The sequence below is a fragment of the Stenotrophomonas terrae genome, from assembly GCF_039674165.1.
In the GTDB taxonomy this organism is placed as follows: Bacteria; Pseudomonadota; Gammaproteobacteria; order Xanthomonadales; family Xanthomonadaceae; genus Stenotrophomonas; species Stenotrophomonas terrae_A.
The window spans coordinates 57672-165911 of sequence record NZ_JBDJMY010000003.1 but is presented as its reverse complement, the minus strand read 5'-3'; the positions used below and the strand labels follow the sequence as shown (position 1 = coordinate 165911).

Below are 108240 nucleotides of genomic sequence, written 5' to 3'. Positions count from 1 at the left end.
GCCATGCTCGGCAGGGGCTTCACCGGTAGAGCCTCTGCCGAGCATGGCTCGGCACTACAGGTGCCGCGTTCGCGGGGAACGGCATGCTGCTGGGCGCAGTAATGCTGTGCTGGGGCTTTCTCGGTAGAGCCTCTGCCGAGCATGGCTCGCACTACAACCTCGGTTCAGCGGTAGACCACATGCCGCAGCAACAGGAAAGTCACTCCAGCCAGGCCGGCCTCCACCAGCGGCTTCGCCAGCCACGCATACTGAAGACCCAAGGACTGGGCCACCCAGTCGATCAACCAGGTGCTGATCACGGTCATCAGCAGCCATAGCACCAGGAAGCGGGCAAAGCGCTTCCAGCCGTGGCGGTGCTCGCCCTGCGCGGCAAAGGTATAGCGCCCATTGAGCCAGAAGCCGAGCAGGGCGCCGCTGACCCGGCCCAGCAGGTTGCCCGGTGCTACCTGCAGTCCCAGCGCGGTGGCGGCAACAAACACGCCCCAGTCCAGCACCAGCTGCAGCAGGCCAATGGCGATGTATTGGCTGCCCTGGCGGAACAGGCTCATGGTTGTGCAGGCTTGAGTGACGGCCTGCAATGCTAACCCCTTGCGCTTAGAATCCAGAGACTCTCGAAGGAAGTTGTAGGCATGACCCAGCCGCTGCACATCATCATCCTCGCTGCCGGTGCCGGCAAGCGCATGAAATCGCTGCTGCCCAAGGTGCTGCAGCCTATCGCCGGGCGGCCGATGTTGGCCCATGTGATCGAGACAGCGCGTCAATTGCAGCCGGCCGGCATCCATGTGGTTTATGGGCACGGTGGTGAAGCCGTGCGTGCCGCCTTCGCTGATCAACCGGACCTGCTTTGGGCTGAGCAGAGCCAGCAGCTGGGTACCGGCCATGCCGTGCAGCAGGCCATGCCACAGGTTCCTGATACCGCGCAGGTGCTGGTGCTGTATGGCGACGTGCCGTTGATGCGCGCGCAGACCTTGAGCGCGTTGTTGAAAGACGGCCCGCGCCTGGCGGTGCTGGTGGCTGAGCTGGATGACCCGAATGGCTACGGCCGGATTGTCCGTGATGCCGAGGGCAGGGTTGCGGCTATCGTTGAGCAGAAGGATGCCAGCGATGAGCAGAAGCGCATCCGCACGGTGAACACCGGCATCATCACCGCCGAATCGACGGCTCTGCGGCGCTGGCTGTCGGGGCTGTCCAATCGCAATGCGCAAGGCGAGTACTACCTGACCGACATCTTTGCCTCCGCTGCAGATGAGTACGCGGCCGCTGAGCTGGTGCTGGTAAGCGACGCGCAGGACGCCGAGGGTGCGAATGACCCGTGGCAGCTGTCGCAGCTGGAACGTGCCTGGCAGCTGCGTGCGGCCAAGGCGCTGTGCGAGCAGGGCGCGCGTCTGCTGGACCCATCGCGCTTCGATCAGCGCGGCACGGTCACGGTTGGCCGCGACGTGCAGATCGATGCCAACGTGATTCTGGAAGGCGAGGTCGAGCTGGGCGATGGCGTCAGCATCGGCGCCTTCGTGCGTTTGAAGGACGTCAAGCTGGGTGCGGGCACCGAAGTGCGACCGCATTGCGATCTGGAAGGCGTGGTCAGCGAGGGCGCGGCACAGATCGGGCCATTTGCACGGCTGCGTCCGGGTACGGTGCTGGCCGATGGCGTGCACGTGGGCAACTTCGTTGAGACCAAGAAGGTCACGCTGGGCAAGGGCAGCAAGGCCAACCACCTGACCTACCTGGGCGATGCGGTTATCGGCAGCGGCACCAACATCGGCGCCGGCACCATCACCTGCAACTACGACGGCGTGAACAAGTTCCAGACTACGATAGGCGACAAGGTTTTCATCGGTTCCAATAGTTCGCTGGTAGCGCCGCTGACCATCGAGGATGGCGCCACGATTGGTGCGGGCTCGGTGATCACGCGTAATGCGCCGGAGGGCAAGCTGACGGTAGCGCGCACCCGGCAGCAGACCATTGAAGGCTGGGTGCGCCCTGTCAAAAAGTCCTGAGCCACGGCGGGCGCAGCGCGACGAACTCGCGCTGTTGCCGCGGATCGAAGCACGCGCCGCTGAACGCCTGCAAGGACATCCGGCTGCGCAGATATTTGCTGTCAGCCCGACCGACCCGCAGTTGTTTGAGCAGGCATGGCAGCAAGGAATGCTGTGGGTGATTACCAGCGAGCACGAACTGGCTGGTTACCTGATGGCGGGTGTTCTTGAGGCTGATTTCCACATCCAGCAGATGGATGTTGCGCCGGAACATGGGCGCAAAGGTTTGGGCCGGGCATTGCTGCGGCATGCACTGGAGCAGGGCAGGGCGCGTGGCCATCAGCGTGCGGTGCTGAGCACCCTGAGCGACGTTGCGTGGAATGCGCCTTTCTATGCCAGCGAGGGTTTCCGCGAGTGGCCATCGCCGGACTGGAGCGCGGGCATGCGCGAGGTGATGGCGGCAGAGGCAGCGGCAGGCTTCCCGATGGAGCTGCGTTTGGCCATGCAGCGAGCCTTGGAATAGCCGCAAATCGTTTCTTGTGGGAGCGGCGACAGCTTTTGTAGGAGCGGCGTCAGCCGCGAAGTCGGGGCATTTTCAGATCCCCGCTATAACAAGCGCTGATGCGATGTCAGCTTCGCGGCTTACGCCGCTCCTACAAAACGGTGGCTTTCAGTCATGCGGCAGCAGTATCGCCACGCACAGGCCGCCGTCCTTGCGGTTCTGCAATGAAATGCGCCCGCCGTGTGCTTCGATGATCTCGCGGGTCAAGGCCAACCCCAGGCCGGTACCGTTGCGCTTGGTCGAATAGAACGGCATCAACGCGTTCTGCAGCACGGCTTCGTTCATGCCGCTGCCGCGATCCAACACTTCGATGCGCAGCCAGTTGGGCAGCCGTGCGATCCGCACTTCCACCGATTCATCCGCTGCGCCATTGTCGGCGCCGGCTTCGTGCGCATTCTTCAGCAGGTTCAGCATTGCCTGCGAGAACTGCGATTGATCCAGGCGGCTGTACTGCTCATCCACCATCGGTGCCATGCGGAAGTTGATCTGCTGCTGCAGGCCCTGCAGGAACTGGCTCCAGGCGACGGTCTGCAACTGCGGCTGCGGCAGCTTGGCAAAACGGGCATAACCGCGAATGAAACCTTCCAGGTGGCGCGCGCGTTCTTCCACCGTACCGAAGATGTCTTCCAGCCGGTCATAACGGCCACGTCGTACCAGCTCCGCACCGGAATGCGCCAGCGAGGCGATCGGTGCCAGTGAGTTGTTCAGCTCATGGCTGATCACCCGGATCACCTTTTTCCAGGTCTGCACTTCCTGGCGGCGCAGCTCGGCGGTGAGCAGGCGCAGCAGCAGTAGTTCATGCGGGCGGCCGTTCAAATGGAAGGCGCGACGCGACAGGTGATAGATCTGCTCGTCATCGTCATCGTCATCGTCTTCGGCTGCATCCGGGTCACGTACCGCGAACAGGCTGTCGCCGCCGCGAGCGATGGCGTTGCGCAGCTCGATCGGCATGTTTTCCAGCAACTCGTGCATGCGCTGGCCTTCCAGCTTCCAGCCGCCGTGCAGCAGCTTGCGCGCGGCGGTGTTGGAGAAGGTCACGCGCTGCACGCCATCGCCGCCATCGGTGAGCAGCAGCATCGCCACCGGCGTGTTCTGCACCATGGTGTCCAGCAGCAACTCGCGCTGCACCAGCGATTGCCGCTGTTCGCGCAGCACATCGCCGAGCTCGGCGTGGGCCTGCACCAGCTGTGCGAATTCATCATTGCCGCGCCAGTGCACACCAAAGTTGAACTCGCCATCGCGGTAGCTGCTGGTGGTGCCGGCCAGCGCCCGCAGCAGTGAGCGGATCGGTGCGGTGGCGCGGCGCAAAGCCCACCACATGAGTGCAAGCAGGATGACGGTGGACACGCCCGCCACCACCCAGCCACGGTCCATCCAATACGCCAGGAACCACGGCAAGGCCGCCGCCAGGGCCAGCACCGGCAGCAGCCGCAGAAACAGGGTGAAGGTGAAGGAGCGCGTTTTCACAGGGATGTGCTCACTCGCGCGGGATGCCGTGGCGATCCATGCGCCGGTAAAGCGCCTGCCGGCTCAGCCCCAGCTCGGCGGCAGCCTGGGCGATGACGCCGCCGGCCCGTTCCAGTGCAGTGACGATATGCGCGCGATCAGGCTCGTCCGCCGGTGCGGTGGAGCGGGCTGGTGCACGTGGCAGGTTCAGGTCGGCAACCTCGATGCGCGGGCCCTGTGCGAGCAGGGCGGCACGTTGGATGACGTTGCGCAGTTCGCGCACGTTGCCTGGCCAGTTGTGGCGTTGCAGGGCCTGCAGCGCAGGCGCCGACAGCGGCTTGCCGTCGGCGAGGAAGTACTGCGCCAGCGGCAGGATGTCCTCGCGGCGCTCGGCCAGCGGCGGCAGGCTCAGTTCGACGGTGTTGAGCCGGTAGTAGAGATCTTCGCGGAAGCTGCCGGCGCGGATCATCGCCGGCAGGTCGGCATTGGTGGCGCTGACCACGCGCACTTTCACCTGTCGCTCGCGGTTGGAACCCAGCCGTTCAAAGCGCCCGGTTTCCAGTACCCGCAGCAGTTTCATCTGCCCGGTCAGCGACAGGTTGCCGATTTCATCCAGGAACAATGTGCCACCGTCGGCCGCCTCGAATTTGCCTTCGCGCGCCTTGTTGGCGCCGGTATAGGCACCGGCCTCGGTGCCGAACAGTTCGGCTTCGATCAGCTCGGACGGAATGGCACCGCAGTTGAGTGCGACGAACGGCCCTTTGCTGTGCGCCGAGTTGGCCTGGATGATCTCGGCGATCTTCTCCTTGCCGGCGCCGTTGGGGCCGGTGATCAATACCGGCAACTCCGATCGCGCCACCTGGCAGGCCAGGGCGATGATGCGTTCGCTGGCGGGGTCGGCAAACACCACGCCGCGCAGGTCGTAGCGATCATGCAGGGCCTGCTGATGGCGCAGCTCGCGGGCGCGGCGGCGGGCCAGCTCGCGGCGCGCTTCGGCCAGTTCCAGCAGGTTGTTGACGGTGGTCAACAGACGACCGTCATCCCAGGGCTTGGCCAGATAGTCGGCGGCACCGGCTTTGACCAGTTCCACCGCGCTGTCCAGGTGGGTCCAGGCGGTAAGCAGGATCACCGGCAGGTCCGGGTGGGCCTGGCGGATGCGCCGGAACAGATCCTGGCCCTCCTCGCCGGAGGTGGTGTCGGCGGTGAAGTTCATGTCCTGCAGGACCAGGTCGAACTCGTGCTCGGCCAGCATCGCCAGGCCCAGCTCGGGCGAGATGGCATGGCGGGTGTCGATGTCGTGCAGGGAAAACAGCACGTCCAGCGCAGTGGCCACGGCAGTGTTGTCGTCGATGATCAGGATCTGTGGCATCAGTTGTCGCAGAAGAAGATGAAAGGGCGGTGGTGGCCTGCTGGAGTCAGCACATTACACGCTGCGGGTCGCGCTGGCAGGCGGCAACTGCGCGGCACGCCGCGCGGGCGCGGTGACCGCCAGCTGGCCGAGCAGCAGCATCAGGCCGCCGGCGACCAGCAGGTAGGCCCACGGCAGCCGCGGCAGCTCGTAATGCTGCATCAGCCATTGGTTGATCACCAGTGCCAGCACCAGTCCCATCACCAGCCCGGCGCTGGTCAGCAACAGGTTTTCGGCGAGGAAGTGGCGCATCACCTGCATGCGGGTGGCACCCAGCGCACGGCGGATGCCGATCTGGCGGGTGCGCTGTTGTATCCAATAGCCGCTGAGGCTGGCGATGCCGATCAAGGTGATGGTCGCCACCACCAGGTTCACCGTGAGCAGCAGCCATACCGCAGCGCGGCGGTTGCGCAGGCCATTGCTGCGCAGCTGCTCGTAGCTGGATACGACCGGGTTGAAACTCTTGGCCATCTGCCCGGCATACGTGGACTGCAGCACGCCCGGTACGGCCTTGATCACCGCGTCGCGTTGATCCGCGTCGGTGCGCAGCACGAAGCTGAGCAGCGGCAGCCCGGCGGGACGGCGTGGCAACAGGATGGCGTACTCGGCCTTGCCATCGTCCAGTTCGCTGAGCTGGTAGCGCAACAGGTGCGCAACCACGCCGACCACCACGTAGTGGCTGCCGCCATCGCCGGAGGTCAGCGGCTGCCCGACCGGATTGCCTTCGAACAAAGCCCTGCCCAGCGCTTCGGTGATGATGATGGGCGTGGTGGCGGCGTTGCCGTCATCACCCATCTGCAGGTCGCTGTATTCGTTGTCCGTGAAGTCGCGGCCACGGCTGAGCCGCAGGCCCAGCGTATCGATCAGCTGGTTGCCGATGAAGCCGCTGACCATCGCGCTGGCGCCGGTATGCGATTTGAGGTCGTAGACCATGGTCAGGGTCTCGCGCATCGGCGCGCCGACCACTGCGGTTGCATGCTTCACGCCAGGGATATGCGCCAAGGCAGCAGCACCTGCGCTGCCCTGCGCGGCGCTCCAGTTGCCGTCCGGGCGCACTATCTGGTCGATGATGATCACCTCCTTGTCGGCGATGCCGTCGTCGATCAACAGCGGGCCGGCCTGCTGCGCGAGCAGGAACAAGGTATTGCAGAGGATGGCGCAGGCCACGGTGATCTGCAGCACGATCAGCCAGGGCATCAACGGCTGGCGGCGCATGGAGGAGAGCAGCGGATTCATGCGATGGCCTCGTTCAAAGGGTTTTGACCTGCAGCGCAGGTTCCTGGCGGGCGGCGCGGATGGCCGGCAGCAGCCCGACCACCACGCCGGTGATGACCGCCATCAACAGCAGGCCGGCAAACAATGTGGGGCTCAAGCGGGCCAGTGATGAGTAGGCCTCGCCCTGTTGCCGCATCAGCCACAGGCCGGCCAGCGTCAACGGCAATGCAATCAGCCCGCCCAGCAAGCCGGCCAAGGTCGATTCGACCATGCAGGTGGCAATGATCGCGCGGCGCGGGGCGCCGAGCACACGACGCACGCCGTGCTCACCGGCGCGGCGCAGGAAACGTGCTGCGAGCAGGCCGGCGACGTTGACCAGGCATAACACCAGCAGGCCAAGCGCAAGCCACAGATTCAGCCGCACGCTGTCCGGGACCACCCGGTTGAAGTGCAGCCACTGCGCCATTGATTGCAGGCGGGTACTGGGCGCACGCGCGAAGATGCCGGCGGCGTGGCGGTCGGCGGCAAAGCTCTGCAGGCTCTGCATATAGCTGTCACGTTGCGCGCTGTCTTTCAGCTCGGCCCACAACACCAGCCAGCGGCATTGCTGGGTGTCGATCTGATCGAAGCGGAAACCGCCAAAGCCATTGCCATCGCAGATGCGGGTGCTGGTGATCTCCGTGCCGGATGCCAATGCGGCTTCGGCGGGGGCGAACAACTCATCGCCGTCACCCTCCCAGCCTGCGTTGTAGGACGGCAGGAAGTGCGGGCGCGGACGCGGCGCCCAGCGCTCGCTGATGCCGATCACGCGGAAGTTGTGCTTGCCGAGGCGGATTTCCGCGCCAGTGCCGTCCTCGCGGCCGAGCAGGTGCTCGCTGAGCGCGCGGCTGATCACCACCACCGGGGTGCGCGCGGCCTCTTCTTCTGCGGTCCAGAACCGGCCGTAGCGCAGCGGTACGCCGAACATCGGCAGCATCGGCCCGATTGCCAGTGTTGCCGAAACATTCTTGCTGAGCGTGTTGTCGGTGTTGCTGGCGGTGACCGGTGCACTCAGCAAGGCGGTCTGTGCCACATCCGGGCGCAGCTGACGCATGGCCTGCACGTCGGCCAGCTTCCACAGCGGCGGCACGGGTGAGCCGTCGCCGTAGCTCTCGCTCTCGCCGCTTTTGGCGGCCTGGCGCGAGTCGGCCCAGGCCAGGTACAGGTTCTGGCTGACGCCGGGCAGCGGATCGGCCGCCAGCACCGACAACAGGGTGAGCATGGTCATCACCGAGGCCAGGCCCAAAGCCAGCGTGACCACCACCAACGCCATTGTCCTGGGGTGGCGGATGCAGCCGCGCAGGCCGGTTTCCAGCGTGTAGTTCATGGCGTTGGTCCTGCCGCCGCACGGTGTGCATAACTCAATACCCGCGTGGCCTGCCATTGGCCATCGCGCAGGCGCCAGATGATGACGAAGTCGGCCAGGCCGTCGCAGTGTTCGCCCTTGAGGTTGCAGAAGCGGTGCTGGCCGCGAGCGATCGCACCGAAATCCTTGATCGGGAACACTTCCAGCGTGCCCGGCAACAGCTGCCGGGTGTAGTTGCCGCAGACATGTTTGCGGGTATTGGCGAGCATCGCCTCGCGGGTCCAGGTGACGCCACCAGTGTCGTGGTAGAACTCCACCGCCGGGTCGAAATAGCCTGCGTGCTTCTCGAACTGCGCGGGATCGCTGCAGTGGTTGAAGCTGTCGAACATGCCGTGGTCCAGCGCGGCGATGGTGTCGTGGAGGCTGGCGTTGTCGGCATCGGCGGCGTGCGCCGGTACTGCCAGCAACGGGGACAGCATCAGCAGCAGGCACAACAGCTTGGTATTCATCAAGGCAACTCCGTAACGCAGTGGAAGAGGATCAGGCCGCACGGGTGGCGACGGCAGGTGGCACCGATGCTGCGCGCCGTGCGGGACCCAGCACGGCAATCTGCCCCAGCAACAACAGCAATACCGCTGCGATGGGCAGGTACATCAATGGCAGACGCGGCAGCTCGTACTGGGCCATCAGCAGCAGGTTCAGTGCGTAGGCCAGGACCAGCCCAAGGACGATGCCGGCGCTGCTCAACAGCAGGTTTTCCAGTTGGAAATACCGCAGGATGTGGCTGCGGGTAGCACCCAGCGCACGGCGGATGCCGATCTGGCGGGTGCGCTGCTGCACCCAGAAGCTGGCAAGGCCGATGATGCCGAAAGCGGTTACCGCAAGCAGCGCGATGCACACGGCCAGCAGCAGCCATATCACCGAGCGGTCGCGGTGGTGATAGTTGTCGCGCATCTGCGCCAGCGTTCCCTGTTCTTCGATGATGCGGTTGGGGTCTGCCTTGTTGAGGGCGGCAATGGCCGCCTTCAGCACGGCCTCGCGCTGCCCGGGGCTGGTGCGCAGGGCGTAGGCGCCGTTGGAGACCCGGATCGGGAACACCATGGTGTCGAAGCGGCCGCTGAACTCGTTGCTGTCGCCCGGTGCCAACAGGTCGTCGATCACGCCGACTACCTGGGTCGGCTTGCTGCCCCAGACGTAGATGTTGCTGCCCACGGCATTGCCATCGGGAAACAGCGTCCTGGCCAGCGAATGGCTCAACAACACGCTGGGCACAATGGGGTTGGCGTCGCCACCGGCGAAGGCGCTGTTCTCCAGATAGTCCTCAGGATTGAAACTACGGCCTTCGCGCAGCTGCAGGCCGAAGGTGGGCAGCAACTGGCCGTCGTCCATGTAATTGGAGGCATGCACGGTGGGCCGCGTCTGGTCCGGCTGCAGGCGTATGCCCGAGCCCCAGACGTTGCTGCCATAGGGGATCTGGTTGATGCTGCTGGCCGCCTTCACTTCGGGGATGGCAGCAAGTGCGGCGAGGTCCTGCTTGCGCAAGGCGTCGTAGTTGACGTCCGGCAGCAGGCTGCTGGTGGCCAGATAGACCAGTTCGTCCTCGGCCACGCCGCTGTGCTGCTGGATCTGGGCGATACGGTTGCTGATGATGAACACCGCATTGCAGATGATGGCGCAGCTGATCGCGATCTCAAGCACCACCAGCAGTGCGGCGATCTTGTGCCGTGACATTATCGACAGGATGGGGCGGATGTCCAAAGGGATTCTCCATGGCGGCAGCCAGTGGTGGTTGGGGGCTTCAATGGCGCTGCGTCATTGGCTCTTGAGCTGCAGCGCGGGAGGGATACGCATTGCCCGCCAGGCCGGCAGCAGTCCTGCAACCAGGCTCACACCGATGGCCAGCACAAAGCTCATCCACAAGGTGGTGACATCCATCTGCGCCAGTTGTGCGTATTCGTCCGGCTGCTGGCGGATCAACCACAGGCCCATTGCTGCAAAGCCCACACCCAGCACCCCGCCGGCCAGGCCGATGAAGCCGGCCTCGGTGAGGCATTGCTTGAAGATGTCCGCACGCGATGCGCCCAGCGATCGGCGTATGCCGATCTCGCCGCTGCGGCGCAGGAACTTTGCCAGCAGCAGGCTGACCGTATTGATCATGCACACCAGCAGGAAGCCGAAGGCCAGCCACATCTGCAGGCGCACGTCGTTGGGCACGATGCGATTGAAGTCCAGCCAGCCCATCACGTCGTGCAGGCGCACATTGGTGGGCCGTTCAAAGCGGCCACTGGCGCGCTGGGTATCGGAATAGTCGGCCAGGTATTTCAGGTAATCACGGGCTTTGCCCGGCGTGTCCAGCTGCACCCAGTACTGCACCCAGGCACAAGGTGCGGTGAGGCCGCGATTGCCTTCATCGGCATCGCTGTTGCCCCAGCAATTCATGCTGCCCTGGGTATCAAGCTTCAATGCGCGCGAGGTGGAGAAGGGCAGCAGAATCTGCTCGTCACCGCCATAGCGCTGGCTGGTCAGGTCGTAGAAGCGGGGCGCCGGCTTCCAGTCGCCCAGCAGCCCGATCACCCGGAACACACCCTGTGGAAGCCGTAGTTCCTTGCCGATGACCTGCTCTGTGCCGTACAGGCGCCGTGCCAGCTTGCGGTCGATGACCGCAACCAGCGCACGTCCATCGTCATCGGCTGCACCCCAGGCGTTGCCGGCAGCCAGCGGCACTTCGAACATTGGGAAAAAGTCTGCCGAGGTGTAGCGCGCCATCGCCCGGAACGGCTGCGCGGTGTTGCCGCTGGGCAGCACCGTCACCGAGCCGGCGCTCATCGCTGCCTGGCGATCACCGCGCTTCTGCCGCAACAGTTCTTCGGCATCGTAGCGGGTCATCTGCTCCAGTGGATCCGATTCCAGCCGGGCGTCCTTGCCCATGCTGCGCGGTTCCAGCTGCGGATAGAACAATTGCTTGCTCTTGTGCGGAATCGGATCGCCCGACAGCACGAAGTACAGGCCAAGGGTGGTCATGGTCGCGCCGATACCTACTGCGATGGTCAGCACCATCAAGGTGGTCAGCACCTTGTTGCGGCCGAAGCCGCGCCATGCCAGTTGCAGGTAATAGCCGAACATGCCCACTCCTTGAGCCAGATGATCAGGCGCTGCGTGTTGCCACTGCCGGTGGAATCGATGCCGCCTTGCGGGCCGGGCCGAACACCGCGATCTGGCCCAGCAGCCACAGCAGCACCGCACCTACCGGCAGATACAGCAGCGGCAAGCGCGGCAGCTCGTAACGGCCCATCAGCCACTGGTTGAGCAGGTAGGCCAGCAACATGCCGACCACGATGCCGATGCCGGCCAGCAGGAAGTTCTCTGTCTGGAAGTAGCGCAGGATCTGTGCGCGGGTAGCGCCCAGTGCGCGGCGGATACCGATCTGCTTGGTGCGCTGCTGCACCCAGAAGCTGGCCAGGCCGATGATGCCCAATGCGGTGACCAGCAACAGCAGGCCGCTGACGATCAGCAGCAGGCCGATCATGTCGCGGTCGTCGGCGAAGTACTTGGCGCGCTTCTCTTCGACGGTCTGCTTGCTGTAGATCAAACGATTGGGATCGTTCTTTTCCAATGCTGCCACTGCCTGCTTCAGCACTTCAGCGCGGCGCGCAGGATCGGTCACGCGGATGACGAAGCGGCCGCCGTTGGCGTAGTTCATGCGGATCGGGAACATCAGCGAATCGGTGCGGTTGCCGTTCTGGTTGTTGGGCCGCAGCAGGGTCTGCACCACACCGACGACAGTCATCGGGATGTTGGCCATGTACAAGGTCTTGCCAACGGCGGCACCATCCGGGAACAGTTTCTTGGCCATCGATTCGGTGAGGATCACCGAGAACTTCATGGCTTCAAGGTTCTGCTCTTTCTCCAGGGTGTCATTGCTCATGTACTCGTCGGCGTTGAAGTCACGTCCGGCAGTCAACTTCAAGCCCAAGGTCTTGAGCGTGTTCTCACCGATGGTGTACTGCGCGCCGTTGACCGACTGCGCATCGGGTTCGGGGCTGGCGGACAACGAGGTGTTCCAGGAACCGCCCTGGAACGGCAGCTGGTTGATGATGGCAACGTTCTCAACGCCGGCGATGCCGCGCAACGAGGCAATGTCCTCGACCGTGCGTGCATCGCCATCGACCTGCTTGCCGATACCGCTGAGGCCGATTTCGATCAGCTGGCTTTCATCGATGCCGCTGGCCTGCTGCATGTTCTCGATGCGCTGGGAGACGATGAACAGTGCGTTGCAGATGATGGCGCAGCTCAGCGCGATCTCCAGCACGATCAGCGCGGCGGCTGTCTTGTGCCGTGACAGCGTGGAGAGGATGGGACGGATTTCCATGAGGTATCTCCGAGGAAGCGTGGAGCTGGGAATGGGGTTTGGTTGGGAGAAGCGGGGGCGAGAGCAACTGCACCCCTCCCCAACCCTCCCCTGCGCGTTGCGCAAGGGAGGGGCTAATGGCGTTACTGACTCTTGAGCTGCAGTGCCGGTGCTACCTGCATGGCACGCCAGGCGGGCAGGATGCCGGCGAGCATGCTGGCGAGCACCGCCAGGGCGAAGGTGAACAGCAGCATCGATCCGTCCAGATGGGCAAGCGATGCGTACTCGGCCGGACGCTGGCGCACCGCCCACAATCCGAACAGGGCAAATACCAAGCCGAGCAGGCCACCGGCCAGGCCAATCGTGCCGGCCTCGATCAGGCACTGCTTGAAGATCTCGGCGCGGCTGGCACCCAAGGCACGGCGCACACCGATCTCACCACTGCGACGCAGGAACTTGGCCAGCAGCAGGCCGACAGTGTTGACCAGGCACACCAGCAGGAAGCCGAAGGCCAGCCACATCTGCAGGCGCACGTCGCCCGGCACGGCGTTGCGGTATTCCATCAGCTCCATGACATTGCGCACGCGGGTATTGGCCGGGCGCTCGAAACGACCGGCAGCGCGCTGATTCTCGGAGTAGTTGTCCAGGTAGCCCTTGAAGCTTTTCGCATCGCCCGGCGAATTCAACTCCACCCAGTACTGGACCCAGGCGCAGGGCACATTCAAGGCCATCGCATCGTTGACGATCTCGCGGCCAAAGCAGTTCATGCTGCCGTTGCGGTCCAGCTTGAGTTCCAGTGAGGTGCTGAAGGGCACGAACACGTCTTCTTCGGAATCGAATTTGCCGGAGTACAGGTCATAGAACTTGGGCGCAGGCTTCCAGTCCTTGAGAACGCCGACAATGCGCAACGCGTGGCCTTCCACCAGCACTTCCTTGCCGACGCTGTTCGCACCTTTGAACAACTTGTCATTGAGGGTCTTGCTGATCACCGCAACGCGGCTGCGGCCCTGGTCTTCATCGCCGCTCCAGCCCTGGCCGAACGCGAACGGCGTATCGAACATCGGGAAGAAGTCAGCCGAGGTGTAGCGCATGCTGATGCTGAAAGGCTTGAGTGCATCCACGCGCGGATCAACGATGCCGCCACCGCCGGTCATCAGCGCCTGGCGCGGCGCCTTTTTCTGGCTCAGCAGGGTCTCCGCATCGAAGCGGGTCAGCTGCATCTCCGGCTCCTCACCGGCCTTGTAGCCTTCGCGCATGCCGGGGTCCAGCTGCACATAGAACAAGCGGTCGCTCTTTTGCGGAATCGGGTCGCCGGAAAGCACCTTGAACACCGTCAAGGTGGTCATCGCAGCACCGATGCCGAGCGCGATGGCCAATACCATCAGTGCGGTCAGGATCTTGTTGCGGCCGAAGCTGCGCAGCGCAAGTTTGAAGTAGTAACTGAACATGGACGATCCTTGGCAGCTCAGGCGCTGCGGGTGGCGACGATGGGTGGAATGGACGCAGCGCGCAGGGCAGGGCCGATGACGGCAGCCTGGCCCAGCAACCACAGCAGTACGGCACCCAGCGGCAGGTAATACAGCGGCAGCCGGGGGATTTCGAAATAACGCATCAACAGCTGGTTGCCGGCGTAGGCCAGCAGCATGCCAAGCGCGATGCCGGCGCTGGTCAACAGCAGGTTTTCGGTCTGGAAGTAGCTGATGATCTGGCGGCGGGTTGCGCCCAGTGCGCGGCGCACGCCGATCTGTTTGGTGCGCTGCTGCACCCAGAAGCTGGCCAGGCCGATGATGCCCAGCGCGGTGACCAGCAGCATCACCAGGCAGATGCCGAGCAACAGCCGGGTCATGCTGCGGTCCTGGCGGAAATAGCTTTCACGCAGCTGCTGCAACGGCATGCTGTAGTCGGCCGAGATGATTGCTTCAGGGGTGACCTTGGGCGCTGCGGAAACCGCATCGTTGACGATGCGCGGCAGATCGCGCGGGTTCGCCCGCAGCACATAGGTACCGGCCTGCGCATCGGTGGTGACCGGTACGATCACCGACCATTCCATGCCGGCCACTCCGTTCTCGCTGCGGCCCGGATCCGGGCGTGAGAAATGCGCCAGCACACCGGCCACGGTATAGCGGTAGTCGCCCATCCAGAACTGCTTGCCGAGTGCGTCCTGGTCCGGCCACAGGTGCTCGGCGAACGCACGGGTGATCCATACCTGTGCCTGTTCCGGCAGGAAGTTGCTGATCGGCTGATAGTCGCTGTCGTTGAACATGCGGCCTTGCACCGGCTTCAACTGCAGGGCATCGATGGCACCGGCGTCCATCGTGTAGAAGTGCGGCACGCCGCCGTGATGTTTGCCCTCGGCGTCCAGGGTAATGCCGGCGACAGCGGCGCGCTGGCCGAACGGCACGGCATTGGCCACGCCGACCGCCTGTACACCGGCCTGGCTGCGCAGCTGCTGCAGCCAACGGCTGTTGAGGTCCACCGCAGTGCAGGACTCGCAGTCGTTGAGGGTGAGGGTGGCGATGGCGGCTTCGTCGACGCCGCTGTTCATGCCGATCAGCTCCATCCGCGAGGCGGCCAGGAACAGCGCATTGCACAGCACCGCACAGGCCAGCGCGATTTCCAGCACGATCAGGCTGGCGGCGATGCGATGCCGCGACAGGGTGACGAGGATGGGTTTGATGTCCAGGGTCATGGCTTACAGGGCCTTGATCTGCAGGGCCGGGTCGATGCGGGCGGCGCGCAGCGCCGGCAGCAGTCCAGCGATGACGGTGGTCGCCACGGCGGTGGCGAAGGTGAGCAGCAGCATCGTCATGTCCAGCTGCACCATGTCGGCGTAGGCCAGCGGCTGCTGGCGGATGCTCCACAGCCCGATCAGGGTGAACAGCAGGCCCAGCACCGCGCCGCCAACACCAATCAAGGCGGCCTCGATCAGGCATTGCTGGAACACCATCGCGCGGGTCGCACCCAGTGCACGCAGTACGCCGATCTCACCGGTGCGGCGCAGGAACTTGGCCAGCAACAGGCCGACGGTGTTGAACAGGCAGATCACCAGGAAGGCGATGGCCACCCATGCCTGCAGCTTCACATCACGCGGCACCACGCCGTTGTAGTCCATCCATTCCATCAGGCTGCGCAGCCGCGCCAGTTCCGGCTGGCTGATACGGCCCAGCTGCTGTTGCTGCTGTACATAGGCCTGCAGGTGCTGCTGGTAGGCAGCGACCTTGGCCGGGCTGTCCAGCTGGACCCACAACTGCAGCCACGCGCAGTCGGTGTTCTCCAGATGGCCCGGGTTCTCCGGTAGCTTGTTGCAGGTGAACTGCTGGAAGTTGCCGGCGTTGATCTGCAGGCCGCTGAAGAAGGGCACCATCACCTCTTCGACCGGGCCGTAATAGTCGGCGGTATCGCCCTGTGCAAAGCGGCCGCCGGCCACGGTGTAGAACAGCGGCGAGGGGCGCCACGGCTTGAGCACGCCGATGATGCGTACTTCGCTGTCGCGGATGCGCAGCATCTTGCCGGTGCTGTCCTTGCCGCCGAACAGGCGCTGGTTCAATTCCGAGGAAATAACCGCCACGCGGGCGCGGCGCTGATCATCCTCGGCCGACCAGCCGGCACCGAAGGCCATAGGGGCCTGGAACATCGGGAAAAAATCGGCGGTGGTGGACAGCATCGTGGTCATCATCGCCGGCACTTGGCTACCGGGAGCGGACAACTTGATGGTGCTGTCCACCACCAAAGCCTTGCGATCGGCCGGACCGTCACGCCACAGGTCCGTCGCCGAGGTGTAGTCGAGCACGTCCAGCGGTTCACGGCTGGCGCGTTCACCGCGCGGGGATGCATCCACCTGCGGGTAGTAGATCTGCGCGCTGCGCCCGGGCAGGGGATCGCCCGAGAGCAGGTGCGTCACTGTCAGCGTAGTCATCGACGCACCAATGCCCATTGCAATGGACAGCACCATCAGTGCGGTCAGCACGGGGGTGCGGCGCAGACTGCGCAGGCCTTGGCGGAAGTGATAGGCGAACAGCGACATGGGTGGCTCAGCCCTGGTTGTCGGCAACAGCGGCGATGCGGGCGGCGTGTGCCAGCACCGGCTCGCGGATCAGATCGGTGGCCTGGCCATCGACGATATGCACGTTGCGCTGGGCGCGGGCGGCCAGTTCCGGATCATGGGTCACCATGACGATGGTGGTGCCCTGGCTGTTGATTTCTTCCAGCAGCTCCATCACGCCGCGTGCCATCTGCGTATCGAGGTTGCCGGTCGGTTCGTCGGCCAGCAACAGACGCGGGCTGCCGGCCAGGGCGCGGGCGATGGCAGCACGCTGCTGCTGACCGCCGGACAGTTCGGCCGGGTAGTGCTTCATGCGCGAGCCCAGGCCGACATCGGCCAGTGCCTTCTCGATGCGCTGCTTGCGCTCGGCCGAGGGCATGCCACGGTAGCGCAGCGGCACGTCGACGTTGTCGAACAGGTTGAGGTCGGGGATCAGGTTGAAGCCCTGGAAGATGAAGCCGATCTTCTGGTTGCGCAGGCGCGAACGGGCGTCATCGCCGAGGTGGCTGACGTCCTGGCCATCGAGCAGGTACTGGCCGCTGGTGAAGGTTTCCAGCAGGCCGGCAATGTTGAGGAAGGTGGTCTTGCCCGAGCCCGACGGGCCGGTGACCGCGACGAACTCGCCTTCGCGCACATGCAGGTCCAGCGAACGCAGCGCATGGGTTTCAACCTGTTCGGTACGGAAGACCTTGGAGACGGATTGCATCTGGAGCATGGGTATTCCTTTCAGCGACGGGGAATGTGGAAGGTGGAGCGGGAACGGGGTTCTTGGACTGCGTTTGAATGGGTGATGCCAGGGCCGGCGATGGGGGGCTGTGTTCGAAGGTTCCAGTGCCGGCGGCAGGGCTCACGACAACCCCGACGACTGCTGCTGTTTCCAATCCCGAAACCCAACTCCCCAATCCCGGCCACAATCAATTGATCGATACGCGCTCGATGTCGCCGAACAGATCGGCACCGGAGACAACGATCTTGTCGCCCGGCTGCAGGCCGGAGACGATTTCAACTTCGCCCAGGCTGCTGACGCCGGTCTGGATCGGGCGACGCACCGCAGTGCCGCCGCTGACCACATAGGCGTAGCGGCCACCGGACTGTTCGACGAACGGACCGCGCTCGACCTTCAGCACGTTGTTGCGGGTATCCAGCAGGATGCGCGCGCTCATGCGCTGGCTCTGGCGCAGGCCGGGCGGCTGCTTGTCGGAGAAGCGCAGGCGGGCGACAACTTCGCCGTTCACCACTTCCGGCGACACCGCCGCGATCTCGCCCGGGAACGGCTGGCCCGAACCACTGGTGAGCTGGGCCGGCATGCCGATGGCCAGATCACGGGCAAAGCTCTCAGGCACCTTGATTTCAATCTCGAAGCGCGACAGATCAACCACGCCCAGGATCGGTGCATTGGTAGCGACCTGGGTGTGCTGGGTGGCCTGTACCTGGCCGACCTGACCGTCGAACGGCGCGCGCAGGGTCAGTGCATCGACCTGGCGCTTTACCTCGGCCACCACGGCTTCCTGGCGGTCCGCCATCAGGCGCTTGTTGCGGGCGTCCAGGCTTGCGCCCTGGCTCTGCAGGCTGGCGTCCTGATGGGCGTGCTGCAGTTCGATGTCGGCTTTCTTCAGTTCGTCCTGGGCCTTGGCCAGATCCACCTGCGGCACCGCGCCGCCATCGTAGCCGCGCTGGTAGCGTTGCAGGTCGCGCTGTGCGGCGACCTTTACCAGCCCAGCCTGGTCCGACATCTTGGCGCCGGTGGCGCGCGCCAGGGTGGCGTCCAGCGCGGCGCGGCCGGCCTCGGCTTCCAGGCCGGCCAGTGTTGCCTGCTCCTGGGCCAGCTTGCTACGCAGTTCCGGGCTGTCGATCACCGCCAGCTCCTGGCCCTGCTTGACCACGTCACCTGCAACGACCTTGAGGGTCACCGTGCCGGAGGAGATGGCATACAGCACCGGGCTGTTGGCGGCGATGACGCGGCCATCGGCGGCGATGTCGCGCACCAGGTTGCCGCGGCTGACCTCGGCCACGCGCAGGCGGTCACCATCGAACGAGCGGCTGGCGCCGAGCCAGTTGCTGATGACGTAGCCGATGCCGGCCACCACCACCACGGTGGCGACCGCAGGCCACATATAACGACGCCAGACGGGTTGCGGGCGCTGAGTACTTACCTGGTCCTGGGCGGAGGTGTCGCGGATCATCGTCGGCTTCGCTGCTGGGGTTGGTATCTATTAAGCAGGTCGCGTGCCAACTCCAACTTGTTGAAATTGTTTGGAAAGTATTCAGAAAGGTGAGTGTCCGGGTGTCCGCGGACGCTTTCGCGGACAGTGTCCGGGCGCCGATGTCCCGGCATGTCCGCTGGTTGTCTGATCCAGCTGACTTAGAATGTCTGCTCGTAAACACGAATGGATAGGCTATGTGCGGGATTGTGGGAGCGATCGCGGATCGCGATGTGGTTCCAGTACTGATTGAAGGGCTCAAGCGGCTGGAATATCGCGGTTACGATTCCTCCGGCATTGCAGTGCTGGATGGCGAGCACATCCGACGCGTACGCCGCACCGGCCGCGTCGCTGAAATGGAAGGCGCGGCCATCGCCGAGCAGTTCCATTCGGTGCTTGGCATCGGCCACACCCGCTGGGCCACCCATGGCGGTGTCACCGAATCCAATGCCCACCCGCATATCAGTCAGGGCGTGGCGCTGGTGCACAACGGCATCATCGAGAACCATGAAGAGCAGCGCGAGAGGCTGCTTGCGCTGGGCTATGTGTTCGAGTCGCAGACCGATACCGAGGTGATCGCGCACCTGATCCATCATCATCTCAAGGCCGATCACGACGATCTGCTCAGTGCCCTGCAGCGCACGGTCAAGGAATTGACCGGCGCCTACGCGCTGGCGGTGATCAGCGAGAACGAGCCCGAACGCATGGTGGTGGCACGCATGGGCTGCCCGCTGCTGGTCGGTCTGGGCGAGGGTGAGAACTTCGTTGCCTCGGACGTGTCGGCGATTCTGCAGGCCACCCGTCGGGTGATGTTCCTGGAAGAAGGCGACACCGCCGAGCTGACCCGCCACGGCGTGCGTGTATTTGATGCCGACAACGCCCCGGCGCAGCGCGAACAGCGCATGTCGGACGTGTCCCTGGCTTCGTTGGAGCTGGGGCCGTACCGCCACTTCATGCAGAAGGAAATCCACGAGCAGCCACGTGCACTGGCTGACACCATTGAAGCGGCGATTGACGCCGGTGGTTTCCCGGCAACGCTGTTCGGCCAGAACGCCGAAGCGGTGTTCAAGGACATCGAAGGTGTGCAGATCCTGGCCTGCGGCACCAGCTACTACGCTGGCCTGACCGCGCGCTACTGGATCGAGGCCATCGCTGGCCTGCCGTGCAGCGTGGAAATCGCCAGCGAATACCGCTACCGCGCCGCCTATGCCAATCCCAAGCACCTGATCGTCACCATCTCCCAGTCCGGCGAAACGCTGGACACGATGGAGGCACTCAAGTACGCCAAGTCGCTTGGTCACACGCACACGCTGTCGATCTGCAACGTGCCGGAAAGCGCGATCCCGCGTGCAAGCGAGCTGGTCTGCTACACCCGTGCCGGCGCCGAGATCGGTGTCGCCTCGACCAAGGCATTCACCACCCAGCTGGCCGCGCTGTTCCAGCTGACCGTGGTGCTGGGCAAGCTGCATGGCAAGGTCGATGCCGAGCAGGAGAGTGGTTATCTGGAGCAGCTGCGGCATCTGCCGGGCAGCGTGCAGCATGCGCTGAACCTGGAGCCGCAGATTGCCGCTTGGGCCGAACGTTTCGCCGGCAAGTCCAACGCGCTGTTCCTCGGTCGTGGCCTGCATTACCCGATCGCGCTGGAAGGCGCGCTCAAGCTCAAGGAAATCTCCTATATCCACGCCGAGGCCTACCCTGCCGGCGAGCTCAAGCACGGCCCGTTGGCGCTGGTGGATGCGGAAATGCCGGTGGTGGTCATCGCCCCCAACGACAGCCTGCTGGAGAAGGTGAAATCCAACATGCAGGAAGTGCGTGCACGTGGTGGCGAACTGTTCGTGTTCACCGACCAGGACAGCAACTTCAACGCCTCCGACGGCGTGCATGTGATCCGCACGCCGCGTCATGCCGGCGTGCTCAGCCCCATCGTGCACACCATCCCGGTGCAGATGCTGGCCTACCACACCGCCCTGGCACGCGGCACCGACGTGGACAAGCCGCGCAACCTGGCCAAGAGCGTGACAGTGGAGTGATATCTGTCACAGGGGTGTAACCGAGGCTGCGGATAATCACCAACAGCAGCCCGGTCCTCTCTCCCCGACGTTGCTGCGAAGCCCGGCCTTGAGCCGGGCTTTTCTTTTTCCGGAAGGCCTGCATCGCCGCCTTGCACAAAGCCCACGCGCGACTGCCTGGCTGAGCGCGATCATGTGCCATTGCACGATATGGCAGCTATATCGAGCGCAATGCAGGTTCTGCTGCGGCCGAAGGGGTCCTGCCGATACCGCGTGGGAAATCCGGCAGCTGGGGTGGGGCGGCCTGTCTACCCTGCTAAATAGCAGGATTGGGGTGCGGCCCGGCGTTGAATAGCATTGCGCCCTGCGCTGCTGACCTTATGCATCATCCGGCCAGCGCGCCTGATCGGTAACGGCGCTGCACTGGGGGCTGGTTTGGTGCCATTCGGGATAGTGCGCCTAACAGTGGTTCCGGGGGGGGCTTGCCACCGGCGGCAAACAGCGTGGTTCCTATCAATTACAGACGCGACGCGGGGCTTGCTGGCGTTGTGCCTTGGTGTGTCCTTTCCTGCCAGCGTCATGGTCTGGCTGCGCGGCTTCGCGCAGCAGCGGGCCGCTGCTCCCCGCTCTCACAAGGTGCAATCCATGTCCGCTCCCGGTTTTCTTGCACGTATCGCCTGGGTGATGCTGATCATGGCGCTGACGACAGCGTCGGCGACGGCTGCCATTACCGCGCGCGTCACCTACCAGACCCACTCGGCGTACCTGGCAAACAATAATCCCGGTGTTGGCCATCTGATGTTCTTCCGCTCGGACGTCGAACACACCGACGGCTATTACGACGAGGTGGCCAACGACAACAACGCCAGGCTGAACCTGCCGGCGAATGTGAGCAATGCAACGGTGGACCTTGGAACTACCGCAGGTTGGTTCACTGTGGGCTTCAACCATGGTGAAGCAGCACAGGCAATGGGCTGCAGCACCGCGCCGATCACCTTTTCTTCCGCGCGACGGCTGGTAGATGGCCAATCCATCGATGTGACCGTCACCTGTGTGGCGCCGGGAGTGGTGCCGGTAGTGAAGGCCGCTGATATCAGCCTGTCCGGGGCAACAGGTACCAGGGGAAGTTATCGGATTGGCGATGTAGTCCGTGCAAGCTGGGACAATACGAGCAGTCGCGGTGGCAATGCCGGAGTCAGCGGGGTCAGCGTCGATTTCAGTGAGTTCGGCGGTGGCGCGGCAGTGCCTGCGACCAATATCGCGGATGTGTGGAGTGCAAGCTATACCCTCGTCGAGGGGAACATCGACGCGGCCGACCGCAATGTGCGTGTTGTTGCCAGCAGCAGTGCAGGTAGCGCAGGCGCCTGGGGAAGCAATGATGTGGTGGTGGACGCCGTCTTGCCGGTAGTGAGCGGCGCGCGGATCACCCTGGCTGGTGGTAGTGGCACGGGCGGTGCTTACCGGATCGGCGACACGGTTACCGCGCGTTGGGATGGCGGCGCAGGCGGCGACAACAACCTCGACACCATCGCCTCCGTCCGGCTTGATTTCAGCGCTTTTGGGGGTGGCAAGGTGGCGGCCAACAACGCTGCCGGCAAGTGGACGGCAGCGTATGTCATCGTCGCCAAAGCCATTGATACCACCAGTGCAGGGGTGGTGGCCACGGTTGTTGATGATGCGGGCAATAGCCGCTCCGCCACCAGCAACGACAAGGTGAGTGTGGACGCAATTGCACCGCTGGTGACTGCGATCAACGTGATCGGAACACCCGCTGCGGGCGCGACCGCGGTTACGTTTGCCGTTGCTTTTGGTGAAATGGTGCATGACATCGACAGCGGCGATTTCATGCCGCTATCGAGTGGCTCGGTGGGCTTCACCAGTATCGGTGCCTCCGTCTCCAGCGGCAATGCGGTGAATGTCACCGTCTTCGGCCTGTATGGCAACGGCACGCTTGGCCTGCGTGTTGAAGGCGGTGATCACATCGTCGACAAGGCAGGAAACCCGGTGGCCGCCTTCAGCAAAGCCGGAATCCACACGGTGGCAGTGCCGCGTCTGCCTGGCGCGCCGACGATCGGGGCGGTCACGGTGACCTCGCTGAGCAGTGTCACGGTGGGATTCACACCGCCCGTAGACGATGGCGGCGCGGCCATCAGTCGATACCAGGTGATGGTGATGCCCGCGGTATCCGGCAGTCCGTTCACGGGCACCAGCGCGCCGATTGCTGTCAGCGGGCTCAGCCCTGCCAGCACCTATACCTTCCAGGTTGCGGCGATCAACGAGGTGGGTGTGGGCGCCGCATCGGCCGCGTCTGCGCCGGTCAGTACCAAACATCAGCAGAGTATCGAGCTGCTGCCGCGTGGCGGTGTGGTGCGCGTGGGCGACGTCCTGCAGGTGTCCACACTTGCCCGGGCCAGCTCGGGCCTGCCATTGGTGCTCACCGTGCAAACACCTGCAGCGTGCACCGCAAAAGCAGATGGAACACTGGTCATCACCGCATTGGGGCCGTACTGCGAGGTGACCTTCAACCAGCCCGGTGATGCCCAGTGGCAAGCGGCGGAAGCGGTGACCGCGCAGATTCCGCTGCAGGCCGGTATGCCGGGCGCGCCCGTCATCGGAGCTGCGCTGGCCATGACGTGGGACGGCGTGCAGCTTGATTTCACTGCACCGGCATCCAATGGTGGTGCCACGGTGACGGGCTATCTGGTTACCAGGATGCCGGGCAGTATCACCACGCGGGTTGCTGCTTCGCCAGCACTGCTTACCGGCCTGCTCGCCAATACGCGCTATGCATTCACCGTGGCAGCGATCAATTCGGTGGGGACCGGCGCGCCTTCGGCCCTGTCTGCGGCGGTCACCACGCCCAAGCGACCGCAGTCCATCACCGACACCTTGGGCAATCGTCATGCCGCAGGCACCGGGCATGTTGGTAGTTACTACTTCGTGGCAACCTCGGCGTTGCCCGTATCAATTGAATCGACCACGCCTGCCGTGTGCACCGTTGATGCAGATCAACACATATTGCTCGAGGTGGCGGGGAACTGCGATCTGATCATCCGCCAAGCAGGCGATGCGACCTGGCTGGCGGCAGCGGATCTTTCGAAGCGGATAGAGGTGGTTGCGGTCAGTCCATCGGTACCGCTTCATCCCGTGGCGAAGTTGCTGCCTCCCAACAGTGCCAGTGTGGGTTTCACGCCGCAATTCAATGGTGGTACGGCAACGGTGGACTATGAGGTCATTCCATCGCCAGCAGTGCCCGGCGCCCGCTTCGTAGGCACGGCATCCCCGCTCAGTGTTACCGGTTTGAGTCCGGGCACCACATATACCTTTACGGTCACCGCCAGCAATAGTGCCGGTGCCAGCATGCCCTCCAGCAGCTCCAATGCGATCAGCACGACGCCAGCGGTGTCGGTCGCTGCGGTTGCCGTCGCGGTGCCCTATGGGGCGCCGGTGACGCCCATCGCGCTCACCATCAGCGGGGCGGCAAGCGAGGTACGCATCGTTTCACCACCAGCGCATGGGACTGCCGTGGTCAGTGGCATGGGTATCGACTATCAGCCCGATGCAGGCTATGCCGGTAGCGATCAGCTCAGCTATGCGGCGGTTGATCTCTACGGTGTGTCAGCGGCAGCGGCGGTGAACATCACCATCGACGCACCGACGCTGCGGATTGATACCGCGAGCCTGCCTGCGGCACGGGGCAGCAGTGCCTATGCGCAGGTGTTCAGCGCCAGCGGTGGCAGTGCGCCCTACCGCTATGAACTGGCAGCGGGTGGCAAGCTGCCGGACGGGCTGAGTCTGGGCGTGGATGGAAAGCTGCAGGGCACCCCAAAGCAGGCCGGTAGCTTCAACTTCAGCGTCACCGTCACGGATGCGAGTACCGGTCTGGGTCCGTTCTCGGCAACACGGCCATATACCCTGGCGGTGGCAGCCGCCGACGTGACGCTGGACATTGGCGGTCTGCCGCCGATAACAGGCGGGCAGACGTATCACTACGTGCTGCAGCCTGCCGGCGGTGCCGCGCCCTATCGTTTCGAACTGGTCGGTGGGCAGTTGCCACCGGGCCTGGAAATCAGTGCAGATGGTGAGATCAGCGGCCGCGTCGAGGCAGCCGGGGATTATGGTTTCAGCGTCCAGGTGACCGACGCCAACGGTTTCAACGGTGTGCAGTTGATCACGTTGCGGGTCGACCCACTTGCACAGGAAATCACCGGTTTCAGTACCGATCCAATTGCGCCGGTGTATGCCGAGGGCGCCAGCTTCACGGTAGTGGCCAACGGTGGCAACTCCAGCAGCGCGGTGGTGTTTGCCAGCGCGACGCCGGCGATCTGTTCGGTGAGCGGCGACCGGGTGATGATGTTGGCTGCGGGTAACTGTGTGCTCCGAGCCGACCAGCCGGGCGACGCGCTTTACAGCGCGGCGCAGCAGCAGCGGTTCGAACTGCTGATTGGATTGGCCACGCCTTCCCTGCAATGGGGCAATGCAATGAGCAGAACCCATGGCGAGCCGGCTTTCGATCTGAGCGACCCGGTCAGCAATAGCCTTGGCGCGTTCGCCTTCAGCAGCAGCGATACGACGGTGGCAACCGTCAACGGACGCACGGTGACCTTGGTGGGGCCTGGCAGCACCACCTTGCTGGCACGCCAGGCTGCTGATGGCAGCTATGCCGCTGGCGAGGTTGCCCTGACCTTGACGGTCAACGGCCGTCCCGACCCCACTACCGACGCGGAGGTACGTGGCAGTCTGCAGGCGCAGGTGGATGCCAGTGTGCGTTTTGCGCGGGTGCAGCTGGGCAATATCCAATCGCGCCTGCAGCAGGTGCGGGCGGGTGGCAATTCCTCGTCGGTTGCGTTGACCCTGGCCTATGCCGGAGATCAGCTCGGGCAGGGGATGTCGTTGCCACTGCAGATGTCGGTCAATCGCTTCAATGCGATGCCAAGTGGCTGGGGTGGTTGGATGTCGGGTACCGCCACCTTCGGTAATAGTGGCCCGCGTAATGGAAGCTTTGACTTCAACACCGATGGCATCAGCCTGGGGCTGGACCGCAGCGTCGGCGATAGCGGTCTGCTCGGCATGGCTGCCAGCCTGGGCCGCAATCGCACACGTTTTGATGCGTCGGTATCGCGAATGGACGCAGACCAGTACTCGTTGGCGATGTACGCCTTGTGGCGTGCCGGCGAGCGTCTATTTGTTGATGGCATAGTCGCGCAGGGGCGCTTGGACTTCGATATCGTCCGCTGGAGCAACCCTGCCAATGCCATGGCATTGGGCCAGCGTGAGGGCAGCCAGAGTTTCGCTGCGTTGACCTTTGGCTATCAGCAGCAGCACGGGCGTTATGCACTGTCCGGCTACGGTCGCTTTGACGGCAGCCGCAACCGTCTTGATGGGTATCGTGAGCACGGCGTAGGCATCTACGATCTGACCTACGCCGGGCAGACGCTCAATAACAGCGGGGTGGCGCTGGGCTTTGACGGCAGTTACCGCTGGCAGGGCGAAGGCCTTGAGCTGCGCCCGTTCTGGAAGCTGGAATACCGACAGTCCCTGTCCAACAGTGGCCAGGCATGGATGAACTACGTGCAGCAGCCCACGGCCAATGGCTACATGCTGGACCTGCAGAGTTATGCCGACAACATGCTGACACTGGGGGCGGGCCTGGAGCTGCAGACCCGCACTGGCTGGCTGCTGTCGCTGCTGTTCGGTCGCGATCAAGGCAGCAGCGGTTCATCCAGCAATAGCGTTGGCCTGCGCATTTCCTACGGCAAGGGCGCCGCTGCTGCGGGCAACAGCAACCTGGACCGGGAGCAATGCGCCGGCAGACGCTGCAGCGATGCGCACGGTCAGCCGGGGATGGCGGGGATGGCGGGCAGCCGCTGAGGCGCCTGGCCAACAAGCGCTGCCAGCATCAGAACAGGACTCAGCCCGGCCAAGTGCCGGGTTTTTGTTGTCTGTGCGGACAGTAAGACTTATCTTGCGTTTCGCTTTCAGCTTGGCGAAGAGGGCAGGCCGGTGTGTCGTCAGGCGGCTGCAGCAAGCGCGTTGAGGGGGATCTGGGGCAGCGCCTCGGCATTGGATACGGGGGACGTCATGGTGGGGAACATGCTGGGCGAAGGGTACGAGGCTTATGACCGGCTGCCGGATGCGGTGTTCATGGTCGATGCGGGCAATCGCATCGCCTACGCCAGTGCCGCGTGTGAAGACGTGTTTGGGTATCTTCCCGGTGAGGTGATCGGCGTGTCGATGCTGGACCTGCTGTTACCGGAGGAACAGGATCGCACCCTGCGTGAAGCGCGCAGCGTGGTGGCCTGCCAGGCGCGCACCGGCTTCGAGAACCGCTACCAGCACAAGCACGGCAACGCAGTGCAGGTGATGTGGTCGGCCCGCTGGCTGCAGGCGCAGCAGCTGCGCATTGGCATTGCGCGCGACGTCACCGTGTTACGCTGCAGCGATCCCTCCGCAAGCCAGGCGCTGCTGGCCAGGGCCAACCTTGCGCCGCATGAAAAGAAGGTGCTGCGCTTGCTGCTCACCGATGCCACTGAAAAGCAGATTGCCGACCAACTCGGTTTGGCGGTATCCACGACGCATTCCTATGTGTCGGCCATCTTCCGCAAGTTCGGCGTACGCGGACGCGCCGGGCTGATGAGCCTGTGGCTGCGGTCGATGAAGATCGACACTCACTTCTGAGTCTACTGTTGTCACCCAAGGTCAGCAGCAAGCGGGGATCGTAGCTGCCCATCCTGCTCGATAGCTGCGCTGGGCAGCATTGAACGGGACACGCGCTTCCGATCTCGCGTTGGCAAGGCGAATGCCGGGCCCGGTGTAGGAGTGGCGTAAGCCGCGGAGCACGTACATCATCTAACCTTGCAGAAAACGTTTGTTTCAACAATGTCAGCTTCGCGGCTTACGCCGCTCCCACAAGGAAGCGTTTAAGAAAAACGCCGGCAATGCCGGCGTCTTCCTGATCGGAGCAGCGTTGGCTCATGGCCGCACGGTATTGGAAATAATCTCCACCCAATAGCCATCCGGGTCCTTGATGAAGGCCAGGCTCTTCATCCGGCCATCGCTCAGACGCTTCTGGAACGGTACGTTCAAGGCCTCGAAGCGCGCGCAGGCGGTTTCGATGTCCGGCACCGAGACGCAGATGTGGCCGAAACCGCGCGGGTCGCTGTTGCCGTCGTGGTAGACCGGGCCGTCCTGGTTCTCGGTGCCGTGGTTGTGGGTGAGTTCGAGCACGCCGGGGATGCCGGCCATCCACAGGCGACGTTCGGCGTCGTCCTGCGGCACCTGCACGCCGGCCGGCACGTACGCCAGGAAGTACAGGCTGAATTGCGCCTCGGCAAAATCACGCTGGTCGATCAGCTGGAAGCCCAGCACGCGGGTATAGAAATCCAGCGAGGCGCGGATGTCCTTGACCCGCAGCATGGTGTGGTTGAACACGAAGCCGTTGGTTTCGGCCGGCACCTGTGCGGCGACGCCGGGCTGTTGAACAAGGGTTTGAAGACTCATGGGGGCAATCCTGTTGCGATGAATGGGGTAGGTGCGATGTGCTGCAGCCGCAGCGCAATGCCGATGCAAAAAGTTGCATATGAAATCGCTAGCCCAGCTTGCATGCGTCGATACAAAAAATCATCACCGGCATACCTTCAATGGCTAGGCGGCTGCGCGCGCGCTGGCTATGCTGCGTCGCAGGATAGTCGTTGTTCCCCACGTTTTGATGAAGCGCACATGCATTGCCGGATGTGCGCCGGGAGCGACGCTGGCGCAAGGCTTGCGCAGTTTGGTGGCAGGGGATGCCAGCACAGACGTAGCACGGCGTGACCAGCGGCGGTTGACAAGCTTTCTCTGGTCGCGTTATTCATTGTATGTATATACAAATAACGAGGCTGTTCGGATTTCCATGTCCTACCGTGTGTGGCTGCCGTTGCTGCTGATGCTGGTGCTCGCCGTCGAAGGCGTGCTCGGTGCGTGGGCGAGCACGCGCATGGTGCTGCACGCGGAAGGCATTCCGAGCGTTGCCGGTATCACCCGTGCCGCCAGTGCCAGCTGTGACCCGGCCCCGCGTGCTCTGGCCCAACGCAGGCCAACCGCTGGCGACGGCCACGACGCGCATGCGGGAACAACGGCTTCGGCCACCCACGCCGACGAGTGCAGCTGCGCCGACAGCGTGGGCTGTGAATGCCTGTGCGTGTTCACCATCTATCCCCCCGCGACGGCGCTGTTGTTCGCCGGCGCGCACCCGCCGGTAGCGGCCGATACGCCATTGCCGGCGCTGGTTCTGCCGGCTGGCAGGCTTTCCCGCGTCTTCCGACCTCCCATCGTCTGAGCGGTTGTTCTCGCGTCACCACGACGTTGCAGTGAACCGTGCTCGCGCCCGCGACTGCGGCTATCGCCACGAGATAAAACCCCAGCGAGAGAGAACATGTATTTGAAGCCCCAAGCCTTGGCTGCGGCCATTGGTGCACTGCTGTGTGCCGCCGCCGTCCACACCGCCAACGCGCAGGATGCGCAGCCCCCGAATGAAGCCGCGCGCACGCTGGACGCAGTGCAGGTAACCGGCAGTCACATCAAACGCGCGCAGTTGTCGGGCGTAGGCCCGGTCAGCGTGATCGATGCACAGGCCATTGAACGCTCCGGTGCTACTTCGGTTGACACCTTGTTGCAGCGGCTGCCGGCCTCGGCTGGTTTTGCCGGCAGCCAGAGCAATGCCTACTGGGCCGAGAACGGCTACGGCACCACCCAGGTCAACCTGCGAGGGCTAGGCATCAACCGCACCCTGGTGCTGCTCAACGGCCGCCGCATCGTCAACGGCGGCACCGGCGCCAACAGTTCGGTCGATCTGAACATGATTCCGGTGTCGCTGATCGAGCGCGTGGAAGTGCTCAAGGACGGCGCTTCGGCCATCTACGGCGCCGATGCGGTGGCCGGTGTGGTCAACATCATCACCAAGCAGGGTTTTGACGGTGCCGAGGCTGCCGTGCGATACGGCCAGACCACACGCGGCGATGGCGATGAAACCGCCGCGGATCTGGCCTGGGGTGTCACCAGTGAGCGTGGCTCGCTGATGGCTGGCATCAACTATGCCGAAGGCGGCACGGTCAACATGGGCTCGCGTGCACCCTGCGGCCTGGCCGAAGTGGATGGCAAGCTGGTGTGCTCGGGCAGCTCCACCACGGTGGGTGGGCGTGCGCTGCTGGCCGATGGCAGACGGGTCAATTTCAACCAGGTGCTGGGTGGCAATGGCGATTTCTACGAGCCGTATTTGGCCGCCAAGCACAACTACAACGGCAACCCCACGCTCAACGCGGTCAATCCGATCAAGCGGATCAGCATGAGCGTGTTTGGCGACAGCCAGCTCAGCGAGAACACCAGCGTGTTCACCGAGCTGATGTATACCAACCGCCAATCCGATCAGCTCGCTGCGCCCGGCGGATTGGGCGTGTACCGGCCGATCAACATCGCTGCCGATCACCCGACCAATCCAACCGGGCAGGACCTGCTGCTGCAGCGCCGACGCTTGGAAGAAGCCGGCCCGCGCCATTTCTCGCAGGAGGTGAATACCTTCCGTGGCCTGGTGGGCGTGAAGGGACATTTCGGTACAGGCTGGGATTGGTCGGCGGCCCTGAACTGGGGCCGCAATACCGGCGTTGATGGCTCCGACAATGTTGCCAATCTTGATCGTGTCGAGCAGACCCTGGACCGCCGCCTCTGCAGCCCGGTGCCGGGCGCGGCCATTCCCTGCGGCGATTATCTGGGCTATGGCGACCTGAGCCGCGAAGTGCTCGATTACATCCTCTACACCTCGCGCGATACCGGCGGCAACGAGCAGAAGAGCTTCACCGCCAACCTGAGCGGGCAGATCTTCGAACTGCCAGCCGGTTGGGTGGGCTTCGCCGCCGGCGTGGAAGTGCGCAAGGAACGCGGCTGGCGCAATCCCGATCCACTGACCGTGCTTGGCATCGGCAATACCAACCAGCAGGACCCGATTGCCGGTGAATACACCGCCAAGGAAGTCTTCGCCGAACTGGCCATCCCGCTGCTGCAGGACAACGTCATCGCCGATTCGCTTTACCTGAACCTCGCAGGTCGTGCCTCGGACTATGATCTTTTCGGCCGCGATTACAACTACAAGGCCGGCCTGGACTGGCAGGTCAGTCCATCGCTCAAAGTACGCAGCACCTATGCCACCGCGTTCCGCATCCCGAACATCCCGGAGCTGTTTGGTGGCGTTGCCGAAGGCAACCTGACCACTACCGACCCTTGTAGCAACTGGTCGGCGTTGCCGGCGGGCTCCACGGTGCGTGACAACTGCCAGGCCTATGGCGTGCCGGCCGGCTATGTGCAGCCGGGCAATACCATCCTCACCACCTCCGGTGGCAATGCCGACCTGAAGCCGGAAGACGCCACCTCGTTCACTGCCGGCGTGGTGTGGACGCCGGAGTTCCTGTCCGGCCTGACCTTGACGCTGGACTACTACAACATCCGCATCAAGCACGCGATCCAGCGCATCGACGGCTCCACCAAGCTGGCCATCTGCTACAACACGCCGGGCTTGGCGCATCCGTTCTGCGACGCCAGCAACTTCACCCGCAACCCGCGCACCGGCGAAGTGGATTTCCTGTCCTCGCAGCCGGTCAATGCCGCCAACGAACATGTCACCGGCTATGACTTCGGCGCCTTATACGAATTCAAGGCGGCAGGCTTTGATGCCAGCGTCAGCGCCGATGTGTCCTACCTGCAGCGTTACGACGTGCGGCCGTATGACGGCGCGGACCTGATCGAGTACGCGGGCAAGATCACCGGCGGCCGTGGCAGTTACGCCAAGTGGCGCGGCCTGGTGTCGATGAGCGCATCGCGCGATCAGTGGTCGGGTACCTGGAGTACGCAGTACATCGGACGCGCCGAAGACATCAACGCGGCACGTGGGGACATCGGCGATCACGCACCGTCGGTGTTCTATCACAACCTGCAGCTCAAGTACGCGGTGAGCAAGGCGCTGGATATATCGCTGGGCCTGGACAATGTCTTCGACAAGAAGCCGCCGTTCATCCAGAGTTATACCGATGCCAACACCGATACCATGACCTACGACCTGCTGGGTCGCCGCTGGTACGCACGCATCGGCTACCGCTGGTGACTGGATGCGCCCCGTCGCCAAGTGGCGGGGCGCGTCATTGAACGAGGACGATGTTGATGAAACCCGCATTCTGGGCACGCCGTGCCCACAAATGGATCGGCCTGGTGATCGGTGTGCAGGCGCTGCTATGGATGCTCAGCGGCGTCTACATGACCGTGGTACCGCTGGACGTGATCCATGGCGACCACCTTGCCCATGTGCATGGCACGCCGTTGCCGGCGCAGAGTGCCCGTGCAGGCGCCGACGTGCTGGCTGCGCGCTACCCGCAGATGGAGTCGTTCCGGCTCAAGCATGTGCTGGATCACGAGGTCTATGAAATCCGCCAGGGCAGACAGAAATTCCTGGTGGATGCTGCCAATGGCGAGCGCATGGCACCGATGGATCGTGAGCAGGCGATAGCGCTGGCTCAGTCGCTGTATCAAGGCGAGGGCGAAGTGGAACGGGTGGAATGGATTACCCGTGCGCCTTCGGAAGTGAAGACCCGCCCGGTGCCGATGTGGGCTGTGCATTTCAGCGGTCGCGGCGATACCACGCTGTACCTGTCACCGGACAGCGGCGAACTGCTGGCGCGTCGGCACGATTTGTGGCGTGGGTTCGACTTCGTGTGGATGCTGCACATCATGGATTATGAAAACCGCACGGACGTAAACAACACCTTGTTGCGTGTTGCCTCGATTGTTGGCTTGGTATTCGCACTCAGCGGCATCTGGTTGTTGTTCTACAGCTTCGGCAAGCGGAGGAACGCATGACGCCCTGGATGCGGACCCTGCACAAGTGGGTGGGCCTGATTGTCGGCCTGCAATTCCTGCTGTGGTTGGGCAGTGGCTTGATGATGAGCCTGCTCGACCCGGAAAAGATTGAAGGCAGCGCCCAGCAGGCTGCAGTTGTTGCCAATCCTGCGTGGCCAGCCGCGACAGTGTCCCCGAGTGTGGCGCTGGCTGCAGCCAAGGGCGAGGTGGCGACACTGGACAGTGGCTGGTTGTTGCAACAGCCGGTGTACCGCCTGCAATCGCCGGAAGGCACCGAGGTCATCGATGCCCGTGATGGCAAGCGCATCGCCATTGATGCGGCGGTGGCGGCGAAAGTCGCACAGGCCGCGTATGCCGGTGATGGTGTTGCAGCAGCGCCGCAGTATCTGCAGAAGACCCTGGAAACCCGCGCGAATCCCGATCCGGTATGGCGCGTGGACTTCAGTGATGTGCAGGACACCAGCATCTACGTGTCCGCACACAGCGGCCAGGTGATGGAGCACCGCACCGCGACGTGGCGGCTGTTCGATATCTTCTGGATGCTGCACATCATGGATTACAGCAGCAGGGTCGACTTCAACAACCCGCTGGTAGTGGGCATGGGCATTGGCGGCCTGTGGCTGGCGCTGACTGGCGTGTGGTTGTTGATTGCCAGCTTCCACCTGCAGGAGTTCATCCCGCGTCGCTGGCGCTCGCGCCGGCAGTTGATGGTGTACGCGCCGGGCGGGGCGCATCTGCGCACGGTCGATGTTGCCAGCGGCGACAGTGTTTATGTGGCACTCGCCCGCGAAGGAATCCATCTACCTTCCAACTGCGGCGGTGGCCAGAGCTGCGGCCTGTGCGAGGTGCGTGTGCGTACCGGAGCGGGCAAGGCAACGGCGGCCGACCGCGCGCACGTACCTGAAGCCAAACGCAAGGTCGGATGCCGTTTGGCCTGCAACCTGCAGGTGGATGACGATATCGAGATAGAAGTGGCCGGCGGTGCCAGCCTGTGGACCGAGCACTGGGCCAGTGTCGAGAAAGTCGTCGCGGTGACACCCTTCCTGCGTGAGATTCACCTGCGGCCGGAGCAGGCGGCGGATACCCGGTTCCAGCCGGGCTGCTATCTGCAGCTGCACGTGCCCGAGTACGAATTGCCGCGCAGTGCGGTGTGGCACCCGGCCGAGCATGACGAGGACTGGAAGGCGCTGTCCTTGCCTGCGGCCTTGCAGAACAAGGCAGCGGTACGCCGTTCCTATTCGCTGGCAACGCCGGTATCGAACGCAGACGGCGGCTTGGTGTTGCTGGTGCGCTTCAGCCCGGGCTGGCAGGAGAATCGAAAGCATCCGCCGGGCAAGGGTTCAAGCTACGCCTATACGCTGCGCGAGGGTGACCGTGTCCGCTACAGCGGCCCCTTCGGCGACTTTGCACTCAGCGGTAGCGAACGGGAGAAGATCTTCATCGGGGCTGGTGCAGGCATGGCGCCGCTACGTGCGCTGATCCAGCAGCGGCTGGATGAAGGTGGTGGCGAGCGTATCCACTATTGGTACGGTGCCCGTTGCGGGCGCGATTGCCCTTATGTCGAGCAGATGCAGGAGCTGGCGCATGAGCATGCCAACTTCAGTTGGCATCCGGTGTGGTCTGGGCAGGGCAGTGATGCGCGCCGTGTGCATGAGGCGATGCATGAAAATCTGTTGAAACAACATCCGGATCTGGCGGGTTGCGAGTTCTACCTGTGTGGCCCTCCGGCGATGTTGGCGGCCACCAGGCAGCTGCTACGCAAGCTGGGTGTTGCAGATGAGCGGGTTGCGTTTGATGACTTCAAGATCTGAGTAGTTGCGGGTCTGGCTGTTGCGGCTGCAGATGTCGGAGGTCTGCAGCTGTTGTAGCTGCTGTTGCTTTGGCTGTTGCTGTTGCTCCGGCTTTCGCTCTAGCTTCGGCTTTGGCTTTGGCTTTGGCTTTGGCTTCGGCTTCGGCTTTGGCTTTGGCTTTGGTTTCGGCTTTGGCTTCGGCTTCGGCTTTGGCTTTGGCTTCGGCTTCGGCTTCGGCTTCGGCTTCGGCTTACGCTTTGGGTATTCCCTTCTCCCGCTTGCGGGAGAAGGTGCCCGGAGGGCGGATGAGGGGAGCTTTTTGACTTGGCTTAGCTGGAAGCTTCCCCTCACCCCAACCCCCGCTCCGCGCCCCGGCCCTTGCGCTAGCGCAAGGGCGTTCGAATGGCTGCGAACCTTTGGTTCGCAAGCAGCCTTTCTCACCCCGTAAACGGGAGAGGGGCTTCAAGCGCAGGTCACTCGTGCTTTGAAAACTCGCTCAACGAACCATCGTTGCCCAACAAAGCAACCGTGAACGCCTGGCGGTAACCATCCGGCGACTCCATCCCCGGCGTACCGACCGGCATGCCTGGCAGCACCAGGCCGCGCGCCTGCGGGCGCTCGGCCAACAGCTTCTTTATGTCTTCCACCGGTACATGGCCTTCCACAACATAGCCGTCGATCTCGGAGGTGTGGCAGGACATCATGCCGTCACCGATTCCCAATCGCTGCTTGACCGCCATCATGTCGCTGGTGTCATTGAGCTGCACCGGGAAACCCGCTGCCTGCATATGCTCGGCCCAGCCGCCACAGCAGCCGCAGTTCGGGTCCTTGTGCACAACCACCAGCGGCAAGGCTTTGCTGGCCGGTGCCGCTTCAACAGTCTTTGCAGGCGCCGCAACTGTAGGCGTAGCTGCTGCGGACGCAGAAGCCGACGGACTTGCATTGCAGGCGCTGATCAGCAAGGTACCGGTAGCCAGCACCAACAGCGATAACATCGGCTTTGAACGAATTTTCATGATCTTGATTCCTTGGGAAGTTCACCGCACCGACCACTTGCGGGTGCGGCAAAGGGCGTCACAGCATCGACAAGCCGCGCTCGAATTCCTTGGCATCCAGCTTGCCGTCGCGGTTGCCGTCGCTCATGCCGAAGTGCGGCAGCAGCGGGTGACGGCTGGGCAGCTCCTCACGGCTGATGAAGCCATCCTTGTTGGCATCAAAGCGCGTGAAAACGGCCGCTGCATCAGCCTGTGGTGCCTTCGCAACAGGCTTGGCAGCCGGCGCGTGATGCTCATGCCCGGCATGTTGCGCATGCGCGATGGAAATGGAAGCAAGGACAATCGCGCCGATCAGCGCAGTTTGGAAACTGGATTTCATTGAATGCATTCCTTGTAGGAAGAATAGGGATGGCGCCGACACGCGGCGCCATCACGGCAGATCAGAACCAGAAGCGCACGCCAGCAACCCAGCGCGATTCACTCACGCCTTCGCCGGCATCACGGTGCAGGTCGGCGGTATCGCCGAACGCGCGCTCGTGCACGAAGCCCACATACGGTGCGAACTTGCGGGTGATCTCGTAGCGCAGGCGCAGGCCGGCTTCCACGCTGCTCAAGCCCTTGCCCACACCACGACGCGGGTCGTCATCGGCAACGATGCTGGCTTCCACCACCGGCTGCAGAATCAGTCGGTTGGTCAACAGCACGTCGTACTCGACCTCGAAGGCCAGCTCGGCCTTGCGCGGTCCGCCGATGTAAGCCATCGCCGAGACTTCGAACTTGTACGGCGACATGCCCTGCAGGCCGAACGCAGCGCGGGTCAGGTCCGGCGATTCACGGTTGTTGTCCTGCCGCACACCGGCTACCACGTCCCACCACGGCGAGATCGAATGCCCGTAAAGCGCGTCCACCGACCAGTCGCCAAGCGCGTTCTCACTGCGCTCACCTTCGCTGCGGATCCACAGGCGGTTGATGTCATTGCCGAACCAGGAATCAATGCCCCAGGCCTGACCGCTGCCGTGCGCGTTGTCCCAGGCTTCCAAGTGGTCGAACACCACCAGGCTGTTGAATGACGGTGCGTGCTCCATGGCATGCGGCTTCAGTACCGGGAAGGCATCGTCGAAGTCCTGCCTGGTAGGCGTCGGGATTGGCTCGCGTGGTGCGTCGCTGGCGCTGCTGCCCTGCATGTTGTGGCCGGCATGCGGATCGGCCGGCATTGCATGCCCCGCGTGCGGGTCTACCGCCGTGCCGTGGCTGGAATGATCTTCCGCCTTGGGCATGGCATGGCCTGCATGCGGATCGGCCGGCATTGCGTGCCCCGCGTGCGGGTCTACTGCCGCGCCGTGATTGGAATGATCTTCCGCCTTGGGCATGGCATGGCCTGCATGTGGATCAGCCGACTTGGCCTTTTCGCCATGGCTGCGATGCGCGGCATGTGGATCAGCCGGCTTGGTCTGGGGCATGTTGTGCCCGGCATGCGGATCCACCGCCGGCTTTGCTTCCACACTGTGGTCCGCATGCGGGTCCTGCGCGAAGGCGCTGCCACTGGCGGCCAAAGCAATGAACAGCAACGAGTGAGAGAAAGTCTTCATGCGTCGATCCTCACTTCGCGCATCATGCCCGCTTCCATGTGGTACAGCAGATGGCAGTGGAAGGCCCAGCGGCCCAGCGCATCCGCGCGCACGCGGTAACTGCGGCGGGTGCCTGGTGGCATGTCGATGGTGTGCTTGCGCAGCTGGAATTCGCCGTCGGCGTTTTCCAGGTCACTCCATACGCCGTGCAGATGGATCGGGTGCTGCATCATGGTGTCGTTGACCAGCACGATGCGCATGCGCTCGCCGTAGTTCAACTTGATGGGTTCAGCACCGGCAAACGGAATGCCGTCGAAGTTCCAGGCGAATTTTTCCATGTGACCGGTGAGATGCAGTTCGATCTCGCGGCCCGGTTCGCGCCCGTCCGGATCCTCGAACAGCGAACGCATCGCGCCGTACGTCAGCACTTTGCGGCCGTTGTCACGCAGGCCGATGCCGGGATCGTCGAGCTTGGGCTCGGTGGCCGAGGTCTGCATGTCGATCAGCGGATTGCCGGCTTCGCTGGGCTTGTGCTTGGGCGACTTGTCACCCGCCGCCGCGCCATGGCCGGCATGTGCATCGTGGCCCATCGCGGCGCCACAGCCGCCTTCCATACCCTTGGCGCCCATGTTGGCACCGCAACCGCCTTCCATGCCGGCATGGTCGCCATGGCTGCCCATGTCGTGGCCCATGTCGCTCATGGTCAGCAGCGGGCGCGGATCGATCTGCGGAATCGGTGCCTGCAGGCCTTGTCGCGTCGCGAGCGTGCCGCAGGCATAGCCGGTGCGGCCCATGTCCTGGGCGAACAGGGTGAAGGCATCCTGGCCGGTGGGTTCGACGATCACGTCGAAGGTTTCGGCCGGGGCGATGCGGAACTCGTCGATGCTGACCGGATGGATGTACTGGCCGTCGGCGGCCACCACAGTCATCTTCAGGCCGGGGATGCGCACGTCGAAGTACGTCATCGCCGAGCCGTTGATGAAGCGCAGCAGCACCTTCTCACCGCTGCGGAACAGGCCGGTCCAGTTGCCGGCCGGCGCAGTGCCGTTCATCAGATAGGTATAGGTGTGGGCATTGATGTCGGACAGGTCGGACGGCGTCATCCGCATCCGGCCCCACATGCCACGGTCGCTGAGCGTCTCGCGCAGGCCGTCCTTGCGCGCGTCGCGCATGAAGTCACCGACCGTGCGCTGGTAGGTGTTGTCATGCATCGGCATCTTCTTCATGCGCCGGAACAGCGCAGTCGGATCCATGTCGGTCCAGTCAGAAAGCATGACCACGTGCTCGCGGTCGAAGTGGTACGGCGGCGGTGCCAGCGGATCGACGATCAGCGCGCCATACAGGCCGGCCTGTTCCTGGAACATCGAATGGCTGTGGTACCAGTAGGTGCCCGACTGCTTGAGCTGGAACCGATATTGGTAGGCCTCGCCCGGCGCGATGCCGTTGAAGCTCAAGCCCGGCACACCGTCCATGTTGGCCGGCAGCAGGATGCCGTGCCAGTGGATGGAGGTCATTTCGTCGGTGAGCGTATTGGCCACGCGCAGGTTGACCGTATCGCCCTCACGCAGGCGCAGAATCGGCGCCGGCAAGGAACCATTTACGGTGATGGCAGGGCGGGTGCGGCCGGTGAAATTGACTGCCGAGCGGCCAATCGCAAGGCTCAGTTCGGTACCGCGCAGCTCAACCGGCGGCACTGCCATGGCACTACCGGCGGCGAAAGCCTGTGGAATGCGGGCCAGGCCGGCACCGGTAACTACGCCGCCAATGGCCAGGCCCTGCACGAAACGACGTCGCGACAGCGCCGAGCGCGGGTCGGAAAGAAAATCAGATGACATGTGGAACTCCCGGTCATGCAGCCGCATCACGATGCGGTGCTGCATGTCCTGAACAGATCAGGGATGCGCCAGGGCGAAGGCCACGGCACAGGTATCTGCAGGGCGCACAGGCGCCGGGTTCAGGCGATGGGAGGGCGGTTGAGCTGGCCTGGGGCCACGTCGTCGCGGGAGGGCAGTGCCGGCATCGGCGCCAATGCATGGCGCATTGGTGCAAGCCGCGTCATCGCGACGCTGGGCAGCATGTTGCAATGCTGTTTGCAGTCGCAGCTGTCACCGCTGGCACAGGGCGAGGCTGCCTTGTCGGCGTCGCCGGCCTCGCACTGCAGGTTGGCTTCCTGCTCGTGGCAGCAGTCGTGTGCGCTGTCGCCGGCTTCCATTGCCATCGACATCGCCTGCATCGGCATGGCCATCGCCGTTGCAGACCACACCGAACCGACCGCACCAGCGATCAGGGTCAGGCACAGCAGCAGGGGCAGCAGGATACGCGGCACGGGCTTTGCGGTTGGAAGCGAGGCTGAACCATAACATTCCTGAGTAGGGGCTGGGCTGAATGGTTGGGGAGAGCGGGTGCGCATACAGGCTGGGTGGAACCGGCTCTGTTACGTCTCTCAAAGCCAAAGCACCCCTCCTCAATCCTCCCCTGCGCCTGCGGCGCAAGGGAGGAGGTAGAAGCCGGCATCGGCCAACTCAACGAGGGCCGCAACCCCCTTGCGGCTGCGCAGGAAGGGAGGAGGTGCGTCCTCCCCGATCAATTGACGACGCCGGCGCTTCTACCCCCTCCCTTGCGCCGCAGGCGCAGGGGAGGGCTGGGGAGGGGTAAGGCTCTGGCAGTAGCTATTGCCAATCCCCAGGCAACCCAAGCAAGTAGAATCCACTCCAGCTTTCACCAATGAAGTGGCGATCCATGTCCCAGCGTGCTTGGGTGGCGGCGGCCATCCACAAGATTGAAGCCGACTACAACCGTTCGGCCGATACCCATCTGATTCCCGTCGATCTGCCCGGTTTCCCGGGTATCGATGTCTATCTGAAGGATGAATCCAGCCACCCGACCGGCAGCCTCAAGCACCGTCTGGCGCGTTCGCTGTTCCTGTACGCGCTGGCCAATGGCTGGCTGCTGGAGGGCCGCCCGGTGATCGAGGCCTCCAGCGGTTCCACCGCCGTGTCCGAGGCCTACTTCGCGCGCCTGCTGGGCCTGCCGTTCATCGCGGTGATCCCGGCCAGCACTTCGCCGGAAAAGATCGCCGCCATCGAATTCCACGGTGGCCGCTGCCATCTGGTGCAGCGTGCCTGTGACCTGAACTGCGAATCCGAGCGACTGGCACGCGAAACCGGCGGCCACTTCATGGATCAGTTCACCTACGCAGAGCGCGCCACCGACTGGCGCGCCAACAACAACATCGCCGAGTCCATCTTCAAGCAGATGGCCGAGGAGCCGCATCCGGTGCCGGAATGGATCGTCTGCAGCCCCGGTACCGGCGGCACCGCCGCTACCCTGGGCCGTTACGTCAGCTATCGCCGGCACGACACCCGCATCCTCTGCGCCGATCCGGAAGTGTCCATCTTCTACGACGGCTACTGCGCCGCGCTGGAAGGCCGCGACTGGCGCACGATGACCTGCGAAGGCGGTTCGCGCGTGGAAGGCATCGGCCGCCCGCGCGTTGAGCGCAGTTTCATCCCCACCTGCGTGGATGCGATGGTCAAGGTGAGTGATGCGCTGAGCCTGGCCGCGATGCGTCATGTCAGCGCCACTTTGGGGCGCCGCGTCGGTGGTTCCACCGGCACCAATTTCATCGGCGTGCTGTATGCGGCGCAGCAGATGCGCCAGGCCGGCCGTGACGGCTCCATCGTCAGCATTCTGTGCGATGCCGGCGAACGCTACGCGCACAGCTATTACAACCCGGACTGGTACACCCAGCAGGGCATCGAGGTAGCCAGCGCCGATGCGGTGGTGGCTACCGCCGTGGCCGGGCAGGGCATGCCGGAGCTGCCTTGTGCCTGGTTGGAAGCGTCGCCATATCAGGTCTGATACCGGCGCAGCCGGAACTGTTTGAAGGAATGCCGTGAACACCCCCAATCCCCTGCTCGATTTCTCTGGCCTGCCGCGGTTTGACGCGATCCGTGCCGAACACGTCACCCCGGCCATCGACACCCTGCTGGCCGAGGCCGAAGCCGCAGTGAAAACCGCCGAGACCGTGGCGCCGGTGAGCTGGGAGGCGTTCGTGGTGCCGCTGGACGATGCCACCGAGCGGCTGTATCGCGCCTGGGGCCAGGTCTCGCATCTACAGGCAGTGGTCAATACGCCGGAGCTGCGCGAGGCGTACAACGCCAATCTGCCGAAGATCAGCCGCTTCGGCAGTTCGGTCGCTCAGAACCCGGCGCTGTACGCGCAGTACAAACTACTGGCCGCCGCGCCGGAAGCCACCAACTACGGCGAAGCACAGCGCAAGGCGCTGGAAAACGCATTGCGCGATTTCCGCCTGGGCGGTGCGGAGCTCGACGACGCAGGCAAGGCGCGTTTCGCTGAATTGCAGGAAGAACTGTCCGGGTTGCAGGCAAAGTTCTCGCAGAACGTGCTTGATGCCGGTGACGCGTTTGCCTTGTACGTGGATGTGGCCGACGACCTGCTGGGCCTGCCCGATGATGTGATTGCCAGCGCCCGCGCGGCCGCGCAGAAGGATGGCCGCGACGGTTACAAGCTGACCCTGCAGATGCCGTGCTACCTGCCTGTGCAGACTTACGCCGACAACCGCGCGCTACGCGAGCAGCTGTATCGCGCCCATGCCATGCGCGCATCGGAGTTCGGCGACGCCGCGTTGGACAACACCGGCAATATCGATCGCATTCTCGCCGTGCGCGCCGAACTGGCGGTACTGCTGGGTTTCGACAATTACGCCGAGTATTCCATCGCCACCAAGATGGCCAGCGATGCAACGCAGGTGTTGAGCTTCCTGCGTGACTTGGCTGCACGTGCCAAGCCCTATGCGCAGCGCGACCGCGCCGAGTTGGAGGCCTTCGCCCGCGAACAGCTGGGCATGGACGAACTGCAGGCCTGGGGCCTTGCCTACGTGGCCGAGAAACTCAAGCAGGCGCGTTATAGCTATTCCGAGCAGGAAGTGAAGCAGTACTTCACCGAACCGAAGGTGCTGGCCGGCCTGTTCGGCGTGATCGAGCGTCTGTACGGCCTCAAGGTCGAGCAGGACAGCGCGCCGGTCTGGCACGAAGACGTGCGCTTCTATCGCCTGGTGGGCGCCGATGGTGCGCTGGTCGGCCAGTTCTACATGGACCTGTACGCGCGCGAAGGCAAGCGTGGCGGTGCGTGGATGGATGACTGCCGCAACCGTCGCGTCACTGCAGCTGGCGTGCAGACGCCGCTGGTCTACCTGGTCTGCAATTTTGGCCGCGGCAATGACGGCAAGCCGGCAACCTTCAGCCACGACGAAGTCACCACCGTCTTCCACGAAATGGGCCACGGCCTGCATCAGTTGCTGACCCGCATCGGCGAGCTGGCAGTTGCCGGCATCAATGGTGTGGAATGGGATGCGGTGGAGCTGCCCAGCCAGTTCATGGAGAACTTCTGCTGGGAGTGGGAACAGGTGCGGGCGATGACCGCGCATGTCGATACCGGCGCGCCGCTGCCGCGCGAACTTTTCGACAAGATGCTGGCGGCCAAGAACTTCCAGAGCGGCATGTTCACCGTGCGCCAGCTGGAGTTCGGCCTGTTCGACATGTTGCTGCACAGCCAGTACCAGCCTGAACAGGAAACCGTGCTGCAGCTGTTGGAGCGCGTGCGTAACGAGGTGGCGGTGAACATCCCGCCGGCCTGGAACCGCTTTGCCAACCAGTTCAGCCATATCTTCGCGGGCGGTTATGCGGCCGGGTATTACAGCTACAAGTGGGCCGAGGTGCTCAGTGCCGACGCCTATGCCGCCTTCGAGGAGGCGCCGGCTGAATTGACTGAAACCGGTGCCCGTTTCCGCGACGAAGTGTTGTCGCGCGGTGGCAGTCGCAGCGCCGCTGAGAACTTCCGCGCCTTCCGTGGCCGTGAACCGCAGATTGATGCCTTGTTGCGGCATAACGGCATGACTGCCTGAACACCGGCCACGGCCAGGGCTGGTCAGCCGGGGCGATGAGGATCAAGCTTGGGGGCACGTATTCCCCGATCTATACGACATGCCCCGGCTAATCACCCGCGTCGCAGCCTGCGCGGCCATCATCGGCGCGGTTCTGTGGTTCCAACCGCGCATCAATGAGCCCGCCGCCCAGGTCAGCAATGGCTTGAACCTACGCAGCGCACCGGACCAGCGCGCCGAGCGCTTGGCGGTGCTGCCGGTAGGTACCACGGTGGAAGTGCAGCGCTGCCTGGCCGATCTGCAATGGTGCAACGTGCGCGCCGATGGCAAGAGTGGCTGGGTAGCGGCCGACTATCTGATTGCCCGCAGCGACGGCAAGAAGGTCAGGCTGGCCGAAGCCGGCAAGCAGATGGGCGTGGTGATAGAAACCGCCAAGCCCGGCGGTTGACCCCGCACCTGTAGAGCCGAGCCATGCTCGGCAGAAGCGTTATGCATAATCCAGGTAGAGCCGAGCCATGCTCGGCTGGGGCATCACACACAATCCAAGTAGAGCCAAGCCATGCTCGGCTCGGGCGTTACCTGTCCGGCGAGACTGCAGCGAAACTTTGGGATTACAGCAAACCTCGTCCCTTCTCCCGCTTGCGGGGGAAGGTGCCCGCAGGGCGGATGGGGGGCTCTGGGTTTGGCTGTGTAGCCGTCGTTTTCCCCCAGTTTCGCGGCTTACGCCGCTCCTACAACAGCGTGATCACGCCGGCCCTGAAGCTGCACCTGTAGAGCCGAGCCATGCTCGGCTGGGGCGTTATCGGTAAAGCCTGCCGAGCATGGCTCGGCACTACGGTTTTGCCCCCTCCCTTGCGCCGAAGGCGTAGGGGAGGGTTGGGGAGGGGTTGGCTCTTCGCTGGGCTGCCGGAATGCCAGCTTCGTGGCTTACGCCGCTCCCACAGGTCCCACATCCGAATTGGCAGCGGGGAAAGCCCCTTGCCGAGCATGGCTCGGCACTACATGAGCAGCCTTTTACTTCTTGTTCGGCACTTCAAAGCCCAGCTTGTCCACCTGCTGTGGATGCTGCGGCACGCGCTTGAGCTTGTCGGTGTTGACGTCGTACTTGTCGCGCAGACGGGTGGCCAGCTGGCGGTAGGTGGCGTTGTCCATGTCCGGCTCGCGGGCGAAGATCCACGCCATTTCGCGGCCTGGGTAGCCAATCAATGCCCAGGAATAATCCGGCGCCACTTCCAGGATGCGGGTGTGGGTGGGCACCACGCGGTAGAACCAGGTGCGCCAGCGGCGGTTGCCGCTGTCTTCGTCAACCTTGGCGCGGATATCTATTTCCTCTTCCGGCTCGGCGAAGCCTTCGCGGAACTGGTAGTGGATGGCGACCTTGTTGTCGTCGCGCAAGGTATAGGTGTTGACGCTGGCCACATGGCCGCGCTCGACGAAGTTGGGCACGCGGCCAATCACATACCAGCGGCCCATGAAGCGCTGCAGGTCAATCGGGCCCTCGGCGATTCCTTCCTCCACCGTCGTTGCCGTCGGGGCAGCCTCCTGCGCGTGGGCCGGGATCAGCGGCAGGGCAAGGCTCAACAACATGACAGACAGGAAAACGGGAATGGGTCGCATTGCGGGCAGGGCACCAGTGAAGGTCAGGGCAGCATGTTCGACGGGCAGCGATGGGCGCGTCAATGGCAGGTCGCAGTCTGTGAGATGGCGGCCGCCGAGGATGCACTCCAACACAGCCATGTTGCCGGAGAACGTCATGACCAAGCCGCTTGCATCGTCATCCCGTCGTAACGCGCCAGAAGCGCCTGATCCGCGCGTGCTGCGCTGCGTCAGGCAGGCGGCGCTGGCCGGTCTGGCGCTGGTGCTGGTGTGGCCGGCGGCCCGCGGCCACAGCCAGTGGATCGGCTGGTTGCCGCTGTGGCTGCTGGGGATGCCGCTGTCCGCGTGGTGGGCGCTGTACCGCTTTCGCCTACCCGCAGCTTGGCGGAACCGCCACGCCAAGCCGCGTAAGCGCGGCCCGCAGGCTACCCGTGGCCGCCCGCCGGCCCGGCGCCGTCTGCCACAGGCGGCCTGACCTTCGACACGTGGGGGCGGGGCAGGGCCTGTGCTAGCGTTCGCGGCTTATGACCGCATGGAGCCAACATGTCTCGACTCACCTCCGCCTGCCTTGTGGCAGGTCTGCTTTCTTCCGGCCTGGCCGGGGCCGCCATGGCCGCTGACGATTCCCAGGACAAGTACGCCTGGCTGGAAGACGTCACCGGCGACAAACAGCTGGGCTGGGTGAAGGAGCAGAACGCCAAGTCCGAAGGCCGCCTGGCTGTGACCCCACAGTTCAAGGCGATGGAATCCGGCATCCGCGAGGTACTGGATTCGGACGCCAAGATCCCGGGTGTGGAGAAGATTGGCGACTATTACTACAACTTCTGGAAGGACAAGCAGCACGAGCGCGGCGTGTGGCGCCGTACCACCCTGGTGGAATACCGCAAGGCCGAGCCGCTGTGGGAAACCGTGCTGGACCTGGACGCGCTGAACAAGGCCGAGGGTGAGAACTGGGTATGGCATGGCGCCAACTGCCTGCGCCCGGAATACAACCGCTGCCTGATCGCGCTGTCGCGCGGCGGCGCTGACGCCGATGTCACCCGCGAGTTCGACATTTCCAGGAAGGATTGGATCAAGGACGGTTTCTTCCGCGCCGAGGCCAAGGGCGGCCTGGGCTGGATCGACCAGGACAACGTCTTCGTCTACACCGACTTCGGGCCGGGCTCGATGACCACCTCCGGTTACCCGCGCGTGGTCAAGCGCTGGCAGCGCGGCACCCCGATCACCGCCGCTACCCCGGTGTATGAGGGCAAGCCGGAAGACATGTACATCGCGGCGATGCATGACGACACGCCGGGCTTCGAGCGCAACTTCGTCAGCCGCACGATTGCGTTCTACAACAACGAACTGTTCCTTATCGGCGCCGATGGCAAGTTGACCAAGGTCGACGCGCCGAACTCGGCCGAAAAGGGCGTGCGCCGCGAATGGCTGACCCTGGAACTGCGTGAGCCGTGGACTGTAGGTGGCAAGACCTACGCTGCCGGCTCGCTGCTGGCAACGAAGTTTGATGACTTCATGGCCGGCAAGCGCGAGTTCGACGTGCTGTTCGCCCCCACCGAGACCACTTCGCTGGCCGGCACCACCTGGACCAAGTCGCACGTGGTGTTGAACGTGCTGGACGACGTCAAGAATCGCCTGAAAGTACTGACCCATGGCAAGGATGGTTGGGTTTCCAGCGATTTCACCGGTGCACCGGCTTTCGGCACGATTGGTGTTGGCGCGGTGGACGCGGATGAAAGCGACGCGGTGTGGATGACCGTCACCGACTACCTGACCCCGACCACGTTGGCACTGGCCGAAATCGGCAAGCAGCCGGAAGTGCTCAAGACCATGCCGGCGTTCTTCGACGCCAGCGACAAGGTGATCGAGCAGCACTTCGCCACCAGCAAGGACGGCACCCGCGTGCCCTACTTCGTGGTGCACGACAAGGCGATGAAGCTGGACGGCTCCAACCCGACCCTGCTGTACGGCTACGGTGGCTTTGAAATCTCGCTGACCCCGGGTTATTCCGGCGGCATGGGTCGCGCCTGGTTGGACAAGGGCGGCGTGTATGTCGTTGCCAACATCCGTGGCGGTGGCGAGTACGGCCCGCGCTGGCACCAGGCGGCGCTGAAGCAGAACCGTCACAAGGCGTATGAGGATATGGCAGCGGTGGCGCAGGATCTGGTCAGCCGCAACATCACCTCGGCCAAGCACCTGGGCGTGCAGGGCGGCAGCAACGGCGGTCTGCTGACCGGCAACATGCTCACCCAGTACCCGGAGCTGTTTGGCGCAGTGGTGGTGCAGGTACCGCTGCTGGACATGAAGCGCTACAGCCATCTGTTGGCTGGTGCCTCGTGGATGGCCGAGTACGGCAACCCGGACACGGCCGATTGGGAATTCATCAAGACCTTCTCGCCTTACCACCTGTTCGACCCGGCCAAGAACTACCCGCCGGTGCTGTTCACCACCTCCACCCGCGATGACCGCGTGCACCCGGGTCACGCCCGCAAGATGGCGGCCAAGATGATCGACGCAGGCAAGGACGTGACCTACTACGAGAACATCGAAGGCGGCCACGGTGGCGCGGCAAACAATGCGCAGGCTGCGCATATGTCGGCACTGGCTTACAGCTTCCTGTGGGAGCAGCTGAGCAAGAAGTGATGCTTGGTTTGAAGTTGTTTTCGTTTTGAAGTGATGCAAAACAAACGCCACCGAAAGGTGGCGTTTGTTTTTGCTCCGCTTTGCTTTGCTTCGGCTTAAGCCCCTCTCCCGCCTGCGGGAGAGGGGTTGGGGTGAGGGCAGGGCGGAGTCTAGTTAGTGAATTGCGGTAGGAATTTCAAAAGCTCAAAAGCGCCCCCCCATCCGCCCTCCGGGCACCTTCCCCCGCAAGCGGGAGAAGGAACAACCCAAGCCAAGATCAAAACCGAGGCCGAAGCCAAAGCCGAAGCCGAAGCCGAAGCCAAAGCCAAAGACAAAGCCAAAGCCAAAGCCAAAGCCAAAGCCAAAGCCAAAGCCAAAGCCCCCCTCATTGCCGCTTGAGGCGTTGCTTCTGCTCCCTCCCTTTCGCCGCAGGCGAAGGGGAGGGCTGGGGAGGGGTGCCTTTAGCTTTCAGCTTTCAGCTCTCAGCTCTCAGCCAACTTTCCCAGCCAGCCAGCTCTCCAACCCCGCCCAATCCGCGCCACCGCCTCCTGCAAACGCCCAACATCCTGCGTATAGGCAATCCGTACATGCTGGTTGGCGCGGTAGTTCCCAAAATCCAAGCCCGGCGTAAACGCCACATGCTCGGTCTCCAGAAAGTGCGCACAGAACGCCTGCGCGTCATCGGTGAACGCACTCACATCGCAGTACAGATAGAACGCACCCTGCGGCTCCACATCAATCCGGAACCCAAGCGCACGCAACGCCGGCAACAGATAATCCCGCCGCTGCTGGAACTGCTCCCGCCGCTGCTCGAAGATGGCAATCGTTTCGGGCTCGAAACACGCCAAGGCAGCATGCTGCGCCATCGACGGCGCGCTGATGTACAGGTTCTGCGCAAGCTTCTCCAACTCGGGCACCGCACGCGGCGGCGCCACCAGCCAGCCAAGGCGCCAACCTGTCATGCCGAAGTATTTGGAGAAGCTGTTCAACACGAACGCTTCGTCATCCACTTCCAGCACGCTGGGTGCATCAAAGCCATAGGTCAGCCCGTGGTAGATCTCATCCACCACCAGGTGCCCACCGTGTTCCTTCAACGCCGTCGACAAGCCAGCCAACTGCCCGGCATCCAGCGTGGTACCAGTCGGGTTGGCAGGCGACGCCACCAGCGCCCCCACACTGGCCGAATTCCAGTTGGCCGCAATCGATTCCGGGGTCAGCTGGTAGCCACTGTCCGGCCCCACCGGCACCAGCTGTGCCGCGCCTTCCACCAAGCGCAGGAAATGCCGGTTGCAGGGGTAGCCGGGGTCGGCCAGCAGCCAGTGCTTGCCCGGGTCGACCAGCAGGCTGGAGGCCAGCAGCAGGGCGCCGGAGCCGCCGGGGGTTACCAGGATGCGTTCCGGGTCGATATCCAGACCGTAGCGCTGGCCGTAGAAGCCGGCGATGGCCTGGCGCAGGGCGGGCAGGCCGCGTGCGGCGGTATAGCGGGTGTGCCCGGCGGCCAGCGCAGCCTGGCCGGCACGGATGATGGGTTCGGCGGTGGTGAAATCGGGTTCGCCGATCTCCAGGTGGATCACGTCGTGGCCCTGCTGCTCCAGTGCGTTGGCACGGGCCAGCAACGACATGACGTGGAAGGGCGCGATCTCCTGACTGCGGCGGCTATAGGGGGCTTGCGGGGCGTGGGGCGTGTTCATGCCTGCATGATAGGCGGCGTTGATGGCAACGGCGCAAGCGCCGGGCATGGCACACTGTGCGCTGTTGCACTGGATGCACCACCGCTGTTCCGGAGCGAACCTGATGAAACCCTTTCTTTGCCTGTTGGTTGCAAGCCTGATGATCAATACCGCCGCCGCTTCCCAGCCCACCCCGCCGGATGTTGAAAAGCGCCCGCACACGGTGACCGCACCGTTCGGTGCACAGCGCGAGGACGACTATTACTGGCTGCGTGACGACGCGCGCAAGGAGCCGGCGATGCTGGCCTACCTCAACGCCGAAAACGCCTATACCGATGCGCTGATGGCGCCGCTCAAGCCGCTGCAGGACAAGCTCTACGCCGAGATCGTCGGCCGCATCAAGCAGGACGATGCCAGCGTGCCGTACCGTGAGCGCGGCTACTGGTATTACACCCGCTACGAAACCGGCAAGGACTACCCCATCCACGCCCGCCGCAAGGGCGATATGCAGGCACCGGAAGAAGTGCTGCTGGATCTGAACGTGCTGGCCGAAGGCAAGGGTTACTTTGGCATCGACGACATGGACATCAGCCGCGACAACCAGTTGCTGGCCTTCGCCGAAGACGCCGTTGGCCGCCGCCAGTACACCATCCGCATCAAGGACCTGGGCACCGGCAAGATGCTGGACGACGTGATCGAAGGCGTGTCGGCCAATGTGGTCTGGGCCGATGACAACCGCACGCTGTTTTACGTCGAAAACGATCCGGAAACCCTGCTCACCGTCCGCGTCAAGAAGCACGTGCTGGGCACCCCGGTCAGCGCCGATGTGCTGGTCTACGAGGAGAAGGACGACAGCTTCTACATGGGCATCGGCCGCACCCGCGACGACCGTTTCATCACCATCGGCGTGGACAGCACTGTGTCCTCCGAGCTGCGTTACACCTCGGCCGCCAACCCGGGCGAGTTCACCGTGCTGGCAAAGCGCGAGCGCGACGTGGAATACGACGCCGACCACTACAACGGCCAGTGGGTGATCCGCACCAATGCCGATGGCGCCACCAACTTCAAGCTGGTTACCGCCCCGGAAGGCGCCACCAGCCGCAAGCAGTGGCAGGACTGGGTGAAGCACGATCCGCAGGTGCTGATTGAAGGCTTTGAGCTGTTCGACGGCTATACCGCCATCGCCGAGCGCGCCGAAGCGCTGGAGCGCGTGCGCCTGCTGTTTGCGGACGGCCGCAGCGAGTTCGTCAAGGCCGATGAGCCGGCCTACTCGATGGGCTTGTCGGTCAATGCCGAACCCGAAACCGAATGGCTGCGTTACACCTACACCTCGCTGACCACGCCGGCCACCACCTACGAACTCAACGTCAAGACCGGTGAGCGCCGCCTGCTCAAGCAGCAGCCGGTGATCGGTTACGACCCGAGCAAGTATGAAACCGAGCGCGTCTGGGTCACCGCCCGTGACGGCGCCCGTATTCCGGTGTCGCTGGTCTACAAGAAGGGCTTCAAGAAGGACGGCACCGCCGCCCTGTACCAGTACGCCTATGGCAGCTACGGCATGTCGATGGACCCGGGCTTCAACCAGAGCGTGGTGAGCCTGCTGGACCGGGGCGTGGTCTACGCCATCGCGCATATCCGCGGTGGCGAGGAGATGGGCCGCAGCTGGTATGACAACGGCAAGCTGCTGCACAAACAGAACACCTTCAACGACTTCGTCGACGTGACCCGCGCGCTGGTGGCACAGGGCTATGCCGCCAAGGACCGCGTTGCGGCCTCGGGTGGCAGCGCCGGCGGCCTGCTGATGGGCGCCGTGGCCAACCAGGCGCCGGGCGACTACCGGGTGATGGTGGCGCAGGTGCCGTTCGTCGACGTGGTCACCACCATGCTCGATGCCAGCATTCCGCTGACCACCAACGAGTACGACGAGTGGGGTAACCCGGAGCAGAAGCCTTACTACGACTACATGCTCAAGTACTCGCCGTACGACAACGTCACCGCTCAGGCTTACCCGTCGTTGTTCGTAGGTACCGGCCTGTGGGATTCGCAGGTGCAGTACTGGGAACCGGCAAAGTGGGTAGCCAAGCTGCGTGACGTCAATACGGGCACCGCGCCCATCGTGTTCCGCACCAACATGGAAGCCGGCCACGGCGGCAAGTCCGGTCGCTTCCAGCGTTACAAGGAACAGGCCGAGTCCTTCGCCTTCGTGCTGTGGCAGCTGGGCCTGGCCGATTGATGCAGCAGGGTTGTGGTCATGCCTGAGACGCCACCGCCCCGCCAACCACGCCCGCCGCGCCTGCGCTGGGCGTGGTGGCTGCTGGCCTATGTGAGCCTGGGGGTGGGCATCGTCGGTATTTTCGTGCCCGGCCTGCCCACCACCGTGTTCGTGCTGATTTCGGCCTGGGCGGCCTCGCATGGCTCCGAGCGGCTGCACCGCTGGCTGCTGGACCACCCGCGCTTCGGCCCGGCCATCCGCGACTGGCAGGCGCACGGCGCGGTAAGCCGCAAGGGCAAGTGGATGGCCAGCCTGACCATGCTGGCCTGCGCCCTGATCACCCTGTGGTGCGTGCCGCTGGCCTGGGTGAAATGGACCTCCATCAGCATCATGGCCTGCGTCTGCCTGTGGCTGTGGCTGCGGCCCCTGCCGCCGGGCGAACGCTGAACGGCGCACGCGCGCGGTTCGGACTTGGTGGTCCAGTGGCTATACTCCGGGGCATGAACAAGACGTCCCGTTTCCTGATTCTCATCCCGGCGGCCTTCGTGCTGCTGGGCCTCAGTGCCTGCGGCAACAAGGGCCCCTTGGTGATGCCGCAGAAGCCGGTGCCGATCGAGGAACAGGAAGTTACCCCGGACGAGCAGCCCGCTGCCGATCCGGCCACCGACAAGAAGGACCCGGCTGCCGACAAGAAGGCCGACGAAGCCCTGGACGATGCAACCGGTGGTGATGGCGTCAATGAGTAAGTCGGCAACAGGGCGCCTGCACTTCAGCAAGATGCACGGCGCCGGCAATGATTTCGTGGTGTTGGACCTGCGTGATGGCAGCGCGCCACCGGATGCGGCCCAGGCCGCACTGCTGGCCGACCGCCATCGCGGCGTGGGCTGTGACCAGATCCTGACCATCGAGCCGCCGCGCAGCGAAGGCGCGGTGGCGTCCTACCGCATCTGGAATTCAGACGGCTCCACCTCGCAGCAATGCGGCAACGGCGCGCGCTGCGTGGCCGCCTGGCTGGTGCGCGACGGCGCAGTGCAGGGCGATGATTTCATCATCGACAGCCCCACCCGTACGCACGCCGTGCAGCGCCTGGCCAATGGCGAATTCGCCGTGGCCATGGGCAAGCCCGAGTTCGAGCCGGCGCAGATTCCGTTGCTTGGCTTCCCACGCGCGCGTGAGGAATACATGACCTCGCTGCAGGGCGAGAACGTGCGCTTCGGCGCCGTGTCGATGGGCAACCCGCATGCCGTGCTGGAAGTCGGCTCGGTCGACGCCGCTCCGGTGGAGCGGGTAGGGCCCTTGCTGCAGCAGAACCCGTTCTTCCCGGAATCGGTGAATGTCGGTTTCGCCCAGGTGATGGATGCCGGCCACGCCCGCCTGCGCGTGTACGAGCGCGGTGTCGGTGAAACCCTGGCCTGCGGTAGCGGTGCCTGCGCGGCCGCGGTCGTGCTGATGCAGCGTGGCCGCCTGCAGCGCGATGCACTGATTTCCCTGCCCGGTGGCGACCTGCGTATCCAATGGCCGGCAGATGATGCCGAGATCGTGATGTCCGGCCCGGCAGCATTCGTATTCGACGGAGAGTGGATGGGATGAACGACACAGTCGAGAAAATCGGTGCCCATGAAGTCGCAGCCTGGCTGCGGCGTCATCCGAGCTTCCTCAAGCAGTTCCCCGATCTGGCGCTGACCATGGTGGTGCCGCGCGACGACGGCCCCACCGCCTCGCTGGCCAGCTACCAGCTGGAAGTGCTGCGCGACAAGAACCGCGAGCTGTCGCGGCGCCTGGCCGACCTCGGCGCCAATGCGCAGATCAACGAACGCCTGGCCGTGCGCACCCACCAGCTGACCCTGGCGCTGATGCGCCAGAACAGCGCCGCCGACACCCTGCGAGCTATGGCCGCCTCGCTGGAAGAAGATTTCGCCGGCGACCTGGTGCGCATCGTCTGCTTTGATGACGTGCCGGAACTGGCAGAAGCGCCGTGGCTGCAGATCATCGCCAAGGACGACCAACGGCTGGCCGCGTTCCACGACTGCCTGCAGGACGGCGAGCCCATCTGCGGCCGCCTGCAGCAGGAGAAGAACGTGGTGCTGTACGGCGAGCGCGTCAACGAAGTCTCATCCACTGCGCTGCTGCCGTTGCCCGACGTCGGCCTGATCGCCGTGGGCAGCTACGACCCCAACCGCTTCTATCCCGGCATGGGCACGCTGTTCCTGCGCATGATGGGCGAGTCGCTGGTGACGGGTTTGCAGCGCTTCCACAGCGCTTGAATGGAGTGATGCGGCGATGAGTGCCGTCCAGGCATTCCTGTCCTATCTGCAGGTCGAGCGCCGCATGTCGGCGCATACGCTGGACGCCTACCAGCGAGACCTCGCCGCGCTCAGCCAATGGTGCGATGCGCACGAAGTCGCCGATCCGCAAGCGCTGCAAGGCGACCAGTTGCGTGAGTTCATCGCCAGCGAGCATCGCCGCGGCCTGTCGGCCAAAAGCCTGCAACGCCGCCTGTCGGCCTGCCGCAGCTTCTACGCCTGGTTGCTGAAGAACAACGCCATCGACACCAGCCCCGCCGCCGGCCTGCGTGCGCCCAAGGCGCCGCGCAAACTGCCGCAGGTGCTGGACGCCGACGAAGCCGTGCAACTGGTCGAGCTGCCCACCGATGCACCGCTAGGCCTGCGCGACCGCGCGCTGTTGGAGCTGTTCTATTCCTCAGGCCTGCGCCTGAGTGAACTCTGCGCCATGCGCTGGCGCGACCTCGATACCGCCAGCGGCATCGTGCTGGTGCACGGCAAAGGCAACCGCGAACGCACCGTACCGGTCGGCTCGCATGCAATGAATGCATTGCAGGAATGGCGCAAGGAAAGCGGTGGCACCGGCGAGAAACCGGTATTCCCGGGCCGCAGCGGCGGACCCATCGGCCAACGCGCCGTGCAGATCCGCATCAAGCAACTGGCGCAACGCCAAGGGCTGTTCAAAAACGTGCACCCGCATATGCTGCGGCACAGTTTCGCCAGCCATATTCTGGAATCCTCAGGCGACCTGCGCGGCGTGCAGGAACTGCTGGGGCATGCGGATATCGCAACCACGCAGATCTATACGCATCTGGATTTCCAGCATCTGGCCAAGGTTTATGATGCTGCGCATCCTAGGGCGAAGCGGAAAAGTTGAGTTGGCTTGAGGACTATTCTTTATTGGTCTTTTATATCTTCGTGGTAGCGGCGACCGCGTGGTCGCGATTATGCGAAAGAGTGGAAGGTGATCAAAGATCGAGGCAATGGTTGCGTGAGCTCAATAGCACGTTCGAGCTAGGTCATTTATCCTTCCTGACGACAAACGGAGTGCTTTCACTAAGGCGACGTTTCTAGATTTATCGATACGCTCGTGAAACGTCGTTGGCGCTGTCGAGGACGTCATCAATCAGGTGGCAGTAGCTGCTTTCTTGGCGCGTTCATCAAAGTCTTTGATCCAGTTCAGCATGGATTGAATATCCATCAGTAGTTCATCTGGCTCCGGTAGCCATGTAGGGCTTTCCGTTGGCTGAGAGTGTTCGAACGCCGAGTATTTGGTCATCATTTCATTGATCAATGCGCAGTCATTCGGCGTTACGGCGTTCAAGCGTTTCAATACGTTGAGGGTTTTTATTTCTCGACGATAGCGGTTGATTATGCCGGAGCACAGTTCATCCTCGACTGACCTTTCTACAAGAATTCGGAAATTGCTACAGGCGGCCTTAAGCGCGATAGCCCTTAGCGAAGCGTCGAGTTTTTTAATGGCCCCGATACTGCTGACCATTTGGTTGAACCCGGACTTTGGCTTGAGTGAAAACGCGTCGATGGAAACAGGCATGCCCGTATTGGTGCCGTCACGCCCGATGGACACCACGCTGACCTCTACTGCTGTCAACTCGAGATCAGTTCTATGCTTCGCTGCGCTTCGAAGCAAGACCATCAACGACAATCGGTGTGTGAAGACGATTACCTGTCTATGTTCAGCCAAGTCCACTAGACGTTTTGCCACCGCTTCTTCGTAGCGCTGGTCTAGTGAGGAAATTGGGTCGTCAAAGATGACTGGAAGTCCTCGGTCCACACCAGTCGCGTCGGCCAAAAATGCAGCTAGTGCCACGATCCGCTGCTCGCCTTCGCTCAGGATATCCCTGTTCTTCGCTGGGGAGGTGGCGTCCTTCAACTCGATATAGAAGCTGTAAATTCCTTTGCCTGAGGCCTTATGGTTCATTCGCACTGGAAGATTGCTGCCGCCGAGCGCCAGAAGCTCTTCGTTGAATCGATCGCAATAACCCTTGGCCAACTCACCTTCGCCGATCTCATTGCTTTTTATGGTGAGCGCTCTGGTTGCCGTCAACTGGATAGCGGCTTGAATGATTGCCACCTTCTTGAGGCGCTCCACTTCCACTCTCACTGCATCAATCTGGCCTGAAATCCATTCCTGAGCCTTGAGTTCGTGTAAACGCGCCTCCTTCTTGGCACGCCCGGCTGGATCCAAAAGGACGGCCAATGCTTCGCGCTGGGCCGTGGTCTCGATCATGGTACGTTCATGGGCATCCGTCCAAAGGGACCATGCCGCCTTAGGAATGTCCGCTAGATCAATGGCGCTGCTCATGGCCTTTAGTCTGGCGTCGATCTCTTGTGCAAGTGATCCGGTTTGCACGCTGTCGAGCCCCACGGCAGCACACTGCGACTGCCAGGCAGGGGCGCTCATCTTCTTTGGGAGCGCACTCGTCAATGTGATGAGAGTTTCCTCAGCGGCTTTGGCTTCGGTCTGCAAGGTTGCGTTGAGATGCTGCTCAAAGCTTGTGAGGCGTTGTTTTCCTTCCGATTCTAGTGGTTGTTGACAAAGCACACAGCGTGCTCCGTCTCCTACATTTGGGTGGGCATGATCGGGGTAAGCAGAGTTTATTGAGTAGGCCTTAGCGGCTTCCCAAAGCGTTTCCCACACTGCTTCCCCGACGCCCTTTAGTGGCATGCCGTTGATAAAAGATGTCGAGTATGCCGTGGCAGCCTGCCGTTTCTCGGTCGCGGTTTTGCGTGCGGTGACGAGAACCTCGGCCTTCTCATCGTCCAGGCCATCCGCCAGTTCGGACATGTTCTCCGCTAGTTTGGTCAGCCGATCAAGATCGGCGATCGCTTTTGCATGGGCGACTGCTGGATTGGTCTGGGCTAGCGCGGTTTCTAGGGCTAGCCGTTCCTGAAGCAGGGCCTCTGGAAAGGCGCAAGCTTTGCCGATCGCCTCTTCGTCGAGGGTGGGTTTCAATTTTTTGAGAAAGGTCGCTGCTGTGGCTTGTGCGTGCTCTGCAGGAACTACTGGGAGCTTGGAGATGAGTTGGGCTGCACGACCCTCCAAACGTTTCTCGACTCGATCCGAGATGCTGATAAGCGCGCCGACAAATCGCATAGCGCGTGGCAAGTGGGTTGCTGTGCTGGGGGTGTCCCCAAGTTCTCCTGCAGTGGCTGAGTCGAATACTGGCACGGCGTTGAACTTTGGGTGGGGGCCGGAGGTCGCTTCCCACTGGACGTCGTTGGTTGTAGATGTTCCGTCGATCGAGCTGAACGTAGAAGCTTTCACCAGCGCGGACGTAGCTTTAGGGGCACTATCGAACACGTTACCGTGGATAGTCCCTTTTGCTCGAGCGCCGCAAATGTGTTTCATCAGGCGGGCATAGCCAGACTTGCCGGAACCATTGGTTCCGTAAACCACTGTCATCTGCCCTTGGGATAGATCCAAGACGGCGTTGGTGCCAATGGCGTTTACCCCCTGGATGGTGGACAACGAATCGATACGCAATGCATCAGCGCTTGGTGTTCCAAGAATCACACCTGGAGCGAGTGCTGGGTGCTTTGTTCCCAAGGTTTTGCCTGCTTCGTGCAAACAATGGTCGGCGAGGGCTTTGATCTCCTCGTCGGTTGGCATGCGCCGACTTTTTACCATGCCATCTGCAGCCATTCTTAACCAACTGGGCCGGGAGTCCAGCCACGCTTCCAATGTCATAGGAACAACAGCCTCATCCTTCTTTGCCATCGGTCACATCCTCTGTGCTTCGCGGTGAGGTAGAAATTCCTCCGTCGCCTTAGGCTTAATAGTGACGTTGGTCACGACAAGTGGCAACTAGGCGTTGGTCGCAGGTTTTTTCATAGTTCTCAGTTTGAGCGAGGGCCAAAGAAAAGGACCGGTTGATTCGGGGAAAAGGGAATAAAAGTGTCAATTTCGCTTTGTTGCAGCGGTCGTTGTTCGCGAAAGACGATCTGCAGCAAGTGCGGCAAGTGCTGCAGTAGACATATTTTGACAACAAGAGAGAACAGCGACCATAGTTGAGTTGCTTGAAAGCAAGGACTGATCAATAGGCTGGTGCGAAGATGGGCTTTGATGTTTTGCTTAAGAATCTGGTGTCGAACGCTATACGGGATCTTGAGTTCAACTGATTAGCCGGGCTCTTAGTTGACCGGTTTCCCGACGTACTTCGTCTCTACACAGCGCTTTGTCGGCGTGTGCTAGAGATTTCGTTCCTTCCGGATGGGACGACGAATGACGTCGGTGCTCTCAAGGCCGGGTTTAATTTCTGCCAAGCCCCCATGACGCCACAACCCGAAGCAGACATACTTCCGGGTGCTGAATCCAATCAGACCCCTCCGCTTCTCATCCGGCACCCACGCATACATGCTGACCTCCTACCTGCTGTTCTTCTTCGCCGGCCTGGGCGTCTTCAACGGTGCGGCGTTGTCGGTCTACCTGCTATGCCGAAAACCCGTCAGGCCGGCCCAGCGTTGGCTGGCGGCCTTGGTGCTGATGCTGAGCCTGCGCACCGGCAAGTCCGTGCTGGTCTTCTTCTGGCACGACATCTCCAAGCTGGTTCTGCAGGTCGGCCTGACCGCCTGCTTCTTCATCGGCATCTGCCTGATCGGTTTCGTGCGTGCCTGGCTTGACCCCGATAGCCGGCGGACCCGGAACGATGCGGCTATCGCCTTGGGCCTGCTGGTGCTGGCGACTGCCTTTGGTGTCGCTTGGCCCTATACCGAGAACGTCAGCCTGTGGGCTGGGCCGGTGTGGGCCTCCATCCAAGTGATTTGGCTGGCCTGTCTGCTGGTGTCAACGGTGCTGTTCCTACGGGGCGGCAAGCAAGGTCACGCCGATACGGCACCCGGTGCGCTGAGCCGCAGCCATGTGCTCTCGGTGATCGTGGGCGTGGGCGTGATCTGGTTGGCCTATGCCACCTCCGGCTTGACGTCGTACATCGTCGGCGCGCTGTCGTTCTCGCTGGTGCTGTACCTGAGCATCAGTGTTGCGCTTGCCCGGCGTAAGCCCGCTCCGGTCGCCGAGCCTTACCGGGACCGCAAGATCGCGCCGAGCGAAGCTGAGGCGACCTTGCGCGCCCTGCATGCGCTGATGGCCGACGAGGGCCTGTACAAGGACGCTGGCCTGACGCTGGCCAAGCTGGCCAAGCGTCTCAACATCCCTACGGCACGGTTGTCGCAGCTGCTCAACGACAACCTCAAGACCGCCTTCAAGCCCTACCTGGCGCAGGTCAGGATCGAGGCCGCCAAGCAGTTGCTGCGCGCACAGGCGTCGGCGTCGATGGACGATGTGGCGGAGGCGTCCGGCTTCCTTTCCACGTCCACCTTCTACAGCAGCTTCAAGAAGGTGGAGGGGACGACGCCTGCAGCGTGGCGGCAGGCCCAGTCGCGCTTGTTGGTTGGCTCTTGAAACGCGTTTGGTGAGTCCGTAAACGCGCTTCAGTAGATTGATTCATAAAGAGATTCTGCAGACTTCGGGGCACCCATCCTCCGGAGTCTTGTTCATGTCAGGAATGCCTTCCAAGCCGGCCATTGCCGGTGTCATACCGTTGCCAGCACGCCTTGTCAGATGGTTCGCCATGGTCAGCTTGGCGCTGTGGTTCAGTGGGCTTGCGCATGCCGAGCCGGTCACGGATGAGCGTGAGATCTCCGCGGTCATCCAGGACTATCTGCACGGCAGTTCGTACAACCAGCGCGATCGGCTCAGCCGCGCCTTCCATCCTGATGCGCGGCTATACCTGAGCCAGGGCGCGGACGGCATGCGCGAGGTGGGCATCGCCGAATACACCAGCTGGTTCGGCAAGGAGCCGGGGCTGTTCAATGGCCGTGTCGGTCGCCTGCTCGGCATCGAGGTCGAAGGCAACATCGCCACCGCCAAGGCGGAGATTCTGATCAGCAGGGATCAGGCGCGCTTCGTCGATCTGTTCCTGCTGAAGAAGCTGGAAGGGCGCTGGCTGATCATCAGCAAGACCGCCACCCGCGAAACAGCGCCCGCCCATGGCCGCCAGGTAGTGCTGGCGGTGTCCAACGTGGACACCATGCCCGGCACCCGCCTGAGCGCCGGCAACAGTTTCCTGGAGCTGGTCCGCGCCTATGCCGGTTTCCGCGAGGCTGGCTACGGCGTGCAGTTCGTCAGCCCCGAAGGCGGGGCCGTGCCGCTGGCCTACATCGACACCAGCAACCCCGAACACAAAGACGGCATCTACGACGCCGACATGATGTGGGCGCTGGCCAACACGCGCCGGCCCGACGAGGTGACGGCCAGCGACTATTCCGCGCTGATGTACATCGGCGGCAGTGCCGCGATGTATGGCGTTGCCGAGCACCCCGGCATGCAATGGTTGGCGGTGCGCATCTACGAGCAGCGGGGCGGCATCGTCTCGGCGGTGTGCCACGGCAGTGCAGGGCTGGTGAACCTGATCCTGTCCGACGGCACCGCACTGGTCAGCGGCAAGCGTGTCACCGGCTACCCCGATGCATACGAAGATATGAGTGCGGCTTATTACAAGACCTTCCCGTTCTCGATCGAACAACGCCTGCGTGGAAGCAAAGGCCAGTTCAGTCACGGCGCGCGCGGCACATCGCATGTGGAAGTTGATGGCCGGCTCATCACCGGCATGAACTGGGAATCCACACGCGGCGTGGTGGCTGCGATTATCCAGCGCTTGGAGGCTGATAGTGCTGCGCTACAAAATGCTCCGCAGGTTGGTGGTTGAGTAACTGCAACGAAGTCGGACTGCCCGCTGCTGGATGGCAGCGGGCGGGGGATGGCCATTCGGGATGAACGCGGTTCCGGCCAATCATTTGTTGCACATCTGGTATCCATGACCTGCTTGCGGGACAAGTGGTGAAGGCGAGGCGTCTGAACTAGGATTGCGCTTCAAGTCGAACAGGGAAGTTGACTATGCACCACTGGTTTTTTTTGCTTTCGCTTGCACTCTTCAGCGGCGGTGCCTTGGCCGGCACGACCTGGCGTGGCACCACCCCGCAGTCGCTTGCCAACGGCTCAGGCGAAATATCGGCAGCTGGTGGCGCGGCAGTTACGTTGTCAGCCGAGTCGATGGGTGCAAATCGGTTCGTCGGCGCCATCACAACGATCGACGCAGCCTCCTTTCGAGGACGAGAGGTACTTTTCGCTGGCAGGCTTCTGGTCAAAAGCGGCACTGGCAAGGCTGCACTCTGGGTCCGTGCGGACGGCGCTGAAGGGGCTCTGGCCTTTGCAAGCACGAGTGACCAGTCGGTGCGCTTCAACGAGGGTTCCCAGGTGAGAGAGGTCCGGCTCTACATTCCGTCTGGGGCGACCAGTCTCAAGCTATGGGTGTCCCTTGACAGCGCCGGGCGTGTAGATGTCGAGCACCTCACGCTCAAGAACGAGCGTGCGACCTCGAACGGCGTATCCGCTTATGACATGCTCGATACCGCCATTTCTTTCATCCGCGCGAACGCGCTGAACGCAAACCGCCTGGACTGGGATGCCGAGCAGAAGTCACTTCTGACCCCAGACTTGAAGAACCTTCCAGCACCGGAGGCTTACAGCAGGATTCGAAAGGTTCTGAGTGCTCTCGAAGATCATCATAGCTCCGTGCATGTGCCCAGGGTTGCTTCGACCCGTCGCACAAGTGCAATCGCGACGCAGGCCGTAGAAGCCAGGCCAGTGCAGGACATCGGCTATCTGTTGGTGCCGGGTTTGCGTGGCTCCGATTCCCGTGCCAGTGATATCTTCAGCACTCAACTTTGCGAGCACATTGCAAGCTTGGCGAAGACTGCTAGTAAGGGCTGGATCATCGATCTTCGTGACAATACGGGGGGCAATATGTGGCCGATGATAAAAGGGCTGAGATCACTGTTGGGCGATGCTGATATAGGCGCAATCCGCGACCGCAATGGTGTGGTAACGGCGTGGCGCTCCCAACCCTCCAAGGCATGCGGCGTCGATCTTTCCCGCAACCGCGTGGCCGTGCTTGTTGGCCCCAGGACAGCAAGCTCCGGAGAAGCGGTGGCTGTTGCATTCAGAGCCCGCCCTGGCACCGGGTTCTTCGGGCAACCCACGGCAGGGCTCTCCACTGCCAACCAGTCGTTTGCGCTTCCTGATGGCGGCGTTATTGCGTTGACGACCGCAGTGTTTCTTGACCGGTCCGGTGAGGCGTATCTGCAGGGCATAAAGCCCGAGAATCTTGTGCCTCACGATCAATATGCGATTGCGGCGGCGGCAGCTTGGTTGCGCACGCTACCGTGATGACGCGCGGTTGGCCGGCAATAGGGTCAGAGTAGGTTTCTGCGGACAGCCTTCGCTGCGTTGCTGGTAGGCCTCTTGCCTGGAGCCATGCGAGAGTTGGAACGAGCCTTCAGTTGACGGCGGGAAGTGACGCCGTCGTGATCGATGCGCCATACAGGCCGTCATAGCCCGGCATAATTCCATTTGCCTGCATGTAACCCTTCTTGTCGCCCACGAAGCGATTGTTTGGTATCGATGTGACACCGCACTCCGGCACACATACCCAAGCTGTACCGGCGGGCCCACGCAGGTAGACGCTGTGTGGGTTGCGATCAGACAGCAAGTATCCTGCCGGTTCATAGTCTGGCGCTCCGCGACGGCCCTTTTCACGGCTGGCGTGAACGTTTCCAAGCAGAGCAATGACTGTCGTGTCTTTGCTGTGTGCTGCCCTGATGCGCATGGCCATGCCGGCGTCCCTCGATCCTGCCATGCCATCGTCGACGGCCAACACGCTGATTCGTGCACCTTCGGCACGAAGCGTTCGCAGCCGATGCAGCAATTTCAGCATGGCGGTGCTGGATCGCCCATCCTGGGGCTGGCGTGTCCAGAATCGACTGTTCAGTAGGGCTGCCTGATCTGCATCGGTGCCCTCGCTCGTCAGGAAGTGATCGAGCCTTGCCTGCTCCTCTATCGGAACCTCCAGCGCCACCGTCACTGCATTTCCGGACTTTGCGCGGGCGCAGGCCAAATCGCCGATCAGTGCTGGTGCCTCGCTGGTGCCATGGACTTCGCCTGCCAGCAGCAGGCTTGTAGCGGGCATATTGAGAGGCCAACTGCACGCGCTCTTATCGTCGGCCAAGGCGCCGCCGCTCGCGAGCGCAGTTGATGCCAGGAGCAGAAGGGGATGAAGTGACTTCATGTCGAGACCCTTGTGTGGATGAGCAGCTACAGCGCCGTTGCCACTGTACATGCAAGCAGTCCATATACACCTTCAGTTTTTAGAGGTGAGCAGTGGACCACGCGCATCAGGAAGCTGCAGAAGCATCAGTGGAAGAACCAACAATCCGCACTGGTTCATTGCCGTTGGGTAAGGGAAGCTGCTGACAGTGGTACTGACAGATTTCACGGGAAACGTCTCAAAAGTAGTCGCTCAGCCTCAAATCAATTCAGTGCTATGGCCTAATCAGGCCGCGCTAGCGATAACCGGAAGCATCGCGCGCATTTCGCCCTGATCAAGAGTCTGTCGATATGGATATCCGACACTCGGCACTGCTCGCCTCATTGGCGTCGTTGTCGCATCACAATCGCCTGGTCCAACTGCAGGGGCCGCATGACGGTCTGGTGGTGGAGCGTTTTGAAGGGCAGGAAAGCATCTGCGGCGGGTTGCGCCTGCAGATCGATTGCCTGTCCACCGATGCCTTCCTGGACGTCGATCCTTGGCTGGAACAGCCACTGACGCTGCAGTTGCGTACGGCAGGCGGCTCGCTGCGCCAATGGCATGGCCTGTGTACTGAAGTGGCGCAGTTGGGCAGTGATGGCGGCTTGGCCCGTTATCAGCTGGTGCTTGAACCCTGGACCGCCTTGCTACGCCTGCGCCGCAATGCCGTGATCTTCCAGGACATGGATATCCGAGGTATATGCGAGCGGATATTTTCTGATTACCCGCAAGCCGCTTATCGCTTCGATGTGGAAGCGGCGCTGCCGCGTCGGCCCATCACTACCCAGTACCGGGAGACGGACTGGCAGTTCGTTACGCGCTTGTTGGCCGAGGTAGGCCTGGCGTGGCGCATCGATCAGGCACAGGGCAGCGAGGGTAGTCACACCTTGGTGGTGTTTGGCCCACAGGCCCAGCTTCCGGATATAGGTGAAGTGCGCTTCCATCGCATTGCGGCTACCGAGGCCAGCGATGGCATTGCCACATTCGGCGAGCGCCAACAGCTGGTCGCCAACAGCAGCACGGTGGCCAGTTGGCATGGCGAGCAGATCAGGGCCGTTCCTGCGCAGGCAAGTGCGGCGGTCGGTGAGCTGCCCCTGCTTGAGGTCTATGTGCAGCCGCGTGCTGGCCGCTTTGCCGGCGCCAGCTGGGCACAGGATGAAGCACAAGCGCGCTTGGATGCGCTGCGAGTGCCGCAGCTGCTGTACAGCGGTAGCGGCAGCGAGCGAAGGCTGGCGGCGGGCATCGGCTTTACGCTTGTCCAGCACCCGCAGCACGAGGCCCAGCGGTTCCAGGTGTTGGTGGTGCAGCACGCTGCGGTCAACAATCTGGACAACGGTATCGCCGACCTATTGGGGCATAGCGAACTGGAGCGCGGTAGCTACCGCAACCAGTTCCTCGCCACCGATGCCGCAGTTCCGGTGCGGGCGTTGCCGCAGGATCGCCCAAGCCTGCATGGCCCGCAGACCGCACGGGTGGTGGGCGTAGCCGATGCCGTGCTCAGCCCCAACCGTGAGCATCAGGTGCGCATCCAGTTCAACTGGCAGCGCGGCAGGGCACCAAACCCCGGCGGCATTGCCGATACCGGCAGCGGCCAGTCCGGGCACGCACCCGGCGATCACACCAGCGGTAGTTGGGTGCCGGTTGTGGAATGGGTAGCCGGCCCCAACTGGGGAACCGCATTCCTGCCGCGCATCGGCAGCGAAGTGCTGGTGGAATTCCTGCACGGCGATATCGACCAGCCGCGCATCACCGGCCAGCTGTTCAACGGCGAAGTCGCACCGCCGTTCGGTGGCGGCATCGACGCGCAGGCGCAGCACCCCGGCGTGCTCAGCGGTCTGCACACGCAAGCGCACGATGGCAGCGGCACCCAGCAATGGGTAATGGATGACACGCCCGGTCAGCTGCGCACGCGCCTGCAAAGCTCCTTGGCCGATAGCCGCCTGGAGCTGGGCTATTTGATCCAACACCAGAACAAGGCACGTGGCGCATTGCGCGGCGAAGGCTTTGAACTGGCAACGCAGGGTTGGGGCAATTTGCATGCCGGCGAAGGCCTGCTGCTGTCGGCCAGCACCCAGCAAGGCGCTGCATCCACCGTGATGGACAACGCTGAAGTCGTCGCACAACTCAAAGGCGCCGAACGCAGCCTGGAACAGATGCAGCAGACGCTGCAGCAACACCAGGTCCCCGGACTAACGGCATGGCAGAGCACCGGCCTGTTACGCGAGCTGGCGGACCCACGCGCCGATGGTCGCTTTGAAGCTGAGGTCAACGGCCAATCGCAGTTCAAACCCAGCGACGGTCGTAATACTGGCGATGAACCAGTTGAGCGCTTCGCCAAACCCATGCTGCTGGCCGAAGCACCCAATCACATCGCGTGGACTACGCCAGCAAGCGCAATTGGTTACGCCGGCCAGAACCTGCAAATCACCGTGCAGCAGGACCTGCACGCCAGCAGCGGCCAAACCATCGCTACCGTCTCTGGTGGGCGGGTTTCATTGTTCGCGCAAAGTGGGCCGCTGCGTTTGATTGCTGCCAATGGCCCCGCGAGTCTTCAGGCGCATGATGGTGAGCTGGAGTTGCTATCCGAGCAGGCACTCACCATCACCGCGACCGATGCCCGAATCGACGTGCTCGCGCAAAGCAAGGTGGCACTGCAGGCCGGTAACAGCGCGATCACGTTGGAAGGCGGCAATATCACCTTCAGCTGCTTGGGAGAGTTCAAGGTCAGGGCTGGGGATCATCCGTTCCTGGGTGGCAGCAATAGCCCTGCCGCGATGCCTGCATTGCCAATGCAGCTTCTGTCGCGCGATCCATTTGAAATTCGTATCGCGCTAAAAAACGAGGCAGGAAAGGCCATTGGCAAACAGGCGATTCGCATCTTGCGAGCGGACGGAACCTATGAGGATGCCGTCACCGGCGCAGACGGCGTTACTTCAATCGTCGCCCGAAGTGACAAGCCTGAGAACCTGAAGATCGTCCTTGCTGACAACGAGATCTGGGAGATAGATGACCCTGATGTCACCTCATTGGCTGGCAATGAGGAATGCTGCGCGCGAGCAACACTTCAAACCGAGGGCGATCAAGAATGAATCAGCCAGCACCAGCCAACAGGCCTGCCCCGCCGCCCGCCCCGCACTACCTGTGCTTTCGGGTGGTGGATATGCAGAACAACATGATTTCAGGGCGCCGCTACACGCTGGAGTGGACGGATGTTGGTGCGCAGGAAGCGACCCGTCGTGAAGGCACAACCGCGGCAGATGGGCGCACCATCAAGATCACCACGCAAGGTCAGGTTGCCGTCTCACTGGCTATTGCCCCACCGTCCGGAGGGCAATGTCGCTCTGTAGGGCAAAGCGTGCAAAGCAAGCCCGAGAACAAGCCCTTTGTTGCCACAGTGCGTTTGACTTTCAACGCCACGGCAACGACCGCGCCGCAATCAGAGAATCACTGCGAAACGCTGACTTTGCGGCAAGGCAGGCAGCGGGTGAAATATGTGATCAACAACGTGCCCCGTGTGCCCGATGGGGCCGGGTGGCAAGCCAACCACCTGAGGAACTTGCCGTATCTGATTGTGGATGCGAATACCCTAGAAGTCCTGCATGCCGGCAAGGGGCTCAACGATCCCGCAAAATTCACCGGCTCACATACCCAGGTATCGACGGTGGAGGTTGCCGTGGACGGGGTGGAGTCGGTTGGTATTGTCCTCGGCGCGGCGGCCAATGGTGATTGGGACGAATGGCGAAGGGATGCGAGAAATCTGGTTATGTATCGCCTGACTCCGGAGGCTGAGGGGCTAACGATCGTTACCATTACGGAAGCGACATTGTTGGAGCCCAATCAGGCCTTGGCGCAATTGCTAGCGGCCGAAGGTATTGGTCCGCAACGCACAGCCAGATTGAATGGAAAGGTTTGGGCGCTGTGCACTCGGAGCTATTCGGTGCAGGACATCCGCACATGGATCACGGGTAACCTGACGCTTCCAGATGAGCACGGGGATTTGGGTGCTTGGTACCAAGTTGCGAGACCGAGTCTTCGCCAGATCGATTGGGCCGAGCAGCACGGCAAGATCAATGCCGGGCAAGCAGCAGAATACCGTACGGCGCTCACGTTGCCGGCAACCGCTCTCGCGGCCAACGCAGCAGCCCTTCCCTCGCCGTTACGCATGCAATTATCCTGGTCTGAGCTACTGGAGCCGTTCTATAGCGGGCAGATCGTCAATGTTCCGTTGCCGGACAGGGCTTTTTCACAAGGCGGCGAGATCATCATTGCACCGCTGGATCTCACACTGAAACTACAAGTCGGCTTCTGTGACAATGCGGGCAGATACACTGGGTTGTCACAAGTCGAGATCGTGGCCAGGAACCACCCCTATATCTACATGATGCTGCTGTCTGCGTGCGCGGAAGCGGGGGTGAACAAAGTAGAGATCAGCGGCATGTGGCGCCCGATGCTGGGCTCCTGCCTGCATAAGCTGGGTGACGCACTCGATATTGTTGCAGTAGACGCACGCAACGATAGATTGGCAGAGTTCCGATTCAATAATAATCGCGTTGCCAACAATGCATTGGCGAGGCGCTTCAATACACTATTGTATGAACACCGCTATGCGAACAGTGCCCAGCACATCTACCAGTTTGATGAATACCCTCACAGCGCCGATGGTCGCCACTTGAATCATCTGCACATCACCTGCAGGAGCCGCAGAGCACTGGATCCGCGCGACACAGCCGGCTACATCGGTCCAAATCAACAGAGGCCGTTGATGTTACCGGTTGTGTTTCCGGCGGCTAACGGCAGAGGAGGTGCAAGACCATGGCTCATTCGGTAACCGGGAAAAATGTGAGCGCTTGGAAATCACGATGCAAAACGGCGGCTTTGCTGGTCGTATTGGTTCTTCTTGGCCAGAGCGGGGATGTGCCAGCAGGGCAGTTTGAACGCAGCTGGAGTGAAGACCCAAGGCGCGGAGGGCTCCATTGCGTCATTCTTAGTCGTGCGGATAGCTATCATCTCTATAAAAATTTGGGAAATCTGATACGTCCGCAACTCAATGACCTGTCGGATGTTGAGCTTGTTAGCGAAAAGCGAGGGGCGGTAGTGATCCTCAATCGTCACTACTGCGAGCGCTTCTTTAGTACCGATCCGCAGGACCAGTATGTACGCAAGGCGAACGACATCTACTGGTACGACAAGCGTGAGTTCTTTCACGAATCCGAGTTGATCCCCATCGATCAATGGCGAACCCGCTACATCTACGAGAAATCCGACGGCTCCTATGTCGGCTCTGAACTGATGACGCCTGAGGATGAGCGTGAGCTGGACCGCTTGGTCGGTTACAACGCATACATGCTGGGCAAGAGCAAGAATGACCTGTATCAATTCAGTGACGACGGCTATTACTTTGACAGGGAAACCCAGCTTCGCTGGCGGCTCATGCACCTGCCGGGCTTCGATCCAAATGTCGAAGTCCACTCCAGCGACGAACCCAGCATCTTCTCTATTGATGAATCAGGCCGCCATCTGCCTCGACTTGTCCCGCTGTTGCGCCCCCAGAAATACACCGTTGAGTGCAAAAAAATGGCCAACGGCGGCATCAGTTGCGGGTTCGCACGAAAGGACGAAAGTGCGGGGACAGCTGCCCCGCCTACTGATAGGTACAGTGGTGCAATTCGGGATATCTCACCAAAATTTTCTCCGCTTACGATTGGTTTGGGTCGGGTCACCATCAACAAACGCCTCACCCACGGTGAGCCGTTTGAGATGAAGGATCGCTACAACAGCGAGGTCACCGACTACTTTCTCTATGCCGATTTTGATGACCCGATTCGACCGGTGTACTTCGCTCCAGGCGTGTTGCTGCGTGATCAGCCCAAGGGCTATAGCAAGGCACCACGCAAGAGCGACTTCATCAATGAGGAGATCTGCCTGACGGACTGCCCTTCTGATATCGAATGGCAGCTATCAAGCATCCGGAAGCGGATTGAAGCGCATCCGTAAGATTTTCTGCCTGACGGGGCGTCGTTCCGTCAGCGTTGATTGTCTAGAAAGCATCTCAATAGGAGCGAGTTCGTGATCTTCGAAATGTTGTTGCTGTTTGGCCAGGTGCCCGTTGTTGATCTGAATGAATTGCCCAAGGATAGAAGGGAGGCAATTGAGGACTTCCATCATGAGGACGTGATGTTACCGGCCGTTTGCAGTAGTCCTGAGTTGCAGAGACTTCAGGGCGAAACATATCGGCTTGCCAAGGTGAACGGGCAGCAGGCATGGGACGTTGCCAGAACAATGTTTTGTGGCACCAGTAAGGATTCCAAGCGCTATCTTGGGCAGCATATGCCGCACAAGGTGACTTATCTTTCTCTCATTGTGGGAGAAGTAGTTAATGTTGGTGATGAACTTGTAGCAAGAAGTTCTGTTGAGATGCTCCAGGGAAGGGCGTGGGAGACAGATTTGCGTCGAGAATCCGAGAAATTGGTATTTGAGTACACCATCGATGGCTTGTGTCGCGGTAGCTTCGCACTACGCTACGTGCAGCAGTCATGGCTGCTGGTGCAAGTAAGCGAGGGTTGTATTTGAGAACGAACATTGCGTAATGACCAAGTCCGTGCTTGGGTGGATTTCAGTTTCCCAGAGTTGGATAAGTTGCTGGGGGCATTCGGCAGTGCGTCCTATGTGCGCAGGCACTTAGGGCTTTGCATGAGGGGCATCCGTCTTCGAAGCACTGTCGCGGAGAAGTAAGTCGCTGGCGACGATGGTTGGAAGCGTCATCATGTCGAACACATCAGTTCGGCGTGACCTTGATACCAAGTCAGTAATCACAGTTTCGTGTTGAGCGCAGGTGGTTTACGAATGTGTCGGCAACCGGCCAGAATGCAGCGCTGGGCTCAGCGAACACGCAGATATCCAGCTGATGCTTTCGCAGGCCCCCCTACTTTCACGGAGTGATGGCAATGGCTTCGCCGAGTCTGATTGCACTGACCTTGTTTGTTGCATGGGCGTTGGTTCTTATGGCGCTCATGGAAGTCATCCGGTCAAAGCTTGTCCTTCAAAAGACTGTTCTGGCAAATGAGTTCAGGCCGGACAACGCGAATCTCTCTCCGTTCATGCAACGGTTGGCGCGTGCTCATGCGAACTGCATCGAGAACATTCCAGTTCTGGGCGGACTGTTGCTCATCGCGATTGTCAGCGGGCGGGAGCATGTCACTGATCCGCTGGCCTATGTTTTGGTGGCAGCGCGCTTCGTGCAGACGCTGATCCACCTGGCGTCTTCTTCTTCGGTAGCGGTGACGCTGCGGTTTGTCGCGTTCATCGTTCAAGTGATGATTGGCCTGTACTGGTCTTTCAAGCTGCTCACCTCGATCTGACGGCAGTTGGTTTTTTTTCCTGCCGTTGAAGTAGTTTGTCGATACTTTGCATGCTTGATTGGAGCGCTAACCAGCGCGGTACAGCAATGCTGCGATGTCGGCGCTATGCTGATCAAGCTGAGGTTGGATGTAGAGTTCGTGGCAATGTCAACGACGACAACCACGCCGTCGTTGCTTGTCGTCCCGTTGCCGGGTGCCATCCAGAGAGGTCTTTATGACGGTCAAGCGCATGGACAACATCGGCATCGTTGTAGAGAACCTGGACGCCGCCATTGAGTTCTTCAGCGAGCTCGGCCTCAACCTTGAAGGCCGCATGCCGATCGAAGGCGAGTGGGCGGGCCGTGTTACCGGCGTGCGTAATCAGCGGGTCGAGATTGCGATGATGCGCACACCCGACGGCCACAGCCGGCTGGAGCTCTCACGCTTCGACGCCCCTGCCATCGCATCCGATCACCGCACTGCACCGGTCAACTCTTTGGGCTATCTGCGTGTCATGTTCACGGTGGAGAACCTTGACGACACCCTTGATCGGCTCCGGAAACTGGGCGCGACGGTGGTTGATGAAGTGGTCCACTACCAGGATACCTATCGGCTCTGCTACATCCGTGGTGTTGAAGGAATTCTGATCGGGCTTGCCCAGGAGTTTGGGCACACGCGTTCGCAGTGAGCGCGGTGGAAGAACGGCCTGCCTCCGCGCTGAATCCAGCATCTCCTGGCGGGGCGTAGCTCGGGCAGTTGCGTGTCCGGGGATCGCTGAGACCGCCCAGGGCGGGGGGATCGGCGCAGGTCGTGCGTTTCGCTTGACGGCCCCCTGGCCCGCTGGGACTATCCGCGTATTCATCATGACTGCCAAGGTTTCATCATGTCTGGCTTGCTCGGCGGGTTGATTGAGGGAATTGTGGATTTCGTTACCGATATCTGGGTGCTGCGCAGGCAGCGTTCGGGCAGGAGCAGGCCTGCAAACTCCTTGGGCAAGGATGCGGCGGATACCGCGTTGTTTGATGTTTGGGCGTTGCTGCTGTCGATGTTTGCGTTTGTTTGTTTCGCCGTGTTGTTGTTCGTGCTGAAACTGCCTTTGTGGATCAGCTTACTGCCGGTGGTAGGGGCGGTTGTCTACCTGGTCTATCGATGGTTCGCACTGGTGCGAGCGGAGTGACTGCGTTTTTCGCTGGGGAAAGGAAAGGATTGAAGAAGGTGGATGGAAAACAAGCTGATGCGATTGCCCAGGCCTTGCTGGCGCCACAGTTGCATGTCCAGCAGGCGCTTGAGCGCAGGCGTGCAGCGAAAGCCGCGTATCTTGCCCGCAAGCGCCGCGTAGCTTGGTTTGCATTGGCCGGCTCCGGCATCGGCGCCGTAGTTGCATATGTTGCCGGGGAAGGCTTCGCGCTCGGCGTCGTCTGGGGTGGGCTGGTTGGTTCCGCCATCGGTTGGCTCGCCCTGCGCAAAGCGGCTGCTTGAGGCTGGCCTTATTGCGTTCGCGTAGTGAAGCCTGCGCTTGTCGCAGGCTCCAGCAGCACATGCCTGCGACTATTCATCTGGGCGGGATGTGACTCACCTCGTTGTAGCCCGGCGCTGCTTGCGTAATATGCGCAAGGCCAGCCCGGCAAGCATCTGGAGTATCCCTGTGCCGCCACGCAATCCCGTGTCCGTGTTGCCCGTGCTGCGCGTTGCTGTCTTGGCTGCGGTACTGATGGCGATAGCTCCCGTGGTCCATGCGCAGGCCCCCAACGCCAGCGCGCAGGCTGAGCCGTCGTTCAATGCCTTGCTTGATGCGCAGACCGTGGCAGCCATCAACGCCGATCCCGAACTGCGCACCATGCTCGGCCTCAGCGGCGATGGCTTGGAGCCGCTTTCCAGCCAACTCACCGATGTCTCGCTGCAGCAGCGTGAGGTCAACCGCCGCTTTCTGTCCGACAACCTTGCCATTCTCAAGCACTGGAACGGTACGCCGTTGGATCCGCAGCAGCGCTTGAGCGATGGCTTGGCGCGTTGGTTCTACCAGTCGCAACTCGACCTGATGGCGGTGCCGTGGGCGGCGGCATGGGTGCCGATGAGTGGCAGTACCTATGCCGTGGACCAGTTGTTCAGCCCGGCGGTGAACCTGCCGCAGTTCATGGACAACCAGCATGTGGTCACCGACGAAGCCAGCGCGTTGAGTTACATCGCGCGGCTGCAGGCGCTGGGCAACAAGCTCGATCAGATCCGCGCCAACCTCGACATGCAGGCCGGGCAGGGCGTAGTGCCACCGGAGGTGGCGTTGCAGGGCGCAGCCGATCAGTTCATCGCACTGCTTGCGCCTGCGCCGAAGGACAGCCTGTGGGTGAACTCGCTGCGGCGCAAGCTGGACAAAGTGTCTGCGCTGCCGGCACCGCGTCGTGAACAGCTGATCGCGCAGGCAACGGAGGCGGTGCGCAGTTCCGTCAATCCCGGCTACCAGCAATTGCTTGCCGATGTGCAGGCGCTGCAGGCGCGGCATCTGGGCAACAACGGTGTGTGGGCGTTGCCGCACGGCAAGGCCTATTACGACGCAGCGCTGCGCTGGTATACCAGCACCGATCTTGATGCCGATGCCATCCACCAGATCGGTCTGGATGAAGTGGCGCGGCTGGACAAACAGATGGATGCTCGCTTGATCGAACTCGGCCTGCGTGAAGGCAGCGTCGCCGAGCGAGTCCAGAAAATGCGCGAAGATCCACGCTATCGCTACGCCGACAGTGATGCTGGCCGTGAACAGTTGCTGGGCGATGTCCGCCAGCGCCTCGTCGATCTGGAGCCTATCCTGCCCACCTGGTTTGGGTGGGTGCCAACCCAGAAGCTGGCCGTGGAACCGGTGCCGAAACACATGCAGAAAACCTCACCGGGCGGCTATTACTACCCACCGGCGATGGATGGGTCGCGGCCCGGCACCTTCTTCATCAATCTGGGTGATATCGCGTCCAATACGCGCTGGAGCATCCCGACCTTCACTTACCACGAGGGTGCGCCCGGCCATCACTTCCAGATATCCATCGGCCAGACCCTGACCGACCTGCCGATGCTGCGCCGCAGCCTCAACCCCAGCGCCTTCAGCGAAGGCTGGGCGCTGTATGCCGAGCAGCTGATGGCCGAGGCGGGTGTCTACAAGGATGACCCTGCCGGTGATCTGGGCCGGCTGCAGGCAGAGATGTTCCGCTCGGTGCGATTGGTGGTGGATACCGGCCTGCATCGCAAACGCTGGACACCGGAACAAGCGGTGGCCTACATGCAGCAGGCCACCGGTATGAACCCCGGCGATGTGCGCGTGGAGATCAACCGCTACCTGGTGCAACCGGGCCAGGCGTCGTCCTACAAAATGGGCCATCTGCGCTTGCTTGAACTGCGCGAACAGGCCCGCAAGGCGCTGGGCGACAAGTTCGACATACGTGCCTTCCACGATTTGATTCTCGGCAACGGTGCGATGCCGATGACGGTGGTGACGCAAGCCGTGGATGCATGGATCGCAGCCGGCGGTGGCGAGCCAAATCGCTAGCAGTGAGTGCAGTTGTTGTCGGCAAGCGCGGCGGCGCGCCTTCTGTAGTGCCGAGCCATGCTCGGCAAGGGGCCTTCCCCTAACGCTCGAGCGCAGCGACGCTCTGCTTTACCAACACTGGCCGGCACCGCCAGCGCCGAAGAACTGCAACGTCCGATCATGGCGAGCATGAGCGCCTGCCAGCGTTGATGCTGCAGGCCCATCCCAACGGACCGCAGCATGGCCGCCTTCGTTCTACACGCTCTGCGCCACACCTCATTCGAGGCACTGTTCCAACTGGACGAAGCGGCGCTTGCGGCGCGGCAGATGGCGCGGGTCGTTGCGACGACAACAGCCGGTTTCCCGTGTCGGGTGAGTCTGGCCGATGCCGAGGTCGGCGAGGAGCTGTTGTTGCTGTCGTATCAACATCAGCCGGCGGATTCACCGTATCGCGCCAGCGGCCCCATCTTTGTTCGCCGTGGTGCGGTGAGCGCGACGCTGGCGGCCGACGAGGTGCCGGCGCAAGTACAGCGCCGCTTGATGTCACTGCGTGCCTATGACCAGCAGGATCGAATCATTTCCGCCGAGGTCTGCGACGGCCTGCATGTCGCCGACTGGCTGCAGCATGCGTTTGATGATGTGTCTGTGGCCTACGTGCACCTGCATTTTGCCCGATACGGCTGCTATGCCTGCCGTGCCGACCGCGCCTGAAACCGCGCCAAGCCATGGGCAACAGTGGATGCCGCGTGGGCTGAATGCACCAGCTGCTTGCGTGACAGGGGGCTGGCAAGCCGTTGCATGCGGGTTTGGCCGCGAAGCTTGGGCCAGTGTTGATTTCCGTCAAGGCAACGCGCCAGCCGGCGGCGCATGGTTGGCACCCAGGCGAGGAGGTTGCCGCGATGGCGAAGCCATTTCCATTGAATCCAAAGCACCCCGAGCGGATCTGCTGGGGCTGCGATAAATATTGCGGGACCGACGCCTTGGCCTGCGGCAACGGTTCCGGGCGTACCCAGCATCCGGCGGAGTCGCAGGGCGAAGATTGGTATCTGGCCTGGGGGATCGAGCCGGACCCGCTCAGGCCGGGGCAGGCCCGCAAGCCGCAGCGTTGAGGGCACCTGTGCTGTGGCCAAACCGGTGTTTGCGCATAGACTGGCGCCAAGGATAAGGAGATTCCGCGATGAGCTATGGCATTGGACAAGGTGTGGGTGGTTCGGCCGAAGCACAGCAGACCCGCTGCGCATGTCTGCTGTTGTTGGATACATCGGCAGCGATGAGCGGGCAGCGCATTGATCAGCTCAATGCAGGCTTGATGCACTTCAAACAGGCGCTCTACGCCAACGCGCAGAGTGCGCAGCGCGTGGACGTTGGCATCGTCAGCTTCGGCCCGGTGCGCACGGTTACCGAGTTCGTATCGGCGGACCGGTTCTATCCGCCGTTCCTGGTCAGCACAGCGGATACGCCGATTGGTGCGGCCATCGAGCAGGGCGTCGATATGGTCCGCCAGCGTACGCAGTACTACCAGGCCAACGGGCTTGGGTACTACCGGCCATGGATATTCCTGGTTACCGCAGGTGCGCCCAGCGACAGCTGGCGCAATGCCGCCGAGCTTGTGCGGCAAGGCGAAGCCAGCAAGGATTTCCAGTTCTTCGCGGTTGGCATGGAGGGCGCGGATATGGAGGCACTCGCGCAGATATCGGTGCGTGCGCCGCTGAAGTTGAAGGAAGTGAATTTCCGTGAGCTTTTCGACTGGCTGTCTGCGTCGATGGATACGATTGCGCGCTCCAGCCCCGGTGATACGGTGCCGTTGATCAATCCAACAGCGGCGGGTGGTTGGGCGTTGGCCTGAGGCCGTCCCTGGCTGTAGGAGCGGCGTCAGCCGCGAAGCCGGCAGCGCTGGAACCCTAGCCATGAGGGCAATCTGATCATTCCTGGCTTCGCGGCTGACGCCGCTCCCACACATGCGGTTTTGGGCTTTGTGCCGAGCATGGCTCGGCACTACAGGTAGTTTTTCTGAACGGTGGCTGTCGCTGGCGGGGTGGGGGGGAGGCTTGATCGCGGCGCCCACCGGCCCCATTACCGGTGAACAGTATTCCGGAGGCCGTATGGACCCCAGTCAGAACCCGAATGTTTTTCATGCCACCACCATCTGCTGCGTGCGTCGCGGCGAACACGTGGCGATTGCTGGCGACGGTCAGGTCACCCTGGGGCACACGGTGATGAAGGGCAATGCGCGCAAGGTGCGCCGGCTTGGCCGTGATGGCCAGGTGCTGGCGGGCTTTGCCGGCGCGGCTGCCGATGCCTTCACCCTGTTCGAGCTGTTCGAGGCAAAGCTTGAGAAGCACGGCCAGCTGACCCGCGCTGCGGTGGAGCTGGCCAAGGATTGGCGCACCGATCGCCGCTACGGCAAGCTCGAAGCGCTGCTGGCCGTGGCCGACCGCGAAACCTCGCTGATCATCAGCGGTACCGGCGATGTGATCGAGCCGGAAGACGGCATCATCGCGATTGGTTCTGGCGGCTCATATGCGCTCAGCGCAGCGCGGGCCCTGCTCAAGCACACCGATCTGGATGCGCGTGGCGTGGCCACCGAGGCGATCAACATCGCTGGCGGCATCTGCATCTACACCAACACCAATGTCGTGGTGGAGGAGCTCTGAGAAACGTAGTGAAGAGGAGTGAGGAGTGAGAGCAGGCCCAGCGCCGCACGCTTCCTCGGTTTTTTCCCGTTTCCAGTTCCTGCCCGCCCTTAGGTAAAGCCATGAACCATAAGATCGAAGTTTCTTCCGCCACCATGACCCCGCGCGAAATCGTGCAGGAGTTGGATCGCCACATCGTCGGCCAGCACGACGCCAAGCGCGCGGTCGCCATCGCGCTGCGCAACCGCTGGCGCCGCATGCAGCTGCCCACCGAGCTGCGCAACGAGGTGATGCCCAAGAACATTCTGATGATCGGCCCCACCGGTGTCGGCAAGACCGAGATCGCGCGCCGGTTGGCAACGCTGGCCAATGCACCGTTCGTCAAGGTTGAAGCCACGCGCTTCACCGAGGTCGGCTATGTCGGCAAGGATGTGGAGCAGATCATCCGTGATCTGGCTGATACCGCAGTCAAGTTGTACCGCGAGCAGGCCAAGGTGCGTGTGCGTACCCAGGCTGAGGAAAAGGCCGAAGACCGCATCCTTGACGCGCTGTTGCCGCGTCGTAGCACCGGTATCGGCTTTGATCCGGAAGCGGCGCGCAACGAGCCTTCAGCCGCTGACAACGAAACCCGCATCAAGTTCCGCCGCATGCTGCGTGCCGGTGAACTGGACGAGCGCGAGATCGAGCTGGACGTTGCTGCCAACGTCAGCATGGACATCATGACCCCGCCGGGCATGGAAGAAATGGGCCAGCAGCTGAAGTCGATGTTCGCCAACCTGGGCACGGCGAAGTCGAACAAGCGCACGCTGAGCATCAAGGCCGCGCGCCCGCTGCTGATCGAGGAAGAGGCTGGCAAGCTGGTCAATGAAGACGATATCCGCACCGCCGCGATTGAAGCCTGCGAGCAGCACGGCATTGTCTTCATCGACGAAATCGACAAGGTGGCCAAGCGCGGCGACGCAGGTTCCTCTGGTGGCGATGTGTCACGCGAAGGTGTTCAGCGCGATCTGCTGCCGCTGGTGGAAGGTTCCAATGTGTCCACCAAATACGGCACGGTGAAGACCGATCACATTTTGTTTATCGCCTCTGGTGCGTTCCATCTGGCCAAGCCGAGTGATCTGATTCCCGAGCTGCAGGGTCGTTTCCCGATCCGTGTGGAGCTGGGTGCGCTGAGCAAGAATGATTTCGTGCGCATCCTGACCGAGCCGAAGGCGGCGCTGACCAAGCAGTACGAAGCCTTGTTGGCCACCGAAGGCGTCAAGGTCAATTTCACCGCCGAGGCAGTGGATCGTTTGGCGGAGATTGCGTTCCAGGTCAACGAGCGCCAGGAGAATATTGGCGCGCGTCGTCTGCACACCGTGCTGGAGCGTTTGTTGGATTCGCTGAGCTATGAAGCGCCGGATCGCGATGGCGACAGCATTGCGATTGACCCGGCGTACGTGGACAAGCACCTGGGTGAGCTGGTGAAGGACCCGGATCTGAGTCGCTATATTCTTTGATTGTTGGTTCGGGTTGGTGAGAAGCGGCGACACTTTGGTGTCGCCGTTTTTTTTGCCGCGCCGGCCAGGCCGTCGGCGCCGCGCAACAGGTGCAGCGCACCCGGGGTCGTTCGCGCAGCGCCGTTGGTAGTGCCGAGCCATGCTCGGCTGAGGCATTACCGGGAAAGCTTCTTGCCGAGCATGGCTCGGCACTACAGGTGGCGCGCTTTGCTCCGGCATTTAGCCCTCCCTTTGCCGCAGGCAAGGGGAGGGTTGGGAGGGGTGCTTTGGCTTCAGCTTCAGCCTTCGCTTGCTTCGCGGCTTACGCCGCTCCCACAACGCGTCGGCGGCTTCTGTGGCGCTGCGTGCACGTCCCCTGCCGAGCATGGCTCGGCACTACCGGGTTTCAGGCTGCTGGATCCGGGGTTGGTAGCGGCAGCGGGGCGGTGCCGGGGGTGAAGACGCCTGGAGTCACGTAGTAACTCAGCATCGCGTCCATCGTTTCGCGGCTGTCGCCTTCCAGATCGAAATGCTCGGGTTGCAGCATTGCGCCGTACAGCACACCTACCAGACAGGCGTGCAGGATGCGGGCAAGGGTGTTGATGTTGACGCCGTCGCGCAGTTGGCCCAGCTCCTGCGCGCGCAACAGGGCGCGGCAGAAAATATCCATTTCCTCGTCCACGCTGTCGCGCTGCAGCTGCTGCATGGCCAGGCTTTCAGCGGACAGGTCATTGCGCAGCATGATTTCCATCATGTCGCGCAGGCGCTGGTCGTGGGCTATCTCGCCTACCGAGATCAGCATCGCCGAGCGCAGGTCTTCGATCGGCGTGCTGCGCTCGCGTGCATAGGCATGGCGCAGGCGGTTGATGAAGTGCACCCGCTCGCGGTTGATCATCGCTTCCAGCACTTCGGTCTTGTTCTTGAAGTGCCAATACACCGCGCCACGCGAAAACCCGGCGCGCTCGCCTATCGCGGCCAGCGAGGTGCCGGCAACGCCGTGTTCATGGAAGCAGGCCAACGCGGCATCCAGGATGCCTTCGCGGGTGGCCGCCGCCTCTTGTTTGGTCTTTCTGGCCATTGCGCTGTGCAAATGCTGGATGAGCCCGGCCTGAATTGTAGCCGTTTACAAACATGCGTGTATGTATGTATATTTCCGCGGCTTGCTCTGCAGGATGGCCGTGATGTGTTCAGTGGTGGCGGTTGCCACACCTGTACCCGTAACGTATGCGGTATGGAGGGATATGCGTCGGCATATCTCATGTTCCGTCCGATCCTCGAGCGCCACTTTTCCTCATTGAGCTCCTCTCCCATGCCTGCTATCAGTCGCTACCGTCTTGTCGCGCTTTCTCTCGCACTATCCGTTGCGCTCGTTGCCTGCAAAGGCGGCGGTGAGCAGCCACAGCAAGGGGGCCCCGGTCAGGTCACGGTGGTGACACTGAAGCCGGAAACCGTCACCTTGACCCGCGAGCTGGCGGGCCGTGCCAATGGCTACCAGGTCGCTGAAGTGCGCCCGCAGGTCAGCGGCATCATTGCCAAGCGCCTGTTTACCGAAGGCAGTGTGGTCAAGGCCGGCGACCCGCTGTACCAGTTGGATGACGCTGCCTACCGCGCCCAGGCCAACAGCGCCCGCGCGCAGCTGGCCCGTGCCGAAGCCACCGCCAACGCAGCCCGCCTGGCGGCACGGCGCAGCGGTGAGCTGGTCAAGTCGCGGGTGATCAGCGTGCAGGACGATGAAAATGCGCAGGCCACCTGGAAGCAGGCCGAGGCCGACGTGCTGGCCGCCCGCGCCTCGCTGGATGCGGCCAACGTGACGCTGGGCTATGCCCGCATCACCGCGCCGATCAGCGGCCAGATCGGCAAGTCCTCGGTTACCCAGGGCGCGCTGGTCAGCGCTGGCCAGGCCGAACCGCTGGCGACCATCAACCAGCTCGACCCGATCTACATCGACGTCACCCAGTCCTCGGCCGAGCTGCTGCAGCTGCGCCGCGAACTGGCCGCTGGCCGCCTGGAAGGCGCCTCGGAGCTGCCGGTCGACATCGTGCTTGAAGACGGCAGCACCTACGCCCACAAGGGCAAGCTGGAGTTCTCCGAAGTCAGCGTCGACCCGACCACCGGCAGCTATCTGATGCGCGTGCGTGTCGAGAACCCGGACCAGGTGCTGATGCCGGGCATGTTCGTGCGTGCGGTGCTGGGCAGTGGTGTGCGCCCGAACGCGCTGCTGGTGCCGATGCAGGGCATCGCCCGCGATCCCAAAGGTGATACCTCGGCGATGGTGGTCGATGCCGAAGGCAAGGTTGCCGTTCGCCCGGTCAAGGTCAGCCGCACCATCGGTGACAAGTGGCTGGTCGAAGACGGCCTGAAGGCCGGCGACAAGGTCATCGTCGAAGGCCTGCAGAAGATTGGCCCGGGGATGCCGGTGCAGGCCACCGAGAAGGGTGCCGAAGCCGCCAAGCCTGCCGCCGCGCCTGCCGCGGCGCCGGCCGACAAGCAGTAAGCGGAGAAATACATGGCTCGCTTCTTTATCGACAGGCCCATCTTTGCGTGGGTCATTGCCATCATCATCATGCTTGCCGGTGCGCTGGCCATGATCAAGCTGCCGATCTCGATGTATCCCGAGGTCGCGCCGCCTGCGGTGTCCATTTCCGCCAACTACCCGGGCGCTTCGGCCAAGGTGGTGGAGGATTCGGTCACGCAGATCATCGAGCAGAACATGAAGGGCCTGGACGGCCTTATGTACTTCTCCTCCAACAGCTCCTCCAACGGCCAGGCCAGCATCACCCTGACCTTCCAGAGCGGCACCGACTCGGACATCGCCCAGGTGCAGGTGCAGAACAAGCTGCAGCTGGCCATGCCGTTGTTGCCGCAGGAAGTGCAGCGCCAGGGCATCAACGTCGCCAAGTCCAGCTCGGGCTTCCTCAACGTGCTGGGCTTCGTCTCCGAAGACGGCAGCATGGATGAGAACGACATCTCCGACTATGTGGGTTCCAACATCGTCGACCCGCTCAGCCGCGTGCCGGGCGTGGGCTCGATCCAGGTGTTCGGCGGCAAGTACGCCATGCGTATCTGGCTGGACCCGACCAAGCTGCAGACCTACAAGGTGTCTGTCGACGAGGTGACGGCGGCAGTCAAGGCGCAGAACGCGCAGGTTGCGGTGGGTCAGCTGGGCGGCGCGCCGGCGGTGAAGGGCCAGCAGCTCAACGCCACCATCAACGCGCAGGACCGCCTGCAGACGCCGGAGCAGTTCCGCAACATTGTTGTGCGCACTGAAACCGACGGCTCCACGCTGAAGCTGGGCGACGTTGCCCGCGTCGAGCTGGGCGCGGAAACCTACGACTTCGTTACCCGCTACAACGGCAAGCCGGCCTCGGGCCTGGCCATCACCCTGGCCACCGGCGCCAACGCGCTGGAAACCGCTGAAGGCGTGAGCACCACCCTGGACGAGCTGCGCGCCAACTTCCCGGCCGGCCTGAAGGCGGTGATCCCGTACGACACCACCCCGTTCGTGAAGGTGTCGATCAAGGGCGTGGTGAAGACGCTGCTGGAAGCCATCGTGCTGGTGTTCGTGGTGATGTATCTGTTCCTGCAGAACTTCCGCGCCACCTTGATTCCGACCATCGCCGTGCCGGTGGTGTTGCTGGGTACCTTCGGCATCCTCTCGGTGCTGGGTTTCTCGATCAACATGCTGACCATGTTCGCGATGGTGCTGGCGATCGGTCTATTGGTGGATGACGCCATCGTGGTGGTGGAGAACGTCGAGCGCATCATGTCCGAGGAAGGACTGTCGCCGCTGGAAGCCACCCGCAAATCGATGAGCCAGATCACCGGCGCGCTGGTCGGCATCGGCCTGGTACTGTCGGCGGTGTTCGTGCCGATGGCCTTCATGAGCGGCTCCACCGGCGTCATCTATCGGCAGTTCTCGGCGACGATTGTGTCGGCGATGGCCTTGTCGGTGCTGGTCGCCATCGTGCTGACCCCGGCGCTGTGCGCCACCATGCTCAAGCCGCTGAAGAAGGGCGAGCACCACGTTGCGCACAAGGGTATCTCGGGCCGGTTCTTCAACTGGTTCAACAATGGCTTTGACCGCACCAGCGGCACCTACCAGCGCGGCGTGCGCGGCATTCTTGCCCGCCCGGGCCGCTTCATGGCGGTGTTCCTGGCGTTGGCGGTGGTGATGGGCCTGCTGTTCGTGCGCCTGCCCAGCTCGTTCCTGCCCAATGAAGACCAGGGCATCCTGATGGCGCTGGTCAACGCACCAGTGGGCGCTACCCAGGAACGTACCCTGGAGTCGATCTACAAGCTGGAAGATCACTTCCTCAACAACGAGAAGGACGCCGTTGAGTCGGTGTTCTCGGTGCAGGGCTTCAGCTTCTCGGGCATGGGCCAGAACTCGGGCATGGCCTTCGTCAAGCTCAAGGACTGGCACGAGCGCAGTGCTGATCAAGGCGTAGGCCCGATCACCGGGCGCGCAATGGCCGCGCTTGGTCAGATCAAGGACGCCTTCATCTTCGCCTTCCCGCCGCCGGCCATGCCGGAACTGGGTATCGCCTCGGGTTACACCTTCTTCCTGAAGGACAACAGCGGCGCCGGCCATGATGCACTGGTCAATGCACGCAACCAGCTGTTGGGCGCGGCCGGGCAGAGCAAGCTGCTGGCCAATGTGCGCCCGAACGGCCTGGACGACACCCCGCAGCTGCGTCTGGACATCGACGTGGCCAAGGCAGGTGCGCATGGGCTGTCGCTGGATGCGATCAACGGCACCCTGGCCACTGCCTGGGGTTCGAGCTACGTCGATGACTTCATCGACCGTGGCCGGGTCAAGCGCGTCTACGTGCAGGCGGATGATCCCTTCCGCATGAACCCGGAAGACTTCAACCTGTGGACGGTGAAGAACAACGTCGGCGAGATGGTGCCGTTCTCGGCCTTCGCCAGCCAGCGTTGGGATTACGGCTCGCCGCGTCTGGAGCGTTACAACGGCGTCTCCGCACTGGAAATCCAAGGCGAAGCCGCGCCGGGCGTAGCCTCGGGCGACGCCATGCTGGAAGTGGAAAAGCTGGCCAAGCAGTTGCCGCCGGGCTTCAGCATCGAGTGGACGGCGGTGTCCTACCAGGAACGCGAAGCCGGTTCGCAGACGCCGCTGCTGTACACGCTGTCGCTGCTGATCGTGTTCCTGTGCCTGGCTGCACTGTATGAAAGCTGGAGCGTACCGACCGCAGTGCTGATGGTTGCGCCGCTGGGTATTCTCGGTGCGGTGCTGGCCAACACCATGCGCGGCATGGAGCGTGATGTGTACTTCCAGGTGGCGATGTTGACTACCGTGGGTTTGACCTCGAAGAACGCGATTCTGATTGTCGAGTTCGCCAAGGAGCATTTGGAGAAGGGTTCGGGCGTGATCGAAGCGACGATGCATGCGGTCCGCGACCGTCTGCGCCCGATCATCATGACCTCGCTGGCTTTCGGCCTGGGCGTGTTGCCGCTGGCAATCGCCTCCGGTGCGGGTTCCGGTGCGCAGCGCGCCATCGGTACCGGCGTGCTGGGTGGCATGGTGGTTGGCACCTTGCTGGGCCTGTTCTTCATCCCGCTGTTCTTCGTGGTGGTGCAACGGGTGTTCAACCGCAAGCAACTGGCCAAGAACGGCGACCTGCCGGAGCAGTAAGCGGGCAGGGTAGCTGGAAGCAAAAGGCGCCGAAAGGCGCCTTTTGTTTTTTTGCGGTTTTGTTTTTGCAGGTTTGTGGGAGCTGTGTAGTGCCGAGCCATGCTCGGCAGAGGCTTTACCGATAAAGCCCCTGCCGAGCATGGCTCGGCACTACAAAAACAAGGCAAAAAAAAACCGGGCCTGGCCCGGTTCTTCTTACACTTCGTGTTCCGCAAGCTCCAGTAACTGAGCCTTTTCAACCGCGCCCAAACGCTGGGCGAATACTGCCAAGCGGTTGCATAACTCGGCCTGATGTTCCGGGAAAGCAGCTACCAGGTCGCGTTGAACCTGTTGGTAAGCATCCCAGAACGGTGCCGTGCAGCGATGTTGTGCGTACTGCTGTCGCAATTGTTCCCCAGCAAGCTGGAGTGATCGGCGACTGCTGTTTTGGATGGGCGTCGTATACATCGCTTCACCTCGATGGCAGTGCCCCTGTACCCCGAGCATAGCGCTATTTATCTTACGATCTGGCTACAGCGTCTAATTTCCCTATGAGATTAATGGGGGTTTATTCAGATTCCGTCGCGTTATTCGCCGATATCTTCATTCCAGACGTCTGGGTTCTCGGCGATATAGCGGCCCATCATCTCGATGCAGCCGGCGTCGTTCAGATCGATCACTTGGACGCCGTTTTCCCTGAGCCAGTCGATCCCGCCGGCAAAACTGACCGATTCGCCGACCACGACGGTGCCGATGTTGAATTGCCGTACCAGCCCACTGCAGTACCAGCACGGCGCCAGGGTGGTGACCATGATGGTGTTGCGGTAGCCGCGCTGGCGGCCGGCCTTGCGGAAGGCGTCGGTTTCGCCGTGGATGGACGGGTCGTCCTCCTGGATGCGGCGGTTGTGGCCACAGCCGAGCAGGCGGCCATCGTTGTGGTACAGCGCCGCACCGATCGGGATGCCGCCTTCGGCCAGGCCCTGGCGGGCCTCGGCGATGGCGGTTTCAAGCAGGGCGCGGTAATCCGGGGTAGTGATCATGCAGGGTCCTCATGGTGCTGTGCGGGCCATCATAACGGCCGGATTCAGGCTGCCGGCGCCGCAGCCGGGCTGTCGGTGCGATAATCGTGGTCATGAGCGAATCCCCCTACAAGACCGGCACCACCCACTTCGGCTTCCGCGATGTACCGGCCAAGGACAAGCAGAAGCTTGTCGGCCAGGTGTTCACTTCCGTGGCCGACAACTACGACGTGATGAACGACCTGATGAGCCTGGGTATTCACCGGCTGTGGAAGCGCTACTTCGTAGCCACCGCGCAGGTGAAGCCGGGTGACCGGGTGCTGGATCTGGCCGGCGGTACCGGTGATATCGCGGTACTGCTGAAGGAGCGCATCGGCGCCGAGGGCAGCGTGGTGCTGGGCGACATCAATGCCGGCATGCTGTCGGTGGGTCGCGATCGGCTGACAAATCGTGGCCAGGTTTCGGGCTTCGAGTGGGTGCAGCTCAATGCAGAAGCGCTGCCGTTCCCGGACCAGAGCTTCGATCTGGTGACCATTTCGTTCGGCCTGCGCAATGTCACCGACAAGGAAGCAGCGCTGCGCGAGATGTACCGCGTGCTGAAGGTCGGCGGTCAGGCGCGCGTGCTGGAATTCTCGGAAGTGACTGTGGACTGGTTCAAGCCGATCTATGACTTCCATTCGTTCAAGGTGCTGCCGAAGCTGGGCAAGTTGTTCGCGCGCGGCGATGCCGATAGCTACCAGTATCTGGCCGAGAGCATCCGCAAGCACCCGCCGCAGGAAGAGTTGAAGGCGATGATGACGGAGGCTGGGTTTGGTCGCTGCCATTACAAGAATTTGAGTGCGGGTATTGTTTCGATCCACTCTGGTTACAAGCTGTAAGGCTGGGTTGCTGGGTGTATTGAGGAAAAGGCGGCCATTGGCCGCTTTTTTCGTATGTGGGATGGTGGTTTTTAGTCGTTACCTTTGCTGGTAACGCCCTTGCCGAGCATGGCTCGGCACTACGGTTGGGTTTGGTCGGTAATGCTTCTGCCGAGCATGGCTCGGCACTACATGGGCTGGCCGCGCTTGCTTTTGCGTTAGCCCTTCTCCCGCTTGCGGGAGAAGGGTTGGGATGAGGGGCGCTTTTGATTCTGTCGGTAACGCCCCTGCCGAGCATGGCTCGGCACTACATTGGCTGGCCGCGCTTACTTTTGCGTTAGCCCTTCTCCTGCTTGCGGGAGAAGGGTTGGGATGAGGGGCGCTTTTTCTTTTGTCGGTAAGGCCCTTGCCGAGCATGGCTCGGCCCTACGGTTGGGTTGGTCGGTAAGGCCTTTGCCGAGCATGGCTCGGCACTACAGTGGTCCGGGCGCGCGCTGAGCCCTCCCTTTGCCGCAGGCAAGGGGAGGGTTGGGAGGGGTGCTCTGCTTCTGCTCGGGGCGATTAACCAATGCAAAGAGCGATGCCCGCCTGCGTGGGGGTAACGATTTCATGCATTTAAGCCGCTTTCGCAAAGCCAGCGGGGCGCCGCTTGCCGCACCGCCGCATCCGCTCCGGGCTTTCGGGTTTAAAATCGGCAGTTATCCCCTGAACCGGTTCCAGATCAATGCGTTCTTCGTTCCTGATGCTGCCCCTGGCCGTGGCGCTTGTCGCCGGCTGTGCCAAGGAGCCTGCAGCTCCTACCGTCGATCCCGTCGCCCAGAAGCCCGCCGCCGCCGTGAATACCGTCAGCCGCAGCCACGATGAAAGCTCCTACGCCGAACCCGAAAAGGTCGTCATCAAGGACCTGGCGCTGGATCTGAAGGTGGATTTCGACGCCAAGCAGATCGGCGGTACCGCCACTTACACGCTGGAGTGGAAGGACAAGGCGGCCAAGCAGCTGCTGCTCGATACCCGCGAGCTGACCGTTGAAAAGGTCGAGGCTGTGGCCGCCGACGGCGCCGCCACTCCGCTGCAGTTCGTGCTGGCACCGGCTGACAAGGTGTTTGGCAGCAAGCTGAGCATCGAAACCCCGGCCCAGCCGACCTCGGTGCGCATCACCTACCACACCGCGCCGACCGCCTCCGGTCTGCAGTGGCTGGAGCCGTCCATGACCGAGGGCAAGAAGCTGCCCTTCATGTTCAGCCAGTCGCAGGCCATCCACGCCCGTTCGTGGGTGCCGCTGCAGGACACCCCGAGCGTCCGCTTCACCTATAGCGCGCATGTCACCAGCCGCCCGGACGTGATGGTGCTGATGAGCGCCGACAACGACCCGAAGGCCGCGCGTGATGGCGATTACGCCTTCAAGATGCCGCAACCGATCCCGTCCTACCTGCTGGCCATTGCTGCCGGTGACCTGGTGTTCGAGCCGATCTCCGAGCGTTCGGGCGTGTGGGCCGAGCCGACCATGGTCAACAAGGCCGCCAAGGAATTCGAAGACACCGAGAAGATGATTGGTGCCGCCGAGAACCTGTATGGCGAATACCGCTGGGGCCGCTACGACATGCTGGTGCTGCCGCCGTCGTTCCCGTTCGGCGGTATGGAAAACCCGCGCCTGACCTTCGCTACCCCGACCGTCATCGTTGGCGACAAGTCGTTGGTGTCGCTGGTCGCGCACGAACTGGCGCACAGCTGGTCCGGCAACCTGGTGACCAACGCCAGCTGGAAGGACATCTGGCTCAACGAAGGTTTCACCACCTACGTGCAGGGCCGTATCACCGAGGCGCTGTACGGCACGGAGATGGCCGAGATGGAGCGCGAGATCGACCAGACCGATCTGCTCAATGAAGTGAAGGAGATGAGCCCGGCCGACCAGGCGCTGGCGCTGCCGCCGCTGAACGAGCGTGACCCGGACGAAGCGCTGAGCAACGTGGCCTATGTAAAGGGCGCGTGGTTCCTGCAGTTCCTGGAGCAGCGTTTTGGTCGTGCGGTGTTTGATCCGTTCCTGCGTGGCTGGTTCAACGACCATGCGTTCCAGAGCGCCAATACCGACCAGTTCGTCGAGTACATGAAGAAGAACCTGCTGCCGAAGAATCCTTCGGCGGTCACCGATGCCGAATTGAAGGCATGGCTGGAAGAGCCGGGTATTCCGGCGTTCGCCAGCAAGGCCCGTTCGCGCAACTTCGCCGTGGTCGACACTGCGCGCATTGCCTTCCTGGGCAGCAGCGCGCTGCCGAGCAACCAGGTAACCCGCGAGTGGAACACGCAGGAATGGGTGCGCTTCATTGATGGCCTGGGTGCTACCCAGCCGATCGAGAAGCTGGCCGTGCTGGACAAGGGCTACCACTTCACCGGTACCCCGAACGGCGAAATCGCGATGCGTTGGTACCCGCTGGCAATCCGCAGCGGTTACACCGATGCGCAGGCCGCTGCCGGCGAGTTCATCCAGCGCGTGGGTCGCCGCAAGCTGGTGCTGCCGATCTATGCCGAGCTGCTGAAGACGCCGGAAGGCCTGGCCTTCGCCAAGGAGGTGTTTGCCAAGGCCAAGCCGGGCTATCACCCGATCACCACCGCCTCGGTGGAAGACATGATCGCCAAGGCTGAAGCTGCACCGAAGCAGGAAGCTGCACCGAAGCAGTAATCGGCATCGGCATGCTTCAACGCAAACGGCGAGCTTAGGCTCGCCGTTTGTTTTTGTGTTGCCGTGAACCGCATGGTTGCGGCGCTCTCTAAGCGCTGCACACCCGAGGCCGTTCGCGCGCAGCTTTTTTGTAGAGCCGAGCCATGCTCGGCTGGGGCTTTATCGCGAAGGCCTCTGCCGAGCATGGCTCGGCACTACAGGGCGGCGGCTTTGGCTAACAGGTTGTAGGACGGTCCAACGCTCGTCGGCTTCCGGCGTTCGCGCGCAGCTTTTTGTAGAGCCGAGCCATGCTCGGCTGGGGCTCTGCCGGTGAGGCCTCTGCCGAGCATGGCTCGGCACTACAGGTCGGCGGCTTTGGCTAACGGGTTGTACGACGGTCCAGCGCTCGTCGGCTTCCGGCGCGGGTTGCGCCGTAGCCGCAATCAGATTTCTATCACAGCCCTCAGTTGGCGCTCTTTGCCGCCGCAGGCGGCAGGCCTTTCAGTACCGACTTGTCGATCTTCGCCGCCACGCCAACACTGCGACCGGCAAGATTGACCACGTTGTACTGCACCGCCACGCCCAGCACCTGGGTTGCCTGTGACATGTCCAAACCATAGGACTGGCGAAGCCACTGCAGCATCCCTGACGTGGCCAGACGCAGTGCATCATCACTGGAGCCAGCTTGGCCCAGGGTCATGATCTGCGTAGGCGATTCCACGCGCGGCGTGGCGAGGGACTGCTTCTTGATCAGTTCCACTTTCAACACCACATCCAGTGATGTCTCCAGCGCCCATTGGCTGGTTTCGCCGTCGCCCTGCAGCGCATGGCCATCACCGACATACAGCAATGCGCCGGGCTGCTGCACTTCAAGGTAAACCGTGTTGCCTTGGACCACTGCGTTGAAATCCATGTTGCCGCCGAAGTCGCTGGTGTCGCCAGTGGAGAACGGTGGGTAGCCAAAGCCGGGTGCAACCGCGAGGCCGCCGAGCATCGGCTTGACCGGGATTTCAAAGTTTTTCAACGCACCGCTGGCACCTTGCGGCCGCGCCATGCCGCGCACGCGATCCAGTTCCCAGCGCACCGGATTGCCCAGCGTCGCTGTTTCGGTGGCAATGCGCGGTGTCTTCAAGCGACCGACGATGCCGTCGAGGCTGTCGGCATGGTCGCGGTTGAGTTTGAGCGAGCTGATGGTGATCGCCAGCGTATCGCCAGGCTCGGCACCGGCGACGAAGAACGGCCCGACCTGCGGGTTGCCGAACAAGGCGCGGGTGATGCCGTTCTCATCGACGCCGCCAGAATCCAACGTCTTGGTCTGCACCGAGTCGCCCGGCCAGATCACCAGCACCGGCGCGCGATCGGCGCTGAAGGTATTGGAGTAGTCCATGGGTTTGAAGTCGTGCAGGCGCGGTGCATTGTCTGCCCGCGCAGGTACCCGCCACGCGTTGAATGTGTGCGCCGCACGCGCGCTGCGGTTGTTGGTATCCGGCTCGTCGCTGCGGCCCTGCATGCGGCTGCCATCGATGCGGCCGTCGTAGTGATAGACCTGGCCGTCGCTGCCGGTTGCGGTGAACTTCAACTGGGTGCCGTTCAAGCTGCCGGTAATCGGGTCGCCGCCCAATGTTCCGCTGACGCGCGTGCCTTGCACGTCCAGATTCAAGGTCTGCTGTGCGGTGTTGCCCCATAGATCGGTTGCCAGGATCCATTGATCGGCGGCGAGGGCATGGAGCGGGAGTACGGACAACAACAGCGAAGACCATTTCAGTGAAGTGCGCACGTTGCTTGTGTCTGCGAAGGGCCCGGTGGGCGTGTTCGTGGAGTGTACGAATGGCGTTGTCGCCGTTGCAGTGTCAAACGTAACGACACCTGTAGTCAGATCGGCCAAAAGCCGACCGATGATTCCTGCAGCAGGCGACCGGAGCGGGTTGCTGATGCCGGTCCTGCGCTGCACTCAGGGCTTGAGGGCGCGTATCGCCAGGAACATGTCGACGCAGTCATGCATCACCCGCTGTTGCACGCTGGCATCCAGCGGCGCGGCGCCCATCGCAATCTGTGGCCAGAACGCGAACGCCTTGACCATGCCCTGCAGCTGGTGGGCGGCATCGGCCGGGGCGATGTCATCGCGCAGGCGGCCATCGGCCTGTGCGGCGCGGATCCAAGTGGTCAGCCCTTCTTCCTTCTCGGCCAGCCTGCCCATCATTGCCCGCGCCCGTTCTGGTGCATGCACCAGTTCGGCCATGGCCACCCGCGACAGGTCGATGAAACTGGCGTCGCTGAGCAGGCGCAGCTTCTGTGCGACGAAGGCCAGCAACTGCTCGCGCAGTGGCCGTGCCGGGTCGTAAGCCAGTGCGTCCAGCGATTGGCTGGCTTCCCACAGCTGCCAGAGGATGGCGGTGAACAGCTCGTCCTTGCTGGCGAAGTGGTTGTAGACCGTGCGTTTGGAGACCTCGGCGGTGGCGGCGATGCGGTCCATGCTGGTGGCGGCAAAGCCCAGTTCGCGGAACTCGGCCACGGCCGCGCGCAGGATGGCCTCGCGTTTGCGGTCGGTCAGGCGGAGGGGGCGCTTGGGCTCGGTCATAGGCTCATTTTACACCGTTCAGTTTACTTTCCTTGGGATGGAAGTAGACTCACAAGTGTACTTTCGAGGGCAAGCCCAGCCATGAAGCGTCGCCTGCCTCGTTTCCTCGTCCTCTTTACGGTGTTGATCGCCATGTCCATTGGCCTGCTGTTCTGCGGCGCACATCCTGCCGCCTCCTATGACCAGTCGCCGCAATACGGCCAGGGGCGTTTCCACAATGTGGCCAAGCTGGTGCCGCTTGGTTTCGTACGCGGTGCCAAGGTTTGGTGGCGGTTTCTGTTCGACAAGCCGGCCGATGCCACGCCGCAGGTAGCAATCCCGGTGCATGCCTTGACCCGGCAGGCGCTGCTGGACGCGCCCGACGACAGCCTGTGGCGCTTGGGCCACTCGACCATGCTGATGAAACTGGATGGCCACTTCTGGCTGACCGACCCGGTGTTCTCCGAGCGCGTGTCGCCGTTCTCGTTCATGGGGCCCAAGCGCTTCCATGCGCCGCCGCTGTCGATCGAGGAATTGCCCGAGATCACCGGCGTCATCATTTCGCACGACCACTACGATCACCTGGACCATGACGCGGTGTTGGCGCTGGCGCCGAAAGTGCGGCACTTCGTGACGGCGCTGGGCGTGGGCGATCGCCTGCTGGCCTGGGGCGTGCCGCAGGAGAAGATCACCCAGCTGGATTGGTGGCAGGAAACGCGGGTGGAAGGGCTGAAGATCGCCGCCACGCCTGCACAGCATTTCTCTGGTCGCGGGCTGTCTGATGGCAATCGCACCCTGTGGGCATCGTGGGTGATCGATAGCGGTCGCACGCGGGTCTTCTTCAGTGGCGACAGTGGCTACTTCGACGGCTTTGCGAAGATCGGTGAGCGCTATGGCCCGTTCGATCTGGCGATGGTCGAGACCGGTGCCTATGACGCTGATTGGCCGGGTGTACACATGCAGCCGGAACAGAGCCTGCAGGCGCATCTGGATGTGCGCGGCAAGGTGATGATGCCGATCCACAACGGCACCTTTGACCTGGCCCTGCATCCGTGGACCGAGCCGTTCGAGCGGATCACCGCATTGGCGGCGGAGCAGGGGGTTGTATTGACTGCACCGCAGATGGGCGAGCGCTTGGATATACGTGCGCCTGCGCCTTCGACGCAGTGGTGGCGAGTGGGTGCGGAGTGATGGTTGCCTTTGCCCGTGATGCCGTCATTCCCGCCTGCGCGGGAGTGATGACGTAACGCCAAAGCCAAAGCGACTCCCGATTCCCCAACATGCTCTAAAGTGAACCCATCGCGCGCCCATTCCGCGCCACGTTCACCGGAGCTGTTTGATGAGACCTTTGATCCTCGGCGCCCTCTGCGTCTTCGCCCTGGCTGCCTGCAGCAACCCGGAGGCCGAGCGCCAGCAGCAGGAAGCCGCCGCAGCCCAGGAGCGCGCCAAGCGCGAGGCCGACGCCGAAGGTATCGGCAAGCTCTACGACGCCGCCATCACCGCCACCGATTGGGAGAAGGCGCGCATCCACGGTGCCGCGCTGCTCGATCAGTTCCCGGATTCGGCAACTGCCCAGCGCATCGAGCCGGGCTTCGCCGAGGTCAGGGAGAAGGCTGCCGCCGCCAGCGAACTGCGCCGCATGCAGGCCCTGTGGAACTACAACCAGGTGCCGGTGAAGGGCGGCACGCAGCGCTCGGCGGCGATCTACAGCAAGGACCGGGTCGAGGTGGACAGCACCGGTGCCAAACAGGTGAATCTGGTGTTCCGTGACCACCCCGAGTGGAAGCGCCACGCCTATCTGGTGTTGCAGTCCAGCGACTTCGCCAAGGCCTGTTACCGCGGCTGTCAGGTCAAGGTGAGCGTGGATGGTGCGCCGGCCCGCAACATGGCCGCACATCGCCCGGATACCGACGAGGCCATCGCCATGTTCATCGTCGACAACCGTGGCCTGTGGCGACAGGCGCGCAGGGCCAAGGTCATCGAGATCGAATTCCCGGTGCAGGCCGGCGGCACCCGCAAGGCGGTGTTCGAGGTCGGTGGGCTGGATGGCAGCCAGATGCCGAATTGGGATTGAGGCCGGTGCTCGCTGATGCGGCGGGGCGTTGCGACGTCGCCGCCAGTCGCCATTGGGTGTTCGACATGGATGGCACCCTGACCGAGCCTGTGCATGATTTCGAGTTGATCCGGCGCGAACTGCAGATTCCGCCGGGTGTTGACATCCTGCAGCACCTGGCCGCGTTGCCGGCGCAACAGGCCGCCGACAGCCATGCTTGGTTGATGCAGCATGAGCGCGCGTTGGCAGAGGGGTCGATTGCGGCACCGGGTGCGGTGACGCTGATCCGCGCGCTGCATGCCGAGGGTTGCCGGCTGGGCATTCTTACCCGCAATGCGCGTGAGCTGGCCGAAGTGACCCTGGCGGCGATCGGCCTGGCGGAGTGTTTTGCGGCCGGGGAGATCGTGGGTCGTTGGGAGGTCGAGCCGAAGCCGTCTCCGGCCGGCCTGCAGTATTTTGCTGCGCGCTGGGATGTGGCGCCTGCGGCGATGCGCATGGTTGGTGACCATTACTACGATCTGGCCACCGCCAAGGCGGCCGGCGTGCCTGGGATCCTGATCAACATGCCGGAAGATACCTGGCCGGGCATGGCGCAATGGCAGCTGCGCGATTGTGCGCAGTTGCTGCAGCATTGGCAGGCGGCGGCTTTGGGGTAGAGCCGAGCCATGCTCGGCTGGGGCGTTACCGATAAAGCCTGTTGTTGTTGTTGTTGTTGTGGGAGCGGCGTAGGCCGCGAAGCTGGCAATGCCGGGTTGCGGGCGTGTTCCGCAATCTGACGATATGTGAGCTTCGCGGCTTACGCCGCTCCTACAAATGCCATGCGGCTGATGGATTGCTTGTAGGGCCTCTGCCGAGCATGGCTCGGCACTACCGCTTGAGCCCCTCTCCCGCTTGCGGGAGAGGGGTGGGGTGAGGGCAGCTGTTCGCTCGTAAAGCCTCTGCCGAGCATGGCTCGGCACTACCGCTTTAGCCCCTCTCCCTCTTGCGGGAGAGGGGTTGGGGTGAGGGGGGCTTTTCGCTCGTAAGGCCTCTGCCGAGCATGGCTCGGCACTACAGTGCGGGCATAAAAAAACGGCGCCTTGTGGGCGCCGTTTTTCTTAGAGGCCGTAGCCGAACTGCTGCTTGAACTGGTCGTTGAACTCGGCGAAGTCGAAGCGCTGGTTCTGGGTGCCGGGGTGCTCGACCTTCAGCGCGCCCATCAGGTTGCTCATGCGGCCAACGGTCAGCCAGTCCATGCCCTTCTCGATGCCGTAGATCAGGCCGGCGCGGAAGGCGTCGCCACAGCCGGTCGGGTCGACCACGCGGCGCTCGTGCGCCGGCGGGATGTCGAAGCTCTTTTCCGGGGTGTGGATGATCGCGCCACGCGGGCCCTGGGTGGTGATGTAGGCCTTGGTCCGGGCGACGATGTCCTTCTCGTTCCAGCCGGTGCGTTCCTGCAGCAGGTTGGACTCGTAATCGTTGACCACCACGTAGTCGGCCTGCTCGATGAATTCGCGCAGCTCCGGGCCGTTGAACAGCGGCAGCGCCTGGCCCGGGTCGAAGATGAAGGGGATGCCGCATTCCACGAACTCGGCCGCGTTCTGGATCATGCCTTCGCGGCCGTCCGGGGCAACGATGCCGAAGCTCACGCCCGGCACGTCACGTACATGGTTGTCGTGCGAGCGCATCATCGCGCCCGGGTGGAAGGCGGTGATCTGGTTGTTGTCGTGGTCGGTGGTGATGAAGCACTGCGGGGTGAACATGTCTTCCAGCACGCGCACCTGGCTCAGGTCGATGCCCATGCGCTCGAAGTGCTCGCGGTAGGGGCCGAAATCCTGGCCCACGGTGCCCATCGGGATCGGGCTGCCGCCCAGCAGCTTCAGGTTGTAGGCGATGTTGCCTGCGCAACCGCCGAGCTCGCGACGCATGCGCGGCACCAGGAACGACACGTTCAGGATGTGCACCTTGTCCGGCAGGATGTGGTTCTTGAACTGGTCCGGGAACACCATGATGGTGTCAAAGGCAAGGGAACCACAGATCAAAGCGGACATTGCGAACAGGCCTATACGTAAAGGGAAGTGCCGCCGCGCACGCGCAGACGGACCGGCGCGACTGCGCGCCAAAGTGCGTAAGGTTACCGGCTGCGGCGGCCCACGGCCACAACCAAGGATGTACCGCAGCTGCCCAGTGTGGTCGAAAGCCCAGAATTCCCTAGGATTTTCCTTGCTCGGGCGGGGGTGGGTTGATAGGCTAACTGCCCTCATTTTCTGCCCATTTTTTCGCCAACCGGCGTGGGCACGACACCCGTCAGGATCACTCCCCAGATGTTCAAGAAGCTGCGTGGCATGTTCTCCAATGACCTGTCCATTGACCTGGGCACGGCCAACACCCTTATCTATGTGCGCGGCCAGGGAATCGTACTGAACGAGCCATCGGTCGTGGCCGTGCGCCAGGATCGCGCCATCGGTGGTACCCGCTCGGTGGCTGCCGTCGGCGCCGAAGCCAAGCAGATGCTGGGCCGTACCCCGGGCCATATCACCACCATCCGCCCGATGAAGGATGGCGTCATCGCCGACTTCACCTACACCGAGGCGATGCTCAAGCACTTTATAAAGAAAGTGCACAAATCCCGCTTCCTGCGTCCCAGCCCGCGCGTGCTGGTGTGCGTGCCGGCCGGCTCCACCCAGGTGGAGCGCCGCGCCATCAAGGAATCGGCCGAAGAGGCCGGTGCACGTGATGTATTCCTGATCGAAGAGCCGATGGCCGCTGCCATTGGTGCCGGCATGCCGGTCACCGAGGCGCGCGGTTCGATGGTCATCGATATTGGCGGCGGCACCACCGAAGTGGCAGTCATCTCGCTGAACGGCATTGTCTACTCGGCCTCGGTGCGTATCGGTGGCGACCGTTTCGACGAGTCCATCACCAATTACGTGCGCCGCAACCACGGCATGCTGATCGGTGAAGCAACCGCCGAGCGCATCAAGGTGGAGCTGGGCTGCGCCTACCCGCAGGCGGAAGTGATCGAGATGGAAATCTCCGGCCGTAACCTCGCTGAGGGCGTGCCGAAGATGATCAAGATCAGCTCCAACGAGGTGCTGGAAGCCCTGCACGAGCCCCTGTCGGGCATCGTCTCGGCGGTCAAGCTGGCGCTGGAACAGACCCCGCCGGAACTTTGTGCCGACGTCGCCGAGCGCGGCATCGTGCTGACTGGTGGTGGCGCCCTGCTGCGTGACCTGGACCGCCTGATCTCCGAAGAAACCGGCCTGCACGTGCAGGTGGCCGACGATCCGTTGACCTGCGTGGCCCGCGGTGGCGGTCGTGCGCTGGAGCTGGTGGACATGCACGGCAACGAGTTCTTTGCGCCGGAATAATCGGCCAAGTCGGAGGGAACGGGGAATGGGGATCAGCGAATGGGGCAGGGTTTCCTGCAACGTGATCCACACCCTGCTGCCCGTTTCCCCGGCCCAACGGCGTGATGTCATTCACGCCGTTTCCAAGCACGTTGTCTCCGCCATTCATTCCCGAAACCCAATTCCCAGCCTTCTGCCGTGCCCCCTTACGCCGGTCCTCCCGTAGCCTCCCGTCAGGGGGATGCCAGCAGCACGCTGCGTTTGCTGGCGTACCTGGCCTTGGCAATCACTTTGATCGTGCTGGATGACCAGGGCGGCTGGATGTCGCGTCTGCGCGCCCAGGCCAATGTGCTGGTGCAGCCGATCTGGGCGCTAGCAGGTGTGCCGGGCCGGGTCGGGGCCTCGGTCAAGGACAACGCCGCCAGCCATAACCAGCTGGTCAATGAAAACCGCGAGCTGCGCAACCAGCTGCTGATCGCCAACGCACGCCTGACCCGCCTGCAGACCGCAGCGCTGGACAACGCCCAGCTGCGCGAGCTGCTCAACGTGGCCGAGCGCAATGGCCTGGACGTGCAGCTGGCGCCGATCCTCGATATCGACCTGGATCCGGTCAAGCAGCGTCTGGTGCTGGATTCGGGCAGCCGCGCTGGCGTGCATGTGGGCCAGGCGGTGATTGATGCCGGTGGCCTGATGGGCCAGGTGATCGCGGTGACGCCGGCACATTCGACCGTGCTGCTGCTGACCGACCCGGACCATGCGGTGCCGGTGGCGGTGGCGCGCAATGGCGTGCGGCTGATCGTCTACGGCCGCGGCGACCGTCTGGAGTTGCGTGACATCCCGCTCAGCGCGGGCGTGGAAGTGGGCGATGAGATCGTCACTTCCGGCCTGGGTGGGCGTTTCCCGGCTGGTTTCCCGGTCGGCAAGATCCTCAAGCTGCGCCCGGACGATACCCACGCCTTCCTGGTGGGCGAGCTGGAGCCGGCGGCCAAGCTGGACCGTGGCCGCAATGTGCTGCTGCTGCGCTCGGTGCCGGCCCTGCCGCAATTGCCTGACAGCAGCGAAAGCTATCTGCCCACGGAAGCAGCGACAACAGCTGCACCGGCGCCTGCCCCGAACAACCGCATGGCGGCGGCAGCGGCGCATGTTCCGGCTGCCCAGACGGCTGGCAATACGGCTGGCGATCCGGCCGCAGGCCAGATCCTTCCGGCGCCGCCGCAAGCAGCGTCCAGCGCGCCAGCGAGCGCAGCATCGGCGACAGCGGCCACGCCGACCGGCGAGACGCCGACACCTGCAACGCCGGTGACTGGCGACAATCCGAACCCGGCACAGGTGCGCCCATGAGTCGTCTGCGCAACAAGGGTTGGGTGATGCCGGTCAGTGTCGTACTGGCCTTGCTGTTGGCTTTGATCCCGTTGCCGGAGCTGTTGTTGCCGGCGCGGCCGTATTGGCTGGCGCTGGTCCTGGCGTACTGGGTGATCGAAACCCCGGACAAGGTCGGGCTGGGCTTTGCGTTCTGCATCGGCCTGCTGGCCGATGTGATGTTTGGCGGCATTCTCGGCGAGCAGGCCCTGCGGCTGGTGGTGATGGCGTTCATCCTGCAGCGCTTCCGCGCACGCATCCGTTTCTTCCCGCTGTCGCAGCAGGCGCTGGCGATGGGCGGGCTGCTGTTCAATGACCGCGTGATCGACGCCGCCATCCATCTGCTGGTGGGCGAGCCGCTGCTGCCGTGGAGTTACTGGGTGGCACCGCTGCTGGGCATGGCCTTGTGGCTGCCGCTGTATGTGCTGCTGGATGCGGTGCGGCTGGGCAAGCGCGGGCGCTGACGCATGGTTTCGCGCCGCCAGAACAAGAATCCCCATGCCGAGGCCGAGCAGTTCCGCCGCCGCGCCGCGATCGGCTTCCTCGGCGTGTTGCTGTGCCTGGGTTTTCTGGGTGCCTGGTATTTCAAGCTGCAGGTGCTGGACCACGACATCTACGCCACCCGCTCCGAAGCCAACCGCATCAAGGCGCGGCCGGTGGTGCCCGGGCGCGGGCTGATCTACGACCGCAACGGCCGCCTGCTGGCCGAGAACGTGCCGGCCTTCCGTCTGGATGTCACCGCCGACAAGGTCCAGGACATGAACGCCACCCTGGCCGGCCTGCAGAAGATCTTCTCGCTCAGCGAGGAAGACATCGAGCGCTTCAAGCAGTCGCGCAAGGCGCGCCGTGGCTTCATGCCGGTGACGCTGAAACTGCGGGTCAGCGACGACGAGATGGCGCGATTCGCGGTGGACCGCTGGCGCTACCCGGGCGTCGAGCTGGAACCGTATCTGACCCGCCGTTACCCCTACGGCGATCTGTTCGGCCACATCATCGGCTACGTCGGCCGGGTCGATGACAAGGACCTGGAAGAACTGGGCGAGGGCAATGCGGCGCTGACCCACATCGGCAAGTCGGGGTTGGAGCGTTTCTACGAAACCCAGCTGCGCGGCAAGATCGGCTATGAGCAGGTCGAGACCAATGTGCAGGGCCGTGCCATCCGTACCATCGGCCGGGTGCCGGCGCAGTCGGGCACCGACCTGCGCCTGTCCATCGATGCCGACCTGCAACGGGCGATGGTGGCGGCTTTCGGTGAGCAGGAGGGTTCGGCGGTGGCGATTGATCCGCGCACCGGTGAGGTGCTGGCGATGGTCAGCCTGCCGTCCTACGACCCCAACCTGTTCGTCAACGGCATCTCCCACGCCGATTTCAAGGCACTCAACGAGAACCCCTCGCGGCCGCAGTTCAACCGGCTGGTGCTGGGCGGCGTGGCGCCCGGTTCGACGGTGAAGCCCTTCCTTGGCCTGGCTGGCCTGGATAGCGGCCTGCGCCGTCCCGAAGACAAGATCCTGTCGCGCGGCATGTTCTACCTGCCCGGCGTCAGCCGTGGCTGGGGTGATGCCAACCGTGGCGGCCATGGCTGGACCGATCTGCGCAAATCGATCACCCAGTCGGTCAATACCTATTACTACCAGCTCGGTATCGACATGGGCATCGAGCGCTATGACGACTACATGGGCAACCGCTACGGGTTTGGCCACCCGACCGGCATCGATCTGGCAGGCGAGATCGGCGGCATCCTGCCGTCACCCGCAGCCAAGCTCAAAGCCAACAAGGAGCGCTGGTATCCGGGTGACACGGTCAATGCCAGCATCGGCCAGGGCCTGTGGAAGGTGACGCCGCTGCAGCTGGTTCGTGGTGTTGGCGGCCTGGCTACCGGGCAGCTGCGTACGCCGCATCTGGTGATGGAACAGCGTGCCGGTTTCGATCACGACTGGATGCCCACCCAGCAGCCGGCGAGCCGTCCGATCAGCCCCAATCCGGGCAATCTGCAGGCGGTACGCGAGGGCATGATGGGCACCATGCAGCCCGGCGGCAGTGGTTGGCGGTCCGCTGCCGGTGCGCAGTACCGCATGGCTGGCAAAACCGGTACCGCGCAGGTCATCAGCCGCAAGGGCACGGCGGCATTGAATCCGCGCAGCCTGCCGATGCACCTGCGCCATCGCGCGCTGTTTGTTGGTTTCGCCCCGGCCGAAGAGCCGGTGATCGCCATTGCCATCGCCGTGGAAGGCGGCGGCTATGGTGGTTCGGCGGCCGCCCCGATCGCGCGCAAGGTGTTTGATGCCTGGCTGCTCGGCGTAATGCCCGAAGGCCTGCAGCCGCTGGATGCCGAGCGCGGCACGGTGGCGGTGGGCGTGGCGACGTTTGATACCGAAGATGCCAGCTGGCGTGCGCGCGGCGAGCAGGTTGCGCCACAGTTCGCCGATCTGCCGGTGATGGTCGGCACGCCCGCGCCGCTGCCAGGCGCACCCACACCGCCTGCGCCCGATGCGCTGCCTGCGACGGCCCCGGCCGGCGCCCGCGCACAGACGCCGGCAGCCACGCCAAGCGAGGTGCGTCGATGAGGGATTTCCTGCGCTGGGCCCTGGAAATGGGCCAGCGGCTCAGCCGCGGCCTGGATTGGCCGCTGCTGTTTGCCTTGCTCGCCTTGATGGCGATTGGCCTGTCGGTGCTGGACAGCGCCGGTGGCAGTGGCCTGGTGATGGCGCAGGGCGCACGTTTTGCGGTGGGCCTGGTGGCGATGTGGGCGATTGCGCGGGTGTCGATCCTGCGCATCCGCGCCTGGACGCCGATGGTCTATGCCATCTCCATGCTGCCGCTGCTGGCGGTGTTCGTGCTGGGCACCGGCAAGTACGGGCGGCAATGGTTGAACCTGGGCCTGTTCTACCTGCAGCCAGCCGAGCTGCTGAAAGTCAGCCTGCCGATGATGGTGGCCTGGTACCTCAACCGCATGCCCTTGCCGCCGCGCATTCCCGTGGTGCTGGTGGCGGCGGTGATCATTGGTGTGCCGACCGGTCTGGTGATGTTGCAGCCCGACTTCGGCACCGGCGTGCTGATCGCCGCCAGCGGTGCTTTCGTCCTGCTGCTGGCCGGCCTGCCATGGTGGTGGGTGGGCGTGGGCGTGGGCGGCGTTGCCGCCGCCGCGCCGGTGGCCTGGTTCTGGTTGCTGCGGCCCTATCAGAAGGACCGCATCATGATGTTCATGGACCCGGAGAGCGATGCGCTGGGCGCCGGTTGGAACATCATCCAGTCCAAGATTGCCATTGGCTCGGGCGGCTTCACCGGCAAGGGCTGGGGGCTGGGCTCGCAATCGCACCTCAATTTCATCCCGGAGCAGACCACCGACTTTGCGTTCTCCGTGCTCAGCGAGGAATACGGCTGGGTCGGGGTGGCGGTGGTGCTGGCGCTGTACCTGTTTGTGATCGGCCGCTGCCTGTGGATTGCGGTGGATTCGCGCGACACCTATTCGCGGCTGCTGGCCGGCGCTACCGGGCTGGCGTTCTTCGTCTACATCCTGGTCAACGGCGGCATGATCTCCGGGCTGTTGCCGGTGGTGGGCGTGCCGATGCCCTTGATCAGCTATGGCGGCACCTCGGCGGTATCACTGCTGGCCGGTTTCGGCCTGGTGATGGCGGTACGCGCGCACCGCCCGGTGCACGGCGGCTAGCGCAACGCTGTTGCGCGCATTGCAGATTCATCTCATGCAATGTTGCGAGCTTTGATCCAGATCAAACACCTGCCTTCACCAAACCTTCACACTACACCCCGTCACCGGCGCGCTACCGCGCTGTGGCAGCCAGCTTGCCGTATGGGGCAGCTGGCAGGTCGGCAACTGGCGGAATGACGGGGGGAGCCGTCGTTCCGGTTCCTCCAGCGGCTGACGCGAGCGCCGGTCATCTCAGCGGGATGGGGAGATGACCGGCGCTCCTTTTTTTCAAGCTGACATGCAGGGCCCCAGCTGCTGTCTCCCCTTGCCTGTTCCCTTGCCGACGGCGGGGCGTCGCCTATTCATCGTAGTGGCCGAATGTGCAGGCATTCGAGCGTGCTGGGCGAGGTGTATTTTTTGCTTCAATCTTGTTGTGTTTCATGGTGTTATTGCGGGAAATTCATCTTTGACCTGCTAATCTCGCCCGATGATTAGACGCGCCTTGGTTTGTTGCCTCACCCTCGGCATGGTTGCCTGCGCAACCCAGCCGAAGTCTCCTGCACCTCTGCCGGCCCCGGCGGAAAGCCCGGTCAAGCCCAGTGCTGGCCCGGCCGAAGCCGTACCCGAGGCCAAGACCGCGCTGCCGCCGGTCGACCTGACCCCGGTGCCGTTCGAAACCGCCCGCGCCAATTTCGTGCGTGATACGGCGGCCAGGTACCGGATCGACCCGGCCACTATCGAAGCAACGCTGGCCCAGGCGCAGATCCGCGAGCCGATCATCGCGGCGATGTCGCGCCCGGCCGAGCGGGTCAAGCCGTGGAATGAATACCGGCCGATGTTCATCACCCAGGCGCGCATCGATGGCGGCCGTGCCTTCCTGGCGCAGCATCGCGACGAGCTGATGCGCGTGCAGGAACGTACCGGCGTGCCGGCTGAAGTGATCGTCTCCATCATTGGTGTGGAAACCAGCTACGGCCGCAATGCCGGCAACCACCGCGTGCTGGATGCGCTGTACACGCTGGCCTTCAAATACCCGCGTACCGGCGACCCGGCCAAGCTCGAGCGCGAAGTGCGCCGCGAGCTGTTCTTCCGCGATGAGCTGGCCAAGCTGTTCGAGCTGAGCGCGCTGGAAAAACTCGATATCACCACGCTCAAGGGCAGCTATGCCGGCGCGATGGGCATGGGCCAGTTCATGCCGTCCAGCTATCTGGATTACGCGGTGGACGGCAATGGTGACGGTCGCCGCGACCTGTTCAACAGCTATGACGATGTGTTCTCGTCCATCGCCAATTACTTCGTCAAGAAGGGCGGCTGGATCCGCGGTGGCACCGTTGCGGTGCCGGCCACGCTGCAGGCCGGTTTCGAGGAGTTCAATCCCACCGACTGGACCCCGACCTACACGGTCACCGAGCTGGCCGCACGCGGCTATCAGCCGGTCACCCCCGTGCGCGCGGTCAACGCCAAGGCCACCCCGGTGACCCTGGAGGGCAGCGACGGCAAGCAGTACTGGCTGGGCTTCCAGAACTACTACGCAATCACCCGTTACAACATCTCCAAAATGTACGCGATGGCCGTATTCCAGCTGTCCCAGGCCATCGCCGGCAAGGAGCTTCCCCCGGCATGAACATCAAGTGGCTGGTCCCTGCGTTCATAGTGCTCGGGCTGGCTGCCTGCAGCAGCGCCCCCAAGAAGTCGGCTCATGGCTCGACCGGTGCGACCACATCGCCGCGACCGGCGACGGTGGTGCACGGCCAGGGCAATGCACGTGGTGAGTGCCCGGAAGGTTCGCCTTATGCCAAGGCGCAGGAAGACCTGTCCACCCGCGGCAACTACACCGCCGGCGGCTTGTACAAACCCGGGGTGAATGACACCACGCCCACCTACGTACCCAATGTGAACTGCATCCCCGAGCCGCTGGTGACCAACGAGGCGCGCTCGGCGGTCGGCAACAGATCGCCGTATACGGTGCTGGGTAAGCAATACCAGATCATGGACCGTGTCGACAACTACGTGGAGCAGGGCACCGCCTCGTATTACGGGCAGAAGTTCCACGGCCGGCTCACTTCCAATCGTGAGGTGTACGACATGTATGCCTTCACCGCCGCGCACAAGACCTTGCCGCTGCCCAGCTTCGCGCGGGTGACCAACCTGGACAATGGCGAGTCGGTGATCGTGCGGGTCAATGACCGCGGCCCGTTCCACGACGGCCGTGTGATCGATCTCAGCTATGCCGCTGCGGTGCGGTTGGGCATCACCCAGCGCGGTACCGGGCGGGTGGAAGTGCACGGCCTCACCCCCGGCAGCGAGAACCTGCGGGCGTCCGCCGACAGCCGCCGTGCTCGACGCGAACGTGCTGCCAGCGCTGTTGCTGCAGCAGTGCCGGCGGCGCCCAGTCGCATGGACCAGCTGGTCGAGAAGCTGCCTGCCGCCCCGGTACGCCCGGTGGCCGGCAATGCCGACCATTTCGAAACCTGGATGAAGGACAACGGCGTGCGTGTCGCGACCGGTCGCCCGGCCACGACCACTGCTGCCGGCCCAGCGCCAGCACCGGTGAGCATGCAGGCGCTGCCGGCTGCCTCGGAGCTGTTGCAGTTCACCCCGCCCACGGCTTCGGCTGCGGCCGCAGCGGCGAGGGCTGCCGCCGGCCCGCCGCCGAAAACCGTTCCGGCTGACCCGGCGGCGCGCGCGCTGGGCTCGATTCTGCTGCAGGTGGCCAGTTTCTCCAGCCGTGACAATGCCGCCCGCGCCTTGGGCCAGCTGTCGTCGGCGGGGATCGTTGGTGCCAGCCTCAGTGACATCGTCAGTGGTGGGCGTACCTTGTGGCGCCTGCGGGTACCGGCAAGCGACAACAGCAGTGCCACGGAACTTGCCGGACGCATTGCCGGTCTGGGATTTGGCCTGCCGCAAGTGGTTCGCGATTAACCGCAGCCATACCGGGGTGCCGCCGCCTGGCTGGCGTCGCCCTACAATGACCTCCCGAATTTTTCTTCCTCGTCCATCAGGAACCGTTTTCCGATGAAATTCCGTTTTGCCGCCGCCGCTCTGGCCACCACGCTCGCCGTGGGTCTGGCCTCCGCCCAGACGCCCACCCCAACGCCGATGCCCACCCCGGCCGCTGCTGCCGCTCCGGCCCAGGTGGCTACGCCGCCGGCACCGGTTCCGACCACGGCCACCGCATGGGTGCTGATGGATTACGCCACCGGCCAGGTGCTGGCCGGCGAGAACATCCATGCGCCGCTGCCGCCGGCAAGCATCACCAAGGTGATGACTTCCTATGTGCTGGCTGCGGAAATGAAGAGTGGCAAGATCAAGCCTGATGACCAGGTGATGATGAGCGAGCGCGCCTGGCGCGAAGGCGGCGCAGGCACCGACGGCAGCTACAGCGGCTTCCCGGTCAACCAGACTGCACGTCTGGAAGACATGGAAAAGGGCATGGCGATCCAGTCCGGCAACGACGCAGCCATTGCGCTGGCCGAGCATGCAGCCGGCAGCCAGGAAGCATTCGCCGCGCTGATGAACAGCTACGCGGCCAAGATTGGCATGAAGGATTCGCACTTCGTCAACGCGCACGGTCTGAATGCCGAGGGCCACCAGTCCAGCGCCTACGATCTGGCGCTGCTGGGCCGCGCGTTCGTGCGCGATTACCCGGAAACCTACGCGTACAACAAGATCAAGGAATTCACGGTAGGCAAGATCACCCAGCCGAACCGCAACCTGCTGTTGTGGCGCGACCAGAGCGTTGACGGCATCAAGACCGGTCATACCTCGGCTGCTGGCTACTGCCTGCTGAGCTCGGCGCAGCGCGGTGATCAGCGTCTGGTGGCGGTGCTGATGGGGGGCGCTTCCGAGAAGCAGCGCGCCAATGACAGCCTGGCCTTGTTGAACTGGGGTTTCCGTTTCTTCGAAACCCATCGCATGTACGAGCCGGGCAAGGCGGTGACCACGCAGCATGTGTGGAAGGGCGCGGCCGATGAGGTGCAGCTGGGTGTGGCGCAGCCGATGCTGGTAAGCGTGCCGCGCGGTCGTTACAACGATCTGAAGCCGTCGATGGACGTGCCGAAGGAGTTGGTGGCACCGATTGCAGCTGGTCAGCAGATTGGTACGGTCAAGGTGTCGCTGGACGGCAAGGTAGTTGCGGAGGCGCCGCTGGTGGCTGTGCAGGCGGTGGAAGAGGGTGGTTTCTTCAAGCGTCTGTGGGACGGTTTCATGATGTGGTGGAAGTCCGAATAAGGGCTTTCACAGGCTGAAAGGCCGAGCGGCGTTGCGGTGTTCTGTCGACTGGGGTTCGGGTCGAAGGGATGCGGTGACGCCGCTTTTGTTTTGTCTGCTGAGTGACGCCGCGCCGGCCGCTCAGCTCCCTCCCTTTGCCGAAGGCAAGGGGAGGGTTGGGGAGGGGTGCTCTGGCTCTGGCTTTGGCTTTGGCTTTGGCTTTGATTTTTGCTGTTGCTGTTGCTGTTGCTCTGGCTTTTGACTTGTTGGGCCCCTTCCGAAGCGACGGAGCTGACGGATAGGACCCCGCAGGGGCGGCGCACATGGATGTGCGTCGTTTTTCGACGAGACAAGGATGTCTCGTCGAAAAATCCCGGCAGCGGAGTGGACCTGGAGCGCGCAGCGCGGAGGGCGCGTAGGCAGGGTGTGCTTGACCAGCCATTCGGCTGTTGAAGAGCTCTTCTTTTGGTTATCTTTTCTTTGCACAAGCAAAGAAAAGTAACTCGCTCCCCGAAGGGGAGAGAAAGCTCTTGTTGTTGCCCTTGCCCTTGCCCTTGCCCTCGCTATTGCTTTAGCCGCAGCTGCAGTCGCGATCAAGATCAAGATCAAGGGCTTTCGCCCGCCTACCGCGCGCGAGCACACCTTTCTTTGCTTGTGCAAAGAAAGGTGGCCCAAAGAAAGCACACCCTGCCTCCGCGCCCACGCCGCTGCGCGGCGCGGGTCCACTCCGCTGGCAGGATTTTTCGACGATACATCCTTGTATCGTCGAAAAACGACGCACATCCGTGTGCGTCGCCCCGTGCGGGGTCTTGTCTGCCAGCTCCGTCGCTGCGGAAGGGGACCCGGTACGTCAAAAGCTGGAGAGCAGAAGCCGAAGCCGAAGCCGAAGCAAAAGCCGAAGCCGAAGCCAAAGCGCCCTCACCCCAACCCCTCTCCCGTAAACGGGAGAGGGGTTAATGCACTGGCCGCCGACGTAATGCGAGCCCCTCTCCCGTTTACGGGAGAGGGGTTGGGGTGAGGGCGCTTTGGCTTGCGCTCTCAACGTGCTCACCCGTGCATGGCAACGCCATTACGATCAAAGCGTGCGGCTGATGGTGAAGCTGCCGAATACCGGTGTTTCCTTCTGTCCGTCGAACTCGCGGCTGCGGTGGTAGCGGGCCAGGGCGAATTTCCATTTGCCTCGCATCACTGCCACGCCATAGCCGATGTCGCCGACGAATGAACGCTTGTCCACGCTGTGACTGTTGCGGAAGGTGTTGCCGTCCAAGGTGATGTCACGCACTACCCAGCGTGCGTCGCTGGTCACGAATACATGGCTGGACCAGCCTTCTGCGCGGCCGCGACGGGTAGGGGCGGTGTTTTCGCCGGCCGGCCGCATCGGTGAACTGCCGAAATCATCTGGCAGCTTCCAGCCAAAACGTACTTCGCCACCCGCATTGGCATAGGTGGCCAGATTGCCGATGGCGCCGCCCCAATGACTGATCGCATCCCAGCCCCAACCGCTGCTGTTGGCTTCGGCGGGCCAGCGCTGCATGCGCTCATGCAACAGTTTGAACACCGGTTCGTCGTGCAGCTGGTTGCGCCAGCCCATGAACTTGTCATCACCCAGTGCGTCGTGGACGGCGTCCTGCACCTGCTTGCCCTGGGCCGAGGGGCCAATCATGCCCACCGCCAGTTGTGTGGTGCGCAGGTGATCTTCGTTGCGCGCGTTGTAGCCAAAGTTGACCATCAACGCGGCCGCATAGGGGCGGTCGTCCTTGATCAGCTCGCTGCGGGTGTTGTCGGTAGGCGTGTACAGCCCCTGGCCGAAGCTGAAAATCATGTTCTGCTGCTGGAATTCGCCCGGATGCAGGCGTTCCAGATGACGGTTCATCCATCGTGCCAGGCGTGGCAGGCAGGGGTCGTCGGTGTAGTCCTGCAGGTTGGGTGATACCAGCGTCAACATCGCGCCGTTGGTGTAGCCCTGGTCCTGCTGTGCGCCGCCCAGCATGTCATTGTCGATGCGGATATTGATTGCCGGTGGGTGATCACGCAAGGCACTTTGTGCGCACTGTTCCGTCGCAAATGCAGGTATGGAACCTACTCCTCCTGCCATCAACAACAGCAGTCCGACACCGGATTTCATGACCAAGCCTCAATGCCAGCTAATTTGGCATGCAGCTTAGTAGCGGGTTGTTGGCAGGCATATCGCTACCGAACGGACAGATTGTTGTAAGTGAGGCGGTGGATTTTTTTTCGCAGGTGCGCACTGAGCAAACGTAAGAGTGGTGACGAACCTACTCGGACACTTGCAAGCGCTATGCATCAGTAGCTAGGCTTGCGTATTCAGGAGTGTGATTACTGCGTGAATTGCTGTGCTTTTCATTGCGCGGCGCACTCGTCATCAGCAACACCGCTACCAGCACGGAAGCGATACAGGGGAAAAACATGAAGTACTTGATCCGTCGGCCCGAGCTTTGGGCCGCAGGCGCGTTGGCCATTGCATCAGCAGCCTATAGCGCGCCCAGCCACGCCTTCATCAGCAGCATGTTCGGCAATTGCCAGGTCAATGCCGGTTCGCTGCGCATTGTTGAACCCGACGATGGTCTCGGCGCATGGGCAACATACGGTCTGCCGGCACCCACACGCATGCTGCGTGTATTGGTCAATGACTCCAAGTGCTTCACCGTACTCGATCGTGGTGTCGGTTTTGCCGCCGCACAGGCCGAGCGTGAGTTGGCATCCGGTGGCCATCTGCAGGAAGGCCAGAACATCGGTGCCGGGCAGATGCGCGGTGCTGATTTCGTGCTGATTCCCGATATCGTCTCGCAGAACCCGAATGCCGGTGGCATGAACATCGGTGGCAGCGCTTCGAGTGGCGGATCCAAGCGCGGCTTGATGGGCGGAATGCTCAACATCGCCACCCTGGGTATATCGGGCAAGTTGTCCACCCAGAAGCAGACCGCCGAAGTGGTACTGACGCTGGTGAACGTGCGTACTTCCGAACAGCTGATCAGCGTCAGCGGTGAAGCCAAGATCACCGACAAGGCGTGGGCTGCGGCAGTGGCCGCTTCCAATGTGCAGGGCGCGGCCCGGGCGAATGTTGGCAGCTGGGAGAACACCGAGATCGGCAAGGTGATCAAGGAGGCCTACGAGGAAGCGTTCTCGCGCATGGTCACCCAGATCAATCGCCGCAAGCATGAAATCCAGGGGCAGCCGGCCTCGTTGATGGCCGCAACGCAGCAGGCGGCACTCCAACACGTTGCGCCGGTACAGGCCGCGCTGCAGCAGGTCGCGCCGGTACAGGCAGCGCTGCAGCAGGTTGCACCAGTACAGGCGGCACTGCGGCAGGCTGCACCGGTGCAGTCCGCACTGCAGGAGATTGCGCCTTCGCTGGTGGCGCCGGTGGTGCAGGCAGCACTGGTAGCCGCCGCGCCGGTGGTGGCGACTGGTGTGGAAACTGCGGTTGCTGCCGCTGAGCCGGGAGCCGCCGTGCAGCAGTTGGCCAGCGGTGGAACCCTGGTCCTGCGGCGCATGGCGCGGCTGCTGTCCGGCGCCAGCAACCAGGCCGCGGTGGTGGCTGAGTTGAAGGCCGGCATGCTGTTGTTCCCCACCGGCAGCGCCGAGGGCAGCATGCTCAGCGTCGAGGACGAGATGGGCAACAAGGGCTGGGTGCCGGCGGCGGCGGTGGAAACCGCGCAGTAAGCGCCGCGCGAAGGGTCGCAGGGGAGCCCTGCGGCCCTTTCGGGACAGTT

The 108240-nt window shown here is 62.9% G+C and carries 85 protein-coding genes; 54 read left to right on the top strand and 31 right to left on the bottom strand.

All coding sequences use genetic code 11. The features are described 5' to 3' along the window. Positions 1-164: 164 nt before the first annotated feature. Entirely contained in the window at positions 165-548 is a 384-nt protein-coding gene (locus ABE493_RS02605) for a GtrA family protein (RefSeq protein ID WP_346496985.1), read from the bottom strand. An 81-nt stretch (positions 549-629) separates the two neighbouring features. Between ABE493_RS02605 and glmU the strand changes: the two genes are divergently transcribed. Together glmU and ABE493_RS02595 are read left to right on the top strand one after the other, a co-directional pair. Beyond that, complete coding sequence (glmU, locus tag ABE493_RS02600) at positions 630-1997, top strand: bifunctional UDP-N-acetylglucosamine diphosphorylase/glucosamine-1-phosphate N-acetyltransferase GlmU (RefSeq protein WP_346496983.1); 1368 nt, start codon at positions 630-632, stop codon at positions 1995-1997. A 34-nt stretch (positions 1998-2031) separates the two neighbouring features. Beyond that, a complete protein-coding gene (locus ABE493_RS02595) occupies positions 2032-2499 on the top strand; it encodes a GNAT family N-acetyltransferase (RefSeq protein ID WP_346496981.1) in 468 nt (155 codons plus the stop codon). A gap of 147 nt (positions 2500-2646) precedes the next feature. Here the strand turns inward: ABE493_RS02595 and ABE493_RS02590 are convergent, their stop codons facing one another. The 13 genes from ABE493_RS02590 to ABE493_RS02530 form a co-directional block, all read right to left on the bottom strand. Next, entirely contained in the window at positions 2647-4005 is a 1359-nt protein-coding gene (locus tag ABE493_RS02590) for a sensor histidine kinase (RefSeq protein ID WP_346496979.1), read from the bottom strand. A 10-nt stretch (positions 4006-4015) separates the two neighbouring features. Then, positions 4016-5353, bottom strand: coding sequence for a sigma-54-dependent transcriptional regulator (locus tag ABE493_RS02585; protein ID WP_430980696.1), 1338 nt, complete (start codon positions 5351-5353; stop codon positions 4016-4018). A 54-nt stretch (positions 5354-5407) separates the two neighbouring features. After that, positions 5408-6628 carry an ABC transporter permease gene (locus ABE493_RS02580; RefSeq protein ID WP_346496977.1) on the bottom strand — a complete coding sequence of 407 codons (1221 nt, stop codon included), beginning with the start codon at positions 6626-6628 and terminating at the stop codon, positions 5408-5410. 13 nt (positions 6629-6641) lie between these two features. Then, complete coding sequence (locus tag ABE493_RS02575) at positions 6642-7973, bottom strand: ABC transporter permease (RefSeq protein WP_346496975.1); 1332 nt, start codon at positions 7971-7973, stop codon at positions 6642-6644. Continuing rightward, positions 7970-8461 (bottom strand): nuclear transport factor 2 family protein, encoded by a 492-nt coding sequence (locus ABE493_RS02570; RefSeq protein WP_346496973.1) that lies wholly within the window; start codon positions 8459-8461, stop codon positions 7970-7972. The genes ABE493_RS02575 and ABE493_RS02570 overlap by 4 nt, the downstream gene beginning before the upstream one ends. A gap of 31 nt (positions 8462-8492) precedes the next feature. Further along, on the bottom strand, positions 8493-9710 hold the full coding sequence (locus tag ABE493_RS02565; RefSeq protein WP_346496971.1) for an ABC transporter permease: 1218 nt from the start codon (positions 9708-9710) through the stop codon (positions 8493-8495). A 54-nt stretch (positions 9711-9764) separates the two neighbouring features. Continuing rightward, on the bottom strand, positions 9765-11075 hold the full coding sequence (locus ABE493_RS02560; RefSeq protein ID WP_346496969.1) for an ABC transporter permease: 1311 nt from the start codon (positions 11073-11075) through the stop codon (positions 9765-9767). A 22-nt stretch (positions 11076-11097) separates the two neighbouring features. Beyond that, positions 11098-12321 (bottom strand): ABC transporter permease, encoded by a 1224-nt coding sequence (locus tag ABE493_RS02555; protein ID WP_346496967.1) that lies wholly within the window; start codon positions 12319-12321, stop codon positions 11098-11100. A gap of 122 nt (positions 12322-12443) precedes the next feature. Beyond that, positions 12444-13748, bottom strand: a complete 1305-nt coding sequence (locus ABE493_RS02550) for an ABC transporter permease (protein ID WP_346496965.1) — start codon at positions 13746-13748, stop codon at positions 12444-12446. 17 nt (positions 13749-13765) lie between these two features. Continuing rightward, complete coding sequence (locus ABE493_RS02545; RefSeq protein ID WP_346496963.1) at positions 13766-14989, bottom strand: ABC transporter permease; 1224 nt, start codon at positions 14987-14989, stop codon at positions 13766-13768. Between the two features lie 3 nt (positions 14990-14992). Next, the gene (locus tag ABE493_RS02540; protein ID WP_430980699.1) at positions 14993-16318 is read right to left on the bottom strand and encodes an ABC transporter permease; all 1326 of its coding nucleotides are present in this window, start codon (positions 16316-16318) and stop codon (positions 14993-14995) included. Between the two features lie 13 nt (positions 16319-16331). Continuing rightward, positions 16332-17057: an ABC transporter ATP-binding protein gene (locus ABE493_RS02535; RefSeq protein ID WP_346496959.1), complete on the bottom strand. Its 726-nt coding sequence runs from the start codon at positions 17055-17057 to the stop codon at positions 16332-16334. Positions 17058-17256: 199 nt separating this feature from the next. Continuing rightward, entirely contained in the window at positions 17257-18525 is a 1269-nt protein-coding gene (locus tag ABE493_RS02530; protein WP_346496957.1) for an efflux RND transporter periplasmic adaptor subunit, read from the bottom strand. Positions 18526-18740: 215 nt separating this feature from the next. On the opposite strand from ABE493_RS02530, the gene glmS reads away from it, so the two are divergent. From glmS to ABE493_RS02515, 3 genes are all read left to right on the top strand, one after another. After that, a complete protein-coding gene (gene glmS / locus ABE493_RS02525; RefSeq protein ID WP_346496955.1) occupies positions 18741-20573 on the top strand; it encodes a glutamine--fructose-6-phosphate transaminase (isomerizing) in 1833 nt (610 codons plus the stop codon). A gap of 624 nt (positions 20574-21197) precedes the next feature. Continuing rightward, a complete protein-coding gene (locus tag ABE493_RS02520) occupies positions 21198-26423 on the top strand; it encodes an autotransporter domain-containing protein (RefSeq protein WP_346496953.1) in 5226 nt (1741 codons plus the stop codon). Between the two features lie 210 nt (positions 26424-26633). Then, entirely contained in the window at positions 26634-27230 is a 597-nt protein-coding gene (locus ABE493_RS02515) for a PAS domain S-box protein (RefSeq protein ID WP_346496951.1), read from the top strand. A 294-nt stretch (positions 27231-27524) separates the two neighbouring features. Here ABE493_RS02515 and gloA read toward each other — a convergent pair whose 3' ends face one another. After that, positions 27525-28052, bottom strand: coding sequence for a lactoylglutathione lyase (gloA, locus tag ABE493_RS02510; protein ID WP_346496949.1), 528 nt, complete (start codon positions 28050-28052; stop codon positions 27525-27527). A gap of 391 nt (positions 28053-28443) precedes the next feature. Between gloA and ABE493_RS02505 the strand changes: the two genes are divergently transcribed. The 4 genes from ABE493_RS02505 (at position 28444) to ABE493_RS02490 (ending at position 34240) form a co-directional block, all read left to right on the top strand. Beyond that, a complete protein-coding gene (locus ABE493_RS02505; RefSeq protein WP_346496947.1) occupies positions 28444-28869 on the top strand; it encodes a CopL family metal-binding regulatory protein in 426 nt (141 codons plus the stop codon). A gap of 96 nt (positions 28870-28965) precedes the next feature. Continuing rightward, entirely contained in the window at positions 28966-31680 is a 2715-nt protein-coding gene (locus ABE493_RS02500; protein ID WP_346496945.1) for a TonB-dependent receptor, read from the top strand. Between the two features lie 56 nt (positions 31681-31736). After that, positions 31737-32429, top strand: a complete 693-nt coding sequence (locus ABE493_RS02495) for a PepSY domain-containing protein (protein WP_346496943.1) — start codon at positions 31737-31739, stop codon at positions 32427-32429. After that, positions 32426-34240, top strand: a complete 1815-nt coding sequence (locus ABE493_RS02490) for a 2Fe-2S iron-sulfur cluster-binding protein (RefSeq protein ID WP_346496941.1) — start codon at positions 32426-32428, stop codon at positions 34238-34240. The genes ABE493_RS02495 and ABE493_RS02490 overlap by 4 nt, the downstream gene beginning before the upstream one ends. A gap of 452 nt (positions 34241-34692) precedes the next feature. Here ABE493_RS02490 and ABE493_RS02485 read toward each other — a convergent pair whose 3' ends face one another. The 5 genes from ABE493_RS02485 to ABE493_RS02465 form a co-directional block, all read right to left on the bottom strand. Beyond that, on the bottom strand, positions 34693-35235 hold the full coding sequence (locus ABE493_RS02485) for a DUF411 domain-containing protein (RefSeq protein WP_430980695.1): 543 nt from the start codon (positions 35233-35235) through the stop codon (positions 34693-34695). A 58-nt stretch (positions 35236-35293) separates the two neighbouring features. Continuing rightward, positions 35294-35593 carry a hypothetical protein gene (locus ABE493_RS02480; RefSeq protein ID WP_346496939.1) on the bottom strand — a complete coding sequence of 100 codons (300 nt, stop codon included), beginning with the start codon at positions 35591-35593 and terminating at the stop codon, positions 35294-35296. Positions 35594-35654: 61 nt separating this feature from the next. Continuing rightward, a complete protein-coding gene (locus ABE493_RS02475; RefSeq protein WP_346496937.1) occupies positions 35655-36803 on the bottom strand; it encodes a copper resistance protein B in 1149 nt (382 codons plus the stop codon). After that, positions 36800-38617: a copper resistance system multicopper oxidase gene (locus ABE493_RS02470; RefSeq protein ID WP_346496935.1), complete on the bottom strand. Its 1818-nt coding sequence runs from the start codon at positions 38615-38617 to the stop codon at positions 36800-36802. The genes ABE493_RS02475 and ABE493_RS02470 overlap by 4 nt, the downstream gene beginning before the upstream one ends. A gap of 119 nt (positions 38618-38736) precedes the next feature. Then, a complete protein-coding gene (locus tag ABE493_RS02465; RefSeq protein WP_346496933.1) occupies positions 38737-39108 on the bottom strand; it encodes a CopL family metal-binding regulatory protein in 372 nt (123 codons plus the stop codon). A gap of 413 nt (positions 39109-39521) precedes the next feature. Here ABE493_RS02465 and ABE493_RS02460 point away from each other — a divergent pair, with 413 nt between their 5' ends. The 3 genes from ABE493_RS02460 (at position 39522) to ABE493_RS02450 (ending at position 43135) form a co-directional block, all read left to right on the top strand. Further along, complete coding sequence (locus ABE493_RS02460; RefSeq protein ID WP_346496931.1) at positions 39522-40643, top strand: PLP-dependent cysteine synthase family protein; 1122 nt, start codon at positions 39522-39524, stop codon at positions 40641-40643. Between the two features lie 34 nt (positions 40644-40677). After that, on the top strand, positions 40678-42708 hold the full coding sequence (locus tag ABE493_RS02455) for a M3 family metallopeptidase (RefSeq protein ID WP_346496929.1): 2031 nt from the start codon (positions 40678-40680) through the stop codon (positions 42706-42708). 79 nt (positions 42709-42787) lie between these two features. Further along, positions 42788-43135 (top strand): SH3 domain-containing protein, encoded by a 348-nt coding sequence (locus ABE493_RS02450; RefSeq protein ID WP_057627557.1) that lies wholly within the window; start codon positions 42788-42790, stop codon positions 43133-43135. Positions 43136-43701: 566 nt separating this feature from the next. On the opposite strand, the gene ABE493_RS02445 is transcribed toward ABE493_RS02450, so the two are convergent. Further along, a complete protein-coding gene (locus ABE493_RS02445; RefSeq protein WP_346497003.1) occupies positions 43702-44304 on the bottom strand; it encodes a lipocalin family protein in 603 nt (200 codons plus the stop codon). 136 nt (positions 44305-44440) lie between these two features. Between ABE493_RS02445 and ABE493_RS02440 the strand changes: the two genes are divergently transcribed. From ABE493_RS02440 to ABE493_RS02430, 3 genes are all read left to right on the top strand, one after another. Further along, positions 44441-44758, top strand: a complete 318-nt coding sequence (locus ABE493_RS02440; RefSeq protein ID WP_346496927.1) for a hypothetical protein — start codon at positions 44441-44443, stop codon at positions 44756-44758. A gap of 68 nt (positions 44759-44826) precedes the next feature. Next, positions 44827-46926 (top strand): prolyl oligopeptidase family serine peptidase, encoded by a 2100-nt coding sequence (locus ABE493_RS02435; RefSeq protein WP_346496925.1) that lies wholly within the window; start codon positions 44827-44829, stop codon positions 46924-46926. A 156-nt stretch (positions 46927-47082) separates the two neighbouring features. Then, positions 47083-47304 (top strand): hypothetical protein, encoded by a 222-nt coding sequence (locus ABE493_RS02430; protein WP_346496923.1) that lies wholly within the window; start codon positions 47083-47085, stop codon positions 47302-47304. An 83-nt stretch (positions 47305-47387) separates the two neighbouring features. On the opposite strand, the gene ABE493_RS02425 is transcribed toward ABE493_RS02430, so the two are convergent. Then, positions 47388-48596, bottom strand: a complete 1209-nt coding sequence (locus tag ABE493_RS02425) for a pyridoxal phosphate-dependent aminotransferase (RefSeq protein ID WP_346496921.1) — start codon at positions 48594-48596, stop codon at positions 47388-47390. Between the two features lie 103 nt (positions 48597-48699). Here ABE493_RS02425 and ABE493_RS02420 point away from each other — a divergent pair, with 103 nt between their 5' ends. From ABE493_RS02420 to xerC, 6 genes are read left to right on the top strand one after another with little or no spacing between them, the layout of a single operon-like run. Further along, complete coding sequence (locus ABE493_RS02420; RefSeq protein ID WP_346496920.1) at positions 48700-50808, top strand: S9 family peptidase; 2109 nt, start codon at positions 48700-48702, stop codon at positions 50806-50808. A gap of 18 nt (positions 50809-50826) precedes the next feature. Then, complete coding sequence (locus ABE493_RS02415) at positions 50827-51234, top strand: YbaN family protein (protein WP_346496919.1); 408 nt, start codon at positions 50827-50829, stop codon at positions 51232-51234. A 53-nt stretch (positions 51235-51287) separates the two neighbouring features. Continuing rightward, the gene (gene lptM / locus ABE493_RS02410) at positions 51288-51533 is read left to right on the top strand and encodes an LPS translocon maturation chaperone LptM (RefSeq protein WP_346496917.1); all 246 of its coding nucleotides are present in this window, start codon (positions 51288-51290) and stop codon (positions 51531-51533) included. Then, entirely contained in the window at positions 51526-52377 is an 852-nt protein-coding gene (gene dapF, locus ABE493_RS02405; protein ID WP_346496915.1) for a diaminopimelate epimerase, read from the top strand. The genes lptM and dapF overlap by 8 nt, the downstream gene beginning before the upstream one ends. Next, entirely contained in the window at positions 52374-53051 is a 678-nt protein-coding gene (locus ABE493_RS02400; protein ID WP_346496913.1) for a DUF484 family protein, read from the top strand. The genes dapF and ABE493_RS02400 overlap by 4 nt, the downstream gene beginning before the upstream one ends. 16 nt (positions 53052-53067) lie before the next feature. After that, on the top strand, positions 53068-53946 hold the full coding sequence (xerC, locus tag ABE493_RS02395) for a tyrosine recombinase XerC (protein ID WP_346496911.1): 879 nt from the start codon (positions 53068-53070) through the stop codon (positions 53944-53946). Positions 53947-54195: 249 nt separating this feature from the next. Here xerC and ABE493_RS02390 read toward each other — a convergent pair whose 3' ends face one another. After that, a complete protein-coding gene (locus ABE493_RS02390; RefSeq protein ID WP_346496909.1) occupies positions 54196-56811 on the bottom strand; it encodes an AAA family ATPase in 2616 nt (871 codons plus the stop codon). A gap of 636 nt (positions 56812-57447) precedes the next feature. Here ABE493_RS02390 and ABE493_RS02385 point away from each other — a divergent pair. The 3 genes from ABE493_RS02385 to ABE493_RS02375 all read left to right on the top strand — a co-directional run bounded on the left by ABE493_RS02385 (position 57448) and on the right by ABE493_RS02375 (position 61317). After that, positions 57448-58491: a helix-turn-helix domain-containing protein gene (locus tag ABE493_RS02385; RefSeq protein WP_346496907.1), complete on the top strand. Its 1044-nt coding sequence runs from the start codon at positions 57448-57450 to the stop codon at positions 58489-58491. Between the two features lie 94 nt (positions 58492-58585). Then, on the top strand, positions 58586-59797 hold the full coding sequence (locus ABE493_RS02380) for a nuclear transport factor 2 family protein (protein WP_346496905.1): 1212 nt from the start codon (positions 58586-58588) through the stop codon (positions 59795-59797). 188 nt (positions 59798-59985) lie between these two features. Further along, complete coding sequence (locus ABE493_RS02375) at positions 59986-61317, top strand: S41 family peptidase (protein ID WP_346497001.1); 1332 nt, start codon at positions 59986-59988, stop codon at positions 61315-61317. Between the two features lie 109 nt (positions 61318-61426). Here the strand turns inward: ABE493_RS02375 and ABE493_RS02370 are convergent, their stop codons facing one another. Then, entirely contained in the window at positions 61427-62266 is an 840-nt protein-coding gene (locus ABE493_RS02370; RefSeq protein WP_346496903.1) for a hypothetical protein, read from the bottom strand. A 278-nt stretch (positions 62267-62544) separates the two neighbouring features. Between ABE493_RS02370 and ABE493_RS02365 the strand changes: the two genes are divergently transcribed. From ABE493_RS02365 to hslU, 14 genes are all read left to right on the top strand, one after another. Further along, a complete protein-coding gene (locus ABE493_RS02365) occupies positions 62545-65322 on the top strand; it encodes a type VI secretion system Vgr family protein (protein WP_346496901.1) in 2778 nt (925 codons plus the stop codon). Further along, a complete protein-coding gene (locus ABE493_RS02360) occupies positions 65319-67061 on the top strand; it encodes a hypothetical protein (RefSeq protein WP_346496899.1) in 1743 nt (580 codons plus the stop codon). Before ABE493_RS02365 ends, ABE493_RS02360 begins: the two co-directional genes overlap by 4 nt. Further along, positions 67046-68227 carry a hypothetical protein gene (locus ABE493_RS02355; RefSeq protein WP_346496897.1) on the top strand — a complete coding sequence of 394 codons (1182 nt, stop codon included), beginning with the start codon at positions 67046-67048 and terminating at the stop codon, positions 68225-68227. The genes ABE493_RS02360 and ABE493_RS02355 overlap by 16 nt, the downstream gene beginning before the upstream one ends. Before the next feature lie 72 nt (positions 68228-68299). Next, positions 68300-68803 (top strand): hypothetical protein, encoded by a 504-nt coding sequence (locus tag ABE493_RS02350; RefSeq protein ID WP_346496895.1) that lies wholly within the window; start codon positions 68300-68302, stop codon positions 68801-68803. A 374-nt stretch (positions 68804-69177) separates the two neighbouring features. After that, positions 69178-69591: an MAPEG family protein gene (locus ABE493_RS02345; protein WP_346496893.1), complete on the top strand. Its 414-nt coding sequence runs from the start codon at positions 69178-69180 to the stop codon at positions 69589-69591. A 214-nt stretch (positions 69592-69805) separates the two neighbouring features. Then, positions 69806-70258: a VOC family protein gene (locus tag ABE493_RS02340; protein WP_346496891.1), complete on the top strand. Its 453-nt coding sequence runs from the start codon at positions 69806-69808 to the stop codon at positions 70256-70258. A 195-nt stretch (positions 70259-70453) separates the two neighbouring features. Next, complete coding sequence (locus ABE493_RS02335; RefSeq protein ID WP_346496889.1) at positions 70454-70747, top strand: hypothetical protein; 294 nt, start codon at positions 70454-70456, stop codon at positions 70745-70747. Between the two features lie 29 nt (positions 70748-70776). Further along, positions 70777-71049, top strand: a complete 273-nt coding sequence (locus ABE493_RS02330) for a hypothetical protein (protein WP_430980694.1) — start codon at positions 70777-70779, stop codon at positions 71047-71049. 184 nt (positions 71050-71233) lie between these two features. Further along, positions 71234-73099 carry a DUF885 domain-containing protein gene (locus tag ABE493_RS02325; RefSeq protein WP_346496887.1) on the top strand — a complete coding sequence of 622 codons (1866 nt, stop codon included), beginning with the start codon at positions 71234-71236 and terminating at the stop codon, positions 73097-73099. A gap of 219 nt (positions 73100-73318) precedes the next feature. After that, positions 73319-73789 carry a DUF1203 domain-containing protein gene (locus ABE493_RS02320; protein ID WP_346496885.1) on the top strand — a complete coding sequence of 157 codons (471 nt, stop codon included), beginning with the start codon at positions 73319-73321 and terminating at the stop codon, positions 73787-73789. A 116-nt stretch (positions 73790-73905) separates the two neighbouring features. After that, complete coding sequence (locus ABE493_RS02315) at positions 73906-74187, top strand: DUF3079 domain-containing protein (RefSeq protein WP_346496883.1); 282 nt, start codon at positions 73906-73908, stop codon at positions 74185-74187. Between the two features lie 68 nt (positions 74188-74255). After that, positions 74256-74924: a vWA domain-containing protein gene (locus ABE493_RS02310; protein ID WP_346496881.1), complete on the top strand. Its 669-nt coding sequence runs from the start codon at positions 74256-74258 to the stop codon at positions 74922-74924. Positions 74925-75180: 256 nt separating this feature from the next. Continuing rightward, entirely contained in the window at positions 75181-75732 is a 552-nt protein-coding gene (gene hslV / locus ABE493_RS02305; RefSeq protein WP_055772387.1) for an ATP-dependent protease subunit HslV, read from the top strand. A 101-nt stretch (positions 75733-75833) separates the two neighbouring features. Beyond that, positions 75834-77210 carry an ATP-dependent protease ATPase subunit HslU gene (gene hslU / locus ABE493_RS02300; protein WP_346496879.1) on the top strand — a complete coding sequence of 459 codons (1377 nt, stop codon included), beginning with the start codon at positions 75834-75836 and terminating at the stop codon, positions 77208-77210. Between the two features lie 385 nt (positions 77211-77595). Here the strand turns inward: hslU and ABE493_RS02295 are convergent, their stop codons facing one another. Next, entirely contained in the window at positions 77596-78267 is a 672-nt protein-coding gene (locus tag ABE493_RS02295; RefSeq protein WP_346496877.1) for a TetR family transcriptional regulator, read from the bottom strand. A 231-nt stretch (positions 78268-78498) separates the two neighbouring features. Between ABE493_RS02295 and ABE493_RS02290 the strand changes: the two genes are divergently transcribed. Then, the gene (locus ABE493_RS02290; protein ID WP_346496875.1) at positions 78499-79683 is read left to right on the top strand and encodes an efflux RND transporter periplasmic adaptor subunit; all 1185 of its coding nucleotides are present in this window, start codon (positions 78499-78501) and stop codon (positions 79681-79683) included. Positions 79684-79695: 12 nt separating this feature from the next. Further along, the gene (gene smeE / locus ABE493_RS02285) at positions 79696-82842 is read left to right on the top strand and encodes a multidrug efflux RND transporter permease subunit SmeE (protein ID WP_346496873.1); all 3147 of its coding nucleotides are present in this window, start codon (positions 79696-79698) and stop codon (positions 82840-82842) included. A gap of 195 nt (positions 82843-83037) precedes the next feature. Here the strand turns inward: smeE and ABE493_RS02280 are convergent, their stop codons facing one another. Together ABE493_RS02280 and ABE493_RS02275 are read right to left on the bottom strand one after the other, a co-directional pair. Then, positions 83038-83289: a hypothetical protein gene (locus ABE493_RS02280; RefSeq protein WP_057630676.1), complete on the bottom strand. Its 252-nt coding sequence runs from the start codon at positions 83287-83289 to the stop codon at positions 83038-83040. A 119-nt stretch (positions 83290-83408) separates the two neighbouring features. Continuing rightward, the gene (locus ABE493_RS02275; protein ID WP_346496871.1) at positions 83409-83861 is read right to left on the bottom strand and encodes a nucleoside deaminase; all 453 of its coding nucleotides are present in this window, start codon (positions 83859-83861) and stop codon (positions 83409-83411) included. 92 nt (positions 83862-83953) lie between these two features. On the opposite strand from ABE493_RS02275, the gene ubiE reads away from it, so the two are divergent. Both ubiE and ABE493_RS02265 read left to right on the top strand, forming a co-directional pair. After that, the gene (gene ubiE, locus ABE493_RS02270; protein ID WP_346496869.1) at positions 83954-84718 is read left to right on the top strand and encodes a bifunctional demethylmenaquinone methyltransferase/2-methoxy-6-polyprenyl-1,4-benzoquinol methylase UbiE; all 765 of its coding nucleotides are present in this window, start codon (positions 83954-83956) and stop codon (positions 84716-84718) included. 703 nt (positions 84719-85421) lie between these two features. Beyond that, positions 85422-87374: a M1 family metallopeptidase gene (locus ABE493_RS02265; protein ID WP_346496867.1), complete on the top strand. Its 1953-nt coding sequence runs from the start codon at positions 85422-85424 to the stop codon at positions 87372-87374. A gap of 442 nt (positions 87375-87816) precedes the next feature. On the opposite strand, the gene ABE493_RS02260 is transcribed toward ABE493_RS02265, so the two are convergent. Both ABE493_RS02260 and ABE493_RS02255 read right to left on the bottom strand, forming a co-directional pair. After that, positions 87817-89130 (bottom strand): acetamidase/formamidase family protein, encoded by a 1314-nt coding sequence (locus ABE493_RS02260; RefSeq protein WP_346496865.1) that lies wholly within the window; start codon positions 89128-89130, stop codon positions 87817-87819. Positions 89131-89304: 174 nt separating this feature from the next. Then, entirely contained in the window at positions 89305-89931 is a 627-nt protein-coding gene (locus tag ABE493_RS02255) for a TetR/AcrR family transcriptional regulator (RefSeq protein WP_346496863.1), read from the bottom strand. A gap of 132 nt (positions 89932-90063) precedes the next feature. On the opposite strand from ABE493_RS02255, the gene ABE493_RS02250 reads away from it, so the two are divergent. From ABE493_RS02250 to ABE493_RS02240, 3 genes are all read left to right on the top strand, one after another. Beyond that, the gene (locus tag ABE493_RS02250) at positions 90064-91101 is read left to right on the top strand and encodes an MBL fold metallo-hydrolase (RefSeq protein ID WP_430980693.1); all 1038 of its coding nucleotides are present in this window, start codon (positions 90064-90066) and stop codon (positions 91099-91101) included. A 148-nt stretch (positions 91102-91249) separates the two neighbouring features. Then, entirely contained in the window at positions 91250-91984 is a 735-nt protein-coding gene (locus tag ABE493_RS02245; RefSeq protein ID WP_346496859.1) for a hypothetical protein, read from the top strand. Between the two features lie 65 nt (positions 91985-92049). Beyond that, positions 92050-92619, top strand: a complete 570-nt coding sequence (locus ABE493_RS02240; protein ID WP_346496997.1) for an HAD family hydrolase — start codon at positions 92050-92052, stop codon at positions 92617-92619. Between the two features lie 441 nt (positions 92620-93060). On the opposite strand, the gene ABE493_RS02235 is transcribed toward ABE493_RS02240, so the two are convergent. Further along, a complete protein-coding gene (locus ABE493_RS02235) occupies positions 93061-93993 on the bottom strand; it encodes a carbohydrate kinase family protein (protein WP_346496857.1) in 933 nt (310 codons plus the stop codon). A gap of 273 nt (positions 93994-94266) precedes the next feature. On the opposite strand from ABE493_RS02235, the gene ABE493_RS02230 reads away from it, so the two are divergent. From ABE493_RS02230 to ABE493_RS02195, 8 genes are all read left to right on the top strand, one after another. Continuing rightward, positions 94267-95313, top strand: coding sequence for a rod shape-determining protein (locus ABE493_RS02230; protein ID WP_017355500.1), 1047 nt, complete (start codon positions 94267-94269; stop codon positions 95311-95313). Between the two features lie 177 nt (positions 95314-95490). Beyond that, entirely contained in the window at positions 95491-96633 is a 1143-nt protein-coding gene (mreC, locus tag ABE493_RS02225) for a rod shape-determining protein MreC (protein ID WP_346496855.1), read from the top strand. Further along, positions 96630-97115, top strand: a complete 486-nt coding sequence (gene mreD / locus ABE493_RS02220) for a rod shape-determining protein MreD (RefSeq protein WP_346496853.1) — start codon at positions 96630-96632, stop codon at positions 97113-97115. The genes mreC and mreD overlap by 4 nt, the downstream gene beginning before the upstream one ends. A 3-nt stretch (positions 97116-97118) precedes the next feature. Next, the gene (gene mrdA, locus ABE493_RS02215; RefSeq protein ID WP_346496851.1) at positions 97119-99215 is read left to right on the top strand and encodes a penicillin-binding protein 2; all 2097 of its coding nucleotides are present in this window, start codon (positions 97119-97121) and stop codon (positions 99213-99215) included. Then, positions 99212-100318, top strand: coding sequence for a rod shape-determining protein RodA (gene rodA, locus ABE493_RS02210; protein ID WP_346496849.1), 1107 nt, complete (start codon positions 99212-99214; stop codon positions 100316-100318). The genes mrdA and rodA overlap by 4 nt, the downstream gene beginning before the upstream one ends. Positions 100319-100784: 466 nt before the next feature. Further along, entirely contained in the window at positions 100785-101921 is a 1137-nt protein-coding gene (mltB, locus tag ABE493_RS02205; RefSeq protein ID WP_346496847.1) for a lytic murein transglycosylase B, read from the top strand. Further along, positions 101918-103219 carry a septal ring lytic transglycosylase RlpA family protein gene (locus ABE493_RS02200; protein WP_346496845.1) on the top strand — a complete coding sequence of 434 codons (1302 nt, stop codon included), beginning with the start codon at positions 101918-101920 and terminating at the stop codon, positions 103217-103219. The genes mltB and ABE493_RS02200 overlap by 4 nt, the downstream gene beginning before the upstream one ends. A 93-nt stretch (positions 103220-103312) precedes the next feature. After that, positions 103313-104527: a D-alanyl-D-alanine carboxypeptidase family protein gene (locus tag ABE493_RS02195; protein WP_346496843.1), complete on the top strand. Its 1215-nt coding sequence runs from the start codon at positions 103313-103315 to the stop codon at positions 104525-104527. 1054 nt (positions 104528-105581) lie between these two features. On the opposite strand, the gene ABE493_RS02190 is transcribed toward ABE493_RS02195, so the two are convergent. Next, positions 105582-106631 (bottom strand): lipid A deacylase LpxR family protein, encoded by a 1050-nt coding sequence (locus tag ABE493_RS02190; RefSeq protein WP_346496841.1) that lies wholly within the window; start codon positions 106629-106631, stop codon positions 105582-105584. 302 nt (positions 106632-106933) lie between these two features. On the opposite strand from ABE493_RS02190, the gene ABE493_RS02185 reads away from it, so the two are divergent. Next, positions 106934-108190, top strand: coding sequence for a CsgG/HfaB family protein (locus tag ABE493_RS02185; protein WP_346496839.1), 1257 nt, complete (start codon positions 106934-106936; stop codon positions 108188-108190). The last annotated feature ends 50 nt before the right edge of the window (positions 108191-108240 follow it).

Coding starts and splice junctions, on each gene's coding strand:
- ABE493_RS02535 (WP_346496959.1), bottom strand. CDS start 17,057: ATGCTCCAGATGCAATCCGTCTCCAAGGTCTTCCGTACCGAACAGGTT.
- ABE493_RS02435 (WP_346496925.1), top strand. CDS start 44,827: ATGTCTCGACTCACCTCCGCCTGCCTTGTGGCAGGTCTGCTTTCTTCC.
- mreD (WP_346496853.1), top strand. CDS start 96,630: ATGAGTCGTCTGCGCAACAAGGGTTGGGTGATGCCGGTCAGTGTCGTA.
- ABE493_RS02380 (WP_346496905.1), top strand. CDS start 58,586: ATGTCAGGAATGCCTTCCAAGCCGGCCATTGCCGGTGTCATACCGTTG.
- xerC (WP_346496911.1), top strand. CDS start 53,068: ATGAGTGCCGTCCAGGCATTCCTGTCCTATCTGCAGGTCGAGCGCCGC.
- ABE493_RS02475 (WP_346496937.1), bottom strand. CDS start 36,803: ATGAAGACTTTCTCTCACTCGTTGCTGTTCATTGCTTTGGCCGCCAGT.
- hslU (WP_346496879.1), top strand. CDS start 75,834: ATGAACCATAAGATCGAAGTTTCTTCCGCCACCATGACCCCGCGCGAA.
- ABE493_RS02245 (WP_346496859.1), top strand. CDS start 91,250: ATGAGACCTTTGATCCTCGGCGCCCTCTGCGTCTTCGCCCTGGCTGCC.
- ABE493_RS02365 (WP_346496901.1), top strand. CDS start 62,545: ATGGATATCCGACACTCGGCACTGCTCGCCTCATTGGCGTCGTTGTCG.
- glmS (WP_346496955.1), top strand. CDS start 18,741: ATGTGCGGGATTGTGGGAGCGATCGCGGATCGCGATGTGGTTCCAGTA.
- ABE493_RS02310 (WP_346496881.1), top strand. CDS start 74,256: ATGAGCTATGGCATTGGACAAGGTGTGGGTGGTTCGGCCGAAGCACAG.
- ABE493_RS02570 (WP_346496973.1), bottom strand. CDS start 8,461: ATGAATACCAAGCTGTTGTGCCTGCTGCTGATGCTGTCCCCGTTGCTG.
- ABE493_RS02195 (WP_346496843.1), top strand. CDS start 103,313: ATGAAATTCCGTTTTGCCGCCGCCGCTCTGGCCACCACGCTCGCCGTG.
- gloA (WP_346496949.1), bottom strand. CDS start 28,052: ATGAGTCTTCAAACCCTTGTTCAACAGCCCGGCGTCGCCGCACAGGTG.
- ABE493_RS02280 (WP_057630676.1), bottom strand. CDS start 83,289: ATGTATACGACGCCCATCCAAAACAGCAGTCGCCGATCACTCCAGCTT.
- ABE493_RS02235 (WP_346496857.1), bottom strand. CDS start 93,993: ATGTCCGCTTTGATCTGTGGTTCCCTTGCCTTTGACACCATCATGGTG.
- ABE493_RS02400 (WP_346496913.1), top strand. CDS start 52,374: ATGAACGACACAGTCGAGAAAATCGGTGCCCATGAAGTCGCAGCCTGG.
- ABE493_RS02290 (WP_346496875.1), top strand. CDS start 78,499: ATGCCTGCTATCAGTCGCTACCGTCTTGTCGCGCTTTCTCTCGCACTA.
- ABE493_RS02605 (WP_346496985.1), bottom strand. CDS start 548: ATGAGCCTGTTCCGCCAGGGCAGCCAATACATCGCCATTGGCCTGCTG.
- ABE493_RS02385 (WP_346496907.1), top strand. CDS start 57,448: ATGCTGACCTCCTACCTGCTGTTCTTCTTCGCCGGCCTGGGCGTCTTC.
- ABE493_RS02495 (WP_346496943.1), top strand. CDS start 31,737: ATGAAACCCGCATTCTGGGCACGCCGTGCCCACAAATGGATCGGCCTG.
- ABE493_RS02295 (WP_346496877.1), bottom strand. CDS start 78,267: ATGGCCAGAAAGACCAAACAAGAGGCGGCGGCCACCCGCGAAGGCATC.
- ABE493_RS02575 (WP_346496975.1), bottom strand. CDS start 7,973: ATGAACTACACGCTGGAAACCGGCCTGCGCGGCTGCATCCGCCACCCC.
- ABE493_RS02355 (WP_346496897.1), top strand. CDS start 67,046: ATGGCTCATTCGGTAACCGGGAAAAATGTGAGCGCTTGGAAATCACGA.
- ABE493_RS02340 (WP_346496891.1), top strand. CDS start 69,806: ATGACGGTCAAGCGCATGGACAACATCGGCATCGTTGTAGAGAACCTG.
- ABE493_RS02185 (WP_346496839.1), top strand. CDS start 106,934: ATGAAGTACTTGATCCGTCGGCCCGAGCTTTGGGCCGCAGGCGCGTTG.
- ABE493_RS02230 (WP_017355500.1), top strand. CDS start 94,267: ATGTTCAAGAAGCTGCGTGGCATGTTCTCCAATGACCTGTCCATTGAC.
- hslV (WP_055772387.1), top strand. CDS start 75,181: ATGGACCCCAGTCAGAACCCGAATGTTTTTCATGCCACCACCATCTGC.
- ABE493_RS02320 (WP_346496885.1), top strand. CDS start 73,319: ATGGCCGCCTTCGTTCTACACGCTCTGCGCCACACCTCATTCGAGGCA.
- ABE493_RS02560 (WP_346496969.1), bottom strand. CDS start 11,075: ATGTTCGGCTATTACCTGCAACTGGCATGGCGCGGCTTCGGCCGCAAC.
- dapF (WP_346496915.1), top strand. CDS start 51,526: ATGAGTAAGTCGGCAACAGGGCGCCTGCACTTCAGCAAGATGCACGGC.
- ABE493_RS02515 (WP_346496951.1), top strand. CDS start 26,634: ATGGTGGGGAACATGCTGGGCGAAGGGTACGAGGCTTATGACCGGCTG.
- ABE493_RS02490 (WP_346496941.1), top strand. CDS start 32,426: ATGACGCCCTGGATGCGGACCCTGCACAAGTGGGTGGGCCTGATTGTC.
- ABE493_RS02265 (WP_346496867.1), top strand. CDS start 85,422: ATGCGTTCTTCGTTCCTGATGCTGCCCCTGGCCGTGGCGCTTGTCGCC.
- ABE493_RS02460 (WP_346496931.1), top strand. CDS start 39,522: ATGTCCCAGCGTGCTTGGGTGGCGGCGGCCATCCACAAGATTGAAGCC.
- ABE493_RS02200 (WP_346496845.1), top strand. CDS start 101,918: ATGAACATCAAGTGGCTGGTCCCTGCGTTCATAGTGCTCGGGCTGGCT.
- glmU (WP_346496983.1), top strand. CDS start 630: ATGACCCAGCCGCTGCACATCATCATCCTCGCTGCCGGTGCCGGCAAG.
- smeE (WP_346496873.1), top strand. CDS start 79,696: ATGGCTCGCTTCTTTATCGACAGGCCCATCTTTGCGTGGGTCATTGCC.
- ABE493_RS02255 (WP_346496863.1), bottom strand. CDS start 89,931: ATGACCGAGCCCAAGCGCCCCCTCCGCCTGACCGACCGCAAACGCGAG.
- ABE493_RS02480 (WP_346496939.1), bottom strand. CDS start 35,593: ATGAAATCCAGTTTCCAAACTGCGCTGATCGGCGCGATTGTCCTTGCT.
- ABE493_RS02390 (WP_346496909.1), bottom strand. CDS start 56,811: ATGGCAAAGAAGGATGAGGCTGTTGTTCCTATGACATTGGAAGCGTGG.
- ubiE (WP_346496869.1), top strand. CDS start 83,954: ATGAGCGAATCCCCCTACAAGACCGGCACCACCCACTTCGGCTTCCGC.
- ABE493_RS02545 (WP_346496963.1), bottom strand. CDS start 14,989: ATGACCCTGGACATCAAACCCATCCTCGTCACCCTGTCGCGGCATCGC.
- ABE493_RS02530 (WP_346496957.1), bottom strand. CDS start 18,525: ATGATCCGCGACACCTCCGCCCAGGACCAGGTAAGTACTCAGCGCCCG.
- ABE493_RS02585 (WP_430980696.1), bottom strand. CDS start 5,353: ATGCCACAGATCCTGATCATCGACGACAACACTGCCGTGGCCACTGCG.
- ABE493_RS02250 (WP_430980693.1), top strand. CDS start 90,064: ATGTCCATTGGCCTGCTGTTCTGCGGCGCACATCCTGCCGCCTCCTAT.
- ABE493_RS02500 (WP_346496945.1), top strand. CDS start 28,966: ATGTATTTGAAGCCCCAAGCCTTGGCTGCGGCCATTGGTGCACTGCTG.
- ABE493_RS02550 (WP_346496965.1), bottom strand. CDS start 13,748: ATGTTCAGTTACTACTTCAAACTTGCGCTGCGCAGCTTCGGCCGCAAC.
- ABE493_RS02190 (WP_346496841.1), bottom strand. CDS start 106,631: ATGAAATCCGGTGTCGGACTGCTGTTGTTGATGGCAGGAGGAGTAGGT.
- ABE493_RS02450 (WP_057627557.1), top strand. CDS start 42,788: ATGCCCCGGCTAATCACCCGCGTCGCAGCCTGCGCGGCCATCATCGGC.
- ABE493_RS02275 (WP_346496871.1), bottom strand. CDS start 83,861: ATGATCACTACCCCGGATTACCGCGCCCTGCTTGAAACCGCCATCGCC.
- ABE493_RS02505 (WP_346496947.1), top strand. CDS start 28,444: ATGTCCTACCGTGTGTGGCTGCCGTTGCTGCTGATGCTGGTGCTCGCC.
- ABE493_RS02485 (WP_430980695.1), bottom strand. CDS start 35,235: ATGAAAATTCGTTCAAAGCCGATGTTATCGCTGTTGGTGCTGGCTACC.
- ABE493_RS02580 (WP_346496977.1), bottom strand. CDS start 6,628: ATGAATCCGCTGCTCTCCTCCATGCGCCGCCAGCCGTTGATGCCCTGG.
- ABE493_RS02360 (WP_346496899.1), top strand. CDS start 65,319: ATGAATCAGCCAGCACCAGCCAACAGGCCTGCCCCGCCGCCCGCCCCG.
- ABE493_RS02420 (WP_346496920.1), top strand. CDS start 48,700: ATGAAACCCTTTCTTTGCCTGTTGGTTGCAAGCCTGATGATCAATACC.
- ABE493_RS02345 (WP_346496893.1), top strand. CDS start 69,178: ATGGCTTCGCCGAGTCTGATTGCACTGACCTTGTTTGTTGCATGGGCG.
- ABE493_RS02335 (WP_346496889.1), top strand. CDS start 70,454: ATGTCTGGCTTGCTCGGCGGGTTGATTGAGGGAATTGTGGATTTCGTT.
- ABE493_RS02445 (WP_346497003.1), bottom strand. CDS start 44,304: ATGCGACCCATTCCCGTTTTCCTGTCTGTCATGTTGTTGAGCCTTGCC.
- lptM (WP_346496917.1), top strand. CDS start 51,288: ATGAACAAGACGTCCCGTTTCCTGATTCTCATCCCGGCGGCCTTCGTG.
- ABE493_RS02555 (WP_346496967.1), bottom strand. CDS start 12,321: ATGGAAATCCGTCCCATCCTCTCCACGCTGTCACGGCACAAGACAGCC.
- ABE493_RS02415 (WP_346496919.1), top strand. CDS start 50,827: ATGCCTGAGACGCCACCGCCCCGCCAACCACGCCCGCCGCGCCTGCGC.
- rodA (WP_346496849.1), top strand. CDS start 99,212: ATGAGGGATTTCCTGCGCTGGGCCCTGGAAATGGGCCAGCGGCTCAGC.
- mrdA (WP_346496851.1), top strand. CDS start 97,119: ATGGTTTCGCGCCGCCAGAACAAGAATCCCCATGCCGAGGCCGAGCAG.
- ABE493_RS02425 (WP_346496921.1), bottom strand. CDS start 48,596: ATGAACACGCCCCACGCCCCGCAAGCCCCCTATAGCCGCCGCAGTCAG.
- ABE493_RS02470 (WP_346496935.1), bottom strand. CDS start 38,617: ATGTCATCTGATTTTCTTTCCGACCCGCGCTCGGCGCTGTCGCGACGT.
- ABE493_RS02240 (WP_346496997.1), top strand. CDS start 92,050: ATGGATGGCACCCTGACCGAGCCTGTGCATGATTTCGAGTTGATCCGG.
- mltB (WP_346496847.1), top strand. CDS start 100,785: ATGATTAGACGCGCCTTGGTTTGTTGCCTCACCCTCGGCATGGTTGCC.
- ABE493_RS02375 (WP_346497001.1), top strand. CDS start 59,986: ATGCACCACTGGTTTTTTTTGCTTTCGCTTGCACTCTTCAGCGGCGGT.
- ABE493_RS02440 (WP_346496927.1), top strand. CDS start 44,441: ATGACCAAGCCGCTTGCATCGTCATCCCGTCGTAACGCGCCAGAAGCG.
- ABE493_RS02520 (WP_346496953.1), top strand. CDS start 21,198: ATGTCCGCTCCCGGTTTTCTTGCACGTATCGCCTGGGTGATGCTGATC.
- ABE493_RS02370 (WP_346496903.1), bottom strand. CDS start 62,266: ATGTACAGTGGCAACGGCGCTGTAGCTGCTCATCCACACAAGGGTCTC.